Source organism: Nostoc sp. (assembly GCF_036917975.1).
GTDB lineage: Bacteria > Cyanobacteriota > Cyanobacteriia > Cyanobacteriales > Nostocaceae > Nostoc.
In genome coordinates, this window is the sequence record NZ_JBALEJ010000043.1 from 57672 (window position 1) to 150003 (window position 92332).

Sequence of the window (92332 nt, forward strand, 5' to 3'; positions counted from 1 at the left end):
ATGTGCAATGTCATTTGGCTGTGATTCACTAAAGCTACAAAAAATTCTCGTACCAGTTGGGTGTCATAGGTTCCTACCCGTTGAGTAGGAATTTGCAAGCCGTAGCTAAGATGAGGCCGTCCAGAAAAGTCTAGGGCTACCTGAACTAAGGCTTCATCCAATGGTGCAAGAAAATTACCAAAGCGGACAATACCTTTTCTGTCGCCTAGTGCTTGGTTCAAAGCTTGGCCTAAAGTAATGCCGACATCTTCGTTGGTGTGATGGTCATCAATTTCCCAGTCTCCCTTGGCTTGGACATCTATATCAATCAGCCCGTGGGAGGCAATTTGATGCAACATGTGATCTAGAAACGGAATGCCTGTTGCTGCTGTGCAAGTTCCTCTACCATCCAGGTTGATGGTAACTTGGACATTAGTTTCACCAGTGGTACGGTGAACAGTGGCAATCCGAGGGGTTTGGGTTAAGCGATCGTAGTTTGAATTAACTATTTGCATGGGGAGTGGGGAGTGGGGAGTGGGGAATGAGAAATGGGGAATGAGAAATGGAAAATGGGTAAGAATAATTGTTGGCTTGCTCTCCCTACCCCCTACTCCCTACTCCCCACTCCCCAAATTATCTTACATTCCCATAATTTCATATCCTGCATCTACATATAGAATTTGTCCGGTAATGCCACTAGACAAATCACTACACAAGAAGGCCGCAGCGTTGCCGACTTCTAGCTGAGTGACGGTGCGTCGTAGGGGAGCTACTTCTTCTACATGATGAATCATATCTAAAATCCCACCCACTGCTGAAGATGCCAAAGTGCGGATGGGGCCGGCGGAGATGGCATTGACGCGGATATTTTGTGGTCCTAGTTCGGCAGCTAGGTAACGCACACTCATTTCTAAACCCGCCTTGGCAACTCCCATGACGTTGTAATTGGGGATTGCTCTGACACCACCTAAATATGTCAGGGTGACGATACTACCTCCCTCTGTCATCAAGGGTTTCGCTGCACCACTTAACTGCACCAGCGAGTAGGTACTGATTTCTAAGGCGGTGTTGAAGCCAGAACGAGAAGTTTGGCTAAAATCTCCACTCAAATCGTCTTTGCTGGCAAAGGCTAGGCAATGGATGAGGATATCTAACTTTCCCCACTGTTCGCGGATTGTCTCAAAGGTAGATTTAATTTGGTCTTCATCTTGGACATTACAGGGAAGAAATAAGCTGGGGTTGAGAGGTTCTACCAATTCCGCAACTTTTTTCTCCATTTTGCCGCGTTCATCCGGCAGGTAGGTAATACCCAGGTTTGCTCCAGCTTTATGCAACTGTTGAGCGATGCCCCAGGCGATCGAGCGGTTATTGGCAATACCTGTAACAAGAGCATTTTTTCCAGTCAGATTTAGCATATAAATTGTTAATGCGATCGATCATTAGGAGCATACTAGAATCTGAGGCTAATTTATCTTTGTTTTATACAGGATTTGCAAAAATGAATATTGGTAAGAAGGTTTGCTGCGTGTAAAAATCTTGATTTTTTATAAAGATATTCTCAAGATATCTTTATTTGTTCTTCAAAAAACCTTTTAAATAAAGCTATTGGAACTACTTATCAACAATTAGTAGCTGAAAGGATCAACAATTATGTATCATTATAAACAAAGAGTTATGAAGAGATTAGTTGGAGTATAGGAAAGTACAGAAAGGTTGACGGTGCTTTATTCATTTTTCAGGTGTATTCTTAGGTAATGAGTTTTTGTTTTTCCGGCATTGGGTAGGGGAAGGGAGATGATCGTGACACAAGATAAAGCCCTAGCAAATGTTTTTCGTCAGATGGCGACCGGGGCGTTTCCGCCAGTTGTGGAAACGTTTGAACGCAATAAAACGATCTTTTTTCCTGGCGATCCTGCCGAACGAGTTTATTTTCTTTTGAAAGGTGCTGTTAAACTTTCCAGGGTGTACGAGGCAGGAGAGGAAATAACGGTAGCGCTGCTGCGAGAAAATAGTGTTTTTGGTGTATTGTCATTGCTGACAGGAAATAAATCGGATCGATTTTACCATGCGGTTGCATTTACTCCTGTGGAATTACTGTCGGCACCAATTGAACAGGTAGAGGTAGCACTCAAGGAAAATCCCGAATTATCAATGTTAATGCTGCGAGGTTTGTCTTCGCGAATTTTACAAACGGAGATGATGATTGAAACTCTCGCTCACCGAGATATGGGTTCTCGGTTGGTGAGTTTTTTATTAATTCTTTGTCGAGATTTTGGGGTTCCTTGTGCAGATGGGATCACTATTGATTTGAAGTTATCTCATCAAGCGATCGCAGAAGCAATTGGTTCAACTCGTGTTACCGTTACCAGGCTACTGGGAGATTTGCGTGAGAAAAAGATGATTTCTATCCACAAAAAGAAGATTACTGTGCATAAACCTGTTACCTTAAGTAGGCAATTCACATAAAAACAATTGGAGGAAGGGGAGTCGGCGCGTGTTGTGTTTTGAAAAATGACACTAATAGCTAGAGGTAAATCTAAAATTGAATAATTTCAGCTATTGCCAATTTCCACTTCTTTCCAGACAATGCTTAAAAGTAGTAGGCTGTATCTGGAAGGATTTCGGTAGCTAAAGATGACCACCGGATACATCCTCATCGCGGCAATTTTAATTCTGGGAGGCGTAATTGCAACCGTGGGCGATCGCATCGGCACACGAGTTGGCAAAGCCCGCCTCTCACTTTTTAATCTACGTCCGAAAAACACCGCCGTAGTGGTAACAATTTTTACGGGCGGTTTGATTTCCGCATCAACATTAGGGATTTTATTTGCTGCCGACGAAGGCTTACGAAAGGGAGTCTTTGAGTTAGAGGATATTCAAACAGACCTCAGACAGAAGCGGGAACAGTTAAAAACCGCAGAAACTCAGAAAAGTCAGGTAGAGGGAGAGCTAAACCAGGCTAGAATTGCCCAAACAAAGGCACAACAAGACTTGCAGGCAATTAATCAATCCTTGCAGGCGGCCAATGCCAAACAGAGGCAAACACAAGCTCAGTTAAACCGCACCGTTAGTCAACAAGCCCAAACCCAAACTCAACTCCAACGCACTCAAGGTCAGCTAGATCAGGTTGTAACTCAGTACCAAAAAGCCATAGCTGAATTGCAAAGCGTTTATAACCAGAGAAAGGAGTTACAGGCGGCAGTTGAGTTACTGAAGACAGAACGTCAACGATTGTATGCGGAAGCGAAAAAAGCCATTGACGAAGCCAAAACAGCGATCGCCAAACGCGATCGCGAACTCGCTAATCGTCAAGAAGCTATAGAAGCGCGCGATCAAAAAATTTCTCAACTGGATCAACTAATTCAAAAGCGTAATGTCGAAATTACCGCGCGAGAGCAAGTGATTGCCAAACGGGAATCGCGCCTCAAAGAATTGGAAGCACAACAGGAGCAACTAGAACTAGAAGTTGCCAGGCTGGAAAAATATTATCAATCCTACCGCGACCTGCGTCTGGGTAAGCTAGCCTTAGTTCGTGGTCAAGTTCTGTCTGCTAGTGTAATTCGTGTTATCCAACCTGGTGCTGCGCGTCAAGCAGTGATACAACTTTTACAAGAAGCCAATCGCAACGCCAGCCTGGAATTAAGCGAGCCTGGTGTAAATCCTGCAAATGTCGAGCTACTGCACGTGACCCAGGATAGGATTGAGCAATTAAGCAAACAGATTGGCGATGGTCAAGAATACGTGGTGCGAATTTTCTCAGCTGGTAATTACGTCAGAGGAGAAAAGCAGATAGAATTTTTCGCCGATACAGCCAGGAATCAACTGGTTTTTTCGGAAGGCGCGGTACTAGCCACGACTACTGCTGATTCCACAACCATGACATCTTATCAGTTACAGCAGCGGCTAGAAATACTGATTTCTGCTTCCCAATTTCGTGCCCGTAACGTGGGAATTGTCGAAAATGTGCAAGTAGATGGGACTTTTCTACGCTTTATCACCCAATTAAGACAGTACAATCAACCATTGGAGATCAAAGCGATCGCGGCAGAGGACACTTATACAGCCGGGCCATTGAGAGTAAAATTAGTAGCAATAGTCAACGGAAAAATTATTTTTAGTACTTAAAAAAGAAGTCAGAATTCAGAATTCAGAAGTCAGAAGTTCAGATAGTCAGAATACAATTAGTGGGAGATGAGCGCGGAAAGTCACAAGCGGCGGCTGACGCTGTAGACATCATAATTTTCCAAGACAGACTCGCCACCAATTGATTCTGATTCCTGAATTCTGAATTCTTATTTTTAATTTCTTATGAATTTTCGTGAATTTTCACCAACGCAACCAGTGATTTTGGGGTTTGACCCAGGTCGAGATAAGTGTGGTTTAGCGGTGATGGGACTGGATCGGCAACTGTATTATCATGAGGTGGCGCTAGCAAAAGAAGCGATCGCTACCATTGAGGCACTACGTCAAAAATTTCCCATTTCCTTAATGGTCATGGGCGACCAAACTACAGCCAAGCAGTGGAGACAGCAATTATATCAGGAATTGACAGAACCTCTGAGTATTATTTTGGTGGATGAGCGTTATACAACCTTAGAAGCACGCGATCGCTATTGGCAAATGTTTCCGCCCCAAGGGCTAATAAAGCTATTGCCACAGGGTCTACGACAGCCACCAAGACCCATAGATGACATTGTTGCCATCCTTTTAATCGAAAGATACTTAAATCGCCTCACTGAATCAGCAATGAGGAGTGAGGAGTGAAAAGTCAATAGTTAGGAATTACTAAGCTGCTTCACATCTTCTCTGCTTTGAGTCTGTTGTTCTATCGTTCAATGAAAAAGTAATATGAACACAAATAATACAGATTTTCCCGCCGTTCAGTTCAGAATTGCTAGACCAACCGACAAACTGGCAAAAGTGGTCGAGTTTTACGAAGATGGCTTGGGATTGAGAAAGCTGTACTCGTTTACAGAACATGAGGGATACGATGGAGTCATGTTTGGATTGCCTAACGCTCAATACCACCTAGAATTTACAACTCATAAAACTGAAAGTCCCTGTCTTGCTCCAACAAAAGACAACTTACTGGTACTATATATCCCCAATCTAGAAAAAATAGCACAAATCAAAAACCGTCTTTCCAGTTTGGGATATACCGAAGTTGAGCCAGAAAACCCTTATTGGAAAGGCAAAAGCGTAACGATTGAAGACCCTGATGGTTGGCGTGTAGTGCTTTTCAATGGGAAGTTTGAAATGGAGTGAACAGCAGCACAACTCAATTTCTCAAGATGTGTTTAGCTGATCTTCACAACTTATAACTCCTAAAGTTCTGCTCGAATAGTAAAAGCATAATCTCCTCCAGGCTCTAGCTGGTAATCTTGTTGCTCCAAGAATCGACCGAGGGGTTCTTTGATTAAGGCGCGACCTTGGGAAGGCTTGACGGCAAGTTCTCCCCGGCGAAAATGCCACTGGAAATGCCACTCAAACTCACCTGCACTCACTTCACCCTCAAGGAAGCCGTGTTGCCAAGATTGGCGGGTGATTCTGACATGGGCAATAGTTTCTGGCAATCGTCTTTTAGCACTCACAATGCTTTATGTCAAGTGTAGAATAACAGCCGCTCGTGTAGGCTTCTTATTTTATTTATCAAACATAGCTTAAATAAACAAACTGACAAAGTGAGTATTTGTAGTTGAGCAAGAACTGATTTTCTAGAACGTGTATAGAATACTCAACCCCTGAGTAGAGTATTCCCCTCATAGCCTATTCACCTATCGTCAAATCTAAGTACTAGGGAAGATTTATGATGAATCGCTAAAAAAGGTTTGGCTAACTGATAGATAATTGGCACAGAAAGGTATAGGTAGAAGTATGGAAACCAAACAACTAGGAAAAACTGGTATCTTTGTGAGTGCGATCGGTTTGGGCGGTATGCCCATGTCAATTGCTAATCGCCCTCCCGAATCGCAATCAATCCAAGTTATTCATCGGGCGTTGGATTTGGGTATTACATTTATTGATACTGCCGATGCTTACTGCAAAGATGAGTCAGAAAAACATCACAATGAGCAATTAATTCACAAGGCACTTAGTAGTTATAAAGGCGATGTTAGTCAAGTACTTGTGGCAACGAAGGGCGGTTTGATGCGTCCCGATGGCAACTGGACAAGTAACGGCAACCCAGAACATTTACGCCAAACAATTCGCGTCAGTTTTGAGGCTTTGGGTGGTGCTAAACCCATTGATGTTTGGCAATACCATTCGCCCGATCCTAAATACACCATTGAAGAATCCCTAGCACCAGTTAAAGAAGCAGTGGAGGCTGGTTTGATTCGGTTTGTGGGAGTTTCTAACTTTTCCGTTGAACAAATTAAGCGGGCGCGGGATGTGGTGGATATTATCTCAGTGCAGAATCAATATAGCCCTTGGCAACGACAACCAGAAAATGACGGCGTGTTGAAGTATTGCGAACAGCAAGGATTGACCTTCTTGCCTTGGAGTCCCTTTGGTGGTAGGCGTCGCCATCAGGACTTGCAAGATATTTCTGCGATCGCTCAGTTAGCGAAAGAAAAAGGCGTGTCAGTGTATAATATCGTTCTGGCGTGGTTGCGTTCCAAGTCACCCGCGATTTTGCCAATTCCCGGTGCTAGCAAGGTTTCCAGTATTGAAGACTCGGCACAAGCTCTCAATGTGAAACTATCTGATGAAGAAGTACAAAAAATTGATCGAGCAACTTAATGGTTCAATGATGTTGGAAGCCCCAACCTCAGCGAAGCAGGTTGGGGTACTTCACTCATTCCACTAGTTAAGGTAGATGTGGTAGAAGTTGCCTAAGATTTTCGTGGCTTGTTTAGCTGCATAAACTCGTTTAAATCTTACACAAAGATGCCAAGAAATACTTTGCATCTTTGTGTATTGGTGCGAAACTCTGATCGTAAATGTAGCCTGACAAAACATCGGAGGATTTAGATACGTGACACTCAAAGAGTTAGAACAACAACTTCTTGCCCTCACTCCTGGTGAAAAAGTGCAGGCTATTCAGTTACTTGCTCAAAGTCTTGGTGGCTATTGGCAAGGAATTGAGAAAACCCCTAGAGTTTGTGGTGGAGATGCTCGCATCGCTAACACTCGTATTCCTGTTTGGGTACTTGTGGAAGCTCATCGTCTTGGATATAGTGATGCTGACCTTTTAAAGAGCTATCCAACCATTACAGCTACAGATTTAGCTAATGCTTGGGGATATGCAGAAGCTCATTCCGATGAATCGAACTAGCTATTGAACAAAATCAGGTAGCCTAATTAGGGTTTGCTGAAAAAGTCTTTTCGTGTGGTACGTCCAGTCACTTAACAAGGTTTTACTGGAACCAGGCGATCGCTAATTTAGGCTGAATCTCAATTGTTCATAAGCAACGCCCAATCCTTTGAGGACGTTGCCCGCCTCTGTTTTGGCATTATTTTACCAAGGCTGGACGATGATGAATCCAAGGGTTAGCGGCTTCTAATTGTGCTGCTAGGCTGATAATTGTGGCTTCAGCAGCAGGTTTACCAATTAGTTGCACGCTGATAGGTAAACCCTTGCTATCAAAGCCTACAGGAATTGCGATCGCAGGTTGTCCAGTTGCATTTGCAGGCGGACAAGGGGCAACCCACTCAATAATATTTTGGAATGTCTCTTCTGGACTCAGCGAAGCCCATTCCCCAACGCGGATGGGTGAATGTAGATAAACTGGCAATACCAGCACATCCACGGTATCGAAAAACGCCACAATCTGCCGTGCAACTACCTGCATTTGAGAAACTGCTTGGAGGTACTGGGCAACGGAACCTGTGCGTGCAAATAGCCAGCGATTCAATGGTTGCAAGGCTTCAACCGGAAGTCCTGCCGCCGCTACCCCAGCTTGCCAGACAATTTGAAATGGTTCAACTAAAGCACTGAAATCCGGGGATTTCTGTTCAACGTGGTGGCCGAGTTGTTCTAATAACTGGACGGTTTGGCGGACACCTTGCTGACAGTTAGCGTCAGCTTCTCCCAAGGGAGAAATGCTAGTGTCAAAGGCAATTCGCAAAGCACCCAATTTTGTCTGAGTGGCGGCGAGAAATGATGGTTCAGGATCGGGCAACCAGTAAGGATCGCCTGTGACATAGCCAGAGATGGCATCCAAAAGGGCAGCAGCATCAGCGACAGTCCGGGCGATGGGGCCGTTGACGGCAATTCCAGCCAGGCGTTCGCCTACGGGTGCTTTACTGACTCTGCCTCTGGATGGTTTGAGTCCCACCAAACCACAACAAGCCGCAGGCCCCCGAATTGAACCACCGCCATCAGAACCTTGAGCGATCGCACATAATCCCGCTGCTACCGCCGCCGCTGCGCCACCACTAGAACCGCCAGGGGTGTATTCTAAATTCCACGGATTCCTGGCTGGAGGAAAACCCGCAGGTTCACTGTATGGAAATGAACCTAATTCGGAAGTGGCTGTTTTACCAAGAATAGTAAATCCAGCTTGCTTAATCCTTGTCACAACCCCATCATCATAATTAGGGATATTATTCAGTAATGCCGGATTACCATAAGTACAAGTAACACCTGCTACAGCATTGAGGTCTTTGATGGAAATTGGCACGCCAAAAAATGGCGGTAATTCTGAGGTAGTTGTCAATAATTCTGTTTTGGCTTTGGCATCTGCGATCGCAAATTCTGCCGTCACCGTAAAATAACTTCCTAATTGAGGATTTAACTGCCCAATCCGTTCTAAATATATTTCTACCAACTCTAGTGGTGATACTTCTCGGCGACGAATTAATTGCGCCAACTCTAGTGCTGGGGTAAATGCTAAATCAACTTCATTCATAGGTTAGTGAATGGGTAATTTTGTCTTTGTCTGAGATTTTTAAACTGAAATTGTTACTTTAGCAGGATTTAGGGGAATTATACATTTTATAGCTACCTAAGATTTGCACTCAACTAGGATGCTCAGATGCAACAGGCGTGGTTATATTCTTACTCAAGCCATTTTAATTGTTTCGCATAAACTTTCGACAAATCCCTAAGGGGTATTTATGGCTAACCTAGAAATACTTGTTAGTGAATTGCCAACACTAATTCAGAGTCTAAAACTGACTATTGGCGATTCTAATGAAATCATGGAACAAATTATCATAATTAATAATGCTCAAGAAAAACTACGTAATATTAAAAAAATAGTCGCTCAGGAATTGCAGTTTGATCGCCTTAAAAATTCTGCGATCGCAACACTTCCTCGATCAATTACAGTAGCTACTTTGTTTATACCCCGTCTGGGATTAGTAGATCCAGTCATCATAGAAAAATTTGGTAATTCAGAAACTAAAATTTCATTGACTGATTTACTATCAAAAATTGATAGTTGGGTTGAATGGGGTTATTTTTTGCAAGCCATAGCGGCTGATATTCTCAGTGATGTTAAATTAGTAAGTCAACTAAATTATGATATTAATCATCCCAGCATACCTAGTGAATTTAAAACACTTACTGAAAGTTTAAAGATTAGCTTAGATTTGAGAAATTCTAATATTTTACAACATCAAATCCAACAGATTGGCAATTCTCAAAAACAACTATTAGAGTTAAAAGAAAAATTAAATTATATTTTTAATACTATTAAAAACAGTCGTAGCTTATTAAACATTTTATTAGGTGTATCAGCTTTTTATGGTAAATCTGGCTTCGCTTTAGAGTGGTTAGACGACGACCACGAATTAATTATATCGAGTGAAGGTAAATTCCAAGAATTGACGGATATTCTCAATGATTGTGATTTTTTTCAGGAAGAAATTTCTACTTTAATAATTCAGGGTGACACTTTAATAGAACAGGCGGAACAAGCCCTAAAAAATATTGAACAAAAAATTAATCAAGAACCAATTATTAGCCAGAAAGTAGAAATAGCTCCAAAATTTTCAACGCCAAAAATAGTACGTTCAGCTTTGCTTATAGCCTCAAGTTTATTAATCTTGGGTTTTTGTGGTTGGAAAATTCAACAGCAAAGTCCAAAATTGCAGCAGATGAGTCTAAGTTTAACTCAAGAAGGAAGTGCGATCGCCCCAGATGCGAGTGCAGCGATCGCTAACTTTAAATCTGCTCAAAAACTTGGTATGGAGGCTGCTTCTCTGGTTCAAAAGCCACCGCATCCTCTCAACGTCTGGCAACAAGCACAAAACAAATGGCATCAGGCAATCATCTTGTTAGATAGCATTCCTCACAAGACATCAGTTTATGACCAAGCAAAGAATAAATTGGCTTACTATCAGATTAACTATAAATCTATCAGTCAAAGAGTGTTGATTGAAAAGAAAGCTTTAGCAAACTTAGAGTCAGCCCAAAAACTAGCAATGGAAGCTAATTTATTTGTCACAAATTCACCTCATTCACAACTAAGTCGGCAGCAAGCACAAGATAAATGGCAGCAAGCAATAAATTTATTACAAGCGATTCCAGAAAGTACATTTGTCTCTATACAGGCTAAAGAAACGCTTCCTATTTATAAAACTAATTATGCGGCTATCAGTCAAATATAGAAGTCTTAAATTATTCGTTAAATATTAGATCCCCGACTTCTTAAAGAAGTCGGGGATCTGGACACCGTGAATTTTCACAAATCAGATAACAATTACACCTTAGAACGGTCAGTCAAAATCTCATAACCTGTCTCTGTCACCAAAACTGTATGCTCAAACTGAGCCGACAAAGAATTATCCATAGTTACTGCTGTCCAACGGTCAGATAATGTCCGCGTGTGTCTAGAACCCGCATTTAAAATTGGCTCAATTGCCAGCGTCATCCCTGCACGGAGTTTAACATTTGGCATCTCACGGGTACGATAGTTGAATACTGAAGGTTCTTCGTGCAGATTACGACCGACACCGTGTCCAGTGAACTCTTCCACTATAGTAAAACCGTTAGCTTTCACATGGTCTTCAATTGCTCCAGCTAAGTCAAGCAGGTATACACCAGCCTTAACTTGTTCAATGCCTTTATATAAAGCTTCTTCTGCTACGCGAATTAATTTTGCAGCTTCTTGTGTCACTTCACCAACAGCAATTGAAATGCAAGAATCACCATGAAAGCCTTGGTAATAAGCGCCCGTATCTACTTTTAATACATCACCGACACGAATCACTTTTTTGGGACTAGGAATACCGTGTACTGCTTCATTATTAATACTGGAGCAAATAGAACCGGGAAAACCGTGATATCCTTTAAAGCTTGGTGTTGCACCCATTTCGCGGATGCGTTTTTCGGCATAAGTATCTAAATCAGCCGTTGTCATTCCTGGCTTTACTAGCTTGGCAATTTCTTTTAGGACAGTTGCCACAATTAATGCTGATTGCCGCATGATTTCAATTTCACGTGGCGATTTAATTTCAATTCCTCGGCGCTGTTTTTTTGCAGTTGTAGGCTGAGTTGTTTGAGAAAGTAAGTTACTGAAAATGTTCATAGGGAATTAATAATTACTGGTGGCTTTACTGCTAAAGTATCAATGCTTTCTCTAGATTACTTGAGAAATAATATCTATAATTTAAGTTATTTTAGTCCCTGATAGGGATTCTTCCACTTTGGGAGCATCCCAAATGTGCAAGTTATATCAAATTCAGGTTATAAATTGTCATTGCGTTAAGATACAGCCCTTGCCCTGACTGGTTCCCAGCCTCCAGGCTGGGAACCCATTCTGGGAGGCTCCGCCTCCAGTAGCTTGACGAGAGGCAGAGCCTCTCGGAATACATTCCCAGCCTGGAGGCTGGGAACGAGGCTACACATGCTTTTGGGCTTTTCTTAGTGCCATTCGGGTCTAAATCCCCATTACAAAACTGTACTTCCGACTTCCGACTTCCGACTTCTTTAATTTCTACTTTCCCTGCTTCGACTTTTGGCGTCCAGATGTCATTAGCAAAATGTTTGGCGGTAAAATAGTTTTTCAGTTGACTAAGATTAGTTAACCGCAACTGATAGCATTTACCAATATAATTCATCAATATATTCCCAAATTCCTTATGACTTCCTCTCCTCCCTTTGTCCCTCAATCTGATCCTCCCCTTCCTCCTTGGGAAACCCTACCAACGATGTATGATTTACCAAGTGACAACCCAGAGGAACCAGGTTTGCCAGACGATTTTCACTTTTTACAGCCTTTACTCTTATACTTAACTTTTCAACCCACTATCTGGAATCCAGAATTAGTTTACAGCGCTGCTGACCTAAATCTCTACTATGATCTCCAGCATCCTTTATGGTATAAGCGCCCAGATTGGTTTGGTGTGGTAGGAGTATCAAAACTCTACAAAGGGGAGGACTTGCGTTTAAGTTATGTAACTTGGCAAGAACCAGCAAATCCCTTTGTGGTAGTGGAATTATTATCTCCAGGTACAGAAGCGGAAGATTTAGGTATGAAAAAAAACGCAGCCCATAAACCTCCCAGCAAATGGGAAGTTTATGAACGAATTCTGCGGATTCCCTACTATATTGTTTTTAGTCGCTACACTGATGAACTCCAAGCTTTTCAGCTAGCAGGCGGTCACTATGAACCGATGAATTTGACTCAGGGACGTTTACCAATGCCAGAGTTGGGTTTAAGTTTGGGATTATGGCAGGGGTCATTTCAAGATATTCCTAAGTTGTGGTTAAGGTGGTTTACCTTAGCAGGAGAATTAATTCCACTAGCCACCGAAGAAGCGGCTACGGCCAAACAAGAAGCGGCTCAAGCAAGACAAAAGGCAGAACAATTAACAGAACGTTTGCGTCAGTTAGGCGTGAATCCTGATGAGCTAGATTAATATTTGTCATTTGTCATTTGTCATTTGTCATTTGTCATTTGTCCCCAATTAGCGAATACTTTTTTCTACTAATACAGATGGGCCAGCAGTAACAACCACGATTTTATCTTGGTGGAGTAACTCACGAGCTGCTTGATTAACTTGGTCAAGAGTGACTTTATGAATTTTATCAGTGAAAGAGTGCAATTCTACTTTATCTAGTCCATACACCTCATTCATCAGAATTCTATCTGTTAATTCTTCTGGGTTAGCCAGAGAAACGTTGTAGTTGCTGATGAGAGTGCGTTTAGCTGTTTCGACTTCCAGGGCGGTAACGCCTTGTTGATGGATTTGCTGTAGGATTTCGCGGGTACTCGCGATCGCTTTACTGCTATCTTCAGGACTAGTTTGCATTTCTATCAAAAAAGTGCCCGCATTCTTCCCAGCTTGGAAGTAGCTATAAATTCCATAGCTCAAACCTTGGCGATCGCGCACTTCTGCCCCTAGTCTACTAGATAAGGTATCGCCTCCCAAAATCTGGTTTAATACTAAGGCGGCGTGAAACCGAAGATCGTAACGGTTAATCCCTGTGTAACCCATATATGTAACAGCTTGGGTTTTATCTGGTAAAACTGGGTTGACACTCACGATTTTCTCCGGCATTGATACCGTGGGATATTTTAATGTGGGTGCTTGGCCGCTAACTTCCCAGTCTCCAAACTCATTTTTAATCAGCGATCGCACAATGTCCAGATCAAAATCTCCCACCAGCGCTAGCACTGTCGTATCTGGACGATAATGTTTAGCTTTGAAATCAATCACATCCTGGCGCTGAATCTGCTGTAAACTCTCTTCTGTGGGAAAGGTATGTAAGGGATGTTTTTTCGGGTAAATTGACTGAACAAATATCCTTCTGGCTACTTCTGATGGTTCATCTAATTCAAGTTGCAAATCGGTTAAAGTTTGTTGGCGATGCAGTTCCAATTCTTTGACTGGAAAGGTACTGTTTTTCACAACATCTGCCAATACTTCCAGGAGTATCGGTAAATCCTCTGCTAAACTATCGCCCTCAATATGCACACCTTCCCGGTGGGTTTGAAAGTCTAAACTCGCCCCTCTTTCTGCCAAGACTTTGGCAATAGTTAAGACATTCTTGTTATTAGTGCCATTTAGCAAATTTTCTGCTACAAAAGCAGCCAATCCAGCTTTATTGTCTGGATCAAATTCCGTCCCGGCTTGAATGTGGCCGCTTAGGGTAACGGTGGGAGTACTACGATCGGGTAACAGTAATATCCGCAGTCCGTTAGTAAATTTAAATTCCTGTGGTAATACTTGAGCGATTGCATCTGTAGCCAAATCTACAGGCGGTAAGTATTTCATCACTTCCGAAGGAAGCACAGGTGCTAGAGGAGAGAAATTTTCTGTAGTTTGGGCTGAGTCTGGTTTGTCGCCAACTTCTGCGATAATATTTTGAGTTGGTTCAAAAAAGCCTACTGTACGTACTTCTTTTGTGAGGTATTTGTTAATTACAGTCACAACATCTGTCGGTTTCACCAACCGGACAGCTGCCAAATAGCGGTCTGTGTAGCGATAATCACCAGCAGTTGTCTCATCAGTACCCAATCGCATGGCTTGAGAGGTGATATCACGGTTACTCAAAATTACATCTGCGATTAATTGGGTTTTGGCTTGTTCAACTTCCTCAGATGTCACGCCTTTTTCTGCTACATTAGCGATCGCACTACTCAACATTGAGTCAATTTTTTTCAAATCTTGTTTAGATCCAGCCGTCACCAAAACCTCATACCAGCCAGATTCTCGCAAACTGGTAACGGATGCCGTAACTTCACTCGCTAAACCTGATTCCACTAATGCCTGATAAAGTCTAGAATTCCGCCCCTCTGTCAAAATGTAATCCATCACATCCAGCGCAGGTACATCTGGTTGATTTGCATCCGGTAGCGGATACACAACTTGTAACAGTCGCCCTACTCCCGGTTCTCGCAATACGATAGGAGTGCTGAGTAGTGAGTGCTGAGTGCTGAGTGATGGAGAAATAACTCCTGCCTCCTGCGTCCTGCCCCCTGCCCCCCCCTGCCTCCTGGGTATTTTGCCAAATGTCTCTTTAATTGTTTCTAGAGTGTTTGCAGTTTGAAAATCTCCCACAATTACTAAGACGGCATTATCGGGATTGTAAAAATTACGGTAATATTTCTCTACCTGCTCAACTTCAAATTTCTCGACATCAGCTTTAGTACCACCTACAGGCAACCCATAAGCATGATTGGGAAACACCGCTTGCATGACGGCGCGGTTGAGGCGATATTCTGGACTATTTTCATAACCTTGCAACTCGGAAATTACTACCCGCTTTTCACTCGCTAGTTGCTCTGGCTCAATCTGGGAATTTTGCATTCTGTCTGCTTCTAGCACTAAAAGCGCTTTTAGCTTGTTTCGTTCCACAGTACCGTAATATGCCGTTTGGTCATAGCTGGTAAAAGCATTGGAATCACTACCTAAAGCACTAAACAAACGTCCAAATTGAATCGGACGATTTCGAGTGCCTTTAAACATCATGTGTTCTAACTGGTGGGCAATGCCATTCACGCCCGGTTCTTCGTTACGTGAGCCAACCTTGTACCACACCTGCACCGTCACCACTGGCGCAGTATGTACTTCCTTTGTCAGGACAGTTAGACCATTTTCTAGCACTGTCTTGCGGACATTTTCTGTCAGTGTTGAGGGCATTATTCTTTAGTTTAATCTGGCAAAAAAATCTGTGATGTCAGCAACAATAGAGAAAAACAATATATTAGCAATAAAGGTAAGAAAAAAGCTAAATTATGGGAGTTTTGCTAAAACCCGAATGAATTCCAGAGGTAAGCCATCGGTATCAGCGATGAAAGCTACTTCGTAAATGCGATCGCCTATTTGCTGTTGTGTCGGTTCTAAAAGTATCTTCAACGGTTGTAATTCTTGGGTTTGACCCTCAGCAGCAAGTAATACACGTTCTTGTAAATTTGTCAACCAGCTAGGTAAATCTGGTGTAATCTCAGTTAAATCGAACGAGAGATGATAATACCCCACATAATGCTCGTCATTAAAGGCATCTGGGGCTGGTTTTGGTTCGGGAATTTGGATTAGTTCAATTCTGCCGCCTAATCCTTCCATCCAGCAAGCTAGGGTGTAGCCAGTGGTAAAGCGTTCCGAAATTGTAAACCCTAAATGTTCGTAGAAAGCGATCGCTCGATGAATATTCGCAGTCCGAATAGAAGCGTGGTGCATATTAATCCTTAGTCCTTAGTCCTTAGTCATTTGTCCTTTGTTATTCACTAATGACAAATGACTAATGACTAATGACTAATGACCATTACTCAAACAACCTGAAATAAGGGTAGCGCACAGGGACGCCAGGCTCTTTTTCCAAGTCAAAATTAATCACTTCCCAACAGGGATCTTCTGAGGTATCTTCTGAGGTGTCGGGGCTAAACTCCACGGGTAAGCCGTACAAACGGGCAGCAGTAGCTTCTGGTTGTCCAGAACGCCAAGGCGTGCTGCGTTCTAAATAGCCACTCATCAATTCCTGATAGCGTCGAGCAATAATCACTCGTGTTGCTCGAAAGCCTTGGGTATAGAGCTTATCTAATGCTTCGTGAATTTCAAAGCGAATACCATCGGGATGAGTATGCTGCCTATACCATTCATTATTCCACCTCCGCCAATGACGCCCCGATTGCAAATGGATTAACTCTCCATTTTTCGGATTAGCTTCAAAGGCGCCATGACGAGGACACAAATAAGTATCTGTTAGTGTCAGCGCCGGAATACTCTGGCGACAATGGGGACACTGTATTTCCGGCCCAAACATCGGGTACTGCAAACCTGGATTCATCATGAAGTGCATACAAACATAATTTTGTCTTCACCAGCACTAGTGGGTTGGATTATACAATTCGGCTCAACCACTTTGGGTTACTTGCTCACTGCTGCATAGAAACGGTGTTGCGGCAGGAACATTATTCACTAGTGTTTTCCTCAGCGTAGAGGTTTGACGCTGTGATATTCTGGTTATGCAACCAGCCTACAAAGGTTGGAGTTTCTCCAGTGTTCCTGAGTACCATATTCATATTCTATCGTGTCTACCGCTTCTTACTGGACATCTCCTGATTTTTCTCAAGCTGCCTTCATTGCAGATAATGCTGTTGTTATGGGTTCGGTAAATATAGCACCAGGAGTGAGCATTTGGTATGGAGCAGTGGTTAGGGGAGATGTAGAACGGATTGAAATTGGCGAATGCACAAATATTCAAGATGGTGCAATTCTACATGGCGATCCTGGTTTTCCAACAATCTTAGAAGATTATATTACCGTAGGACACCGGGCTGTGGTACATTCTGCTTACATTGAGCGTGGAAGTTTGATTGGCATTGGCGCAGTGATTTTAGATGGGGTAAGAGTAGGTGCTGGTAGTATTATTGGTGCTGGTGCAGTGGTCACAAAAAATGTACCGCCTTTGTCCCTAGTTGTCGGTATTCCTGGTAAAGTATTACGTCAAGTAACAGACGTTGAAGCCGCAGAATTGATTGAACACGCTAAACGTTACCAAAAGTTAGCCTTAGTTCATGCTGGTAAGGGCACTGATATTGGTTTTAGCAAGGCTTAGGGACTGGGGACTGGGGACTGGGGACTGGGGACTGGGGGAGAAGTTGGAGTAAGTTTTTTTCCTCTGCCCCATGCCCAATCCCCAATGCCCAATACCCCACAATTTAAACATTCTTTACATATCTAGTTGGAAAAATTGCCCACTTCAGCTAAAAATAAAAATGAGAGCAGTTGACAAAACTTTAATTTCTACTTAAGAGAGGGGTTCTAGATATGGATATCGATTTCCGTATAGCGATCGTTTTAGCACCAGTTGCCATTGCCGCTGGTTGGGCAGTGTTTAATATTGGCGCTGCCGCTTTAAGACAAATTCAAGGCTTTTTGGACAAGGAAGCCTAAATTCATTAATAGGGCATGGGGCATGGGGCATAGGGTTTAATATTCTCTGTCATCCCCTTGTCCGCCTCACTCCCCTAAGGCTACTTATCCCGTTTATATTCAATTTTGAATTTTGAATTTTGAATTTTGAATTGATTTCTCCCCAGTCCCTTCCTTGAATATCGATTCTGTAGTACAACCCCTGCAACGCTTTGGTGTCCATCTCGGACTCGATCGCATTGTCAATCTCTTAGCAAATCTTGGCAATCCTCATCATCAAGTCCCGGTAATTCACGTTGCTGGCACTAATGGCAAAGGTTCAGTCTGTGCCTATCTTTCTTCAGTTCTCACTGAGGCTGGTTATCGTACAGGACGCTATACTTCCCCCCATTTAGTTGATTGGACGGAACGTATTTGTCTGAATGAACAGCCAATTTCCTCTGAGGAATTGAGCCAATTATTAGAAAAAGTCCAAGGGTTGATTCGCCCTGATGAAGAATCAGCAACTCAGTTTGAAGTAATTACGGCGGCTGCTTGGTTATATTTTGCCCAGCAGCAAGTTGATGTGGCTGTGGTAGAAGTTGGACTAGGAGGGCGCTTAGATGCGACAAATGTCTGTTTGGAACCTTTAGTTACAATCATCACTTCCATTAGCCGGGAACACTGGCAGCAACTTGGCCCTACCATCGCTGACATTGCGAGAGAAAAAGCAGGTATTCTCAAACCTGGATGTCCTGTTGTGGTTGGGCCATTGCCACCAGAGGCAGACAAGGTGGTGCGATCGCGTGCTTTAGAATTAGAATGCCCGCTTTTTACGCCTCAACCCGCCCATGAAATCGCTACAGGATGGGCAGAGTATGAAACAATTCAAAATTCAAAGTTAATTAAATATCCTTTGCCATTAGCGGGACAAATTCAGTTAACTAATTCAGCTTTAGCTTTAGCTGCGTTAGAAATTCTCCAGCAACAAGGTTGGCAAATTTCTGAAGAAGCCATAATTAACGGCATGGCAAAAACTAAATGGCCAGGGCGAATGCAATGGACTACTTGGAAAAACCATAAATTATTAGTTGATGGCGCTCATAATACCGCCGCCGCCCAAGTTCTCCGTCAGTATATTGATAGCTTAGACACAGTTACTCATAAGCCAGTCAATTGGGTTATAGGAATGTTTGCCGATAAGGATCATACTGATATTTTTACCGCTTTACTGCGACCAGGCGATCGCCTTTTTTTAGTACCAATACCAGTAGAACCCTTCCCCGGTAGAACTTCCGCCGATTTAGACTACTTATCAAACCTAGCTTACAACCTCTGTCCCGAATTAAGCGATCGCCAAATCCATCCAGATTTATTCACAGCCCTAGAAGCCATTACCACAGACGATTTAATCGTTTTGTGTGGTTCCCTTTATTTAGTAGGCGATTTTTTACAAATGGGGAGTAGGGAGTAAGAATTTTAGATTTTAGATTTTGGATTTTAGATTGAAATTTTGGTTCTTCGGTTATTTTTATGGAAAACCTGGTTCAAAACCATTAAAAGCCTTACCCTGTAAGCATTTCATTTAAAACAGTACTATAATTTCTTATAACCCTTGCGGGGCAAGGGTTTTGTCACAATCAATCCTCAATCACCATAAAAGGGGCGCAAGAACCGAAATTTAATCCAAAATCCAAAATCCAAAATCCAAAATTTGAATTTCCTCAATCCCCATTACCTCTGATTCCACTCTTGCGCCGCATCTTCTACAGCTTTATCTACAGTCTTCTCGCCTAACATTGCTGCTTGCAAGTTCTCGTAAATTGCCTTTTGTAGTTTGTTAAAATCCTTCAAAGTAGGGGTTAATATTTCTGCATTTTGTAGTTCCTTAGCACTCAAAACTCGCGCTTTTTCGATGATTGAAGCATTAGCTGGAATATCTTTAAAGTAACTATCAGACAATGCTTTGATTGTAGAAGGTAGGACATTTGCAGCTTTCGCAAAAGCTAACTGATTTTCGTCATTGGTAACAAATAAAGCAAACTTCACAGCGCCGTCTGGTTGTTTAGTATCGCGGGGAATAACTATGTTCATTACCGCGACATTTTTCTTGCCTGTCTCACCAGTCAGTTGAGGTGCTACTCCGGTAGCTTGAGCAATCTTTGGGGCATTATTTGCGATCGTTTTGAGAAACTCTGGCCCAGAAGCTAGAAAGACAGTCTCACCAGATTGGTATAAATCGATCGCATGGCGATGTCCTTGGGTTAAAGCCTCTTTAGGAAGCAACCCTTTTTTATACAAATCTACCCAATACTGGAATGCGGCTTTCCCTTGTGCTGAATTAAACGCCGCTTTTCCATCAGCATCTATAAGGTTAACTCCCATTTGCACGAAAGATTCCAGCACTTCACCGGAATCTTGCGGTACGAAAGTCACAAAAAAGGCATATTTCCCTATCTTATCTTTAATTTGTTGGGCTGCTTGTGCTAATTCTCCGTATGTTGCAGGTACTTTATTGATACCTGCCTGTTTTAATAAATCAGTGTTATAAATGGTTAACCGTGTGGTGAGATACCAGGGAATCCCAAAACTCTTGCCATTCAGCACACTTGCTTTCCAGATATTCGGCAGATAGGAGGAACGTACATCATTGGGGACTTTCGCATCTAAATCTAACCAGGCATTTCGTCCAGCAAGTTGGGAAGCAAAACCCGGATTGAGGTTAACTACATCGGGTGGCGTTTTTGCGGAGACAGCTGTTAATATTTTGTTCTCCATTGCTGCCCAAGGTATATCAACCCAATTAATCTTTATACCTGGATTTTGCGATTCAAAATTTGCAATTAGGCTTTTGAAGTAGTCGGTAAATTGAGGTTGGAGTTGCATTGTCCAAAACTCAACGGTTGCCGTTCCTGAAGTAGCTTGTTTTGTACTTTTACTAACATTGCCTGTGCTGCAACTTACAATCCAAGTGGTTAATAAGCCAAGCAGTACCAAAGCAACAAGTTGTTTAAATTTTCGCAATTGAATCATTTTCCCAGTATTTTTACGCTTGCTCAGTGTGAAAAGCTTAGACAGAATTGTTGAGATTATAGGCTAAATAAATTACCTGTAGAGACGTAATATATAACGTCCCTATCACAATAAATTTAAATTTTCAATTTAGTAGTCCAGCGGGCACAACTGTGGTAAAAAGTTTCACTAGTCTGTTTGGCAAATCGAAAAAAGGGGTCGGTATTGAACTTGCTCCCGAACGGGTAAATGTAGTTCAGCTACGCAAGCAGGGTCAAGGCTTGAAACTAGAAACTTTTATATCGGTAGCAGTTCCAGAAGGCATCGTTATCGATGGTCAAATTACCGACCCTCCAGCAATGGCGCAGTTAATCCAGCAGGCGCTAGCTGAGAGCAAAATCAAAACTTCTCGCGTTGCTACTGGTGTCCCAGGACGAGATTCTATCGTTCGGATTATACCAGTGCCAGCAGAGTTAGATGATAAAGAACTGCGAGAAATGGTACTGAACCATGAAGCAGGTTTGTATTTACCCTATCCTCGTGAAGAGGCTGATGTAGATTATCAGAAACTTGGGTACTTTGTAGATGAAGATGGCATTGAAAAAGTACACGTCCTCCTAGTAGCCACCCGCAAGGAGGTAACGGATACCTATATAAGTACTTTCGAGCAGGCAGGATTACAAATTGATGTTTTAGAAATTAACAGTTTTGCTCTAATTCGGACTATTCGCGAACAACTGCGACAATTTGGGCCGCAAGAAGCAGCAGTACTCGTTGATATCGAGTTCGATAGTACAGAAATCGCCATCATCGTTAACGGAGTGCCGCAATTTTCGCGCACAGTCCCAATCGGGACTTATCAAATGCAAACTGCCTTAGCGAGGGCAATGAGCTTACCCACATCACGAGATATGGAACTGTTACATGGAATGGTAATTCCCCCAACTCCCATAGACGGCGGTAAAACTGGCGTTACTGAAATCGATCCTGGCATGGCTGCCATATTGAGAGTCTTGGGAGAATTAACGGATGAACTACGCCGTTCCATCGATTTTTACCTCAATCAAAGTGAAAATTTGGAGGTGGCGCAGATTTTATTAGCTGGGCCAGGTGGTGGACTCCAACAGCTAGATGAATTTTTTACTCAACGATTGAGTTTGCCAACTTCCCAAATAGATCCAATCGGGGCTTTGTCTTTGGAGGTTGACACTGAGAAATATCCACAGGTACAACGCTCTGGTTTAGCGATCGTACTCGGTCTAGGAATGCGGGAGGTGTAACAAAATGTACAGCCTAGATGTTAACTTTCTTAAAGACCGCCCAGCATACCATAAAAAGCCTGAGGGAAAGGGAGGAATAGCCTTCAAGTTTCCTACGGGGGATTTGACACTAGTGTATGTGGGAGTTGCAGTCGGTGTAGGTCTTCCAGCTTTATTGGGAGTTAGTTGGTGGTTATTGCAAGGGAAGATTGTGGAATTGGAGGGGACAGTCGCACAACTAGATCAGCAAAGCAAAAAGTTAGATACAGAAATCGGAAATCTTAACAAAATCAAAGCCGAAACGAAGTCAGTTAAAGACGAGACTCAAGCTTTAGTCACTGTCTTTGACCAGATTCGTCCTTGGTCGGCAATGCTGCAAGATTTGCGCGATCGCATCCCCGCAGCAGTGCAAATTAAGAGCATTAAGCAAATCCCACCCATTGCAGTAGCGGCAGGTCAGCCACCAAACAATCCCGCCGGGGGATTAGAAATTATCGGATTGGCTCGTTCTTTTAATGATGTCAATGATTTCTTATTGAGTTTACAACAGTCTCAGTTTTTGAAGCCCACAGAAACCAGAATTATCACCGCAGGATTAGTAAATGCCCCTTTACCTCCAAGTGTGGGTCAACCTACTAATGGTGTAATAATTAAGCCGCCACAAGTAGTTGAATACACTATTCAGTCCAGCATGAACGATGTTCCAGCTTCCGAATTAATTCGGGAGTTGGAGAAAAAAGGCACAGTGGGGTTAGTGACTCGAATTCGTAGTATCCAACAAACAGGAGTCATTCTAAAATGACGCTGAGTGATGATTTAAATTTTGGCGGACAAGGTGGGGAATTCGAGCAGGCAACGCCAGCATTCCCCGTGGTCTTTGGTATTACTTTTACACCAAAAATTATTGGGATTTTGGTGGGGGTAATGGGTTTAGGGGTAGCAGGTTATATATTGGTAAACCTGCTGATGCCAGCTTGGGAAAACTATCAGCAGCAGCAGGCCAAAACCTCAGAACTGCAAGGGCAAATTGAGCAAAAAAAAGCCAATATCAAACAGATTGATAAACTTAAAGACGAACTAGCGCAGGCAAAGCAGCAAAAAGTTCAGGTTTTAGGTTTATTTGCTAACGAAAAAAGTTTAGATACATTGTTGTTGGATTTGAACCGCTTAATTGAGTCTGGCAATACTCCAAACTCTATTAGTACGGTAAGAGCCAAACTGGAGAAATTCACGCCAGTTTCCCAAAAACCAGAACCCGTTGCCGATGGAAGTCTAGGACTACAGGTTGACAACAAGCTAAAACGCAGCATTATCAATGCCCAAATTACAGGAACTTATGAACAAACGCAATCGATAATTCGTAACATTGAGCGGTTACAGCCTTTGTTAATAGTTAAAGATTATCAATCAACTTTGGCTCCAGCCGAAGCAATATCTCCATCAGATAAAAATCCGGTGCGGGTAGGCCCAGCAGCGATTAATACATTATTCCAGCTACAGGTATTGATGCCACTTAGTCCAGAAGAAATAGCAGCAGCAGCAAAAGCAGCTCCGAAAAAGTAGGGGCAAATAGTCCGAGAGTAGGGGCGAATAGAATTCGCGGCTACACAGGCAAAGTCCGCCTCCGCGGACTAAGGAGAAATTGAGGGCTTGAAACCCACGGAGGTGGGTAAAGTCTCGTTTAGACGCGGTTTCTAACTGCCGATTTAACGTTAAGTCAACTCAGAGTTAGGGCAAATTTTATTGCCTACTCATAATTGTTTGTAAACAAGGTTTTATCAGGTGAGGAATGAACTGTGAAACAGCTTCACGGTAATAGTTTTATTTTAGGTACTGCCGCTTTTGTCTTTTTGGCAGCTCAACCAGCTTGGGCACAAATTAGTCAAGTGACTGGTGTCCAACTAAATCCAGTTGATGGTGGAATTAGCGTTGCTTTGAAAACTTCTTCAGGGTCACGCCCCCAAGTTTTCACTACAAAAAGAGGCAAGGCTTTAATCGCAGATGTTATCAATACTCAATTACGATTACCACAAGGTAATAGCTTTCGTCAAGATACCCCAGCACCAGGAATTGCGTCTGTTGAGGTTAGTCAGCTTGATGCCAATAGCATCCGGGTAACGGTAACTGGTAGCAACAACACACCTAACAGTCAACCAGTGGTGCGATCGCCAAATGGAATTACACTCAGCTTTAGCCCATCGGCAGGCAATATAGCATCAGCACCTACGCCAACAGCACCAACATCCACAGCACCGCCTATTACTACTCCAGCCCAACCTGGTCAAAACTCAGGTGTTCTCGTTCCCAACCCCCAAGTCACCATTGACGGACAACCTGCACAAGCTGCCGAGCCAGGTCAACCTCTGAGTCAGGCTCCACCTTTCTTACCCAGGGCCGTCGCCCCCCCAGTGGGAGATATTGCCATCTCTAATACTGATGCTTCTCCTAGCACTATTGACTTGGGAAGTCAGGAACGCGTTCCTCGTCTAGTGCTGCGAGATGCGCCGGTGCGTGAGGTTTTGTCATTGCTTGCCCGTGCAGCTAATCTGAACTTGGCTTATATCGCAGGCGATCAAGCTGCTGGAGGTCAAGGTGGTGCAGCAGCAGCACCAACCTCTCAAACAATCTCCCTAGATATAGAAAATGAGCCAGTGCAAGATGTGTTTAATTATGTCTTGCGTCTGAGTGGTTTAGAGGCTAATCGCAGTAATCGCACAATTTTTGTTGGGCCTAAACTACCCAATTCCACCCGTGACATGGTTATGCGTAGCCTGCGACTTAATCAGGTAACAGTGGGAGTTGCTATCAACTTTTTAGTTGCCTTGGGAGCAGAAAGTGCCATCAGCCGCGAACGACAAGTTACCAGCGTTAGCGCCGTAGCTGTGGGTACTGGAGTTGCGCCTATCACACAAACTCAGACGACCACGGAAAGCAGAGTTGAAACTCAACGCGTTAATTATACAGACTCTAGCCCATTACTTAGAGGTTTACAGGCATTAGGAGATGAGCGCACCAATTCTCTAACCTTAATCGGGCCTCCTAAGCTCATTGAGATTGCAATGGCTCAACTCACTCAGCTTGATATCCGCCGTCGTCAAGTGGTAGTCAACGTCAAGATTATCGATGTTAATCTCAATAACACCCAGGACTACAACACTAGCTTTTCTTTTGGGCTTGGCAACAACTACTTCACTAGTGACGGTGGTGCAGCGTCTTTTAATTTCGGTGGTTCCAGACCAGCTACTGCTGCTGAAACGTCAAGCAGTGTGACTAGTACACCTGTAATCACTAATCCACTGTCTACCGCAAATGTTTTTCTTAACCCGACTAACCCAACATCAGGTACTGCTGGAGCAAACTCTAATCCTCAAACAGCAGGTATTACAGCCATTAGCGGAACAACCACTACATTAGGCTTACCAAGTTTGTACCAGTTCCCCAAACGGTTACTCGCTAGTTTGCAGGCTCAGGTTACAAATGGCAACGCCAAAATTTTGACTGACCCTACTTTAATTGTGCAAGAAGGTCAAACGGCTAATGTCAAGCTGACGCAAGAAGTGCTAGGAAACGTTACGAGCTTAATAAGTAGTGCTAATAATCTCGCTACACAAACAATTACAGCTGAGAAAACAGAGGTGGGTTTAACTTTAGCAGTCAAAGTAGATCGGATTGATGACAATGGTTTTGTATCCCTATCCGTAGCTCCCATTGTTAAAGCACCCCAATCGTCAGCTAATCTAAATTTGGGAGGAGGTAATGTCCAACAAATATTTTTGGTGTCTGAGCGATCGCTAAATTCTGGCACAATTCGCCTACGAGATGGTCAAACACTCATTCTTTCAGGCATCATTCAAGACACAGACCGATCAACTATCACCAAGATTCCTATTTTGGGTGATCTTCCACTTATTGGTTCGCTGTTTAGAAGTACAAACAGAAATAATCAGCGCAATGAGGTGATTGTATTGCTCACACCTCAAATTATGGATGACACACAGAACTCCTCCTACGGCTATAACTACAACCCCAGTCCAGAGGTGCGGCAAATCCTTGAGCGTCAAGGTTTGAAGCTTCCTAGTAGGTAATAAAAGTAATGGGTAGGTGAGTCACCTCTGAATATGGTTCGGCTAAAGGGGAAAGGTTTTGAATACATCCTTTCCCCTTTTTCCATAAGAGTGCAAAAAGCACTTTTGCAAGAGGTCATACAAAGGCTAAGGAAGCGATCGCTGAGTTTGTCTAAGGGAACTCCAAGAAATAAATTATCCAATATTGTGGGGTGGGCATCTTGCCCGCCCTATGGACTGGGCGGGCAAGATGCCCACCCCACAAGAGTTAATTTGCCTCGTTCCCAGTCTCCGACTGGGAATGCTCGTCTTCGAGGCTCCGCCTCTCTTACTGGCGGCAGAGCCACCAGGAGCAGCATTTCCAGCCGGAGGCTGGAAACGAGGTTTTAAAAGGGTTTCAGCTTAAGTTGACACCAATGACAAGATGCCCACCCCACAAGAGTTAACCGAGTACCGTGGGTTTAAGTCCCCCGGTTCAATAACCGGTAAGTTTTGGGTCGGGGTCTAAATCCCCGGACGCGACGCTCGAGTACTCGCTAACGCTGCGCTATCGCAGACTCGCTACCGCAACGCTTTCACAAAACTTACTTGCGACTTGCGACTTGCGACTTGTTTTAATTGGATATTTTTTTATTTGTTCAGTCCCTAAATTCAACGTCCTAAATCATGCATTTCGTTAATTACTGTGGCACACTTTTGCGTCAACGCTTCTAATTCCTCTTTATTTGTGGAACTGGGAGCATCAATCAAGTTACCAATTCTCACAGTGATGGTAACTGCGCGAGGGATTTTCGAGCCTTTGTCTAAAATACCGTCAGTACCCCAAACACTCACCGGCAATATTGGGGCTTTTGCTTTCGCCGCCAGCAGCAGCGCACCTCTTTTCGGGTCTGTAATCCGACCATCTGGGGTACGAGTACCTTGCAAGAAAACACCGACAGCCCAACCGTTATCGAGATATTCTAGAGCAGAACGGATGGCATTGCGATCGGCATTTCCCCGACTCACTGGGTAAGCGCCATACAATTTAATCGCTTGCGCCAAAATGGGAATATTAAATAACTCTTCTTTAGCCATGTACGCCACTGGACGACGTACACAATTAGAGACAATCGGCGGGTCAAAGTAACTAGCGTGATTACTCACTACCACTAGCGGCCCTGATTGGGGGACATTTTCCGTACCATAAATCTGGCCCCGAAAGTAAGCGTGAAACATCGGGCTGACGACTGACCATTTAAAGGCGTGATAAAGTGCCAGACTGATAAACGGTTCGCGGTTTCTGTCCACAGAAGATAATGCAAATCAAACTCAACTTAGCATAAGCGATCGCCAGCCCCAGAGCAAACGCAAAATTGAAGGAATGGGAAGTCGTAAGGGCACAGCATTGCTCATTGGTGTCAACTTTTGCCAAAAATAGCTTAACTGTTGGCTTCGTCGCCTGCCAGGGAATAAATTCTCTGGCTAATAGTTTAAGTCTACTGAAGTAGACTGGAGATTTTTGGCGATATTTTAGTCATCTGAAGATGACTTTCGCTATTATACGGGAATTTCAATTCCCGGCGGACAAGCGGTTTCGCGTTAAGTTGACACCAATGAACCCTTCTGCTCCCCTACCTCCTTATCTCCCCACTGCCTAAAACTGTGATTTGAAGCTCTTTAATTTATTATTTACTGTTTCTTATTTATCTCTTAACCTGTCTATTCTAATCTTCAATTGTAATTAGAACCGAATGGCACTAAGAAAAGCCCAAAAGCTTGTGTAGCCTCGTTCCCAGCCTCCAGGCTGGGAACGTATTCCGAGAGGCTCCGCCTCTGGTCAAGAAAGAGGAGGCAGAGCCTCCCAGAATGGGTTCCTAGCCTCCAGGCTAGGAACCAGTCATGGCAAGGGCTGTATCTTAACTTAGTGCCATTCTAATTAGAACCCATTTTTATTTCGAGATATGCAGATGCAATCAGAGAATCTGTTCAGGAAAAGGTTGTATTTATAACCATAAATTTTTGTATAGCTCACTGAATTGCAATAACCCCAGGTTGCTTTCCCAGTTTTAACAAACTCCGTGGGTTTAAGTCCCCCGGTTCAATAACCGGCAAGTCTTGGGTCGGGGTCTAAATCCCCGTCACAAAACTTACTTGCGACTTGCGACTTGCGACTTGTTTTAATAGTTTTTGCAACACAAATTATTTTTGTCAGGCTGCATTCTTGTCTTTTACTAGGAGTGCTAAATGGAATACTTATTTCTCGCTTTGGCGCTGGGTCTTGCACTCGCCTTCGAGTTTGTCAACGGTTTTCATGATACTGCAAATGCAGTTGCTACGGTCATTTACACTCAAACCCTGAAGCCAAATATCGCCGTTGTTTGGTCAGGCTGTTGGAACCTAATTGGTGTGCTGACATCAACTGGAGCCGTTGCTTTTGGCATTATTGCCCTGCTTCCCGTTGAGTTGGTACTTAATGTTGGCTCAAGTGCAGGGTTTGCAATGGTCTTTGCACTTTTGATTTCGGCGATCATGTGGAACTTGGGAACTTGGTACTTAGGCTTACCTGCATCCAGTTCACATACCCTGATTGGCTCGATCATGGGTGTTGGTTTAGCAAATTCAGTATTATCTTCAGGTCATGTCTTTGGCGAGGGCGTGAATTGGTCAAAGGCGCAGGAAGTTTTCACATCTCTATTGGTTTCGCCAATTGTGGGATTCACCTGTGCTGCACTGCTGTTACTCCTGGCGAAGAGACTTATCAACCGACCAGAGTTGTACCGTGCGCCAGAGGGGAATAAACCACCGCCACCTTGGATACGTGCTTTGTTAATCTTGACGTGTACTGGTGTGAGCTTCGCCCACGGTTCAAATGATGGTCAAAAAGGTATGGGTTTGATCATGCTGATCTTGGTGGGTATCATACCAGGTATGTTTGCACTGAATATGGATACTGATACAGCTGCGATCGCTCAGTTGTCCGCAACATCCAACTCTGTGATTCAAGTGCTGCAACAACAAGCACCTGGGACATTCTCAAACGGCCAAAATATCACAGATGAGCTTTCCAACTTCCTCAAACCAACCGCCGAAGCCAACGACAAAACATTCGCCGCTCTTGCTGCCGAGAGTCGTGTAATTGGAGATAAGCTTACTGGTAAGACTAGTTTCAAGCAGCTTTCCAAAGATGAACTTGGCTCATTAAGAACCGATATGTATCTAGTAGCTGGAACAATTGGAAAGTTGGACAAGCAGAAAAAATTAACCAATCCCAAACAAGAAGAGCTGCTTACCAGCTATAAGAGCCAGTTGGATAAAGTAACCAAATTTATTCCCAATTGGGTAAAATTTGCCGTTGCTATTGCCCTGGGTCTTGGCACAATGATTGGTTGGAAGCGCATCGTGGTGACAGTGGGTGAAAAGATTGGTAAAGACCACCTTACCTACGCTCAAGGAGCTTCCGCCGAGTTAGTCGCTATGACAACTATTGGTGCTGCGGATTACTTCGGTCTACCAGTCAGCACCACTCACGTCCTGTCATCTGGTGTAGCGGGTACAATGGCGGCAAATCATTCTGGTTTGCAAGCGGACACCTTGAGAAATATTCTGCTAGCCTGGGTACTGACACTGCCAGTTTGTGTACTGCTTGGTTCTGCTACATACGCAGGGGGCTTGTATATAGTCTTGAATATTCTGGGTTTGAAGTAGGATAATGGGGCATTGAAAAGTAAAAAGTAAAAAGGCAAAAGTAAAAAGAATCTTTTGCCTTTTACCTTTTGAGTTCCTGCTGCCCACTCCCTAAGCTATCGTCACATCTGGCGACAAATAAACATCTTGAATGGCGTGAAATAGCTTCACACCTTCCTCAAAGGGACGTTGGAAGGTTTTTCGCCCAGAAATTAATCCTGAACCACCAGCGCGTTTGTTAATTACAGCAGTCCGAACGGCTTCCGCGAAGTCATTTTTCCCAGTCGCACCACCAGAATTAATCAACCCTACACGCCCAGAGTAGCAATTCAGTACTTGGTAACGAGTTAAATCAATTGGATGATCGGTTGTCAATTCTGTGTAAACCCGCTCATCGGTTTTGCCGTAACTCTTACCAGTAGCTTTGGCAACTGCACCGTAACCATTGTTATTTTCGGGTAACTTTTGTTTAATGATGTCGGCTTCAATTGTTACACCCAAATGATTTGCCTGTCCGGTGAGGTCAGCCGCAAGGTCGTAATCTTTATCTTGTTTAAAAGCATTATTACGCAGATAACACCAGAGAATAGTCACCAAACCGAGTTCATGGGCGCGTTTAAAAGCTTGGCTAATTTCGTGAATCTGTCTGGTAGACTGCTCTGAACCAAAGTAAATTGTCGCACCTACGGCCGCCGCCCCTAAATTCCAAGCTTGTTCGACATCAGCAAACAACACCTGGTCAAATTGATTGGGGAAAGTCAGCAATTCGTTGTGATTGATTTTGGTAATAAAGGGGATCTTGTGGGCATATTTGCGCGAAACTATACCTAATGTCCCCAACGTAGTAGCGACGGCATTGCAACCTGCGGCGATCGCAAGCTTGACAATATTTTCTGGGTCGAAGTAAATTGGATTGGGCGCAAAAGACGCACCAGCTGAGTGTTCAATCCCTTGGTCTACTGGTAGAATCGAGAGATAGCCTGTGTTTGCCAGACGGCCAGTAGAATAAAGTAACTGGAGATTACGCAATACTTGAGGATTGCGATCGCTGTTAAGCCAGATTCGATCTACAAAGTCTGGCCCCGGCAAATGTATTAAATCACGAGAAACTTTTGCTTTGTGGGTAAGCAGGTCTTCTGCCTCTTTACCTAGCAATGACTCAATAGAATTAGCCTCTTTGAGCGTTGTAGTCATGGTATTATCCTCAAAAATTGAGCAAATGACCTTGCTTTTAAGATAGCATTTTTAATACTGCTAACCTGGTTGTATGGTCATTAATTATGTGTATTCTTTTTGAATATATAGCAATCTTCTTTTATAAATGAAAATCAAAAGGCTGAGATTTCCCACTTGTTTCAATAAGTCGAGAATCTTGTTGTGGATAATTAAGTAAGGCTATACTACCGGAAGTATTCAATAAACTTTCGGAATTGAGGTTTTAAAGTTCAGTTACCAATATCAAACAGTACAATTCTACTATCTTCGGCTTATAGCTGACAATTGAAAACCCATCTTTCCCCGATTGTGGTAATAATTTTGAACAAAATAAATGTAATTATATGAGTAACTTTCAAATCGAGATCGACTTCAGCAATATAGATTTAGCTTCTCTTGAGACAGAAGAAGATTTTCAAAGAGAGGCAAAAATATTACTCCCAAAGGCACTGGTCAAACTAGGTGAAAGTGTGGGTGAAAAGACTTGGGAAGAATTACAGCAAAAGCTACAAGCAACTGGAGGTAAACTCAAATCTTCTCCAAGCGAGAAACGTAGGTTTATTCAAGAAACCGGAAGAACTTATCAGCGAAATGCTAGTAACAGAGAAAAACAAGAACTAGAAGATTATATAGTAGAGCAATTACGTCAGCGCAAGTAGTAAATATCTACAGTTAATTTACTTTGGTGCGATCGCAATCACAAACTGTTTGTTAATATGTCATTGCAAGACTTCCCAATCCTCTATAGGTACAGCAGTTTCAAAGGGATCATCATAGTGAATAAGCGTTACACCAAGGGCTAACGCACCCTACAAAAACTTATAGGACTCCTATTTGATTTTTGAACAAGACTCAGTACGGATCTATCCATTCTTTCCTGTTCTCTATTCCCTGTCCCCTGTCTAAGCAACTAAATTCAGGAATCAAACCGGATTCCTATAGATTTATTAATATTAGAGTGTTGCACTGTACCCTAAACGGTTACAATACTTGTGCAAATTAAATAAAAGATTTATGAAATTTACAAAAGAAAAGACAAATATTGCTAAAGGTGTAGCAATTTGTTTGATGTTTGTTCATCATTTATTCTTTTTTAAAAATCGTCTGATCAATGGCAATACTTACTTTCCAATTTTTCCATTATTCAATGCAGAAGTGGCTCTAGGGGATTTTGGTAGTATATGTGTTTATATATTTCTATTTTTATCTGGATATGGGATGTTTCTGGGTTATGTTAAAGCACAGACATCATCTATAATTTACGCATTGAAGAAGCTCAAGGATTTCTATCTGACTTATTGGCTATATTTTATAATTTTTGTACCAATCGGAATAATTTTCTTTAAAAATGTCACGCTTTGGAATTCAGATGAAATCCGTTATTTAGCAGAGCCACATATATTATTAAAAGGTTTTCTTGGTTTGAGTTCAAGATATAATCAAGAATGGTGGTTTGTTCGTTTGTTTATAGCAATACTTATCCTCTCTCCTATTTATATCAAGCTCACAGAAAAAAATCCTATCTTGATTGCATCTATCAGCTTGTTAGTTTTTTCTTATCATTCATGGCTAGATAATTATATTAATATAATTATTAATATAAACTTTTGTTTTTGGCAAATATCATTTGCATTGGGAATGTTGTGTGCAAAAATAAATTTTTTTGAGAGTAAAATCATTGAAAAACTCGATCGATCTAGAACGTGGGTTATTGTTTTAATTCTCTCACTGTGTTTTTTGATATATCCTATATTAAAAGCAAATTATGAATTTTTACTCGTACCTTTTTTTATATACGCTTCTGTTGGGGTAATAAGCATACTTAAGCTGTCTCAAGTATTTTCATATTTAGGTCAATATTCTTTTCCTCTTTGGCTAGTCCATTCTTTCTTTTGTTATTACTACTTTCAGAATATTATTTATGCTCTGAAGTGGTCGCCACTGGTATTTCTAGTTTTAACTAGCCTGTCACTCCTCTCAGTTTTAGGAATCAATATTTTTCGGTTGCGCTTTTTATCGGCGGTGGCAGCGTTTTCCAGGGGATAGTTTTGATTCAGAAGCCAGAAGTAACCCACGCTTTTAAATCTGGGATTGATCTTCAACACCTTGTGTCTCTTGCTACGCATCTCGACACAAATTTTGTCTGAAACTTTCACAAGTGAAGGAATAGAAATTAAATAATTCGTAATTCGTAATTCGTAATTCGTAATTAAGTTTTGTGACGGGGATTTAGACCCCGACCCAAAACTTGCCGGTTATTGAACCGGGGGATTTAAACCCACGGTACTCGGTTAAAAAAGAGTTAGGAATAAATAACTCCTAACTCCTAACTCCTAACTCCTAACTCCTAACTTTTAACTCCTAACTTTTTACACCCCACAACTCAACTCGCCGGCTTTTTGACTAAAGCGGTGATTCTCCCGATAATCTACGGGACAATCTATCACGGCGGGTACATCTTGAGCGAGGGCTTCTTTCAAAGTGGGAATCAAATCTAAAGCCGATTCAACTCGGTAGCCTTTTAAACCCATGCTTTCAGCAAATTTGACAAAATCAGGATTGCTAAAATGCACAAAAGATGAGTTTCCTTTGCCAAATTGATTTTCTTGCTTCCACTCAATTAACCCATAGCCGCCATCATTGAAAATTATGGTGACAAAGGGCGTACCAACACGTAAGGCTGTTTCTAATTCCTGAGAATTCATCATAAAGCCGCCATCACCTGTGACAGCAACGACTTTGCGGTTAGGATGAACGAGTTTTGCTGCTAAAGCACCAGGAATGGCAATACCCATAGCCGCGAAGCCGTTGGAAATTATGCAAGTATTAGGGCTATGGCAATGATAATGACGCGCCATCCACATTTTATGTGCGCCAACATCAGAGATGACGATATCATCTGGGCCCATCACTTGTCGTAAGTCATAAATTAACTTTTGTGGCTTGATAGGAAATCCGTCATCATGGGCGTACTGTTCGTAATCAGCCCGAATCTCTGACCTTAAGCTAATAGCAAAAGGATCGGGTTTGCCATGTCGGTCTGCTAATTTTAAAATTTCATTAAGTGAATCTGAAATATCTCCCACAACTTCGGCGTTGGGAATATAACTACTATCAATTTCTGCTGGACTTACCCCAATATGCACAATGGGAATTTCACCATTACGATTCCATTTCTTGGGGGAAAACTCAATCAAATCATAGCCGATCGCAATTACTAAATCTGTGTTGTCAAAGGCACAGGTAATGAAGTCTCTTTGCTGTAATCCTACTGACCACAAAGCTAGTTGATGTGTGTAGGGAATCACGCCTTTACCCATGAAGGTATTGGCAACAGGTATATTCAGCAAGGTGGCAAATTGCGTAACGGCATCACTTGCATGAGCGCGAATTGCTCCATTTCCGACTAAGATTAATGGGTTAACTGCTTGGCAAATTGCGGCGGCGGCTGCCCGAATGCTAGCAAAAGAGGCATAAGTTTTTTCGCTATTATCCTTACGTAAAGGTTTGCCTTCTACAGGCATGGCAGCAATGTTTTCTGGTAAATCGATGTGAACTGCACCAGGTTTTTCGGATTGCGATCGCTTGAATGCTTTCCGTACTACTTCGGGTGTAATACTCGGTCGCACAATCTGCTTATTCCACTTGGTAACAGGTGCAAACATTGCCACCAAATCTAAATATTGATGGGATTCAATATGCATTCTATCTGTTCCCACTTGACCGGTAATCGCCACTAAGGGCGCACCATCGAGGTTAGCATCTGCTACCCCAGTCATCAAGTTGGTTGCCCCAGGGCCAAGAGTAGAAAGACACACTCCGGCTTTTCCGGTTAAGCGTCCGTAGACATCCGCCATGAATGCTGCACCCTGTTCATGACGAGTCGTAATAAATTTAATCGAAGAATGTTTTAAGGCTTCCAAAACGTGCAGGTTTTCTTCACCAGGGAGTCCAAAAATATATTGCACTCCTTCATTTTCTAGGCACTGCACCAATAATTCTGCTGTATTCATTTTTCTTGCCGACAACTCTATTAACGAATAAGACTTTTGTTCTTTGTCATTGGTCATTTGTCCTTTGACTAATGACTAATGACCAATGACCAATGACTAATCATTTAACCCAGACTGTTTTCACATTGACAAACTCATGTATACCCTGGATACTCAATTCTCTGCCATATCCAGAACGCTTGATGCCACCAAAGGGCAACCGAGGATCGGATTTGACCATACTGTTGATAAACACGGCACCGGCTTCAATTTCCTCAACCAAGCGATCGCTCTCTTGATTGTTGGTTGTCCAAGCACTTGCACCTAAGCCAAAGGGTGAGTCATTAGCGAGTTTAATGGCAGCATCAATATCTGGAACCCGGAATAACAAGGCTACCGGGCCAAAGAATTCTTCTTTGGCGATTGGTGTATCAGGCGGGATATCTATGATAATCGTTGGCGGATAAAAGTTTCCAGGACGATCTGATAAAGGGTGTCCACCGGTGAGGACTTTACCACCGTTGCTGATGGCGTCTTGCACTTGTTTATCTAAATCCTGGAGGATACCAGGTGTTGCCAGTGGGCCTAAATCGGTATCTGGTTCCATAGGATCGCCTACTTTTAGCGCCTGAAATTTTTCTAAAAGCAATTTTTCAAATTTGTCTGCGATCGCATCTGCGACAATAAAACGTTTCGCTGCAATACATGATTGCCCGTTATTTAACATCCGCGCTGTAGTTGCTGTGACAACTGCTGTCTCTAAGTCAGCACTTTCTAACACGATAAATGGGTCACTTCCTCCCAATTCCAAAACGGTTTTTTTAATTTGTTTGCCGGCGGCGACGGCGAGGGATATACCTGCTGGTTCGCTTCCTGTCAAGGTAGCGGCTTTTACGCGGTCATCAGCCATTAAATCGGCGACTTTGGCAGCGCCGATTAATAGAGTTTGAAACGCACCTCCAGGAAAACCTGCCCGTCGGATAATATCTTCTATTGCTAAGGCACACTGCGGCACATTGGAAGCATGTTTGAGTAAGCCGACATTCCCCGCCATTAGTGCGGGTGCGGCAAAACGAAAAACTTGCCAAAAGGGGAAATTCCACGGCATCACCGCGAGAATCGCACCCATTGGTTGATAACGTACAAAACTCTGACTGGCATCAGTTTTTACACTGACATCAGCTAGAAAACTAGGCGCGTGTTCGGCATAGTAGCGACAGACGGCGGCGCATTTTTCAACTTCTGCGATCGCAGCTTTAAATGGCTTACCCATTTCTAGAGTCATTAACTTAGCAAATTCTGCTTTGTCTTGCTCTAAAATGTCGGCTGCTTTTTCTAACCATTGCGATCGCGTCAAAAAACTAGTCTGACGATACTGTTCAAAAGTCTGATTAGCTAAATCGAGTTTAGCGACAATTTCTGTGTCATTGAGCGCCTCAAAGGTTTTAAGCGTCTCCCCAGTGGCGGGATTAATGGTGGCGATCGCCATTACCTGACCTCCCATTAAAAAATAGCTTGAAGTTGGCTTCCTAATGTTATACATATAAATTGAGAAAGCTACCATCCAAATTCTAGTCTTTTAGCCAAAAATTAGCTGCCCAATATGACAATTTTTCAACTTTCATTGAATTAAAATATACCAATCGACAGGTATTAATATTGATGAATTAAATCCAAGTGAAGTTGCTATAATTTGCACAATTGAGGAATCAAGCCATGACTCAAGTTTTAGGTAAAGTAGTTACATTCGATGAATTCGTTGCTAAATATCCAGATAACACAGGACAACGTTACGAACTATATGATGGAGTAATAATTGAGATGCCACCACCTACAGGCGACCATGAAGAGGTGATTGGATTTTTAGCTACAAAAATCACTTTAGAATATAGTCGCTTAAATCTTCCTTATTTCATCCCCAAAACAGTATTTGTCAAACCAGTTGAGAACGAATCTGCTTATTCCCCAGATGTCCTGATACTAAATCAGCCTAATTTAGTTAATGAATCTCTGTGGAAAAAAGCATCAACTGTTACTCAAGCAGCATCAATTCCTTTAGTAATTGAGGTGGTAAGTACAAACTGGCGTGATGATTATCTAAAAAAATACGCTGACTATGAAGAAATGGGAATTCCTGAATACTGGATTGTTGATTATGGTGCATTGGGCGGTAGAGAATTTATTGGCAAACCCAAACAACCGACTATTTTAATTTGCTGTTTAGAAGAAGGTGAGTATCGCGTTAGTAAATTTCGAGGAGATGACCGTATTCAGTCGCCAACTTTTCCAGAGTTAGATTTGACAGCAGAGCAAATTTTTCGCGCTGGCACAGTCGGTAATTCGTAATTCGTAATTCGTAATTCGTAATACTTCTCTACGAGAGGCTGCGCCCGAAGCGTAGCTATGCCGCAGGCTTTACGGCCACGCTCAGTACAAGTTCGTAATTCATCTTTATAGGAGTATGTCACTAGATGGATTACAGAATCTAGACCTCAAAGCCCAATCCCTAAAGATTAATAATTGGAGCAATGATAGTTGGCACTGGTTGCAATTTTGTCTGATAAACCTTAACTAGTCGCTCAATTCCTTTGAAACGATAATCTCCCATTTCTTGGAAATCTGAGGGTTCTGAAAGCATTTTATGGGTGGCTTCACTAATCACGCATTCACTAGGAGGACAAACTGCCTCCATCCGAGCAGCAAGGTTAATCGTCGCGCCTAATGCCGTATAATCTACCCTTTGGGAACTACCGACATCTCCCACCACAGCTTTACCGCTATTAATTGCAATGCGTAATTGCAGGGGTTCGTGCCAAAAACCATTGGCATTAAGATGTTCCAGGCGAGTAAGCATTCCTTTGGCAGCGGTAACAGCGCGATCGGCATGATCTAGTTGCGGTTCTGGAGCGCCAAAAAATGCCATAATACAATCGCCAATGTATTTATCTAAAGTGCCGCCACAAGTAAACACTTCTTTTAGCATTTCTTCAAATAAATTATTTAATAGTTGAGCGATCGCAGTTGGTGTTAACCTTTCAGAAATTGCCGTAAAGCCAACTAAATCCGCGAACAAAATACTGATTTCGCTCTCGGCTGGTGCTAAACGGCCACCTGGTAATCCACCTACAGAGATTAACTGCTGTACAACTGCTGGAGAATGATAACGTTCTAGTCGGTGACGAATCATCTCTTCAGTTTTGAGTTTCTCTACTAATAGCCAACGCTGCACACTAGAAGCCACAAGGTTTGCTAAAGCTGAAAAAAAGCTTAATTCTTCTTCGCCTTCATTAGCCCAATGGTAAGAAGAAAAGTTGGCATCGGCATATAGTACGCCTACAACTTTATTTTCATCCCATAAAGGCACAGCCATCGCGCTGCGAATGCCTTTGACTAAAATACTCTGTTCGCTAGCAAACCGTTCATCCTGATGAGTATCACCAGTTTGAATGACGACTTTTTCCTCAAATACCTTTTGACAGATACTACGACTAATCCAACTGCCATCAGCAGGGAGATTTTTCTGTTGAAAAATATTTCTAGTAGCAGCATTCACTAATTCCAACTGGCCGCAACCATTGACATCAATTAATAATGCCAAGCGATCGATACTATCAAGGTAACGAAAAACTACTTGCTGTACTTGAGAAAAAATTTCTTCTATAGACGCTGCTGCACAGAGATTTTTCGCTATGTCTACTAAATCTTTGAGACGGGCAATGGTTTTGTCCTTATTGCTGATGTTGCCATCCTTGCTATCAGCTGCAATCCATTGCTGTTGTAGTTGTTCGACATTGTGAAGAATTGTTCTTTGTTCATTAATGTCAGAAATTCCGGGATACCCAGGTGTCGGTTGAGAAACAGGGCTGGTGAGCAGTACCACCAGGCTAACATTGCCCAGCCAAATGATATCGCCGTGATGTAACTCTTGAGGATAGTTAACAAGATATTTATTGACTTGCGTTCCGTTTTTGCTGCCCGTATCCTCAATAGTCCACACACCATCAGCTGTTTTCACCAGGCGAGCATGGTTGCGGGATACTCCAGCAAAAGGTAAGTACAAGTTACATTCCGGCAAACGACCAATTGTAAATACATTTTGGTCAACTGCGATCGTTGTCTCGTTATCTCCCTCTTGTAGGCGTAGTGTGAGTTCAGTCATGGGTGTGATAGATCCATCGAAGCTAGAGGTCAAGCAACTCTAAGGTTAAGTTATACCCTACAGGTTAACCTTCACCTTTGCTTTATGACACTGTTAAATGCATTCCGACAACTGCATGTGACAGATATTACATTAAATAATGCTCTTGTGATCGAGCGATCGCATCTGTGACATCACCTGAAAAAGTAGCACATCAAATAGTTTTGATCTACTATCACCCAGATTTTTGGAACGCTACTCACCTACTACTCAAAAATGGGCTGAGAATGCTTGTAATCTAGTTAGGTGGTAATTCTAAACTAATTTCACCCAACAACCCTTTGCGGAAATCTGTTAAAAGTTGCCTTGCAGCCCGCTCTATATCACCTTTGTAACGATGCTCCGCTAATGCGTGTAAATACGTATCTCCGGTGTCTGATGTTGAATCAAGTTGGTAACGAGACTCTAATGGTTTTTTTGGTAATAAATCTGCGGCTACAGCTTCCAAATAGTTAAGTAAATCCACTAGGGCTGCTGCTACTAGCTGGTTATCGTAAGATGCTTCACCGATATCATCACAAATAGCTAATTTTAATGCTGCGTCTTGGTCTTCTAATCTTAGAGGAATGACACCAGGAGCATCTAGCAATTCCAAATGTTCGGAAATTCGCACCCAGCGTAGTTGACGAGTTACCCCAGGACGGGCTGCACTTTCCACTACTCGCTTTCCCAACAGGCGGTTAATTAAAGCTGATTTACCGACATTAGGAAAACCAATCACCACAGCCCGCACCGGACGGGGTAACATCCCGCGATCGCTTCTTCTTTGATTGAGTTCTACCCCAGCGGCTTGTGCTGCCCGTGCTACTTCTGCTATACCTTTACCATGTTGAGCGTTGGTAAAATAAGGGACTTCTCCTTGACGTTTAAACCAATCGATCCATAGCGATCGCATTTGTGGCGTAATCATATCTACTCGGTTAAGTATCAGCACCCGTGTTTTACCTTCCACCCATTCCCCTATTTGGGGATGGTGAGTCGCTAAGGGAATCCGGGCATCTCGTACCTCAAATACTACATCTACGCGCTTCAGCTGTTCTTTGAGCTTCCTTTCGGCTTTCGCAATGTGACCTGGATACCATTGAATCAGGTTTAATCTATAGTTTTGAGTTATAGCCATAATCAATTACCAAATAAATTATTATTACTTATCAATTATCATTCACTATGGCTTGATGTAAAATCAGACGATTACCATCAGGGTCATAGGCATAAATTTCTTTGCCGTGGGAAGCAATGGAAATTTCTCCTGGTGGAGGATAGCCCAAAGATGTTAGGTGAGCGATCGCATCTTCTAAGTTGCTCACCTCTAAACACAAACTTATCTTACTTTTGGTGTAGAAATAAAGTGGTGCAGGGGTCGTAGTTTTGGCAGTTCCCGTTGTTAACGCAGCATTAGCGATTCCGAGAGTGTCACTTTCAAACCCGAAAGGGTTGTCGTTAGACATCGTTTCAAATTCAGATTCGTTTGTGTTCTTTGGTTGAAAAATACCTAATCGCATACCAACCAAATTAAACTCAGCATAGACATTCGGTGTTAAAAGAACTGGCTTTTGCTCCAACAATTTAGTATAGAAATTTACTAAATTTTCCCAATTAACTGATGCTATGGTGACAAATGCGTTAGTGTACTGTAAAACCATATTTACCTATCGCCCTTTAAACTTTTTTAATTATATTTTTGACTTTGCCTAAGAAATAAGTAAGTATTAACACTAGTGGTCACTAAAGGAAGTGATTATAATGAAAGTCAAAAATGAAACGTTCAAACCGCCTTGCTTGGATCGGAGCGATCGCTTGTGCAATTTGAGTGATATTATGTGCAATTAAATAGCTTTGGCAATTCTATTTGATTTGCAAATACCTAGAGCTTCAGACCCCTCACTTATTAAAGAAGTCAGGGATATTTTTGTTCTGGTATTACTGATGACATCCCTGTAAAAACATATATAGTAGTGCCTATACGCAAGGCAAGTTGTCATTAGTAATTGCAACGCTATGTTAATTAATGAATTAAGAGATATTAATTTTATTATTTTTCCTGATTGGTCTAATTTAGAAACTGCGATCGCAGAAGACTTGATGAATGTTCTCAGAACTCTTTCCACACATCCAGCTAGACAAGATATAACACTGCTAATTGATAGTCAAAGTTTATCTGATGAATTACAAGATAATGCTAACTCATTACTTTTTGAAACAGTTCTAAAACTTAGTTTAGAAGAGGCTATCTCTGAAGAATTGAATGTAGGGTTTACAGGTCAGTTAACCACCCAAGAATGGTCTATTATTAAATCATTAATTAACTTTCGTATCCCAATTAATAACGAAGATCGCTACATTATCCAGCAGCAAGAAATCGCCCAAGTTCCCAGATGTGAATTGTCAGAAATTGAACAGCAAACTATTTATGAAGCGGCTCGGTTAGAGTCTTGGCACAGATGGGGTGACTATTTCGCAGACAGTGAATCTCCTGAAAACGCTATCCCATATTACAGCAAGTATTTATCCAGTTGTCCGCACCAGATTAACTATTATCTCAAGCTAAGTAATGTTTTGTATAAAACTGGCCAGATGCAAGCAGCTATCAAAACATTGCAAAATGGTATTACCAATTGCCCTCAAGCAGAAGAACTCTATTACTGGCTGATTATTCGTCTAAAGCAAAGCCAAAACTATCTGGAAGCTCGTAACTTCGCTCAAAAGGTTACGCAAAAGTTTCCTGAAAACTACGTATTTAAAATATTGAGCTATCTTATGCTCCCAGAAACTTATCATACTCCTCAAGAAATTGATATCTATCGGGCATGGTTTCAGCATGGGCTAGAAAAACTAATTCAAGAAATAACAATCAATAGCCCCGATGAGCAAAAAAAAGCTTTAATAGGAATCAGCCATCATACAAACTTTTTTCTTGCATATCAGGCAAAAAATGATCTGGTGTTACAGCAGCAGTATGGACGGCTAGTTAACCAAATTATGGCGGCAAATTATCCGCAATGGAGTCAGAGGCATCCGACTTCTTCTATTAGCAACAATCAAAGAATTAAAATTGGCTATCTTTCCTATTTTTTATGTAGCTGGAGTGGAACAGTTTTATTTTTAAACTGGCTGAAATATGCAGATAATCAAAAATTTGAAATTTATTCGTATCACATAGGGCATCAAATTGATACTGCTACTCAATTATTTCAGTCTTATAGTAAAAAGTTTTATCATTTGCCAAATAATTTAGAACAGGTTTGTCAACAAGTTATTGACGATCGCCTTGATGTGTTAATTTTTCCAGAATTAGGCATGGATGCCACAACACTATGTATTGCTGGACTCCGTTTAGCACCGATTCAATGTATGGCTTGGGGGCAACCGGTTACTTCTGGACTACCCACCATTGACTATTTTTTATCTAGCGAACTGATGGAGCCTCTGAATGGCCAATATCACTATACCGAAAGCCTTGTACGTTTGCCTGGTGTTGGGATTTCCTATCCTACTATCAAAGTGGACTCAGTTCGCCGCAACCGATTATTTTTTGGATTACGAGAAGATGCGATCGTCTACATCTCTAGTCAAGCTGCCTATAAATATCTACCGCAGTACGATTACATTTATGCAGAAATTGCCTGTCAAGTTCCCAATGCTCAGTTTATGTTCCTGCGTTCTGGGATTTCTCCAGAACGTCTGAAACAGGCATTCGCGGCTGTAGGGTTAGATAGTCTTGACTATTGTGTATTCTCTCCCGTTCTACCGCGTGATGATTACTTTGACTTGCTTTCTTTGGCAGATATTTACTTAGATACCTTCGACTGGGCAGGTGGTAATACAACACTGGATGCGATCGCTTGTCATTTACCGATTGTCACTTGTCCTGGTGAGTTTATGCGGGGGCGTCATTCTTATGGTTTCTTGCAAGCTATCGGTGTAACACAGACAATTGCAGATGATGCCTCGCAATATATTCAGATTGCAGTGCGATTAGCCGTAGATATTAATTGGCGATACTCAGTTCGTGAAGCCCTAAAACTCTCAAGCAACGTTCTGTTTGACAATCCCACTGCTACCCAAAATTTAGAAGCATTCATTAAGCAGGCGATCGCTTTGAAAAACTAAAGCAAGTATATTTTGACTTTATCTGAAAAATAAGTAAGTATTAGCACTAGTAATATTCAAAGGCAATGAAAGTCGAATTGAATGAAACGTCCAAATCGCCTTGCTTGGATCGGAGCGATCGCACTATTTGCGATAGTTATACTTAGTTTGTTCGCGGCTCCCAATAATACTAAACTTAATGCTGGTTCTACTTATAACCGCGCCCCTGATGGCTATGGTGCTTGGTATGCTTTTATGCAACAGCAGGGAGTTTCTATTAAACGCTGGCAAAAGCCTTTTAGTGATATTCAGCCAGAAAATAGCCCAATTACCCTCCTCCAGGTAGGCGGGGAGACGATGCTGGGTATTCAAGAGCGTGAATGGGTAGAAAAAGGAAATACTTTGGTAATTTTGGGTGCGGGGGCGCGGGTTACTGAAGCGGAGTTTAGCACTATGCAGAAATCTTCCCAAGGTAATATCAAAATTGATACACGTAGACGAAATAAAAAAGCTAACTCCAAGCAAATTGATTTAGGCGATCGCTTTGGTGCTGTTGTCTGGAAAGAAAATTACAAACAGGGAAAAGTGATTTTTTCTACCACTCCTTATTTAGCCGCCAACGCCTACCAAGATAATTTAAGTAATTTCAAGTATCTAGCTAGTCTAGTGAATGAAAAAAATCATACAATCCTTGTCGATGAATACATCCACGGTTACAAAGATGCCGATGTCAGGAAGAAAGAAAATGAAGGAGATTTATCTAGCTTTTTTGCTAAAACTCCTTTATTACCAATATTGGTACAGGTAGGTATCTTGCTATTAGTGCTAATTTGGGCGCAAAATCGCCGTTTTGGTAAGCCAGTAGCTTTAGATATACCAGTTATAGATAACAGCGAGGCATATATCCAAGCTTTAGCTGGAGTCTTACAGAAAGCTGATACCACCGACTTTGTTGTAGAAATGGTGGGTAAACAAGAACAACTACAACTCCAAAAAGCCTTGGGATTAGGGCAAATACTTTTAGAACGTGAAGCCTTGATCAATTTTTGGATCGAAAAAACAGGTGTAAGTGCAGCAGAACTAGATGCAGTTTTAAAGTTACAATCTCGCAAACAACCCATCAGTGAACAAGACCTGTTAAGCTGGTTGGGGAAATGGCGAACCATTAGATTAATTCGTAATTCGTAATTCGTAATTCGTAATTAATTTTTGGAATTAAGCATAATATATTTTCGTTAGTTATTTATCAATAAAAATATGAGCGAAACCCATCCAATCTTATTTCGCCTTGGTCAAAGTCTTAATCAAGTAATTGTTGGACAATCTAGCCTAATACAACAACTTTTAGTAGCACTGCTAGCAGGTGGACACGTAATTTTAGAAGGAGTACCGGGAACTGGTAAAACCCTCCTAGTAAAAGTGTTGGCGCAGTTAATTCAAGGTGAGTTTCGCCGGATTCAATTAACACCAGATGTTTTACCTTCAGATATTACTGGTACAAATATTTTTGATTTGAATAGCCGCAATTTCACTTTGAAAAAAGGGCCAATATTTACTGAAGTGCTGCTAGCAGACGAAATCAATCGTACTCCTCCCAAGACACAAGCGGCGCTACTAGAAGCAATGGAAGAGATGCAGGTAACGCTGGATGGTGAAAGTTTGCCATTACCAGATTTATTTTGGGTGATTGCAACCCAAAATCCTCTCGAATTTGAGGGCACTTATCCCTTACCAGAAGCGCAGTTGGACAGATTTTTATTTAAGCTGGTGGTAGATTACCCCGACCAAGCTGCTGAGAAACAAATGTTACTCAATCGTCAGGCGGGTTTTGCAGCAAGGCGTTTGGATATTAGCCGTTTAAAACCAATTGCAACAATCGCTGACATTTTGGAAGCACGACAAGCAGTCAAAGAAGTTAAAGTATCAGAAGCGATCGTTGATTATTTGTTGGCGTTGGTGAGAACATCGCGTCAATATCCTGATTTAACTTTAGGCGCATCACCTCGCGCCGCCGGTGCTTGGTTGCAGACATCTCAAGCCCTAGCATGGTTAGCTGGAAGAGATTTTGTCACACCAGATGATGTTAAAGCAGTTGCATTGCCACTACTACGTCATCGCCTGATTTTGAAACCAGAAGCAATGCTGGATGGTTTACAAATTGATGCAGTAATTGCCTCGGTAATTAATCAAGTACCAGTTCCAAGGTAAAAAACTATTTGGGAACTTCAAGACATAAATTATCCAATATTGTGGGGTGGCAAGTTTAAATTAGACGTAGACGTAGCGACTGTCTTAAAAGTCAAGCGATCGTTAAAACAAGTCGCAAGTCGCAAGTCGCAAGTCGCAAGTAAGTTTTGTGAAAGCGACGCGCAAAGCGAGTCTGCGATAGCGCCGGCGGCAAGCGAGTATTTTCGAGTCGCGTCCGGGGATTTAGACCCCGACCCAAAACTTGCCGGTTATTGAACCGGGGGACTTAAACCCACGGAGTTTGTTAACAAAAAACCGGGACTGTCAGGTATTTTATGAAAAAAGTGAAGGTTTAAAACCTCGCCCGCAAGTGGCGCGAAACATTCCTTGTATCCCAAGGTAGGTAGAAACCCCTCTTCCCGTTGTGTCTGTCTTGATTCAATTGCGAATTGCGTTAGCGTAGCGGGGCGAAGCCCATTGCGAATTGGTTTCATTTATGGGGTTCTCCCCCCTACTCCCTACTCCCTGTTCCCTACTCCCTGTTTGTTGACATTTCTAGTCGTGAACTACCTACACTGACCTGACGGTACAGTGTAGGCTTCCTGTCCAACAGAAAGCGCAGTAGTGGATTTCTTGCGTCCTCCCTTACTCCGACTTACATCTGGACAACAGGCTTTATCCCCCGTTCCAGAGGTCAAAATCCGTAGTCCCTCATCTCTGAGGTTAATGCTTGCGTTCACATCCCTATCATGCTTCGTTTTGCAATGCTCACAAGTCCAGAATCTTACATCTAGCGGTAAACTACCGACTTGATTCAGGCACACATGACAGGTTTTTGAACTGGGGAAAAATCTATCAACTTCCTGATATATTTTCCCTTCCATCTCTGTCTTCTTCCTTAATTTCGCTTACGCTCAATATCAGTCAGAGAACTGTCGTCAACTCACGCGCAATTCATCTCACACTCCCCTTCGGGTGAGATGTGAGGCTTCTTGCTGTTTCAGCTAAAAACGTAATTACGAATTATTTAATCGGTGAATTCGTTGCCAGAGAAGATTAGCACTATCGGCATTTCCTTGATGTTCTTTGAGTAATGCCAGATGAGTCAGCGCCTCTTGGTGAGTCGGTTGTAAATAAATTGCTTTTTGAAAAGATTGTGCTGCCTGCTCATTTTGCGCCATCGCTTGCTGCACCTGACCTAATAAAAGATATGCTTCAGTACTCACCTGATTTTGGTTAAGATAATCATTGCATAGTTTAACCGCCTCATCCAATCGACCTTCATCGGCTAAAGCTCTAGCTGTTTCTAACAAATTTACTTTTAGTTCTATTGGCAATATCGGATTCTGAGGAGCAACATTTAACCTCTCTTGGGCAACAAACTTAGAATTATTTTTTTTCGGTAGCTGTTGCTTGTTGAGAACATCTATATTTTTGCCTGTGATGCCTTGTCTCTGAAGATTTTGATGATGATTTTTGTGAACATTTTCGCCCCCTGTGGACTTTCGATGAGCAACTACTGAATCTTGACGAACTGAGATCAATTGAGTTTTAAACAATAACCAAGTTTCAGCGTGTCCCACAAATAGCAAGCCTTCTGGACTTAGCAACCTTTCTAAGACTTGAATGGTGCGCTCTTTTGTTGTCACATCGAAATAAATCAACAGATTACGGCAAAAGACTACATCATAAAGCGGCGTGTCACCAAGAAAAGCCGGATCTGCCAAGTTGCCATTAATAAAATTCACCATACTTTTCACCTGTTCGCACAGGTGATATCCTGCCTCAGTTGCCTGAAAATAGCGCTCTTGAAACGATTGGCTATTGCCGCGAAACGAGTATTGATTGTAAATTGCTCGTTGGGCTTTTACCAGGCACTTTTTGCTAATATCAACAGCATCGATGTGAATGTTTGTCGGATTTAATCCTGCTTCCAAAAGAGCGATCGCAATGGAATATGGTTCTTCACCGGTTGCACAGGGTACACTCAAAACCCGTAATATACCCTGTGGATTTTTTGGCAACCACTCAGATAATACATAATGCTTCAGAAATGCAAAAGACTCTGGTTCTCGAAAAAACCAAGTCTCTGGAACAATTACAGTGTCAATCAGTGCTTCCCATTCCTGGGTAGATACCTGTAACTTCCCCAGATAGTGAGCAATATCCGTTATACCGCAATCTGCCATACGTTGATAAATTGCACTTGCGATCGCATCAGCACCAATAGAGTTTGCATCCAAACCAATCTTGCTTTTTAGTAAAGCTTCAATAACAGATTGTGCCATTTATAGAATCTTCAGACCAATCTAAAATCTAGTATTGTGATGACTTTCTGGCAAGAGATTGACTTGCTGTGCTTCTGACAACAAGTACTCAATGCGAAGACACTGAATCATCCCTTGGTCATCTACAATCATTTTGCCCAAATATGGCGCTGTATCTATCTGGATATTGGAATCAGCAAATTTAGACTCAGACTGGTGTAATGTTTCTACAACTTGTTCTGTCATCAAACCCAAAATATAGGGAGCCTGAAGTTCTGTATTATTACTCCCCCAATAGTTGACTAGTACAATCCTAGTACTCAGGTACTCACTAGAGGGTTTACCACGCATCAACTGACATAAATCGATTACTGGTACAATGCGTCCCCGATAGTTAAAAACACCAGCGATATGCTCAGGCTGGTGGGGCAAAGTTTTGAGCATAACAAGTGGTATTACTTCTACAACCTGTCGGCTTTCTATGGCATATCGCTCATTCCCAATGTTGAGAAGTAGCATTAACACTAATTTACATCTCCAGTGCTAGCTTTGGTATTCCTTGTAGACTATGCAAGGAAACCCAACACTAACAAATTTAATTTTTATCAGCAATACATGATACCCATTCTTGAAAGCTGCCATGTGTGACAATATCTGTAAATTCATTGCCGAAAACTTCAAAGATGACTTGGCAACTTGGTTACTAGGTTCACCGATTAAATTAACAGAACTTAGCCCGACTGAATTATCAAACGAACCAATTCGCGCCGATTCGTTAAGTATATAAATGATGTGAGACCTAATATTTATCAATCATTATTATTGTTTATAATCCTTAAGCCAAGGATAGTACACAAAGCTATTGCCAATTCATCTAAATAATTATCATCCAAATGACCAATCACTCTGATAATTCTTGATTTATCAACAACCCGAAGTTGCTCACAAAGGACAACAGAATCTTGGCTTAAACCACCAATACCAGCAGGTACAAACACATGGGAGGGTAGAATAGCGCGTCTAATCTTTGAGGTGAATGGTGCAATAATGGTATGAGGACTAACAGCATTTGCCCGATCAATTTGTACCACTACAACAGGTCTAATACCTGCTTGTTCTGTACCAATAACAGGATTGAGATCACACAAAAGCACATCTCCCCGTGTGATATCTACCACTGGATTTCCCCACGCGCCAAGCGTTCTTCATAATCTTCTAAATTAGATAAATAGTCAGAAAAATCTGATTCCACTATTTCCACTGACTCGCTAAACTGAAGCCATAATTCCCAGTTTTTACTGCTATGCTTCATTAATAGGAAGTCGATAAAATCACTTACTTCTTGAACTAAAGATTCTGGCATTTGCCGGATTTTACCAATGGTTTGGTCTTGTATGCTCATGATAAATTATTTTCAGATGGATTTCTCTTTATCCACAAAAATCAAAGACCTGGCGATTGGAAATAGCCAGGTTTAAAATGCAAACTAAAACTCAGCACTTTGCGGTGTACGCGGAAAGGGAATCACATCACGAATATTTCCCATACCAGTTATAAATTGCACGAGTCGTTCAAAACCTAGTCCAAAACCAGCGTGAGGAACAGTACCATAACGACGCAAATCAAGATACCACCACAAGTCTTCTGGGTTTAATCCTTGCGCTAACACGCGGCGTTCTAAAACTTCCAAGCGTTCTTCTCGCTGCGAACCGCCAACAATTTCGCCAATTTTCGGTGCGAGAATATCCATCGCACTGACGGTTTTTTCATCGTCGTTCAAGCGCATATAAAACGCTTTGATTTGCGCTGGATAATCTGTAACAATTACTGGCTTTTTAAACTGTTGTTCAGCTAGATATCGTTCGTGTTCTGATTGTAAATCTAAACCCCAACTCACAGGATATTCAAATTTAACATCAGCTTTTTCTAAAAGTGCGATCGCTTCTGTATAAGTTAAGCGTTCAAACTGATTATTAATAATATTTTCGGCTGTTGCCAACACAGATTTATCAATGCGTTCATTGAAAAATTCCATATCTTCTGGGCAAGTTTCCAACACATATTTAAAAATATGTTTGAGAAACGCCTCAGCTAAATCCATATCGCCTTCTAAGTCACAAAAAGCCATTTCTGGCTCAACCATCCAAAATTCTGCTAAGTGGCGGGAGGTGTTAGAATTTTCGGCACGGAAGGTAGGGCCAAAGGTGTAGACGTTAGAAAACGCCATCGCCATCACTTCCGCTTCTAACTGGCCGCTAACTGTTAAATATGTGGGTTTGGCAAAAAAATCTTGGCTGTAATCTACTGCTTGGTTTTCTGTGCGGGGAATATTCTTTAAATCTAAACTGGTAACGCTAAACAGTTCACCCGCACCTTCGCAGTCGCTAGCGGTGATGATGGGTGTGTGTACCCACAAAAAGCCTCTTTCTTGGAAAAATTGGTGAATTGCAGCCGAACAAGCATTTCTGACGCGAAAAACTGCACCAAAGGAATTGGTACGCGATCGCAAATGTCCAATGGTTCGCAGAAACTCAAAGGAATGGCGTTTCTTTTGCAGAGGATATGTATCGGGATCAGCTTCGCCGTAAACTTTCACTGTCTCGGCTTTCAATTCAATTCGCTGTCCTTTACCAAGAGAAGCCACTAGCACCCCTGTCGCTTCCACAGCAGCACCCGTATTCAATTTTTTCAAGATAGCTTCGTAATCTGGCAAATCTTGATTAATGACGACTTGCAAATTAGCTAGTGATGAGCCGTCATTGACTTCAATAAAAGCAAATCCTTTGGACTCGCGCTTCGTCCGCACCCAGCCTTGCACTTGGAGGGATTCATCAGGTTGGCCACTCCGCAATATTTCTGCAATCCGTCGATTTGCCATATCTTACAACTTATATTTCGTCAATTTAGTAAGTAAAAATATTAAAGAATCTTAACCATTTAACCCAATCCAAAATCTAAAATCCAAAATCCAAAATTGGATTTATCCAGCATAAGACTTTAATATCCAGCCTATGATAACGCCCATTCCACCAAAGCGGACGACTTGCCAGAAAGGTTTTTTGAGGCTACGCCAAGAAAATAACTGGCTTTCTAAGTTTAGTTCTAGCCTTTCCAACTGCTGTTGAATGTGCCGCAACTCTGCTTTGATTTCTGGTGTCTGAGATTTATTGTGCTTTAGTTGATCCCGACGCTGTTGCCATTGTGCCTGTTGTTGGCGATCGCGTTGCACTTGATCGTAACGTTCTCTTAAGGATAGGAGCGATCGCTCTACTTCCTCTAACTCTTGTTCAAAATCTGGTTCTGGAGTTTCCCCTGGCGGTTGTGATTGTTTAGACGGCTTCATGTACAAGTAGTAAACTAAGATTAAAGGCGAGTCTGCCAATAGTCAAAATTAAAACTATGAGTTTTTGACTCAGCACTCAATACAGGCTAAACGCCCCGCTATCGCTAACAGCACTCAGCACTCATAATTATGTCTCAATCTACTCAGCTGCCGAAAACCAGTCAACTGAATGAACTTAGTACTCTGGAACTAGCTCAAGCCCTCATGGAAAGGCTGACTATTTCCCCTAACGATTGGCATCGCCTCAAGTCTAACCGCAATTCCCGCGCTAATGAACAAGTGGCAGCAGCAATTGTGTATCTTTTAAAAAATCAGCCAGAAGAAGCTCAAGCTAGATTACAACAAGCAGTTGGTTGGTTAGATCGCTCTATTTCTGCGCCTCCCTGTCCAACTCACGGTAAATAGGGAGTAGGGAGTAGGGAGTAGGGAGTAGGGAATAGGGAATAGTTAGTAAAAAACAACTAATCAATAACTTTCCCCACTCCCCACTCACCATTCCCTTCTTACCGCCGCAGAGATAGTCCCCGGCGATTTTCCATTTGTTTACAAAGCCTTAATTCTGTGCCTTTGCGGTTCCACTGCACCTGATCAAAAATTTGATGCAGAAGACATAAACCACGACCATTTTCTGACTCATCTGGTGGAAGATAGTCTGTTGGTTCTTCATTTGTAGTAGATGAAGGAGTAAAGCCACTACCCTGGTCTGATATTATCCACCAATATTGATTATCTATTACGGAAAAACGAACTACAACTGTTTTACTTGGATCGAGATTATTGCCATGTTTAGCTGCATTTACTAGGGCTTCTTGAAGTCCTAGACGCAGTTCTGCCTGTAATTTTGCTGGAATTTCTGCCAACAATAAGTCTAATATAGGACAAAGGTAGAGGGTTGAGGCAAAACTAATAGTGCCCCAATAACGTCCAACTGGACGAAGTGAAATAGTAATCACAAGAGAAACCCCATAGCTTTCAGTTAGCTAGACATCAGTTTGCTATTACAGTCACCCTGATAAAACTTGAGGTGGTCATGCTGCCTTCAAACTTGCGTCTTTAAAACTAAATTTTGAAAATGCTAGGGAGCATTGGCTTTATAACTATGAATTGGGATTGTTTAGATATATATCGGCCAGAATCTGTTTGACAATGATGTCAGCAAATTAAAAAGATCCTGCTAATTTGAGAGAGTATTGGCATACTCTAGTTATTTGCCGATTTATAATTCATACAATCCACTTCATACTTTTTAAGAACCTATGCAACTTGAATTTATTTAAACAAAATGATTTTTTATTTTTGCCTTAATTCAATTTTAGCATCTTTAGTATGCACTAGACTAAAAATTTCAAATTTCAGTTTTTGTAAAGGAATTACCATCCTTGTTCAAATGTGACAGCACAAGAAAGGCAGCAGCTTCAACATGAGCAGTTTGAGGGAAAAAATCAGCAGGTTGTACCCGTGTGATGGTATATTGCCCATCTTGACAAAGCAATTTCAGGTCACGGGCGAGGGTAGCTACTTTACAGCTGACGTAAACGATCCGAGATGGTTTCAATTGCCGTAAAGTGTCGATGACTGCGCGATCGCACCCCTTTCGTGGCGGATCGAGTATTACTACTTCTGGTATTGTGCCCATCTTTGGCAGCAATTTCTCTACAGCGCCTACTTGGAATGTCACATTATCAATTCCGTTGCGGTGGGCGTTCAAAATAGCTTGTTCTACTGCTGCTGCTTGCACTTCTAATCCTGTAGCAATACGTACTTTTTTGGCGAGGGGTAATGTTAAAGTCCCTATACCACAGTAGGCATCAATTAGCAACTCATGCCCTTGAAGATTGAGTTCTGATTGAATTACCTGCAATAGTGCCTCTGCTGTTTCTGTATACACTTGGAAAAATGTATCTGGGCGTACTTGAAATTCCAGTCCAGCAAAATATTCATGCAGGTGGGGGACTCCAGCAATACAACGGGTTTCTGATCCAAAGATAGCATTTGTGCGATCGCCATTGCGATTGAGCGATACTCCCACTAACTGCGGATAGCGCTTTAACCATTCCTGGGCTTGGGTTTCAATTCCTGATAAATTCCAGTCCTTTACTACCAAAGTCAGCAACATTTCCCCAGTGTGTCGGCCAATGCGTAAACCGAGATGGCGAATTTTTCCTTGGTGACGTTGTTCGTCATAAATTTGCCAGCCTTGCTGTTGAATATCCTGCTTAACTTCGGCAAGTAAAGGATTTAATCGCGCATCTTGGACTGGACATTGATTTAAGTTAATTAATTGATGACTACCTTTTTGATAGTAACCAGCCTGTACCTGTCCTGTTGCCGATAGCGAGAGAGGATATGTAGATTTGTTACGGTAGCCGAAAGCAGAAGGGGCGGCGAGTACCGGATCTACTGGTGGTTGGATAAAACCGCCAATGCGTTCTAAAGCTTGGATAACTTGATTTTGCTTGGCTACTAGCTGGTAATGATAATTAATATGCTGCCACTGGCAACCACCGCACTTGTCAGCCACAATACAACTAGGTCGAATCCGGTGGGGCGATGGTGACAATAGCTCTTGGAGCTTACCGTGAGCGTATTTAGGTTTAACATGTACTAAACGGACAATAGCGCGATCGCCTGGGACGGTATCTGGGACAAACACTACACGCTCATCAGCGCGTCCCACACCATCGCCTGTATCACTCAGATTAGCGATCGTCACTTCAATTAATTCACCCTGTTGCCAAATTATTTTAATCATTAGTCGTCATTGGTCATTAGTCATTGGTCATTAGTCATTTGTCATTTGTTATGGGGCATGGAGCATTATTGTCTTCTTCATTTCCCCCAGTCCCCAGTCCCCAATCCCCAATCCCCAATCCCCAGTCCCCACTCTCCCCAAACAGATAAATTCAATACATAAGTAACTCCGATCCCTTCACTTGTGTACCTCCAACTCGGTAAACTAACAGATAATATTTCAGGTGATTTCAATAATCATGACTGTAATTAGCCAAGTTATTCTCAAAGCCGACGACGAACTGCGTTATCCCAGCAGTGGCGAACTTAAAAATATCAAAGACTTTTTGCAAACCGGCGTACAACGGACACGGATTGCAGCTACTTTGGGTGAAAACGAAAAGAAGATAGTTCAGGAAGCAACCAAACAACTTTGGCAGAAGCGTCCTGACTTTATCTCCCCCGGAGGTAATGCTTACGGAGAACGCCAACGTTCTCTATGTATCCGTGACTTTGGCTGGTACTTACGCCTAATTACCTATGGCGTGCTTGCCGGTGACAAAGAGCCAATTGAAAAAATCGGTTTGATTGGTGTGCGGGAAATGTACAATTCATTGGGCGTTCCCGTGCCTGGAATGGTAGAAGCAATCACTTCCCTCAAAACAGCCTCCCTTAGCTTACTGAGTGCGGAAGATGCTGCCCAAGCAGCACCATACTTTGATTACATCATTCAGGCTTTGTCATAATTCAAAGTGTGTGCGAGTTCTAGGAGTATACTTCCGGTCTACTTAGGCATAAGATACCCAATTTGATCATACCTTCCCCACATTTGGTAGTGGCTGTGGCAAAATCTTTGTCAAGTTACGAACCATCTGTGGGGAAATTTTATAGATATGGGCATTGGGTATGGGGCATTTTACTAATGACCAATGACCAATGACTAATAACTAATGACAAATACAAAAAACCGACAGTCCTTGAGTAAGGCTGTCGGTAATTAAGTGTGTTCCCTATTAATGACTCGGCTAGAGTTCAGTTGTCATTAATTATGCCTAGTTAGCGATCGCAGGGAGACGATCCTAATCATCGATATGTGTGATTCTCGTCACATGATTGTTACATCTAAACTGCATATACCCGAATAATCTCTGAGTGACACTAGATTTATGCAAGTTCAGGTGCTAGAAATTTCACTGAGATGAAAAAATCAAGTTATCTTTAAAAACTAAAGCATTTAGTGTAAAATAGATACCCCTGTATAAAAGCTTCGATACTTTTGACCTGAAAGCACTCACTCAGCGCGATAAGCTAGAGTTAGCGGCAAAACTTATTCACAACGTCTTGCAACAAACTTAGCTTGGAGTAACAATGGCAACAGAACAAAAGCACAGCAATTATTTATCAGAAGCCGAAAGCCGTTTGCGTCAGCTTCCTGCTGAGAAGTTGCGAGTAGCAGTTGCAATGATTGCTTATTTACAAAAAACAGAAGAAAGCGAAGCTACTGAAAAACTATTATTAAATATTCCTGATTTTGCCGAATATTTCCGCGAAATTGAACAAAACGAAGACGAATTACAAAATACTCCCTCAAAAATTGCCTCAGATGAAGAAGTACTCCAGGCTTACTTAGCAGTTGAAAAAAAATGGGAAGAGGTATTCCGTCACCTTGCAGACTCCTAAATTTCTCACTATTTCTCAAGTCTTAGATATTCACCAACGCCAAATTCAAAGATTTGGTGGAACAGCAGGTGTTAGAGACGAAGGTTTGCTAGATTCAGCACTGGCACAACCTCAAGCTACTTTTGGCGGTGAACTTCTCCATCCAACAATTCACGAGCAAGCAGCAGGGTACCTGTACCATTTAGCAATGAACCATCCGTTTCTTGATGGCAACAAGCGCACGGCTTTTGCTGTTATGCTCACTTTTTTGAACTTAAATGGCTATACTCTCAACTTATCCCAAGAGCAAGCTTACAACTTGGTGATTCAAGTAGTCCAAAAAGAAATATCCAAGGAAGAATTATCTGCATTTCTGGAACCGCACCTACAGGGCAAGTAAATCGATAGAATAATGCTCTGTCCCCCCAGAGTGCATTACTTCCATGACTGCAACCTCAAAACCAGCTTTTTCTCCCCAAGAAATTGCGGCTGTTGGTCTTAAACCAGAAGAATACGCAGAAATTGTCCGTCGGCTAGGCCGTCATCCCAACAAAGCTGAACTGGGAATGTTTGGTGTGATGTGGTCAGAGCATTGCTGTTACAAAAATTCTCGACCTCTACTCAAACAATTTCCCACCGATGGCCCCCGTATCCTAGTAGGGCCTGGTGAAAATGCTGGTGTTGTAGACTTAGGTGATGGACTCCAACTAGCTTTTAAGATTGAATCTCACAACCACCCCTCAGCAGTCGAACCCTTTCAGGGAGCCGCAACGGGAGTAGGAGGCATTCTTAGAGATATCTTTACAATGGGTGCGCGTCCCATTGCCCTATTAAACTCGCTGCGCTTTGGCTCTCTAGAAGATGCCAAAACTCAAAGGCTCTTCCAAGGCGTAGTAGCAGGAATCTCTCATTATGGTAATTGTGTGGGAGTACCCACCGTTGGCGGCGAAGTTTACTTTGACTCTGCTTACTCTGGTAATCCTCTAGTGAACGTTATGGCACTAGGGTTGATGGAAACAGCAGAAATCGTCAAATCTGGAGCATCTGGCTTAGGCAACCCCGTGCTGTATGTTGGTTCTACCACTGGGCGCGATGGTATGGGAGGCGCGAGTTTTGCTAGTGCAGAATTGAGCGATCAATCCATAGACGATCGCCCTGCTGTGCAAGTGGGCGATCCCTTTTTGGAAAAGTCGTTAATTGAAGCTTGTCTGGAGGCGTTTAAGACGGGTGCAGTTGTCGCCGCTCAAGATATGGGAGCTGCGGGAATCACCTGTTCTACCTCAGAGATGGCAGCAAAAGGCGGTGTGGGAATTGAACTAGATTTAGATAAGATTCCCGTCAGAGAAAGTGGGATGGTTCCCTATGAATATCTGCTTTCGGAATCTCAAGAACGAATGCTGTTTGTTGCCCACAAGGGACGTGAGCAGGAATTAATCGATATTTTCCACCGTTGGGGACTTCAAGCCGTTGTGGCTGGGACAGTCATTGCTGAACCGATTGTGCGGATTCTCTTTCAGGGTGAAGTAGCAGCAGAAATTCCCGCAGAGGCTTTGGCGGAAAATACCCCACTGTATCACCGAGAGTTATTGACGGAACCACCAGAATATGCGCGTAAAGCTTGGGAATGGACTGCTGATTCCCTACCTCCTGCTACAACTGCTGGAATAGAACTCCAAGGAGGACTGCAAAGCTGGAATGATATTCTCTTAACTTTGCTCGATACACCCACGATCGCATCTAAAAATTGGGTATATCGTCAGTATGACCATCAAGTACAAAATAATACGGTAACACTGCCAGGTGGGGCAGATGCCGCTGTTATCCGTTTGCGCCCCCTAGAACAAATCCCCAATCTAAAATCCAAAATCCAAAATCCAAAATCAGGAGTTGCGGCCACAGTAGATTGCAATCCTCGTTATGTCTATCTTGACCCTTACGAAGGAGCTAAGGCAGTTGTGGCAGAAGCAGCCCGCAATCTTAGCTGTGTGGGTGCTGAACCTCTAGCGGTGACAGATAATTTGAATTTTGGCTCTCCAGAAAAACCCATTGGTTACTGGCAATTAGCAGAAGCTTGTCGCGGTCTGGCGGAAGGTTGCCGAGAATTGGCGACACCGGTCACAGGCGGAAATGTCTCTTTGTACAACGAAACCTTTGATTCTCAAGGCATTCCACAACCCATTTATCCCACTCCTGTTGTCGGAATGGTGGGTTTGATTCCCAATATCACCAAAATTTGTGGTCAAGGTTGGCAAGCAGCCGGCGATGTGATTTATCTGCTCGGATTACCTCTGACATCTAAACTCAGTTTGGGAGCATCTGAGTATTTAGCCACTATCCACAATATTGTTGCCGGAAAACCACCAAGGGTAGATTTTGACTTGGAACGCCGCGTCCAGAAAGTTTGTCGTGAAGGAATTCGTAATGGTTGGGTACGTTCAGCCCATGATTCTGCTGAGGGAGGAGTAGCGATCGCTATAGCCGAAAGTTGTCTTGCTGGCAATCTTGGTGCCCAAATCAATTTAGAAATAGCACCAACCCAATTAAACCACAGCAGTTGCTCCACTTGGGGAGACCCCAAGACCGCACTGCCTCGCCTCGATGAAGTGCTATTTGCCGAAGGTGGTGCCAGGATTTTAGTTTCTGTTGCATCAGCACAACAAGAAATTTGGGAATCATATTTACAGGAACATCTAGGTCAAAATTGGCAAATACTAGGTACTGTTGGCAATTCGGAAACGGGTTTGGGGGTTTTCACCACTGATAACCAAACCTTAATCAAAGTTAGTATCGAAGATATGAGCGATCGCTATTCCTATGCGATCGCCAGACGTATCGCCGTCCATACCACTACCCCCGAAGAAGTTAGGAGTTGAAAGTGAGGAGTTAGGAATAAAAAGCATAACTCCTAACTCTTTTATTAACTTTCTTGAACATAATTACGGTACTGTTTTAATGGATGGTTAAAGATTTATTAAGAACTCTACCACCATCGATATAATCCCAGTGACCGACTACCGATTTTAGATTTTGAATTTTAGATTTTGGATTAGGGGCATTGCTTCTATTTCCTGTCTTGCTCTTAACTAGGCGGAACAAATCTAAAATAGGCATTCTCAAATCCCAAGCCGCATCCCTAACACGGTGCGATCAATCCAAAAGACGCTCTCTACGAGACGCTGCGCGACACACGGACTCGCTAATGCTCCGCTATCGCCAATCTCAAATCCCAAATTGATTGACCCCCCCACCAGGAGCAAAGCTAGCATGATTTCTATTCATTCTGTCACTTCGGATGAATACCCCGACCCAACCAACAACCCAATCAATAGTCATGAAAATCAGCCTGACAAGCCCGAAGAAGCTTGTGGTGTTTTTGGCATCTATGCCCCAGGAGAAAACGTTGCTAAACTGACCTACTTTGGATTGTATGCCCTCCAGCATCGGGGTCAAGAATCAGCTGGTATTGCTACCTTTGAGGGTACAGAAGTACATCTCCACAAGGATATGGGCTTGGTGTCTCAAGTTTTCAATGAATCCATCTTGGATCAATTGCTCGGTAGCCTTGCTGTTGGTCACACTCGTTATTCGACTACAGGTTCTAGTCGCAGAGTTAATGCCCAGCCAGCAGTGCTAGAAACCCGTTTAGGTTCATTAGCTCTTGCACATAATGGTAATTTAGTCAATACTGTGCAACTACGTCAAGAGTTGCTTGACAATAAATGTAACTTAATCACCACAACAGATTCAGAAATGATCGCTTTTGCGATCGCCGAAGCTATTAATGCAGGCGCAGATTGGCTAGAAGGTGCAATTAAAGCATTTCACCGTTGCCAAGGAGCCTTTAGTTTAGTTATTGGCACTCCCATCGGCGTTATGGGTGTCCGCGATCCTAATGGCATTCGCCCTCTGGTAATCGGGACTTTGGCTGGTAATCCAGTCCGTTACGTTTTGGCTTCCGAGACTTGTGGTTTAGACATCATTGGAGCCGAATACCTGCGAGATGTAGAACCAGGAGAATTAGTTTGGATTACTGAAGAAGGTTTGGCTTCTTATCATTGGGGTCAAAAATCTGAGCGCAAATTGTGTATTTTTGAGATGATTTACTTTGCCCGCCCTGATAGCATCATGCACAACGAGAGTTTGTACAGCTATCGGATACGGTTAGGGCGGCAACTGGCACAAGAATCTAATGTAGATGCCGATATTGTTTTTGGTGTTCCTGATTCTGGTATACCTGCTGCCATTGGATTTTCTCAAGCTTCTGGTGTCGCCTACATGGAAGGACTGATTAAAAATCGCTACGTTGGGCGAACCTTTATTCAGCCAACCCAAACCATGCGGGAATCGGGTATCCGCATGAAACTCAACCCGCTTAAAGATGTGCTAGCAGGTAAACGAGTAATCATCGTAGATGACTCGATTGTGCGGGGTACTACCAGCCGTAAACTAGTCAAAACCTTGCGTGACGCGGGTGCAATAGAGGTACACATGCGAATTTCTTCTCCCCCTGTAACTCATCCCTGCTTCTATGGCATTGATACCGATTCTCAGGATCAGCTAATTGCTGCTACCAAATCAGTAGCGGAAATTGCCAAGCAACTGGAAGTAGACAGCCTCGCCTATCTGAGTTGGGAAGGAATGCTAGATGCAACACGAGAAGACACTAATAGTTTTTGTTCTGCCTGCTTCACTGGAGATTACCCCGTGGCGATTCCCGATCAAGTGAAGCGTTCTAAGCTGATCCTAGAAAAAGTAGTGGTATAGGGACTTGGGGCATTAGGGACATGAGAATCAATACCCAGTCCCCAATCCCCAATCCCCAGACTTAATCTGGGGATGATTCTAATTTTTCCGGCTTGAGCAAGGGGAAGGCGATCGCATCCCGAATACTGGCACAATCAGTTAATAACATCACCAAGCGATCGATCCCAATCCCTAAACCACCTGTAGGCGGCATCCCATATTCCAAAGCTGTCAGAAAGTCTTCATCTACACCTTGGGCTTCTAAGTCACCGGCGGCTTTCCGTGCCGCTTGTGCTTCAAAGCGTTCTCTTTGATCGATCGGATCGGTAAGTTCTGAGAAGCTATTCCCAGTTTCTCGCCCGACTATAAATAACTCAAATCTTTCTACCAAACCAGGTACAGAACGGTGAGGTTTTGCTAAGGGCGAAATTTCTACAGGGTAATCAATTACAAAAGTAGGTTGAATTAAATTAGTTTCTACCTTCTCTTCAAAGGCTAAATTTAGTAACTTACCAATTGATTGGGCTTCATCGATACCAGGAATACCAGCATTTTTACTTGCTGTTTTTGCGTCTTCCAAAGTTTGAAACGAATTAAAATCCAAGCCCGTAGCTTCTTTAACTAAATCGTGCATTGTCACCCGCCGCCAAGGTGGTGTTAAATCTATCGCTTCCCCTTGGTAGGTAATTTCCAATGTGCCGAGTACCTCTTGGGCGACAGTGGTAATAATCCCCTCAGTCAGCGCCATCATATCGTTGTAGTCAGCGTAGGCTTGGTAAACTTCAATCGTCGTAAATTCGGGATTGTGTCGAGTTGAAATTCCCTCGTTGCGGAAAACTCGCCCCAATTCAAACACCTTTTCAAAACCACCCACAATCAACCGCTTGAGATGGAGTTCTGTGGCAATTCGCAGATACAACTCCATTTCTAAAGTGTTGTGGTAAGTGATAAATGGACGTGCATCTGCACCCCCAGTCTCACTTTGCAAAACTGGCGTTTCAATTTCTAGAAAATCTCGCTCTTCTAAATAGCGGCGAATACCAGCAGTAATTTGAGCGCGACGGCGGAAAGTTTGTCGCACTTCTGGGTTTACAATCAAGTCAACGTAGCGCTGACGGTAGCGTTTGGCAACATCCGTTAATCCATGCCACTTGTCGGGTAAGGGCAATAGGGATTTAGTCAGGATAGTATATTGTTTAACGTAGACAGATAACTCGCCCTTTTCAGTCCGTTTAATAGTACCTTTGGCTCCCAGGATGTCGCCTGCATCTGTAAGTTGTTTTAAGTGATTGAAGGCATCGGCATCAATATCTGCCATACCTTCTTGAATGCGATTTTTATCCAGATAAAGCTGAATTGTACCGGTTTCGTCTTGCAAAGTGAAGAAAGCCAATTTACCAAAAACGCGACGCGCCATAATGCGTCCAGCGATGGAAACTTCTAAATCAACTTCTTCACCATTGGATAAATCGGCAAATTGTTCTTGCAACTGCGCTGCATGATGGGTAGATTCCCAACGATAGGCATAAGGGTTAGTCCCTAGCTGCTTGAGTTGTTCTACTTTCTCCAGCCTGGCGGCTCGGATATCTTCTTCCGACATGGTAACGAACTAAATAGGGCAAGATTAATTATAGATGTTGTAATCAAGTGAGGCGATTATCTGCAATCTTTACAAACTTCAGATTTAGTGTCGCCATCAAATACTACCAAAAATTTGCCATCGGGTATTAAGCGTTGAATAACTCGCAAATATCCATCAGCATCCGATTGTGTTCGGTAACGAGCCACAACAACTCGTTGCATATTGGCAAGCAAACGCACAACTAACCACCTATTGAGATTCTCTCGATAGGGCATAATAAGATAAGTCTCCATTGAGTTTGGAGCAACAGCCAGTGCCGAACTTTCCACGGGACGCACTGGCTTTTTGCTTTAGTCAAATCTTATCAGAGATTGTATTAAAAATGAAACTTTTATAGTACTTTTCTGAAACTAATTAGCTACAAAAAAGATAAATTTTGAAACATAAGATGCCAAAGCGATTTCCCATAGGCCCCTTAGGTGAACATGATGATGACTGGCTCACCATTTGGGCTTGGCTTAATAATCGCAGCAAGTCAGTTCAAGCAGCTTTGCTAATAGGCTTTGGAATTGCCGAAAAAAAACCTGAAATTGAAAGAATGCTGGAGTATATGGCGAAAAAGCGGGGAATGACTCCTGACGAACTGTTCAAAAGCATTCTGGACGGAACTGCTGACAGCAGTGACAATGAGCCAGCTAGCGAGGAATGAATGTGTCGAAAGCAATATTCCTCCGTTAACAGGTAGCCGTCATGCTAAATAGGGCAAAATTAATTTATAGATGCTGCAAAAGTTGGCAATGAGAGATATTTGTCTTTGAGGGCGCGTGCGTAGGCGTAGCTCGTCGGAGGCATCACTACAGGAAATATACAATGACACAAACTAGAGTGCGCCTGTGGAGTGTAAACGAATATCACCGGATGTTTGAAACGGGTATTATTACAGAGAATGAACGGGTAGAACTCATTGATGGGCAAGTTATCCCGATGAGCGCCAAAAATCCCCCCCATGCAGCGAGAACGCTGTGTGCATCTGATTACCTCAAGCGGCTGCTAGCAGAAGTTGCCTTAGTTCGGGTACAAGATCCCATTCAGTTGAGCCAATATTCGGAACCTGAGCCAGATATCGCTGTTGTCCAGATTGATACGCGAAAGTACATCGATCATCATCCTGCGCCGAATGAAATCTTTTTACTTATTGAGGTAGCAGATACAACACTAGAAACAGATCGTAAACAAAAAGCGCCTCTTTATGGTAAAGCGGGAATTGCTGACTACTGGATTTTGGATGTGAATCAGCGTCAGGTTTATGTTTTCCGCGAACCGGGTTTAGAAGGCTATAATCTTGAATTTATTTTGCAGGAGGATGCAATATTATCTTTGATTGCATTTCCAGAAATTGAAGTACAAATTAGTCAAATGTTTCCATAAGCCTCTCGGTCTGTGAGGTAGAGGAATAATAGAAGTGGGATTCTAAGAATAAGTTGTATATCACATTAATAATTAAAATAACTAAGTTAAATAAAGTAACATAGCATGGTATGAGACAGGTAAAATAAAAACTGCTTGCGATCGCTTATTATTTTAAGCCTTTAATGCTTTCCTAGTTTTAGCGAGTGCCTAGATGAAATAGCCTTCATTTTCAAGTTAGTAAATTGTACGACCGCCTTTACTAAATCTTGCTGTTCTGGTTGCAAATTTATTTTTTCTAGGGCTTGCTTGATATTATTACCAGCCCGGAGATTGTGAGTAAGTTGGGCACGCTGGGATGAGGTTAACACTGCCTCAATTTCCCTATTTCTTCTCTGACGCACAGCCTGAAGTTCTTGCCGTTGTAAAGGAGTCAGGTTAATTTCCGACGAGGTGGAATAGCTTGCAGTTTTAGTAGTTTGGACGAAAATAACACCAGAAGTCGTATTGATTTGAACGGGTGCAGCGAAGGCAATTCCCGGCATCAAGAGGATAAGAGCAAGAATATTAGCGAACACAGATAGCCGTTTTGTCAAGTAAATTGCCATATTGAGAAATGCCTAGTACACAGTGGCGGAAGTTTGCCTGCTTTTAACAAGTTGCTTGAGCAATTTGTCTAGTTAATCAACCTCCAAAACCAGAAATTAAACGCTTGAGGGCACGACCGGCAATGTCGCCATAGCCCAGTTCTCCACACATAATCTTACCCATGACTTGGGGAGCAGAGGGGTGCTTAACACCAACTTGGTAGGCAATGTTGGAAAACCGATAAAACGCTCCAGCTAACTTTTTTGCCCAAGCCATCTCAGTACCCCATTGTTCATTCATGGCTTCGCTATATTTTTCTAAAGCGTTGGTATTACCAGAAAGTGCCTCATTAATGGCTCCTGCTGCAATTAAACCGCTAAAAATTGACGGACGAATGCCTTCTGCTGTCATGGGATCAACTACACAAGCAGCTTCCCCAACCAAAACTGCATTTTGGGTGTGCAGTTTTTGATTACCATCCCAAATAGATATGGGATAACCATACTGCTTGCTAGTTTTGATATCTAGATTAAACGATCGCGCGTACTCATCTAAAATCTTCTTAAAGTCTTGGCGTTCGCCACCGACAAATGTACCGACACCAATGGAATAACCGTCCGCCTTCGGGAAGTTCCAAATGTAGCCATTTTTCACCAAGCCTAACTCGATGTGCATTGTGGATTTATCCTTGACAGTTGCCGTAACTTCTGCCTCTAAAGCTCCTGCTAAACTGCGTTTACGTTCTTTGAAGCCTAGCCATTTTGCCATTGGCCCTTTGACACCATCAGCTGCGATTAAGTAGCGGCCTGTAACTGGGCCATTAGCTGTGTTAACTAGCCAATAGTCGCGTTGAAACTCAATACCCGTTACTTCCGTATTATCTCGTAGTTCAGCCCCTTGCTTCTGTCCTTGCTGCACTAGGAAATGGTCAAAAATATCTCGTCGCACCATCCAGACTGGTTCTTTTGTGGGGATTTTTGCTTCTATGGGGTCGCCCAATTTCCAGGTAAAGCGAAAGGAGTCGGCTTTTACAGAAATTACTGGGCTAAAATCAAAGTCAAACCATTGAGCGATCGCTGGAGATACACCACCACCACAAGGTTTATATCTTGGTAGGGATTCTTTTTCTAACACTAATACTGAGCGGCCTTGTTTGGCTAAATGATATGCAGCTGTTCCACCAGCTGGCCCAGCGCCGACAATGATGCAATCGTACATATTGCTGAATCCTTGCTTCTCAATTAGTTTAAGCTAACGCGCCTACCAATACCTATAGGGAATGGGGAATAGGGAATAGGGAATAGGGAATAGGGAATAGGGAATAGGGAATAGGCAAGACGCGATTCATCACGTCTGAAACACCAGATATTGTCCTACAGGTGTAAAATTTGGCAGAATTAACGTAATTAATCCATCCTCCTGTAGGGTAAACCTGATGCTAATAGGCGAAATTCTCCGAACACGCAATAATTAAAATACTGCTTCTAATCGACTTTTATTCAATATGACTCAATTATCAAAAACAAGCCGAAGTCGGGGATGGAGGAAATGTAACGTCACGCCTGAAGAAATAAATCTCCGTCAAGTACAACGTCAAGAACTGGGTGCTAGGTGTCGTACTATTTTTGAGCGCCTTCGTCCCCAACTCATCGACAACCATTACAACTGGTTTATCGCTATTGATGCAGAAAGCGAAAACTACCTAATTGACCCGAAACTAGAAGCTTTACTAGAGCAAATTCGCACGCGATATACTAATCCAGATGCGAAACTTACTATCTTTCGCCTTAACGAAATAGGAGCCTGCGGCACGATATGATTGCGGGCAGGTTTGGTAACAATGGAGAATTGTTCTTTGAAATACAATTGGTTGTAGCTAACGGCGAGCAATTTGAAGTTGAAGCAATGCTTGATACAGTTTTTACATCTGGGTGGCTGGCGATTAATTCTCAAGACTTGGAAGCTATTGAGTGGCCGATAGTTATACCTCAGATTGAGATGCAAACTGCCAGAGGATTAGAGTATTTTGATTTATATGAAGGAAAAGTCATTGTTGCTGGCAAAGAATTTATCATTCCCGTTCATGTAGGAGAACAACTACCTGATATTTTGCTCGGTTCACTGTGGTTGGATATTATGCAGTTGGTTGTAAATAAACCAAAAGGGATTTTGACATTAGAAGTGGTGGAAGCAGATTATTAGTAGTAATTCGTAGCTGTAAGACAAAGGCTGAAGAATTTATCCATCATTCTTCAGCCTTTATGCTTTAGACTTTAGACTTTAAACAGTCGTAATGTCCTTTTCTTTTTCTGCCAGTAACTCATCAATTCGGGCAGTGTACTTGTTTGTCAGTTTTTGCAATTTATCTTGCTGATCTCGTGCTTCATCTTCAGGAATTTCAGCATTTTTTTCCTGTTTGCGAATGGCATCTATGGCATCGCGGCGGATGTTGCGAATACTAACACGACCCTCTTCAGCATACTTAGATGCTAATTTAACGAGTTCTTTACGGCGATCGCTTGTCAAGGGCGGAATATTCAGCCGAATCACGGAACCGTCATTACTGGGCGTTAAACCGACATCTGACAAAGAAATCGCTTTTTCGACTATGTTTAAACTGCTGCGATCATAGGGTTGAATTAAGATCGTCGTGGCATCTGGCGTGCTAATGTTTGCCAGTGATTTCAAGGAAGTGGGCGAACCGTAATAATCCACCAATACCTTATCTAATAGGCTCGCATTGGCGCGACCAGTGCGAATTGAGTTAAAAGATCGTTGAGTCGCCTCAACGGTTTTTTGCATCGTACTTTCAGCTTCAGCTAATTTCACAAGAACCTCCCACAAGGGTGCCGATGGATTCTCCCAAGACTGCCCGGTGGATGTTACCTCTCACCGTTAGGTCAAAGACCAAAATTGGGATATTATTTTCTTTACACAAGGCGATCGCAGTACTATCCATCACCCGCAAATCTTTGGCTAAAACGTGTGCGTAGGTTATGGTATTGTAACGCTTGGCGTCAGGATAAATATGAGGATCGGCATCATACACTCCGTCTACTTTGGTGGCTTTAAAAATCACCTCGGCATCAATTTCTGCTGCTCTTAATGCCGCAGTCGTATCTGTAGTAAAGAAGGGATTTCCAGAACCAGCGCCAAAAATTACCACCCGCCCTTTTTCAAGATGACGGATGGCACGACGACGGATATAGGGTTCTGCTAATTCTTGCATAGCGATAGCAGTTTGCACCCGCGTCTGTACTCCTATGCGTTCTAGCGAATCTTGCAGCGTCATGGCATTCATTACCGTGGCAATCATCCCAATATAGTCAGCTGTTGCCCTGTCCATTCCCGCCGACGCTGCTTTGACGCCACGAAAAATATTGCCGCCGCCAACAACTATGGCGATTTGAGTGCCAGTGGCTATCACCTCTGCTAATTCTTGTGCTATTCCTTTGACCACCTCTGGGTCAATGCCATAGCCCATGTTGCCCATTAAGGCTTCACCGCTCAGTTTGAGTAAAACCCGTCGGTAATTCGTTCCCATGAAGTTCTGCTTTATCAAAAAAGTTGCAATTGCCTCCAATTTAAGATAACAGTTACAGGGACTATCTATGTCTAGTTACGCCAAATCAATGTAGTACCTATTGCTTCTGTTTGTGGTATATCTATTTCTCGACCATCAAACAGAGAGGCGATCGCTGTTCTCAAATAATCTTCTCCCACTGATGATGCATCTTGGGGATGATTATCAATTTTACCTTTGTAGCGGACTATACCATTAGTGTCGATGAGAAAGGCCGTTGGTGTTTTTCTTGCACCGAAACTACCGGTCACATCTTGGGTTGAGTCCCACAGGTAGGGAAAGTTCAACTGGTGACGCAAGGCAAAAGCTTTCATATTTTCAAAGCTTGACCTAGTATCGTAGTCAACATTACTACCATTCAATCCAATTAGTGTGAAGCCTTTGGGGGCAAATTCGGCTTGAATGTTTTTTAGCCTGCTTAAATACCGCTCTACATAAGGGCAGTGGTTACACATAGAAATAACGCCGACGGCTCGGAACTTCTCAAGATAACGCCTGAGATGGTGTACTTGACCATCAATTCCGGGCAATTCAAAATCTGGTGCGTAGCTCCCAACGGGAGTATCGATTGTTTCTAGTAGATTCATGATTTCTGGCTCGCAGAACTAGGAACAAGAAAAATATTGTTAAATTCAGCGTCAGTTTCCAGTTGCAAACCACCCCTTAGCCGATGCCTCATATTCGCCAATCTTATAGATCAAATTTGCGATCGTAAATTGTGAAACTACTGAATATAGCACTAATGCTAATTCACTTACATCGAAAAATAGCCAAAATATTACTCACATGAAAAAACTTATGATTCATGATACTTACATAATCTTCAGTTGTGAGTAAATCACCTCTATCAACCAAATTAAAAATCTCTATACTGGATAAAACTATCAGCTTAATGCTAATGTTATCAGCCGAGAAGTTTTCATGGTATATGTATAGGCTATCACCATAGCAAAAGATTTATTTTGAAAATCTGATAAATTTTATTCAAATTCAAAACAATTCTACTTACGCTTGACTGCCGATCAGCTTTTTACCCTTGTTATCATCAAATTTTCCATGACAACCTCAAGTTCAAAAACAGCACTTCCCTCTACAAAAACCTGGATTTGGCAAAATTTTCCGATCTGCTATCAAACCCAAGGAACCACAGGGCCAGTTGTTGTCCTGATACATGGATTTGGCGCTTCTTGGGGGCACTGGCGGAAAAATATTCCCGGATTAGCGGAAAATTGCCGTGTTTATGCGATCGATTTGATTGGTTTTGGCGCTTCCGCAAAACCTCAACCTGGGGAAAAAATTACCTACACGCTAGAAACTTGGGGACAGCAAGTAGCAGATTTTTGCCGTGAAGTTATCGGTGAACCAGCTTTTTTAGTGGGAAATTCCATTGGCTGTATTGTCGCCATGCAGGCAGCAGTAAGCAACCCAGAAATTGCCTTGGGAGTTGCTTTGCTCAACTGTTCTTTACGACTGTTACACGATCGCAAACGGGTAACTTTACCTTTATCTCGTCGTTATGGAGCGCCTCTACTGCAACGCCTGTTATCTATCAAAGCAGTTGGTGATTTCTTTTTCAATCAACTCGCCAAACCGAAAACGGTGCGGAAAATTCTGCTGCAAGCATACTCGAATCCTGAGATGGTGACAGATGAGTTGGTAGATATTCTCACTTCACCAGCAAGTGATCCGGGGGCTGGGGCTGTGTTTCTGGCTTTTACTTCTTATTCTACAGGGCCTCTACCAGAAGACCTTTTACCACTGTTACCCTGTCCAGCGATTATCTTGTGGGGAACGGCTGATCCGTGGGAACCAATTAAATTAGGGAGAGAATTAGCTAACTTTCCGCAGGTAGAAAAGTTTATTCCTTTAGAGGGAGTGGGGCATTGTCCGCAGGATGAAGCGCCAGAGTTAGTCAATCCGATTTTACTCGATTGGATTTTGGAGCGATCGCGGTAATAGACTCGGTTCAATTTTCACCTAATGGGTGGTGTTGAATATATTCAAAAAGATTTATTTTTTGTTGATTGAGCCGATATGAAAAATTTGCAATAAAATTATGATCTCAATTCAATTAAGAGTTTGACTTAGCAATAAAGCCCTCTAGTTATAGAGGGCTTCATTATAGTTATTGAAGTATTAGTCCAAGAAATTTTAACTACTTCCCTTTCTCAGTCTAATTCTTCCCCTTGTCCCCAACCCTCCTGCATCAACGTACATTGTACGGATATCTGTGCCACATGTAGTAATCTGCTGGAGAAAAATTGGCGAAGTGATGGCAGCTTTTTATGTCTTATCGCATTTTAAATAACAACAACAACAACAGCGTAAATAATTTTAGGCATTTTGGAACGTTGTTAATTTATTATCTGTGTTGAATAAACAACGTATACATCGAGCCACTTTTTCTACGACATTAGTCAGTTTAGCAATCAGGACATCGTTGTAGAAATTTACCCGAAAATAGCAACGCTATAGAAAATACTAACAACGTAAAATGCTTATTCTATGTAGATTGTAGATGCTGTAAACGACATAAACAATTGGTATCAACTTTATCATTGTTGAAAACGTCTGGATCAGTGCTGTTTGCGATCGCTATACCCCCACTGTTGCGTTAGCTTCCCGCTGTTTACGAGAGTTCAGTGGCTCCAAATCAGTAGGGATTCGACCCCTACTGATTTACTCCTTCTGCCTCCTTCAGTCTTCGTACTTCCTGCGCTCTTGATCTATTCGGTATTTTTCTATTTGCAAGTCCCTACAGTCCAGTGGTAATGTCTGGGTTCTATCAATCTGAACACCTTGCAGTCGTTGAGGATTTAAACCTAGAAACTGTAACGTAGTTGGAGCAATTTGGGTGGTAGAAACGGTTCGACTGATAGTTTTACCTTGTAGATTGCGGGAGAATCCAGTGCTACCTACAATCAGGGCTACGTGGGTGTCAGCATCAGTAAATCCACCATGCTCTGCACGCTTCTTGGTAGCATTACCAAAAAAGTAGCCAGTTTTGAGTGGAACAATAATATCAGGGGTGCGATCGTTTGTCCTTGGATCTCCCAATCCGGCATTGATGATGCTCTGACCATACAATACCTTCCCCTGAGCAGCAGCATCCTCAGTTGAAAACGCCACCCCAGTATTTGGATCAATCGTATTATCAAATGAGTAATTTTTAGCATTCAGCAGGGCTACTGCTTTTCGGACATCAGATTGATTTTTCAAGAAGATCAGTGATGAAGTATCCTGACCTCGCTCAGAAGCAATCTGGATGCCGTTTCTTACTAAGAGAGCGGCAACAGCAGTCAGGTTTCCATCGCCACCAGCAACACCAGTAACACTATCAAATGTACTACTCAAACCAACAGTTGGATCTTTGACGGGATTTTGCCCGTGCTTGGCGGTCAAAATCACCAAAGTTGAACTATCCAATCCTTTCTTTTTCAGTTCATCCAAAATCAGACCGATGCTAGCATCAGTGTGAGCTACTGCACTTACGAGGTCAGGACGGGCATTGCCATTAGAGTCAATCCCACCACCATTAAATTGAGAGGCAGTTTCTTTCTCGCCGACGCTCACGGCTTGGAAATTCAAGCCAAAAATTGCTGGAGTGCCTACTCTTATCTTACCGGAATCGTTCAATCCATCAATCTCGTTTAATATCTGCTTAACCTTGATATCGTCGTAGGTTGAGGTTGTTGCTACACTTGTGAACTGGCTAGCGCTAAAACCAGCAGGTGGAGCCTTGAACAGAGCCGGATTACCCTTTGTCGCGTCGTTAAAGAAAGTGGATGTGATTTTAGAGTTGGTGTTGGAGTAAGGAGTACCTGTTGATTGATCGACTAAAACCCCAAGGGTGCTTGGGAGAAGTCCTGGCTTAGTTGGATCAATCGCCACTGCCGCGTTAATTTCTAGTGAAGAGTAATCGCTAATGTTACCAACCCGACCCGTTGCCAAATTAAACTTCGTTGGGTCTTGTGTATTTCCAGCAAGGATGGTGTAAGCTGCGGGATGCTTGTCAGACCAAGCAGTACGGAGTCCTGCCGCGCTAACTATGTCAAAAATGGTGTTTACCTTTAGGTACTGGTTGGGGTAAACAGGGTTGCCATTGCGATCAACTGGCAATTGGGTTTTATCAAATCCCTGACCGCCATCTAAGGTACCACCCTTACCGTTATTCCAAGATGCATCAACGGTTTCATCAAATTCTACTACTGTTCCTGGTTTGGCGGTTCCGGCGGCGATTTGGGCAGCAGTGGTGCCTGGGGCATACAAAGCGCGACTGTAGGAAAGATCATAAAATACACCAGTCGTGCCGGGGTTAGCACCAGTGATATAGTTTAGCTCCCCAGGATATGAATCTGATGGTGCAGAAGTAAAAGCATTGGTGTATGTCACACCTTCTCTCTGCAACCGCTTGATATTTTTCAAAGAAGATTGCAGATTAGCAACTGATAGATCGGAGTTGTGTAATCCATCAATCGAAATAATCAGAACATGACTAAAGCGGGCAGTTGTATTTCCGATACTGATTGCTTGGACACCAGGAATCAGGGTGTTGCTAACAATCGCCGTCGTCAACACCCCAAAAAGCGTTTTCTTCATTGTGTGTAACTAAATTGGAAAAATGGCTTGTAATTTCAAAAATCTGCAAAAATTCTGAATTCAAGGGTTACTTCTTTTGGCAATGGCTCTCGCCTAGCATTTATCAAAGACTCCAAGAATCAACCCATTGAGAGCATTGAAGAGACAGAGCGAAATATATTCACAGATATTGATTACAAATATGCGCGGGTAATAAATGCTTGCAGTGGGTTTTACGTGGTTTTGCTGATTATTGGTCAGCACAAATTTGATTAAATCAATAACAACGTAAGCAACGCAAGTAGACTGAATATTGCTTCACCAAATCTTTATAATCACTTCAGATGTAGCAAAAATAAATTCAGGACTATTTTACCCTGTTTTAGCAATCATCCAGATGATCAATAATTGTTAATCCCGCTTTTTATAAGGCTTTCAGAGTTATAGAATTTCAAATTTCGATAATAATTTTCTGCATAGTTTTTTTGAAGTATTAGCAAAGTTAAGGATTTGTTAATGTTTAAATAATCTGATAATGCAACCAAAAATGGCGTTGTTGCACGAATAGGAAGGTGAAAAATTTCAGCCTGATACCAAGTCGCACGGATACCAAGTTGCAATAGATAGTATTATTTAGTAGAAGTAAAATCACTGTACAGCTATGCCTCGTACTCGGATTAAAATCATTCCTCACCTGAATTACGCAGAATTAACCCAACGCTACCATCGTTGTAGGGACGTTAAAAAACACACACCCGATGGTTAGTGATTCGTCTGTTGAGCAGGCATCCCCCAGTACCACCAGCACAGTTAGCTTTGATTTTTACCACCACTACTGAGCTTACCTTTGCTTCTATCTGATTACTGAATTACATCTAAGAGAACTCCACAAAATAAATGATCCAAAACCCGTCATTGCGAGCGAAGCGAAGCAATCCCAACCCCTGCGATTGCTTCGCTTCGCTCGCAATGACAACTGGGCATTTTTTTACTTGGAGTACTCTAATGTGAATTGAGGTGTGAAACCCTTGGCATCTCGTTAATGGTTTAAAACCTTTAATTTTGGCCGTGTTTGCTCAATTAGGAATAGTACTCAAGGCAATTACTAATTCAAAACTAACTGACTTAAAAAGAAGGCAAGGGCTGCACTACCCAAGGGAACTGTCAAATTGTCAATACCCAAAAATGAAACAGCTTCTAAACCAGTAGCGGTAAATGCAACTAACAGTGATACTGCCCAAGTTTGCCAACTATTTCCTTGAGTGCCAACTAAAATCAAACTACTGACGACATAGCTAACGAGCATCATAGTTAGGGAGCCTTCCCAACTTTTTTCTGTCCCAAAAACTTTATACTTGTGTGTACCAAAACGTTGCCCAATTAAGGCTGCTAGTCCATCTCCCCAAGTCATGATCAAAATTCCGAGTGCTGCGTACTGGGGTTGTTGCAAGTACCAGAACCAGGCAACTAAAATACCGAAACTGACAGAGTAAAAAAATGTCCCTAAACTTTGCCGTCCAACGCTATTAATACCAGGAAGAATGGGCAATCGGTAAGATAATAAGGTGATTGCACTCGCTAAAATAGAAGCTGTAATCCCTACACTGACGGGAATATCTAGCCACCACGCTATTAAAATCACATTACCAGTACCAATATGAACTATCTTCCGCACGATTTCTGGCTTGTCGGCAAAGCGGTTTACCACCCATGCAATCAGAAGGATGAGTAACACCCAAATTGCAGCTGAAGCAATTTGCAGCCAGAAAACCGGAATTGAGGTGAAGTCAGAAAATGTAATTAACAAAGATGCGACAAAATGAAAATTTTTACCCCTGTTACTAATTTATAAGATTTGGGTAGCTGCAATGAAATTATTATTTATTTGGCTGATTCGGGGCTACCGAATGTTTATCTCGCCGTTGTTTCTCCCGACTTGTCGCTTTCAACCAACTTGTTCGATGTATGCTATTGAAGCTATTGAACGATTTGGAGTGTTACGTGGTAGCTGGATGGCAACTTGGCGGATTTTGCGCTGTCATCCGTTTCATCCAGGTGGTTACGATCCAGTGCCGGAGGAGGAGTAGTTTTGTGCAAATGGTGGTGAATTAGATTGGAGTTTAAACGCAGAGGAGCGCGGAGGGACGCAGAGAATGAGAAGAGCGGTAAGTTATTAAGTTATTAAAAGATGTGTTCGTGGGTATAGCTATTTGGGGAGATGTCAACATCTGAGGTTGTCATCTAGCGTGGGAAGGTTGAATAATTTAATTTAGACTTACGATGATTAATCTTACTGCGATTTCTATACCTGAACCACAAATTCCCAGTCCTGGGCCGAATCCACTACCTAGTCCCGAACCAGTACCGGGGCCAGCGATTCCTCAACCATTACCGGGGCCTGTACCAGAACCAGTACCTTCTCCTATTCCTCAGACGGTTCCAGGGCCAATTCCCCAAACCATACCGGAACCTGTTTAGATTAACTTGGTAATGTAATCCAAAATCCCAAATCTAAAATCCAAAATGCTAAGAGCCGGAATTGTCGGACTTCCCAACGTCGGAAAATCTACTTTATTTAATGCTGTAGTGGCTAATGCTAAAGCTGAAGCAGCTAACTTCCCTTTTTGCACGATTGAACCGAATGTCGGCGTTGTCGCAGTACCGGATGAACGGTTAAATGTTCTTGCTAAAATTGCCAGTTCGGCACAAATCATCCCGGCGCGGGTTGAATTTGTGGATATTGCCGGTTTAGTTAAAGGTGCAAGTCAGGGTGAGGGACTAGGGAATCAATTCCTGTCCCACATCCGGGAAGTTGATGCGATCATCCATGTGGTACGTTGTTTTGAGAATGACGATATTATCCACGTTGCTGGTTCTGTTGACCCAGCACGAGATATTGAAATCATTAATATAGAACTGGGTTTATCAGATTTATCACAAGTTGAACGACGAATTGACCGGACTCGCAAACAAGCTCGTACCAGCAAAGATGCACAGTTTGAAATCACAGTTTTAGAAAAATTAGCTGCGGCTTTAAATGAAGGTAAATCGGTGCGTCAGGTGAGCTTGAATGAAGAAGAAGCAGTAATTATTAAAGGATTAGAACTGCTCACTTATAAACCGATTATCTACGCCGCCAATGTATCTGAGGATGAGTTGGCAACGGGTAATGATTTTGTGGAAAAAGTTCGGCAAATTGCAGCTACAGAAAATGCTCAAGTTGTCATAGTTTCGGCTCAAGTGGAAGCAGAATTAGTGGAATTACCAGAGTCAGATAAAGCTGATTTCCTCGAATCTTTAGGTGTGGAAGAAGGTGGTTTGAAATCGTTGATTCGGGCAACTTACTTCCTTTTAGGCTTGCGGACATATTTTACCTGCGGCCCCAAAGAAACCCGCGCTTGGACAATTAATGCTGGAATGTCTGCACCTCAAGCTGCTGGTGTAATCCACAGTGATTTTGAGCGGGGATTTATTCGTGCCGAAACTGTCGCTTATAAAGATTTGGTAACGACTGGTTCAATGAATGCTGCGAAGGAAAAAGGGTTGGTTCGCAGTGAAGGGAAAGAGTATGTTGTGCAGGAAGGGGATGTAATGTTGTTCCGATTTAATGTGTAGGGTTAATTAATGAGTGGCCGTTATCAATCAGAATAATGGTCAACCTACATCAAGTTGCGTAGGCTTTGCCCGCCGTAGGCATCGCCACCAACCACTAACTTGACAAAATATTTAATATGTGTATCTACGGTGCGATCGCCAATCAACCAACAATTCTCAAAATTATTGTTCAGCTACTTCCACCCACAATGTATACATAAGAACCCAAATTCTCATCATCTGTACCAACAACCACACCGCCTTCTGCACCGGGAACAAGTTCTATACCTTCAATTTTGTGGTAATCAGAGCGGTAGAAAGGAACAAGTTGAGGATTTGGTCGCCATGTAATTTTGCGATCGCATAATCCCAAGTAACCAGCAACATATACAGCTGACTGAAATGGGCCATCATCCCCTGCATCACTTGCTGAGGTGATGTAAACAATCCCTACGGAGTCTACTTTTAAATCAGAAATATGTCGTACATTTCCCTTTGGAAATGGCACTTTAAAGTTACCATAACCAGAGAAGCTAATTTCATAAGTATTTGAGTCAAATTCCCCAAAATAAATAGTTCCTGTTTCTTCTCCCTCTCCACGATTACCCCAAATAGCCACTAATTTACCATCTATATATTGCAAGCCAAATGCTTCAAAGTTACTTTTTGGGGTAATTGCTGGTAACTCAAATTCTTTGAGAACAGAAATATTTTTAGTTGATATGTCTAATTTTAGATAATAAGCTTTCCCAGAACTACTTAAAGCGATAAAATCAGAATTTGATTTTTTGGGAACCGATGTTAAAGATTCTAAGTCGATGGGTAATTGTGTGTTATTTGGCCAGTTCAATGGAAAATATTCAGGTTGATTTTTACCCTTGATACTAATAATTGCCATACGTCCTTGATTTGGTTTTTTGTTGTCATGGACAATCAAAAAATCTAGTGAATTGCTTTGCTGTTCTATCAAAGCCATTCCACTAATACCGAAAGGGATGCCACCGCGAACCGGACGCCAATCTTGTGCCGAAACTTCATGGGATATGAGTAGGAATGCAGCCAAGAGTACTATGTTTATGATTAACTTGAAAAATAGAGGCATATTGATTTAGTCAAGTTGTGAGTATCAGTAAGAGAAGTGTGTTAACCGATGCTCAATCATATCAAATCTAGGAAATTCGCAGCCGCATTGTTAAGCAGGTTTTTATACTCTAAGACATCCATATATTTACTACCTCTTCGGGGCGGGAGTAGGGAGTAGGGGAAGAAATTAGCCCTCGATTTAGGTTTAAAGCCGTACAACTCTTAGATACGCTACCGCATAGCAAGATCCCCGTAGGGGTACGTCCCGCTACACGCCAACGCCTGCAACTGGCGCGAACGCGAACAGCGTCTCGTCAGAGAAAAAATCCTTGTATCGCATATTGGTTGAAACCCCGGTTTTCGGAAAAGCTTTCTTAGTTTCCCTACTCCCCACTCCCTTTCATTCACGATAGTACTTTCTGTAAACAAAGCAATAATTCTACCACTGTTCCTGAGCCGTCAGTGTCCAGTCGAAAAATTAACGAATTCGGTGGGTTGAAGTCCCCCAGTTCTATAACCAGTCAGTTTTGTGGTGGGGTCTAAATCCCCATTACAAAACTGTACTTCCGACTTCCGACTTCTTTAACACATGGTCAGCTTGTAGTAATTTTTGTACCTCCGTCACCGATGTTTTAAGAATTTCATTTATTTGTAAAGATTCTCGAATTTTCAGGGTGATTTCAGCAAATAATTGCGATCGCATATTTTGCAGTTTTAATTCTTCATCTGCCCGCTTGCGATCTGTGATATCAGTATAAGAACCCACCATCCGCACCACATCACCCAATGCGTCCCAAAGTGCCTGTCCTCGATCTAGAATCCATTTATAGCTGCCGTCTTGGCACTGGACTCGATATTCACAGACGTAAAACGGTGTTTTCTTGGCAAAGTGATGTTGGAAGGCTTGGAGTACCGAATCTCGCTCATCGGGATGGATTCGTTTTGTCCATTCATGCCAACAGTTGGAAACTTCGTGGTCTTTATAGCCGAGCATTTCCTTCCATTGAGTTGAGAAGAACACTTCATTAGTCTTGAAATTCCAATCCCAAATACCATCATTATTACCATGTAATGCTAATTGCCAAGGATAGCCAGTCACTACTGGATTGCTTGTCAACTTTTCATCAGCTAGGGTATCAGGAACCACCACAACATTACGCTGCTCTTGACAAAGATAAGATAACCCAACACTCCGGGGCATTTCTGATACATCTAAACCTACTTTTGCCTTAAACCATTGACGGTTTTCATCAATGAAATTTACCAAGGATATAGGACAATATGGTTCAGTTAGCGCCAAAAACCCCTCAGATGCGTAGGTTGGGTGGAGGAACGAAACCCAACATTTTCGCGGGTTTGTTGGGTTTCACTTCGTTCCACTCAACCTACGATTATCCTTAACTGAACCGTATTGGGATATAGGAGTAGCGCAAATAAATGCCGCTAACTGAGCAAGATTGTCGTAGGCTTCTTCAGGTTCAGTGTCAAGAATTTGATACTGGCGGAGAGCTTCTAACCTCACCGTTTCTGTATCAAGATGTCTAGCTTTCATTAACTTTTTTTAATAAATCTAGAAAATACGGAGAACTATGAGAATGGGATTTAGACCCCTTCTTCCGGTAATATTAGTACTTATCAAGAAGTTTTAATAAAAAAGATATGTCTTCAACTCCTCTAACATTGAACTTAATTGAAGGTTCAGTCTCCTTTAGTTTTTCACCCCAAGCAGCACGAGAATTAAAGACAGCAACAGATCAACTAATGGAGCGCTTGAAAGCTGTCGCCGCTAAACCCACTCCTGGCGGTGGTAGAGTCACTCCCCAGCCTCCCTTGGAATATCGTTACGCGGGTGAAGTATTTTTAGAAGTTTTTTGTAATCCTAATATCTGGCCAACGCCCTTCGCAGCCAAAGTTTTGCTGACTGTCCGCAACATTAACATCCGCTTGACTACTGAAGCTGAACTTACTCGCATCATTGAAGACATTAATCAATATTTAGAGCAAGTAGGATAATATTGAAATACTCACCGGGCTGAAGCCTCGGTGATTCTTGACGCTTCAACGGATTCGTTTTCTTTGCTTGGGTAATTACCAACTTTTGCAAGTCGTTGTTGCTTGGTAATTTTTTTGACTGTTTGCAGATAGCCAGGGCATCATTCCAAACCACACGGACACAACCAAACAACTGAGCTAAAAGCTGTTGTTGTTGGTCTGTCGGGTAGAAACGGAATTGATACCTAGCTTTCATAGTTAATGCTATAATTGGTCTGCAAAATAATTATACATTGGTCTGTATACAATGACAACTATATTTAGAAGAGAAAGACATAGTGTTACAGACTTAAAAATACATTTGGTCTGTGTGACAAAATATCGTAGGTCTATATTTACTTCCGTTAGCCTTTCACTGATTGAAAAGTCGTTTCAAGAAGTTGCCAAAAAGATGGATTTTCAAGTAATCGAATTTAATGGTGAAGGAAATCATGTTCACTCGCTGATTGAGTATCCACCCAAGTTGTCTGTGTCTCAAATAGTTAACGCACTAAAAGGCGTTTCTAGTCGTCGTTATGGACAGGCGGGCTATAAAAAACCCCACGAAGAAGCCTTATGGAGTCCTAACTATTTTGCTATTTCTGTAGGAGGTGCGCCGCTAGAAATTCTTCATGAGTATATTAAGAATCAAGGAAAGCCGTCCTAGAACACCGATTCATTAATAAAATACAAGACTGATAAACCCTGTTTTAACGTGTTTTACAACCAAATATTCCTTGTTGCAACCCAACGAAATCTGTTTTTTTCGTTATGATTCCGATTACTGAATCGGTGTTCTAGAAGGACGGGGCTTGCACCCATTATTTCGGTCAAGTAAAGGAAGCAGAAAGCATGAGAGGGAGGCACCTATGAGGGATGGGACTTGAACCTTCCCCCAAAAATGTCATGCCTTGTTCGATGATTTTTTTATGCTTGCCGAGATTTTTTCAGAAAAACACTATACAAAACAAACAAATTTTGAATTTCGCGAAAATTGAGCCAGTTGCTTGCGGAGGTTCCCTGTATTGTCGCAACTGGTGACGATTAGCCTGACTTAGCAAACTTTTTAAGGCTGATTTTGACTTTTAACAGCAAGCAGACTATGGCTTCCCTCAAGTAAGGGATGCAATAAATTGCGAGTCAAAATTGGAGTTCCTACACTTCTATCGGAGCAATGTAGGAACGCCACAGAATCTACATACTAAATTCAAGCAAAGACACCAGATGTACAGAACAAATGGTTCTGATGCCTTCTTTAACTTGAAAAGTTGTATAAATTCAGACTCAAATACTTCTGTGTTAATCAAAAACTCAAGATTCTGTATAGGGCAATGCTCATCAAAAACCAGAGATTATCCCCCAGATTGGGCATCAAATCGTTAATGGTGACATTCACACATCGAAAATAAGCTCCCAATCCGAAATCCGAAATCAAAAATTGATTAGTCGTTGTCCCACTGTTCACGACCAATTAGGTCGCCAATGCGATCGCGTAACAAAAAGTCACATTTCTCTAATTCACATTCAACGCAAACCCACTCTCTAGCTGGAATGTATTGGCAGAGGCTATATATTGGCTGTTGCCGGCTAACCATTCCCTTTTGCACCAGTCGGCGTGCTTCGTCTTGAATCACATCTAGAGAGTAGTAATTGATAGAAGGCACCGTATTCACACTCATGTTTTTTACTCACAAATTAACACTTACGATAGTGTTCCCCTTAATAATTAGGAACAAACATTACAGAAATTAGACTTGTGGCTAGGATTTTGTAGTTTGCTATACGGAACTATTTTTATTTTGACGCTACATCTCCGGAAATTATCTCAAGAAATGTTAAGAAAGTCAACGAATCCTGACATTTATCGAAAATTCGCTTTACAAAAAAAATTCCGAGTAGTTAACTTAACCTGCTTATGTAGCTGTATGACTTTGATGCCACAAGTCTGAAAGTCTTGCCATTACTGTATTTAGGCAAGATTTGGAGGGTGGGAAGAGTTTATATCGCGATTCGCTTACATATCAAATATTCACCTTAAAGCTGGATCTATAACTGCGGGTATTCATCTAAGGGTAAACAACACAATAATATTTGTCAGTTACTAGGGTATAAACTGTTGCAAAACATAACGGCTAAAGTATACTACAAAGGCTTTTACCCTAGCATCTGTTAACAATTTCTTAAGTAAGACCGCAATTAATTAGGTTAATTTCAGCACTCACATTAAACAGTTTTCCTTAAATAAACATCTGCAAGAGGGTGGAGTCAGGCAATTCCAAATCAAACAATATCTAATCGCTGTGGGAGTAGGAGAAGGGAGAATACTAGAGTAGAGACGAAAGCTAAGACAAGTACTAGACATCTCCAGAAATTAAAGATGGGTTATCCAGAACCCTTGTAGAGACGTAGCACTGCTACGTCTCTACATTCTTTTTCGGAGATGTCTACTGAATCCCTGAATTAAGTTATGGTTACATTAAAACAGACGCGATCTCGTCACGTCTGTAAAGTGTTTGGCGGATTTGCTGAGGTTAATTGTTCTGAAGTTACATTGTTGTTTTAGTTACTTATTCGGAGAATTCCTCATCATTTTGAACAGTGCTATCTTCTACTGCTACGAGATTTTCTGGCGGGCGATCGTGATTAAGTTGATTTAGCAGTGCCAATACTTTATTACCGCGTTCTATGGAGCGATCTTCGAGAAATATCACCTCTGGTGTCCGACGTAGCCGTACCCGCGCCCCAAGTTCGCTGCGGACATAACCTGTGGCCGACTTTAAGCCTGCCATTGTTTCTACCTTAGCTTCATCTGTTCCATAGATGCTGACGTAGATTTTGGCGTGTTGGAGATCGCCAGAAACATCAACATCAGTAACACTAACCATTCCAGTACCCACACGGTCATCCTTAATGCCGTTGAGTAGCATTTGGCTAACTTCCCGTTTGATCAGTTCAGCAACGCGGGAAACCCGACGATTTGTAGCCATAAAAATTTCGCCTCATCACAGAGGTTATACGACAAAAATAGATGCAGGTTGGGTAGACAGTACTTAGCGCGAGCTACGCCAAGAGCAACCGTCTGTGGGGCATGCCCCGATATAACGCTAGTCTAGATTGCACTCAAGCCCAGCATTGCCCGTAGAGTGAAAGTCAGGAAGACTAGACTGCTCACCAATAAACCCAAGATAGCGATCGAGGTGATAGGGCGTTTCAACAGTGGCACTAATGGCGCAAAGGTGTTTAAAAACAAGCCTAAGACGATAGTAATTAAGTACCGAGGGTAGCGAAAGACGTTATCCCAAAATCCGTCAAACATCTGAATGTAAACTGCCTTGTTATATACTTACGTTTGTTTTGATATGCTTTATCTACTCAATTGTAATATATGTGGCTGGAAATTTAGCCAGTTAATCTAAAATTTGGCTCTTCGGTTATATTGGCTTTATTTAGTTGTGATTATTTTTAGTTAAAGTCAGAAGTAAATGGTAATTCAAGTCTCGAAGGAAACTAGCCCGCGTCCATTTTTGAAGTGGGCAGGGGGAAAAAGTAGGTTGATACAGCAATATATTCCTTATTTTCCCAAGAATTATAAAAATTACTATGAGCCATTTTTAGGTGGTGGTGCAGTTTTTTTCCATCTCCAACCAAGTACAGCAATTTTAACTGATATTAATGCCGAATTAATTAACACTTATTGTTGTGTTAGAGATCATGTTGAGGAATTAATTTATCTGTTGAAGGAGCATAAAAAACGACATAATAAAGATTATTATTATAGTATTAGAAATAACTCTGGCGGTACTGATATAGAAAAGGCTGCTCGTCTAATTTATCTTAATAAGACTTGTTTTAATGGTCTTTATCGAGTTAATTCACAGGGTAAATTCAATGTGCCTTTAGGCAGATATGAAAATCCTAATATTTGTCATGAAAATTTGTTGAGAGTAGCTTCCAAAGCACTTTATTATGCAGAAATTAAACAAGCAGATTTTACAGAAGTCTTAAACCATACTACTAGCAGTGATGACTTTGTATTTTTTGATCCACCCTACCATCCTATCAGTGACACTAGTTATTTCACTGCTTATAGTCAAAATTGTTTTAGTAAAAAAGACCAAGAGATTTTAAGAGATACTTGTGCAGAGTTAGCAAGTCGTGGTGTCAAAGTTATGGTATGTAATTCTGATAGCGAATTTATTAAAAAAATTTATACTGATATCAATTTTGAAACCTATAGAATTAAAGCAGCGCGTTCAATTAACTCAAATACAAAAAATAGAGGCATGATTGACGAACTACTAATTACATCTTTTAAAGATTTTTATTTGCCCAAGCAATGAATCTATCTAAACTATAAACTGCTAATAAATTATGGTTATCATTAACTCTTGCCTTCAGCCATTTGCTTGCACCCTCTCGCATACCTTCACCGCCTAAAATTACAATAGTCGGTGCAGGGTAATAGTTTTCGATATTCATATTCAAGTAAGGAAACTTTTCATCAACGGAACCAGGGCTTTCTTGCCATTTGCACTCGAAAATTAAACCAGATGGCATTGCAGGTGAGCCAACAACATAAAAATCAACCTTCAAATAAGTATGATAAATTCCAGTTCCAATATAAACTTCTTTTCCATAACGTTTTGGTAATAAAGCAGCATTTAATATAAATTCTTTTTGGACATAGTTCCCTACTTGGAAATAATTATGCCCATGCAAGATTGCTTCTACATTTGCTTCTAAAATATTGCCAGACTTGTTTGCCCGTCCGCCTTGAGTCAGAGCCATCTTCAATCCCTCTGCCAAAAGTCCTGTTTATTATAGGATTTCACAGAAGTAGTAAAAAAGGGTCAGTTGCTTAATATGAATTTTTGATTTTGACTAAACAAGGCTGGATTAATAGGTAAAAAATCCGATTTTATTGGTATTTTTGTACTAAATAAATACAAATGTATTAATAATTTGGATTAGGAACGAGTTACTAATTCAGGTAATAGTTAAAATAATGGATTTATATTTAGTCTTAAAGAGCAACTACTGCAAGCGACTACGCCATTTTTCTGGGTCTTGGGAATAGTGGAAAACAGCGTAGATAATAATCTCCTGTTCATTAAACTCGTAAAAGACGACGTAGGGAAAACGCCTAATTGTAGCGCGGCGATAAGTTTCATGAACAATCTGGTATGTGCTGGGGTGACGCTGAATTAAATTCAGGCAGGCATCAATACAGCGTAGGAACTCAGCACCTAGCCCAAATTCGCGTCCCTCGTACCAGTCATAAGCTTATAATGTCCAGTTCTGCGGCTATAAGGATAGTTAAGTTTCTAGCCATGTCGTTGAGAGATTCTGGCTTTTACATCTTCCCAACTACTGCCGATGGCTGGATTTTTCAGATATTCGGCTTTGCGACGAGCTAGCTCTTGTTTCTGCCAATCTAACACTGGGAGTGCTGCTGGTGTAGCGGCAATCTCATCCCATAAATCTTCTACCAGTTGAAGTTTTTCCGCTCTCGAAAGACTAGAGAGTTCGGGAAATACTGGGTTCATGGTCTTCTCTATATTTTATTCACCTCCATTTTAGCCTGTCTGGGCTTCAGTATGACCGTTGCGGATAGACCATGCTAGTTCTAAGAGTTGAGTCCAGCGCTTTTGTAGCTGTTTGGGGGTGCATTTGATGGCTTTGGCGATCGCTTGGTCGTTTTGCCTTGCAGTTTTTAACTGTAATATTTGCTGTTGCTGTTCTGTGAGTTGATTCACAAAGATTTCCCACTGCTGGGAAGATAAACCCAGTTTTTGCTCTAAACCCGCGCCTAACCATTGATGTACTAATTGCCAGTGGTGTTGTTTGGCAAACTTTTCGACGTGGTATTTAAAGCGTTGTTGGAGATAATCGCGCTGACGGCTGGTTAAACCGAGAATTTGGTCAATTTCTGGGGCTGAAAGGTCTTGAAGTTTCAAGCTGAGGTAGTTCATACAATCAGATTGACCTTGAGACTCCAGGTATTTCATCAATTCACTGATGACGCGATCGCGTTCTGATTCTTCTGATGGATCAAAATTAGTTTGGGCAATCATTTGCGATCGCAGCTGTTGCACTGCCGAGTTACGCTGGTAAGATTCTGCTTCTTCACCCTTAGCAGATTCTACCGCCAGTTCAATATCCACAGTCGTTTCTTGGGGCTGGCGACGAGCAAAACCTTGGGCCCGCAAGATAATCAATTGCTGATTTGCACCACCAGGTAAATTGATCCGGCGTTTGGCGTACTGTTCTGTAAAAGCCATGTATTCAGCTAATTGCAGCTGAGTACGCGGCGTGTGATCATTAGGTAGTTCGTTTTCTCTACGGAAAGCTTTGATCGCTTCGATATAAAATGCTTGTAAAAAATCTTCAATCAGGCTGTAACGAGCCTCAAAACCCAACTCAGAGCCGGATATAGTTACATGACGGTAAACCATAGCACCCAAATTGCTATGTAATTCCACCCGCCCTTGTTTGGAACCTAGTTGGTAGTAACGTAAGCACTTTTGCATCCGATGCCTTCCCAACGTCATCTGCCAGGACTTGATTTCCCCAGATGTTTGAATGCGGGAACTTTTATCGCAAATGCGTTCTACTTCTACGGCTATGCGCTTTGCTAAAGCTTCTACGCACTTGGGTGTTGCTTTCACTTGCGCTTGCATTTCCTCACACAGCAATTCAATTAAGGTATCACTGCTGCTATCTGAAAATTCTTCAGTCGAAACGTGGTTCTGAAAAATGGGTGTAGAGTTTGGTAGATTGACGACGTTAGATTTCATGACTTTTCCAGGTAGTAGTATTGCACCGTAATTACAACGCAGACACAGCAATTAAGGCTGTCCAAGGCTTGTGAATCTTTAGGCATTCATCCATCAAGACTTGCCGTATATAATGCTCACATCTAAAGCTCATATATCAAAACTATAGGAAATACGAAAGAGTTACAGTTATGGCAATGTGTCGGTTTTGATCACAAGCCACTATATTGACGCAGGCACACGAGTACCCGCCATTTTCTCAAAGTTGTCAAATACCTTACTGTGTCAAGTTTTGCCACCATCCTCTTATATCCACTGCCTCACAGAACAGCCCATCCTAGATATCGCTTTTAAATATGACAATTTTAAAACTGGAGTCGTTTTGATCACAATTTCCGAAACGGAGAGGTGCGCCTGTGAAGTGGAATTCTTATACCCATGCTGCTGCTGCTTCCCAACCTAAACCCCTCCGTATAATCACTGCTTCGTCTCCGGTCATATCCAAGATGGTAGACACTTGATATGTAGGTTCCTCGCCAGTATCAATAATTATGTCTACCATCTTGTCCAAACGATCAAATAGCTCTACCCGTGACTGAACAATTTCTGGATCTATCCGAACTATGCCATTATCTGCTTCATCTGCTGGCAGATGTGCTGAAGTTGAAATAATCGGATTACCCAAGGCTGCCATCAACTCCAAACACACAGTATGGTTTGGTACTCTAATTCCAGTAGTTTTCCGCTTGGGGCTTTGCACCAATCGCGGTACTAACTTCGTAGCTGGCAGCAAAAACGTGTATGGCCCTGGAATCAGGCGTTTCATAATCCGATAAGCTGTGTCACTTACGAAGGCATAAGTTGCCACATTTGAAAGCGAGGGACATAAAAATGTCAATGGTTTATCGTTTGCTAGCTGTTTAATTTGCCGCACTCGTTCTACCGCCGACTTGGCATTCAAATCACAACCGATCGCATAAACTGTATCAGTAGGGTAAAGCATGACTGCGCCACTAGAGAGCGCCGACTTTATTTCCTCTATTCGGCGAGTTTGAGGATTATCCGGATGAACTGGGAAAATTTTTGCCATAGGACGGGGATTGGGGACTGGGGGGATAAGGGAGCAGGGGAGGCAGGGGAGGCAGGGGGAGAAATAAACAATGCCCAATGACTAATGACTAATGACTAATGACGAATGGCACTAAGAAAAGCCTAAAGGCTTGTGTAGTCTTGTTCCCAGCCTCCAGACTGGGAATGTATTTAAAAGAGGCTCTGCCTCTTGTCAAGCTACTGGAGGCGGAGCCTCCCAGAATGGGTTCCTAGCCTAGAGGCTGGGAACCAGTCAGAGCAAGGGCTGTATCTTTTCTTAGCGCCATTCGACTAATGACCAATGACCAATGACTAATGACTATGAATAAAATTGCTTATCTTCAATGTCCGACAGGAATTTCTGGTGATATGTGCCTGGGTGCTTTGGTGAGTTTGGGTGTTCCTGTGGAGTATTTAATTGAAAAACTCAATGGGTTGGGTATTGAACAGGAATATCAATTAAGGGCAGAATTTGTCCAACGGAATGGTCAGCAGGCGACTAAAGTTCATGTGGATTTAGTACACGATCGCCATCATCATCACCACCATGAACACGAACACAGTCACCAGCACACACGCCACTTGCCAGAAATAGAGCAAATGATCCTCAAAGCGGGGTTGCCATCACGGGCAGAAGCTTGGAGTTTGGCGGTATTCCGACAGCTAGCAGTGGCAGAAGGGGCGGTGCATGGTATTTCGCCTGAAAAAGTTCATTTTCATGAAGTAGGTGCTATAGATGCGATCGTAGATATTGTGGGTACTTGCCTGGGGTTGGATTGGTTGGGGATTGAGAGCAATGAGTCAGGATTACCCCTACTTTACTGCTCGGCGTTCCCGACTGGTGGCGGCACTGTTCGGGCTGCACATGGTCAGATGGCGGTACCAGTACCGGCGGTACTAAAGCTGTGGGAAATGCGGGGTTGTCCAGTTTATAGCAATGGCATTGACAGAGAATTAGTAACACCAACAGGAGCCGCGATCGCTACTACTTTGGCAAGAGATTTTGGTTCACCACCTGCGATCGCTATCAAGCAGATAGGACTGGGAGCAGGAACCATAAATTTACCCATTCCCAATATTTTACGCCTCTGGTTGGGTGAAAGTGCAAGTTTACAGTCAAATTTCAGTGATTCTGAAGAAATTAGCTCAAATTTGGAAACCATCTCGGTGCTAGAAACCCAAGTTGATGATTTGAATCCACAAGCGATCGGCTATACGTTTGAGGCGTTGTTTGCTGCTGGTGCGCTGGATGTTTTTACCCAAGCGATCGGTATGAAAAAGTCCCGTCCGGGGATTTTGCTGACTGTGATTTGTCATCCAGAAAATTTACTCAGTTGTGAAGCCGTCATCTTCCGCGAAACTACAACTTTAGGTATTCGGCGAACAACTCAGCAACGCGCCATTTTACAACGGGAAATTCAACAAGTGGAAACGGAATATGGCAAAGTGCGCGTCAAGCTAGCATGGAAGGGACAATCGCCAGAAAAAGTTATTGCAAATGTGCAGCCCGAATATGAAGATTGTGCAGACTTAGCCCGAAAGCATAATATTCCCTGGCGCGAAATTCAACGTTTGGCGCTACAGCGTTGGTATTTAGTCAATACCTGATCCAATTCCTCGTTCCCAGTCTCCGACTGGGAATGCTATCCAAAAGGCTCCGCCTTCCCTCACACATCAATCAACTCTACCTGTAATAAACCTAGTTCCCCCATGTAATTCCGGCAACTAGAATACCTCCAATGTGCAGGATCATCCACATAACCCCGCCTAACTGGATTGTTGTGAATATAATCTAACTTTTGTCTAAACATTTCCTCATCTAGAATCACCTGTGGATGAAAACCTTCTTGCCAAAGTTGATATTCTTGTTTTGTCTTATGTTTTAATTTATAAAGCTCAAACTGGTTAAGTATGTAGTTAGACTTATTTTTTTCAAGTAAGTCAATAATAGAACGAGCGGTAAATGATTTAAAGTTTGCTATTTCTTTAGATAAACTGGCGGCAGAGGCGATTAGATGGAGATGATTTTCCATAATTACGTAACCGTACAAGGTTAAACGCTGCTGACGTTGCAGAAAATTGAGGGAATCTAAAATAATTTGTGTAAATTCAACTTTGCCGAATAGTGGTATCCAATTTATAACTGTGCAGGTGAGAAAGTGCGGCTGGGTTCCTAGTACGTGGTAGCGGCTGCGTCCCATGATGTTATTTAGATTAGAGGCGGAGCCTCTAGGATGGCATTCCCAGTCGGAGACTGGGAACGAGGAATTTGACTAAGTTAGAGTTTTTAGCAAATATTGTGTCAAGGTAAACGCATCTACACCCAATTCAGTACGCTCTTGGGCGGCTATTATACCTGCTTGGGAATGCCACCAAGCGGCAGTTGCGACAATATCTTCTACAGGAATCTGTTTAGTTGCTGCTTGCGCTAACAATCCGCCCAGTAGCCCAGTTAACACGTCGCCGCTACCACCACGCGCCAAGGCGGGTGTGCTTTCAGGAACAATCCAAACGTCACCTTGAGGGTTGGCGATCGCAGTTCTCGCCCCTTTCAATAACACTATCGCCCCACTTTGGGCGGCTGCTTCTTGTACTGCTTTCACTCTGTCATGTTTGGCATCGGCGACATCAGGAAATAATCGTTCAAATTCGCCAGTGTGGGGTGTGAGTACGGTTACTGCTTGGCGTTTTTTTAATGTGGCGATCGCTCCCATCTGTGCCAAGATATTTAAACCATCGGCATCGAGAATTAGAGGGCGATCGCTGTTGATTACTTCTTGCACAATGGGCGTAGCATCTCGTGTTAAACCGGGGCCACAAGCGATCGCATTAAAGGAACTCAGATCGGTTTTTTCTGGTAATTGTAGGTGGGCGATCGCTCCAGTTTCCGTCTCTGGACAACCGACAATTAGCGCTTCTGGCAAGTGTGACACCAAAAGAGGTTTTAGCGATTCGGGTACGGCAATGGAAAGCATCCCGACACCACTCGCCCGCGCCCCCAAAGCAGTTAAAATTGCTCCACCTGCATAGCGCCGCGAACCACAAATCAGCAGTAAATGTCCTTCCTTATATTTGTGAGTAACTGCTGGACGGGGTAAAGGTAAAGTAGCAAGTGCTGTTGCTGGTGTAATACGTTTAATTCTGGGTGCATCTTGTAGAACAGCTTCTACATCAGCTAAAGGAATATCAAAATCGATTAACTCAGCTTTACCGAGATATTCCAACGCCTGATCTTGGAAGAAAGCTAGTTTCCATAAACCTAAGCAAAATGTGTGAGTGGCGCGAATGGCAGTTCCTAATACAACGCCTGTATCGGTGTGTAAACCTGAAGGTAAATCGATACTATAAATTGGTACAGATAATTCATTTAGCTGATTAATTGCAGAGGCGATGGGATCAGTCAGGTTTCTTTCTAAACCAAGCCCAAACAAGCCATCAATTAATAAATCAGAAATTGGTAGTTGCTCAATTGTTTGATAAATTGGAATTCCCAAACTCTGAGCATATTGTAAGTGCAGCGAAGTTAATTCTTTGAGCTTGGAGAAAGGAGAATAAATCCAAACTTCATACCCACGAAAGTGTAATTCACGGGCTACGACTAAAGCATCACCACCATTATGACCGGGGCCGACCAGAATTCCCACACGAGATCCCCTTAGAAAGAGGGTGTTTGAAAGAATCTCTGGAATGCGAGGGGCAATTAATCCCGCCACCTTTTCCATCAAAGCAACTACAGGCATTCCTGCTGCAAAGATCCGCTTTTCAATATCGCGCATCTGCCCAGCAGTCACTACGACTTGCGAAATTTGTTCTTGCCTGTTTTGCATCAGTTCTGAGTGCTGTTAGCGATAGCGGGGCATTGAGCCAGTGTTGAGTTATAAGTTTTATTTTACTCCTAACTCCTCACTCTTAACTCCTAACTACCAATTTATTCACTTCCCATAGTAAACTCTGGCATTAACGTATCCGATATTTCGCAGATACTTATTCCATTCTTCGGCTTGGTATCGATCGGGGAAAGGCCCTACTGCTACATGTGGCCCTCGTGGTTGCGTCCTTTCGATGACTCCGCCAGATCGGCCTAAACCTTGACTAAATTGGGCTATATTTTGCCTAATTTGTGCTGCGATCGCAGCTAACTGTTCTGGAGTGGTGGGAATGGCGACATAATATCTAGAGACTGACCTATTAGCATTGATATTACTTGGATCTCTTAAAAAGCCTCTATTGCCTCCATCTATTTCCTGTCCGTTAGTAAAGCTAATAATCCGGGCGTTATATATGCCTCGTGACTGTAGTTCATTTACCCGTTGTTGGGCATTAGATACTCTGTTAAAAACTCCTGACTGAATTACACTCCGTCCTTGGTAATTGCGAATGTAAGCACTGGGTTCAATCTGACGTATTGCTTGTAGTGTCTGGAAATCACTACCATCAACGTAAACTAAGTAGCGCTCAAAGTTCTGGCCATATTGACTAAACTGTGCAGGTTGAGAGGGCTGAAAATTCTGCTGATATTGATAGTCCTGTAATGGTTGAGGGGGCTGGAAATTCTGCCCAGACTGATTATTCTGTAATGGTTGAGAGGGCTGAAAGTTCAGTTCAGATTGATTGTCCTCTACTGTTTGGACTGGTGGTAACTGCGGCGATGGCTGTTGACCCAAGGGAATTGGCGGTGGCGGTAAAGTTTCGCGAGTTTGTTGAGCTAATAGCACATTGTTGTGGATTTGTGCTTGTGCTGGGGTAGAGTCGGTAATCAGCACTAACCAGCCTCCCACTAACAAGGAGAGAAGTCTAATCGTGGGCTTCCAACCCTCAGAACTTCGACGCAGCAGTTGAAATGGGATAAATTGACTGGGTATTTCTCTCGACATAATAATAGTTAGAAAGTAGTCAAACAATTTTGGATTTTAGATTTTAGATTTTAGATTGACTGCACCCACAAGGGATGCAGCTTGATAGCGCAGCGTTAGCGAGTCCGCGTTCGCTTTTAGCGTCTCGTAGAGAGCGTCGGATTTTGGATTGACGATAGCATAGCGTTAGCGACGCATGAGCTTAACGCAAAGTTAGCTCATCTGCGTGGCAAAAAATACATAAGACTGTTGGCGAATTGATAGGGGGTCTAACCCATCATTATAATTGCTCTTGATTTTAGTCCGTTGAAACGGACTTGAGCTATTAGCCCGAAATTTATTTCAGGGCGGGAAAGCAACGCCAAACCAAGGTTTTAGGGATGAGGGGTCAAACCCATCAAGAATTGACCAACAGTGTCATACATCTGTAACTAATTTTAGATAAAGGTGATGACAGAGTGAATAGCGATATTTACGACGGGCTACGCCTACACTAATTCAATTGCTTTAAAACTGAAGTGCTTTAGTAGCAAGGCTTTGAATAGTTTGTGCTACAATTGGACAACCACGCAGCTATCGTGTCGTGCTTTGTATGAAAAAAGTCGTCGTTGGTCTTTCTGGTGGCGTTGACAGTTCCACCGCCGCAGCTATCCTGCACCATCAGGGCTATGAAGTGATTGGTTTGACTCTTTGGCTAATGAAAGGCAAAGGTCAATGTTGCTCTGAAGGTATGATCGACGCGGCTGATCTCTGTGAACAACTGGGCGTTCCCCATCAGATTGTCGATATTCGGGATCTCTTTCAGACGCATATTGTCGATTATCTGGTAACTGGTTACAGTGCTGGGATCACGCCGTTGCCTTGCTCTCAGTGCAATAAAACGGTGAAGTTTGGGCCAATGGTGCAGTATGCTCGTGAAGAATTGGGATGCGATCGCATTGCCACTGGTCATTATGCCCGAATTAGCTATGACGAAGCAACTGGACGTTACCAATTATTAAGGGCTATTGACCGCAA

At 42.4% G+C, this 92332-nt stretch carries 89 protein-coding genes and 5 pseudogenes (1 of these 94 running past the window's edge); 43 read left to right on the top strand and 51 right to left on the bottom strand.

Features of this window, described 5'->3' with window-relative positions; translation table 11 throughout:
- A protein-coding gene (hisB, locus tag V7K76_RS19055; RefSeq protein ID WP_334777750.1) for an imidazoleglycerol-phosphate dehydratase HisB crosses the window boundary here: on the bottom strand, positions 1-494 show its 5' portion. It extends 136 nt beyond the left edge of the window; only the first 494 of its 630 coding nucleotides appear in the window; it begins with the start codon at positions 492-494; the stop codon falls past the left edge of the window.
- A 123-nt stretch (positions 495-617) separates the two neighbouring features.
- Positions 618-1394 carry an enoyl-ACP reductase FabI gene (gene fabI, locus V7K76_RS19060; protein ID WP_289795800.1) on the bottom strand — a complete coding sequence of 259 codons (777 nt, stop codon included), beginning with the start codon at positions 1392-1394 and terminating at the stop codon, positions 618-620.
- Between the two features lie 379 nt (positions 1395-1773).
- On the opposite strand from fabI, the gene ntcA reads away from it, so the two are divergent.
- From ntcA to V7K76_RS19080, 4 genes are all read left to right on the top strand, one after another.
- A complete protein-coding gene (gene ntcA / locus V7K76_RS19065; protein WP_292854711.1) occupies positions 1774-2445 on the top strand; it encodes a global nitrogen regulator NtcA in 672 nt (223 codons plus the stop codon).
- A gap of 168 nt (positions 2446-2613) precedes the next feature.
- Positions 2614-4104: a DUF3084 domain-containing protein gene (locus V7K76_RS19070; RefSeq protein ID WP_334777749.1), complete on the top strand. Its 1491-nt coding sequence runs from the start codon at positions 2614-2616 to the stop codon at positions 4102-4104.
- A gap of 183 nt (positions 4105-4287) precedes the next feature.
- Complete coding sequence (locus V7K76_RS19075; protein WP_334777748.1) at positions 4288-4743, top strand: resolvase; 456 nt, start codon at positions 4288-4290, stop codon at positions 4741-4743.
- 84 nt (positions 4744-4827) lie between these two features.
- Entirely contained in the window at positions 4828-5244 is a 417-nt protein-coding gene (locus V7K76_RS19080; RefSeq protein ID WP_334777747.1) for a VOC family protein, read from the top strand.
- Between the two features lie 59 nt (positions 5245-5303).
- On the opposite strand, the gene V7K76_RS19085 is transcribed toward V7K76_RS19080, so the two are convergent.
- Positions 5304-5573: a DUF3146 family protein gene (locus tag V7K76_RS19085; protein ID WP_372726526.1), complete on the bottom strand. Its 270-nt coding sequence runs from the start codon at positions 5571-5573 to the stop codon at positions 5304-5306.
- Between the two features lie 280 nt (positions 5574-5853).
- On the opposite strand from V7K76_RS19085, the gene V7K76_RS19090 reads away from it, so the two are divergent.
- Positions 5854-6720, top strand: a complete 867-nt coding sequence (locus V7K76_RS19090) for an aldo/keto reductase (RefSeq protein WP_334952512.1) — start codon at positions 5854-5856, stop codon at positions 6718-6720.
- 235 nt (positions 6721-6955) lie between these two features.
- Positions 6956-7255 (top strand): DUF433 domain-containing protein, encoded by a 300-nt coding sequence (locus tag V7K76_RS19095; protein WP_334777745.1) that lies wholly within the window; start codon positions 6956-6958, stop codon positions 7253-7255.
- A 178-nt stretch (positions 7256-7433) separates the two neighbouring features.
- On the opposite strand, the gene V7K76_RS19100 is transcribed toward V7K76_RS19095, so the two are convergent.
- Positions 7434-8831, bottom strand: a complete 1398-nt coding sequence (locus V7K76_RS19100) for an amidase (protein ID WP_334777744.1) — start codon at positions 8829-8831, stop codon at positions 7434-7436.
- Positions 8832-9039: 208 nt separating this feature from the next.
- Here V7K76_RS19100 and V7K76_RS19105 point away from each other — a divergent pair, with 208 nt between their 5' ends.
- On the top strand, positions 9040-10536 hold the full coding sequence (locus tag V7K76_RS19105) for a hypothetical protein (protein ID WP_334777743.1): 1497 nt from the start codon (positions 9040-9042) through the stop codon (positions 10534-10536).
- 92 nt (positions 10537-10628) lie between these two features.
- Here the strand turns inward: V7K76_RS19105 and map are convergent, their stop codons facing one another.
- Together map and V7K76_RS19115 are read right to left on the bottom strand one after the other, a co-directional pair.
- Positions 10629-11456: a type I methionyl aminopeptidase gene (gene map, locus V7K76_RS19110; RefSeq protein WP_334777742.1), complete on the bottom strand. Its 828-nt coding sequence runs from the start codon at positions 11454-11456 to the stop codon at positions 10629-10631.
- A gap of 400 nt (positions 11457-11856) precedes the next feature.
- A pseudogene (locus V7K76_RS19115) lies at positions 11857-11976 on the bottom strand (copper-binding protein); the annotation flags it as partial.
- A 33-nt stretch (positions 11977-12009) separates the two neighbouring features.
- On the opposite strand from V7K76_RS19115, the gene V7K76_RS19120 reads away from it, so the two are divergent.
- On the top strand, positions 12010-12789 hold the full coding sequence (locus V7K76_RS19120; protein WP_334777741.1) for a Uma2 family endonuclease: 780 nt from the start codon (positions 12010-12012) through the stop codon (positions 12787-12789).
- 48 nt (positions 12790-12837) lie between these two features.
- Here the strand turns inward: V7K76_RS19120 and V7K76_RS19125 are convergent, their stop codons facing one another.
- From V7K76_RS19125 to V7K76_RS19135, 3 genes are all read right to left on the bottom strand, one after another.
- Positions 12838-15516 (bottom strand): M16 family metallopeptidase, encoded by a 2679-nt coding sequence (locus V7K76_RS19125; RefSeq protein WP_334777740.1) that lies wholly within the window; start codon positions 15514-15516, stop codon positions 12838-12840.
- Between the two features lie 93 nt (positions 15517-15609).
- Positions 15610-16053, bottom strand: a complete 444-nt coding sequence (locus V7K76_RS19130; protein ID WP_334777739.1) for a VOC family protein — start codon at positions 16051-16053, stop codon at positions 15610-15612.
- An 85-nt stretch (positions 16054-16138) separates the two neighbouring features.
- On the bottom strand, positions 16139-16660 hold the full coding sequence (locus tag V7K76_RS19135; RefSeq protein WP_442936231.1) for a TIGR02652 family protein: 522 nt from the start codon (positions 16658-16660) through the stop codon (positions 16139-16141).
- A 243-nt stretch (positions 16661-16903) separates the two neighbouring features.
- Between V7K76_RS19135 and V7K76_RS19140 the strand changes: the two genes are divergently transcribed.
- The 3 genes from V7K76_RS19140 to V7K76_RS19150 all read left to right on the top strand — a co-directional run bounded on the left by V7K76_RS19140 (position 16904) and on the right by V7K76_RS19150 (position 19201).
- Positions 16904-17431, top strand: coding sequence for a gamma carbonic anhydrase family protein (locus tag V7K76_RS19140; RefSeq protein ID WP_334777737.1), 528 nt, complete (start codon positions 16904-16906; stop codon positions 17429-17431).
- A 212-nt stretch (positions 17432-17643) separates the two neighbouring features.
- Complete coding sequence (locus tag V7K76_RS19145) at positions 17644-17769, top strand: photosystem II protein Y (RefSeq protein ID WP_179067906.1); 126 nt, start codon at positions 17644-17646, stop codon at positions 17767-17769.
- A 154-nt stretch (positions 17770-17923) separates the two neighbouring features.
- The gene (locus V7K76_RS19150; RefSeq protein ID WP_334777736.1) at positions 17924-19201 is read left to right on the top strand and encodes a bifunctional folylpolyglutamate synthase/dihydrofolate synthase; all 1278 of its coding nucleotides are present in this window, start codon (positions 17924-17926) and stop codon (positions 19199-19201) included.
- Between the two features lie 260 nt (positions 19202-19461).
- Here the strand turns inward: V7K76_RS19150 and V7K76_RS19155 are convergent, their stop codons facing one another.
- Entirely contained in the window at positions 19462-20760 is a 1299-nt protein-coding gene (locus tag V7K76_RS19155) for an ABC transporter substrate-binding protein (RefSeq protein ID WP_334777735.1), read from the bottom strand.
- 152 nt (positions 20761-20912) lie between these two features.
- On the opposite strand from V7K76_RS19155, the gene pilM reads away from it, so the two are divergent.
- From pilM to V7K76_RS19180, 5 genes are all read left to right on the top strand, one after another.
- Positions 20913-22019 carry a type IV pilus biogenesis protein PilM gene (pilM, locus tag V7K76_RS19160; RefSeq protein WP_334777734.1) on the top strand — a complete coding sequence of 369 codons (1107 nt, stop codon included), beginning with the start codon at positions 20913-20915 and terminating at the stop codon, positions 22017-22019.
- A 4-nt stretch (positions 22020-22023) separates the two neighbouring features.
- Positions 22024-22800 carry a PilN domain-containing protein gene (locus V7K76_RS19165; RefSeq protein WP_334777733.1) on the top strand — a complete coding sequence of 259 codons (777 nt, stop codon included), beginning with the start codon at positions 22024-22026 and terminating at the stop codon, positions 22798-22800.
- Entirely contained in the window at positions 22797-23561 is a 765-nt protein-coding gene (locus V7K76_RS19170; RefSeq protein ID WP_334952505.1) for a pilus assembly protein PilO, read from the top strand. The genes V7K76_RS19165 and V7K76_RS19170 overlap by 4 nt, the downstream gene beginning before the upstream one ends.
- Positions 23562-23794: 233 nt before the next feature.
- On the top strand, positions 23795-26083 hold the full coding sequence (locus tag V7K76_RS19175; protein WP_334952503.1) for an AMIN domain-containing protein: 2289 nt from the start codon (positions 23795-23797) through the stop codon (positions 26081-26083).
- Between the two features lie 229 nt (positions 26084-26312).
- Complete coding sequence (locus V7K76_RS19180; RefSeq protein ID WP_334777730.1) at positions 26313-26468, top strand: hypothetical protein; 156 nt, start codon at positions 26313-26315, stop codon at positions 26466-26468.
- A gap of 245 nt (positions 26469-26713) precedes the next feature.
- Here V7K76_RS19180 and V7K76_RS19185 read toward each other — a convergent pair whose 3' ends face one another.
- On the bottom strand, positions 26714-27352 hold the full coding sequence (locus V7K76_RS19185; protein WP_334777729.1) for a lysophospholipid acyltransferase family protein: 639 nt from the start codon (positions 27350-27352) through the stop codon (positions 26714-26716).
- A 936-nt stretch (positions 27353-28288) separates the two neighbouring features.
- Between V7K76_RS19185 and V7K76_RS19190 the strand changes: the two genes are divergently transcribed.
- A complete protein-coding gene (locus V7K76_RS19190; protein WP_334777728.1) occupies positions 28289-29749 on the top strand; it encodes an inorganic phosphate transporter in 1461 nt (486 codons plus the stop codon).
- Positions 29750-29839: 90 nt separating this feature from the next.
- Here V7K76_RS19190 and V7K76_RS19195 read toward each other — a convergent pair whose 3' ends face one another.
- Positions 29840-30922 (bottom strand): class I fructose-bisphosphate aldolase, encoded by a 1083-nt coding sequence (locus tag V7K76_RS19195; RefSeq protein WP_334777727.1) that lies wholly within the window; start codon positions 30920-30922, stop codon positions 29840-29842.
- A 365-nt stretch (positions 30923-31287) separates the two neighbouring features.
- Between V7K76_RS19195 and V7K76_RS19200 the strand changes: the two genes are divergently transcribed.
- A complete protein-coding gene (locus tag V7K76_RS19200) occupies positions 31288-31602 on the top strand; it encodes a hypothetical protein (protein WP_334777726.1) in 315 nt (104 codons plus the stop codon).
- Between the two features lie 355 nt (positions 31603-31957).
- Positions 31958-32989, top strand: coding sequence for an acyltransferase family protein (locus tag V7K76_RS19205; protein ID WP_334777725.1), 1032 nt, complete (start codon positions 31958-31960; stop codon positions 32987-32989).
- Between the two features lie 323 nt (positions 32990-33312).
- Here V7K76_RS19205 and V7K76_RS19210 read toward each other — a convergent pair whose 3' ends face one another.
- A complete protein-coding gene (locus tag V7K76_RS19210; RefSeq protein WP_334777792.1) occupies positions 33313-34956 on the bottom strand; it encodes an acetolactate synthase large subunit in 1644 nt (547 codons plus the stop codon).
- A 100-nt stretch (positions 34957-35056) separates the two neighbouring features.
- Entirely contained in the window at positions 35057-36424 is a 1368-nt protein-coding gene (locus V7K76_RS19215) for an NAD-dependent succinate-semialdehyde dehydrogenase (RefSeq protein WP_334777791.1), read from the bottom strand.
- A gap of 227 nt (positions 36425-36651) precedes the next feature.
- On the opposite strand from V7K76_RS19215, the gene V7K76_RS19220 reads away from it, so the two are divergent.
- Positions 36652-37281 (top strand): Uma2 family endonuclease, encoded by a 630-nt coding sequence (locus V7K76_RS19220; protein ID WP_334777724.1) that lies wholly within the window; start codon positions 36652-36654, stop codon positions 37279-37281.
- Positions 37282-37441: 160 nt separating this feature from the next.
- Here the strand turns inward: V7K76_RS19220 and V7K76_RS19225 are convergent, their stop codons facing one another.
- The 3 genes from V7K76_RS19225 to V7K76_RS19235 all read right to left on the bottom strand — a co-directional run bounded on the left by V7K76_RS19225 (position 37442) and on the right by V7K76_RS19235 (position 40776).
- Positions 37442-39094 (bottom strand): adenylate/guanylate cyclase domain-containing protein, encoded by a 1653-nt coding sequence (locus tag V7K76_RS19225; protein ID WP_334777723.1) that lies wholly within the window; start codon positions 39092-39094, stop codon positions 37442-37444.
- Positions 39095-39371: 277 nt separating this feature from the next.
- Positions 39372-40253: a ribosome biogenesis GTPase YlqF gene (gene ylqF, locus V7K76_RS19230; RefSeq protein WP_334777722.1), complete on the bottom strand. Its 882-nt coding sequence runs from the start codon at positions 40251-40253 to the stop codon at positions 39372-39374.
- A gap of 31 nt (positions 40254-40284) precedes the next feature.
- Positions 40285-40776, bottom strand: a complete 492-nt coding sequence (locus V7K76_RS19235; protein WP_334777721.1) for a VOC family protein — start codon at positions 40774-40776, stop codon at positions 40285-40287.
- A gap of 355 nt (positions 40777-41131) precedes the next feature.
- Here V7K76_RS19235 and V7K76_RS19240 point away from each other — a divergent pair, with 355 nt between their 5' ends.
- The 3 genes from V7K76_RS19240 to V7K76_RS19250 all read left to right on the top strand — a co-directional run bounded on the left by V7K76_RS19240 (position 41132) and on the right by V7K76_RS19250 (position 45430).
- Positions 41132-43243, top strand: coding sequence for an O-linked N-acetylglucosamine transferase, SPINDLY family protein (locus V7K76_RS19240; RefSeq protein WP_334777720.1), 2112 nt, complete (start codon positions 41132-41134; stop codon positions 43241-43243).
- An 81-nt stretch (positions 43244-43324) separates the two neighbouring features.
- Entirely contained in the window at positions 43325-44410 is a 1086-nt protein-coding gene (locus V7K76_RS19245; protein WP_334777719.1) for a DUF4350 domain-containing protein, read from the top strand.
- Positions 44411-44479: 69 nt separating this feature from the next.
- Complete coding sequence (locus V7K76_RS19250; protein ID WP_334777718.1) at positions 44480-45430, top strand: AAA family ATPase; 951 nt, start codon at positions 44480-44482, stop codon at positions 45428-45430.
- A gap of 545 nt (positions 45431-45975) precedes the next feature.
- Here V7K76_RS19250 and V7K76_RS19255 read toward each other — a convergent pair.
- The 3 genes and pseudogenes from V7K76_RS19255 to V7K76_RS19265 form a co-directional block, all read right to left on the bottom strand.
- Positions 45976-46302 (bottom strand): annotated as a pseudogene (locus V7K76_RS19255) (zinc ribbon domain-containing protein); the annotation flags it as partial.
- Between the two features lie 123 nt (positions 46303-46425).
- Positions 46426-47697, bottom strand: coding sequence for a CheR family methyltransferase (locus V7K76_RS19260; RefSeq protein WP_334777717.1), 1272 nt, complete (start codon positions 47695-47697; stop codon positions 46426-46428).
- A 21-nt stretch (positions 47698-47718) separates the two neighbouring features.
- The gene (locus tag V7K76_RS19265) at positions 47719-48195 is read right to left on the bottom strand and encodes a chemotaxis protein CheW (protein ID WP_334777716.1); all 477 of its coding nucleotides are present in this window, start codon (positions 48193-48195) and stop codon (positions 47719-47721) included.
- Between the two features lie 121 nt (positions 48196-48316).
- Here V7K76_RS19265 and V7K76_RS19270 point away from each other — a divergent pair.
- Positions 48317-48454, top strand: a pseudogene (locus tag V7K76_RS19270) (Rpn family recombination-promoting nuclease/putative transposase); the annotation flags it as partial.
- Positions 48455-48485: 31 nt separating this feature from the next.
- Here V7K76_RS19270 and V7K76_RS19275 read toward each other — a convergent pair.
- The 4 genes from V7K76_RS19275 to V7K76_RS19290 form a co-directional block, all read right to left on the bottom strand.
- On the bottom strand, positions 48486-48854 hold the full coding sequence (locus tag V7K76_RS19275; protein ID WP_334777715.1) for a type II toxin-antitoxin system PemK/MazF family toxin: 369 nt from the start codon (positions 48852-48854) through the stop codon (positions 48486-48488).
- Entirely contained in the window at positions 48848-49078 is a 231-nt protein-coding gene (locus tag V7K76_RS19280; protein WP_334777714.1) for a DUF2281 domain-containing protein, read from the bottom strand. The genes V7K76_RS19275 and V7K76_RS19280 overlap by 7 nt, the downstream gene beginning before the upstream one ends.
- Positions 49079-49162: 84 nt before the next feature.
- Complete coding sequence (gene asnS, locus V7K76_RS19285; RefSeq protein ID WP_334777713.1) at positions 49163-50554, bottom strand: asparagine--tRNA ligase; 1392 nt, start codon at positions 50552-50554, stop codon at positions 49163-49165.
- 102 nt (positions 50555-50656) lie between these two features.
- A complete protein-coding gene (locus V7K76_RS19290) occupies positions 50657-51019 on the bottom strand; it encodes a hypothetical protein (protein WP_334777712.1) in 363 nt (120 codons plus the stop codon).
- Between the two features lie 129 nt (positions 51020-51148).
- Here V7K76_RS19290 and V7K76_RS19295 point away from each other — a divergent pair, with 129 nt between their 5' ends.
- Positions 51149-51424, top strand: a complete 276-nt coding sequence (locus V7K76_RS19295; protein WP_334777711.1) for a DUF6439 family protein — start codon at positions 51149-51151, stop codon at positions 51422-51424.
- 98 nt (positions 51425-51522) lie between these two features.
- Here V7K76_RS19295 and V7K76_RS19300 read toward each other — a convergent pair whose 3' ends face one another.
- Entirely contained in the window at positions 51523-51972 is a 450-nt protein-coding gene (locus V7K76_RS19300) for an ATP-binding protein (protein ID WP_179068619.1), read from the bottom strand.
- A 392-nt stretch (positions 51973-52364) separates the two neighbouring features.
- Entirely contained in the window at positions 52365-53771 is a 1407-nt protein-coding gene (rlmD, locus tag V7K76_RS19305; protein WP_334777710.1) for a 23S rRNA (uracil(1939)-C(5))-methyltransferase RlmD, read from the bottom strand.
- A 238-nt stretch (positions 53772-54009) separates the two neighbouring features.
- Here rlmD and V7K76_RS19310 point away from each other — a divergent pair, with 238 nt between their 5' ends.
- From V7K76_RS19310 to purL, 4 genes are all read left to right on the top strand, one after another.
- Positions 54010-54495 carry an allophycocyanin subunit alpha-B gene (locus V7K76_RS19310; RefSeq protein WP_334777708.1) on the top strand — a complete coding sequence of 162 codons (486 nt, stop codon included), beginning with the start codon at positions 54010-54012 and terminating at the stop codon, positions 54493-54495.
- A 622-nt stretch (positions 54496-55117) separates the two neighbouring features.
- Positions 55118-55429: a hypothetical protein gene (locus V7K76_RS19315; RefSeq protein ID WP_334777707.1), complete on the top strand. Its 312-nt coding sequence runs from the start codon at positions 55118-55120 to the stop codon at positions 55427-55429.
- Positions 55416-55808 carry a type II toxin-antitoxin system death-on-curing family toxin gene (locus tag V7K76_RS19320; RefSeq protein ID WP_334777706.1) on the top strand — a complete coding sequence of 131 codons (393 nt, stop codon included), beginning with the start codon at positions 55416-55418 and terminating at the stop codon, positions 55806-55808. The genes V7K76_RS19315 and V7K76_RS19320 overlap by 14 nt, the downstream gene beginning before the upstream one ends.
- 43 nt (positions 55809-55851) lie before the next feature.
- Positions 55852-58281, top strand: a complete 2430-nt coding sequence (purL, locus tag V7K76_RS19325; RefSeq protein ID WP_334777705.1) for a phosphoribosylformylglycinamidine synthase subunit PurL — start codon at positions 55852-55854, stop codon at positions 58279-58281.
- Positions 58282-58357: 76 nt separating this feature from the next.
- On the opposite strand, the gene V7K76_RS19330 is transcribed toward purL, so the two are convergent.
- Positions 58358-58519 carry a hypothetical protein gene (locus V7K76_RS19330; RefSeq protein ID WP_334777704.1) on the bottom strand — a complete coding sequence of 54 codons (162 nt, stop codon included), beginning with the start codon at positions 58517-58519 and terminating at the stop codon, positions 58358-58360.
- A 153-nt stretch (positions 58520-58672) separates the two neighbouring features.
- On the opposite strand from V7K76_RS19330, the gene purF reads away from it, so the two are divergent.
- Complete coding sequence (gene purF / locus V7K76_RS19335; RefSeq protein WP_334777703.1) at positions 58673-60172, top strand: amidophosphoribosyltransferase; 1500 nt, start codon at positions 58673-58675, stop codon at positions 60170-60172.
- Between the two features lie 61 nt (positions 60173-60233).
- Here the strand turns inward: purF and lysS are convergent, their stop codons facing one another.
- Positions 60234-61751, bottom strand: a complete 1518-nt coding sequence (gene lysS / locus V7K76_RS19340; protein ID WP_334777702.1) for a lysine--tRNA ligase — start codon at positions 61749-61751, stop codon at positions 60234-60236.
- Positions 61752-61807: 56 nt separating this feature from the next.
- Entirely contained in the window at positions 61808-62071 is a 264-nt protein-coding gene (locus tag V7K76_RS19345) for a hypothetical protein (protein WP_334952491.1), read from the bottom strand.
- A gap of 110 nt (positions 62072-62181) precedes the next feature.
- On the opposite strand from V7K76_RS19345, the gene V7K76_RS19350 reads away from it, so the two are divergent.
- Together V7K76_RS19350 and V7K76_RS19355 are read left to right on the top strand one after the other, a co-directional pair.
- Positions 62182-62442 (top strand): hypothetical protein, encoded by a 261-nt coding sequence (locus V7K76_RS19350; RefSeq protein ID WP_334729943.1) that lies wholly within the window; start codon positions 62182-62184, stop codon positions 62440-62442.
- Between the two features lie 161 nt (positions 62443-62603).
- Positions 62604-63161 carry a Uma2 family endonuclease gene (locus V7K76_RS19355; RefSeq protein WP_334777700.1) on the top strand — a complete coding sequence of 186 codons (558 nt, stop codon included), beginning with the start codon at positions 62604-62606 and terminating at the stop codon, positions 63159-63161.
- A gap of 161 nt (positions 63162-63322) precedes the next feature.
- On the opposite strand, the gene V7K76_RS19360 is transcribed toward V7K76_RS19355, so the two are convergent.
- Together V7K76_RS19360 and V7K76_RS19365 are read right to left on the bottom strand one after the other, a co-directional pair.
- Entirely contained in the window at positions 63323-63748 is a 426-nt protein-coding gene (locus tag V7K76_RS19360; protein ID WP_334777699.1) for a hypothetical protein, read from the bottom strand.
- 76 nt (positions 63749-63824) lie between these two features.
- Complete coding sequence (locus V7K76_RS19365; protein WP_334777698.1) at positions 63825-64946, bottom strand: geranylgeranyl reductase family protein; 1122 nt, start codon at positions 64944-64946, stop codon at positions 63825-63827.
- Positions 64947-65232: 286 nt separating this feature from the next.
- On the opposite strand from V7K76_RS19365, the gene V7K76_RS19370 reads away from it, so the two are divergent.
- Positions 65233-65547, top strand: a complete 315-nt coding sequence (locus V7K76_RS19370; RefSeq protein WP_334777696.1) for a hypothetical protein — start codon at positions 65233-65235, stop codon at positions 65545-65547.
- Positions 65544-65930, top strand: a complete 387-nt coding sequence (locus tag V7K76_RS19375) for an aspartyl protease (RefSeq protein ID WP_334777695.1) — start codon at positions 65544-65546, stop codon at positions 65928-65930. The genes V7K76_RS19370 and V7K76_RS19375 overlap by 4 nt, the downstream gene beginning before the upstream one ends.
- Positions 65931-66008: 78 nt before the next feature.
- Here the strand turns inward: V7K76_RS19375 and frr are convergent, their stop codons facing one another.
- The 3 genes from frr to V7K76_RS19390 all read right to left on the bottom strand — a co-directional run bounded on the left by frr (position 66009) and on the right by V7K76_RS19390 (position 67898).
- Positions 66009-66557 carry a ribosome recycling factor gene (gene frr / locus V7K76_RS19380; RefSeq protein WP_179068605.1) on the bottom strand — a complete coding sequence of 183 codons (549 nt, stop codon included), beginning with the start codon at positions 66555-66557 and terminating at the stop codon, positions 66009-66011.
- On the bottom strand, positions 66544-67272 hold the full coding sequence (pyrH, locus tag V7K76_RS19385) for a UMP kinase (RefSeq protein ID WP_334777694.1): 729 nt from the start codon (positions 67270-67272) through the stop codon (positions 66544-66546). The genes frr and pyrH overlap by 14 nt, the downstream gene beginning before the upstream one ends.
- 71 nt (positions 67273-67343) lie before the next feature.
- A complete protein-coding gene (locus V7K76_RS19390) occupies positions 67344-67898 on the bottom strand; it encodes a thioredoxin family protein (protein WP_334777693.1) in 555 nt (184 codons plus the stop codon).
- Between the two features lie 469 nt (positions 67899-68367).
- Here V7K76_RS19390 and V7K76_RS19395 point away from each other — a divergent pair, with 469 nt between their 5' ends.
- Complete coding sequence (locus tag V7K76_RS19395) at positions 68368-69267, top strand: alpha/beta fold hydrolase (RefSeq protein ID WP_334777692.1); 900 nt, start codon at positions 68368-68370, stop codon at positions 69265-69267.
- Between the two features lie 741 nt (positions 69268-70008).
- On the opposite strand, the gene V7K76_RS19400 is transcribed toward V7K76_RS19395, so the two are convergent.
- Positions 70009-71910 carry an alkaline phosphatase family protein gene (locus tag V7K76_RS19400; RefSeq protein ID WP_334777691.1) on the bottom strand — a complete coding sequence of 634 codons (1902 nt, stop codon included), beginning with the start codon at positions 71908-71910 and terminating at the stop codon, positions 70009-70011.
- A gap of 1084 nt (positions 71911-72994) precedes the next feature.
- On the bottom strand, positions 72995-73696 hold the full coding sequence (locus V7K76_RS19405; protein WP_334777690.1) for a diacylglycerol/polyprenol kinase family protein: 702 nt from the start codon (positions 73694-73696) through the stop codon (positions 72995-72997).
- Between the two features lie 61 nt (positions 73697-73757).
- Here V7K76_RS19405 and yidD point away from each other — a divergent pair, with 61 nt between their 5' ends.
- From yidD to ychF, 3 genes are all read left to right on the top strand, one after another.
- Entirely contained in the window at positions 73758-73976 is a 219-nt protein-coding gene (gene yidD, locus V7K76_RS19410) for a membrane protein insertion efficiency factor YidD (protein ID WP_334777689.1), read from the top strand.
- Between the two features lie 193 nt (positions 73977-74169).
- Positions 74170-74367 carry a hypothetical protein gene (locus V7K76_RS19415; protein ID WP_334777688.1) on the top strand — a complete coding sequence of 66 codons (198 nt, stop codon included), beginning with the start codon at positions 74170-74172 and terminating at the stop codon, positions 74365-74367.
- A 45-nt stretch (positions 74368-74412) separates the two neighbouring features.
- The gene (ychF, locus tag V7K76_RS19420; protein ID WP_334777687.1) at positions 74413-75504 is read left to right on the top strand and encodes a redox-regulated ATPase YchF; all 1092 of its coding nucleotides are present in this window, start codon (positions 74413-74415) and stop codon (positions 75502-75504) included.
- Between the two features lie 169 nt (positions 75505-75673).
- Here ychF and V7K76_RS19425 read toward each other — a convergent pair whose 3' ends face one another.
- The 3 genes and pseudogenes from V7K76_RS19425 to V7K76_RS19435 all read right to left on the bottom strand — a co-directional run bounded on the left by V7K76_RS19425 (position 75674) and on the right by V7K76_RS19435 (position 78118).
- Complete coding sequence (locus tag V7K76_RS19425; protein ID WP_334777686.1) at positions 75674-76585, bottom strand: hypothetical protein; 912 nt, start codon at positions 76583-76585, stop codon at positions 75674-75676.
- Positions 76586-77149: 564 nt separating this feature from the next.
- Positions 77150-77842, bottom strand: a pseudogene (locus tag V7K76_RS19430) (PAS domain-containing protein); the annotation flags it as partial.
- Between the two features lie 90 nt (positions 77843-77932).
- Positions 77933-78118 carry a hypothetical protein gene (locus V7K76_RS19435; RefSeq protein WP_334777795.1) on the bottom strand — a complete coding sequence of 62 codons (186 nt, stop codon included), beginning with the start codon at positions 78116-78118 and terminating at the stop codon, positions 77933-77935.
- A 107-nt stretch (positions 78119-78225) separates the two neighbouring features.
- Between V7K76_RS19435 and V7K76_RS19440 the strand changes: the two genes are divergently transcribed.
- Positions 78226-78579, top strand: a complete 354-nt coding sequence (locus V7K76_RS19440) for a hypothetical protein (protein WP_334709841.1) — start codon at positions 78226-78228, stop codon at positions 78577-78579.
- Here the strand turns inward: V7K76_RS19440 and V7K76_RS19445 are convergent.
- Complete coding sequence (locus V7K76_RS19445; protein ID WP_334777685.1) at positions 78551-78814, bottom strand: helix-turn-helix domain-containing protein; 264 nt, start codon at positions 78812-78814, stop codon at positions 78551-78553. The two genes, V7K76_RS19440 and V7K76_RS19445, sit on opposite strands and share 29 nt — an antisense overlap.
- A gap of 51 nt (positions 78815-78865) precedes the next feature.
- Between V7K76_RS19445 and tnpA the strand changes: the two genes are divergently transcribed.
- Complete coding sequence (tnpA, locus tag V7K76_RS19450) at positions 78866-79264, top strand: IS200/IS605 family transposase (RefSeq protein WP_334777684.1); 399 nt, start codon at positions 78866-78868, stop codon at positions 79262-79264.
- A gap of 775 nt (positions 79265-80039) precedes the next feature.
- On the opposite strand, the gene V7K76_RS19455 is transcribed toward tnpA, so the two are convergent.
- The 3 genes from V7K76_RS19455 to V7K76_RS19465 all read right to left on the bottom strand — a co-directional run bounded on the left by V7K76_RS19455 (position 80040) and on the right by V7K76_RS19465 (position 81913).
- Positions 80040-80276: a DUF4327 family protein gene (locus tag V7K76_RS19455; protein WP_094347157.1), complete on the bottom strand. Its 237-nt coding sequence runs from the start codon at positions 80274-80276 to the stop codon at positions 80040-80042.
- 888 nt (positions 80277-81164) lie between these two features.
- Complete coding sequence (gene rbfA / locus V7K76_RS19460; protein ID WP_099099512.1) at positions 81165-81584, bottom strand: 30S ribosome-binding factor RbfA; 420 nt, start codon at positions 81582-81584, stop codon at positions 81165-81167.
- A 122-nt stretch (positions 81585-81706) separates the two neighbouring features.
- Positions 81707-81913, bottom strand: a complete 207-nt coding sequence (locus tag V7K76_RS19465; RefSeq protein ID WP_334777682.1) for a DUF751 family protein — start codon at positions 81911-81913, stop codon at positions 81707-81709.
- Positions 81914-82079: 166 nt separating this feature from the next.
- Here V7K76_RS19465 and V7K76_RS19470 point away from each other — a divergent pair, with 166 nt between their 5' ends.
- Positions 82080-82937 (top strand): DNA adenine methylase, encoded by an 858-nt coding sequence (locus V7K76_RS19470; RefSeq protein ID WP_334777681.1) that lies wholly within the window; start codon positions 82080-82082, stop codon positions 82935-82937.
- Here the strand turns inward: V7K76_RS19470 and V7K76_RS19475 are convergent.
- From V7K76_RS19475 to V7K76_RS19495, 5 genes and pseudogenes are all read right to left on the bottom strand, one after another.
- Complete coding sequence (locus tag V7K76_RS19475; RefSeq protein ID WP_334777680.1) at positions 82909-83385, bottom strand: PD-(D/E)XK nuclease superfamily protein; 477 nt, start codon at positions 83383-83385, stop codon at positions 82909-82911. The genes V7K76_RS19470 and V7K76_RS19475 overlap by 29 nt on opposite strands.
- Before the next feature lie 246 nt (positions 83386-83631).
- Positions 83632-83835, bottom strand: a pseudogene (locus V7K76_RS19480) (type II toxin-antitoxin system RelE/ParE family toxin); the annotation flags it as partial.
- A gap of 86 nt (positions 83836-83921) precedes the next feature.
- Positions 83922-84143, bottom strand: coding sequence for an addiction module protein (locus V7K76_RS19485; RefSeq protein WP_334777679.1), 222 nt, complete (start codon positions 84141-84143; stop codon positions 83922-83924).
- Between the two features lie 30 nt (positions 84144-84173).
- A complete protein-coding gene (locus tag V7K76_RS19490; RefSeq protein WP_334777678.1) occupies positions 84174-85394 on the bottom strand; it encodes a HetZ-related protein in 1221 nt (406 codons plus the stop codon).
- Positions 85395-85803: 409 nt separating this feature from the next.
- Positions 85804-86463: an L-threonylcarbamoyladenylate synthase gene (locus V7K76_RS19495; protein WP_334777677.1), complete on the bottom strand. Its 660-nt coding sequence runs from the start codon at positions 86461-86463 to the stop codon at positions 85804-85806.
- Between the two features lie 320 nt (positions 86464-86783).
- On the opposite strand from V7K76_RS19495, the gene larC reads away from it, so the two are divergent.
- A complete protein-coding gene (gene larC / locus V7K76_RS19500) occupies positions 86784-88070 on the top strand; it encodes a nickel pincer cofactor biosynthesis protein LarC (RefSeq protein WP_334777789.1) in 1287 nt (428 codons plus the stop codon).
- Between the two features lie 59 nt (positions 88071-88129).
- Here larC and V7K76_RS19505 read toward each other — a convergent pair whose 3' ends face one another.
- The 3 genes from V7K76_RS19505 to V7K76_RS19515 all read right to left on the bottom strand — a co-directional run bounded on the left by V7K76_RS19505 (position 88130) and on the right by V7K76_RS19515 (position 91336).
- A complete protein-coding gene (locus V7K76_RS19505) occupies positions 88130-88663 on the bottom strand; it encodes an REP-associated tyrosine transposase (RefSeq protein ID WP_334777676.1) in 534 nt (177 codons plus the stop codon).
- 72 nt (positions 88664-88735) lie between these two features.
- Complete coding sequence (locus tag V7K76_RS19510) at positions 88736-90289, bottom strand: NAD(P)H-hydrate dehydratase (protein WP_334777675.1); 1554 nt, start codon at positions 90287-90289, stop codon at positions 88736-88738.
- A gap of 105 nt (positions 90290-90394) precedes the next feature.
- Complete coding sequence (locus tag V7K76_RS19515; protein ID WP_334777674.1) at positions 90395-91336, bottom strand: hypothetical protein; 942 nt, start codon at positions 91334-91336, stop codon at positions 90395-90397.
- Positions 91337-91907: 571 nt separating this feature from the next.
- Between V7K76_RS19515 and V7K76_RS19520 the strand changes: the two genes are divergently transcribed.
- Positions 91908-92332, top strand: a 425-nt coding sequence (locus tag V7K76_RS19520) for a 7-cyano-7-deazaguanine synthase (RefSeq protein ID WP_334777673.1), incomplete at its 3' end; no start/stop codon positions are given.

Excerpts from the sequence above, each read along its gene's own strand:
- V7K76_RS19315 (WP_334777707.1), top strand. The coding sequence starts at position 55,118 with ATGGCAACAGAACAAAAGCACAGCAATTATTTATCAGAAGCCGAAAGC.
- V7K76_RS19165 (WP_334777733.1), top strand. The coding sequence starts at position 22,024 with ATGTACAGCCTAGATGTTAACTTTCTTAAAGACCGCCCAGCATACCAT.
- V7K76_RS19390 (WP_334777693.1), bottom strand. The coding sequence starts at position 67,898 with ATGAATCTACTAGAAACAATCGATACTCCCGTTGGGAGCTACGCACCA.
- V7K76_RS19195 (WP_334777727.1), bottom strand. The coding sequence starts at position 30,922 with ATGACTACAACGCTCAAAGAGGCTAATTCTATTGAGTCATTGCTAGGT.
- pyrH (WP_334777694.1), bottom strand. The coding sequence starts at position 67,272 with ATGGGAACGAATTACCGACGGGTTTTACTCAAACTGAGCGGTGAAGCC.
- V7K76_RS19470 (WP_334777681.1), top strand. The coding sequence starts at position 82,080 with ATGGTAATTCAAGTCTCGAAGGAAACTAGCCCGCGTCCATTTTTGAAG.
- V7K76_RS19200 (WP_334777726.1), top strand. The coding sequence starts at position 31,288 with ATGAGTAACTTTCAAATCGAGATCGACTTCAGCAATATAGATTTAGCT.
- V7K76_RS19455 (WP_094347157.1), bottom strand. The coding sequence starts at position 80,276 with ATGAGTGTGAATACGGTGCCTTCTATCAATTACTACTCTCTAGATGTG.
- V7K76_RS19425 (WP_334777686.1), bottom strand. The coding sequence starts at position 76,585 with ATGCCTCTATTTTTCAAGTTAATCATAAACATAGTACTCTTGGCTGCA.
- V7K76_RS19080 (WP_334777747.1), top strand. The coding sequence starts at position 4,828 with ATGAACACAAATAATACAGATTTTCCCGCCGTTCAGTTCAGAATTGCT.
- rbfA (WP_099099512.1), bottom strand. The coding sequence starts at position 81,584 with ATGGCTACAAATCGTCGGGTTTCCCGCGTTGCTGAACTGATCAAACGG.
- V7K76_RS19105 (WP_334777743.1), top strand. The coding sequence starts at position 9,040 with ATGGCTAACCTAGAAATACTTGTTAGTGAATTGCCAACACTAATTCAG.
- V7K76_RS19485 (WP_334777679.1), bottom strand. The coding sequence starts at position 84,143 with ATGAACCCAGTATTTCCCGAACTCTCTAGTCTTTCGAGAGCGGAAAAA.
- ylqF (WP_334777722.1), bottom strand. The coding sequence starts at position 40,253 with ATGGCTATAACTCAAAACTATAGATTAAACCTGATTCAATGGTATCCA.
- lysS (WP_334777702.1), bottom strand. The coding sequence starts at position 61,751 with ATGTCGGAAGAAGATATCCGAGCCGCCAGGCTGGAGAAAGTAGAACAA.
- V7K76_RS19180 (WP_334777730.1), top strand. The coding sequence starts at position 26,313 with ATGCCCACCCCACAAGAGTTAATTTGCCTCGTTCCCAGTCTCCGACTG.
- V7K76_RS19220 (WP_334777724.1), top strand. The coding sequence starts at position 36,652 with ATGACTCAAGTTTTAGGTAAAGTAGTTACATTCGATGAATTCGTTGCT.
- yidD (WP_334777689.1), top strand. The coding sequence starts at position 73,758 with ATGAAATTATTATTTATTTGGCTGATTCGGGGCTACCGAATGTTTATC.
- V7K76_RS19510 (WP_334777675.1), bottom strand. The coding sequence starts at position 90,289 with ATGCAAAACAGGCAAGAACAAATTTCGCAAGTCGTAGTGACTGCTGGG.
- V7K76_RS19355 (WP_334777700.1), top strand. The coding sequence starts at position 62,604 with ATGACACAAACTAGAGTGCGCCTGTGGAGTGTAAACGAATATCACCGG.
- V7K76_RS19280 (WP_334777714.1), bottom strand. The coding sequence starts at position 49,078 with ATGAGCATACAAGACCAAACCATTGGTAAAATCCGGCAAATGCCAGAA.
- V7K76_RS19135 (WP_442936231.1), bottom strand. The coding sequence starts at position 16,660 with ATGAATCCAGGTTTGCAGTACCCGATGTTTGGGCCGGAAATACAGTGT.
- V7K76_RS19120 (WP_334777741.1), top strand. The coding sequence starts at position 12,010 with ATGACTTCCTCTCCTCCCTTTGTCCCTCAATCTGATCCTCCCCTTCCT.
- V7K76_RS19235 (WP_334777721.1), bottom strand. The coding sequence starts at position 40,776 with ATGGTTTTACAGTACACTAACGCATTTGTCACCATAGCATCAGTTAAT.
- V7K76_RS19475 (WP_334777680.1), bottom strand. The coding sequence starts at position 83,385 with ATGGCTCTGACTCAAGGCGGACGGGCAAACAAGTCTGGCAATATTTTA.
- V7K76_RS19490 (WP_334777678.1), bottom strand. The coding sequence starts at position 85,394 with ATGAAATCTAACGTCGTCAATCTACCAAACTCTACACCCATTTTTCAG.
- V7K76_RS19370 (WP_334777696.1), top strand. The coding sequence starts at position 65,233 with ATGACTCAATTATCAAAAACAAGCCGAAGTCGGGGATGGAGGAAATGT.
- larC (WP_334777789.1), top strand. The coding sequence starts at position 86,784 with ATGAATAAAATTGCTTATCTTCAATGTCCGACAGGAATTTCTGGTGAT.
- V7K76_RS19070 (WP_334777749.1), top strand. The coding sequence starts at position 2,614 with ATGACCACCGGATACATCCTCATCGCGGCAATTTTAATTCTGGGAGGC.
- V7K76_RS19170 (WP_334952505.1), top strand. The coding sequence starts at position 22,797 with ATGACGCTGAGTGATGATTTAAATTTTGGCGGACAAGGTGGGGAATTC.
- V7K76_RS19360 (WP_334777699.1), bottom strand. The coding sequence starts at position 63,748 with ATGGCAATTTACTTGACAAAACGGCTATCTGTGTTCGCTAATATTCTT.
- V7K76_RS19155 (WP_334777735.1), bottom strand. The coding sequence starts at position 20,760 with ATGATTCAATTGCGAAAATTTAAACAACTTGTTGCTTTGGTACTGCTT.
- V7K76_RS19310 (WP_334777708.1), top strand. The coding sequence starts at position 54,010 with ATGACTGTAATTAGCCAAGTTATTCTCAAAGCCGACGACGAACTGCGT.
- V7K76_RS19515 (WP_334777674.1), bottom strand. The coding sequence starts at position 91,336 with ATGTCGAGAGAAATACCCAGTCAATTTATCCCATTTCAACTGCTGCGT.
- rlmD (WP_334777710.1), bottom strand. The coding sequence starts at position 53,771 with ATGATTAAAATAATTTGGCAACAGGGTGAATTAATTGAAGTGACGATC.
- V7K76_RS19290 (WP_334777712.1), bottom strand. The coding sequence starts at position 51,019 with ATGAAGCCGTCTAAACAATCACAACCGCCAGGGGAAACTCCAGAACCA.
- V7K76_RS19415 (WP_334777688.1), top strand. The coding sequence starts at position 74,170 with ATGATTAATCTTACTGCGATTTCTATACCTGAACCACAAATTCCCAGT.
- V7K76_RS19190 (WP_334777728.1), top strand. The coding sequence starts at position 28,289 with ATGGAATACTTATTTCTCGCTTTGGCGCTGGGTCTTGCACTCGCCTTC.
- V7K76_RS19245 (WP_334777719.1), top strand. The coding sequence starts at position 43,325 with ATGAAACGTCCAAATCGCCTTGCTTGGATCGGAGCGATCGCACTATTT.
- map (WP_334777742.1), bottom strand. The coding sequence starts at position 11,456 with ATGAACATTTTCAGTAACTTACTTTCTCAAACAACTCAGCCTACAACT.
- V7K76_RS19145 (WP_179067906.1), top strand. The coding sequence starts at position 17,644 with ATGGATATCGATTTCCGTATAGCGATCGTTTTAGCACCAGTTGCCATT.
- V7K76_RS19205 (WP_334777725.1), top strand. The coding sequence starts at position 31,958 with ATGAAATTTACAAAAGAAAAGACAAATATTGCTAAAGGTGTAGCAATT.
- purL (WP_334777705.1), top strand. The coding sequence starts at position 55,852 with ATGACTGCAACCTCAAAACCAGCTTTTTCTCCCCAAGAAATTGCGGCT.
- V7K76_RS19100 (WP_334777744.1), bottom strand. The coding sequence starts at position 8,831 with ATGAATGAAGTTGATTTAGCATTTACCCCAGCACTAGAGTTGGCGCAA.
- V7K76_RS19250 (WP_334777718.1), top strand. The coding sequence starts at position 44,480 with ATGAGCGAAACCCATCCAATCTTATTTCGCCTTGGTCAAAGTCTTAAT.
- V7K76_RS19330 (WP_334777704.1), bottom strand. The coding sequence starts at position 58,519 with ATGCCTATTTTAGATTTGTTCCGCCTAGTTAAGAGCAAGACAGGAAAT.
- V7K76_RS19240 (WP_334777720.1), top strand. The coding sequence starts at position 41,132 with ATGTTAATTAATGAATTAAGAGATATTAATTTTATTATTTTTCCTGAT.
- fabI (WP_289795800.1), bottom strand. The coding sequence starts at position 1,394 with ATGCTAAATCTGACTGGAAAAAATGCTCTTGTTACAGGTATTGCCAAT.
- V7K76_RS19435 (WP_334777795.1), bottom strand. The coding sequence starts at position 78,118 with ATGAAAGCTAGACATCTTGATACAGAAACGGTGAGGTTAGAAGCTCTC.
- V7K76_RS19130 (WP_334777739.1), bottom strand. The coding sequence starts at position 16,053 with ATGCACCACGCTTCTATTCGGACTGCGAATATTCATCGAGCGATCGCT.
- V7K76_RS19400 (WP_334777691.1), bottom strand. The coding sequence starts at position 71,910 with ATGAAGAAAACGCTTTTTGGGGTGTTGACGACGGCGATTGTTAGCAAC.
- V7K76_RS19075 (WP_334777748.1), top strand. The coding sequence starts at position 4,288 with ATGAATTTTCGTGAATTTTCACCAACGCAACCAGTGATTTTGGGGTTT.
- V7K76_RS19215 (WP_334777791.1), bottom strand. The coding sequence starts at position 36,424 with ATGGCGATCGCCACCATTAATCCCGCCACTGGGGAGACGCTTAAAACC.
- ychF (WP_334777687.1), top strand. The coding sequence starts at position 74,413 with ATGCTAAGAGCCGGAATTGTCGGACTTCCCAACGTCGGAAAATCTACT.
- ntcA (WP_292854711.1), top strand. The coding sequence starts at position 1,774 with ATGATCGTGACACAAGATAAAGCCCTAGCAAATGTTTTTCGTCAGATG.
- V7K76_RS19260 (WP_334777717.1), bottom strand. The coding sequence starts at position 47,697 with ATGGCACAATCTGTTATTGAAGCTTTACTAAAAAGCAAGATTGGTTTG.
- V7K76_RS19265 (WP_334777716.1), bottom strand. The coding sequence starts at position 48,195 with ATGCTACTTCTCAACATTGGGAATGAGCGATATGCCATAGAAAGCCGA.
- V7K76_RS19505 (WP_334777676.1), bottom strand. The coding sequence starts at position 88,663 with ATGGGACGCAGCCGCTACCACGTACTAGGAACCCAGCCGCACTTTCTC.
- V7K76_RS19465 (WP_334777682.1), bottom strand. The coding sequence starts at position 81,913 with ATGTTTGACGGATTTTGGGATAACGTCTTTCGCTACCCTCGGTACTTA.
- V7K76_RS19295 (WP_334777711.1), top strand. The coding sequence starts at position 51,149 with ATGTCTCAATCTACTCAGCTGCCGAAAACCAGTCAACTGAATGAACTT.
- V7K76_RS19090 (WP_334952512.1), top strand. The coding sequence starts at position 5,854 with ATGGAAACCAAACAACTAGGAAAAACTGGTATCTTTGTGAGTGCGATC.
- V7K76_RS19375 (WP_334777695.1), top strand. The coding sequence starts at position 65,544 with ATGATTGCGGGCAGGTTTGGTAACAATGGAGAATTGTTCTTTGAAATA.
- V7K76_RS19210 (WP_334777792.1), bottom strand. The coding sequence starts at position 34,956 with ATGAATACAGCAGAATTATTGGTGCAGTGCCTAGAAAATGAAGGAGTG.
- purF (WP_334777703.1), top strand. The coding sequence starts at position 58,673 with ATGATTTCTATTCATTCTGTCACTTCGGATGAATACCCCGACCCAACC.
- V7K76_RS19125 (WP_334777740.1), bottom strand. The coding sequence starts at position 15,516 with ATGCCCTCAACACTGACAGAAAATGTCCGCAAGACAGTGCTAGAAAAT.
- V7K76_RS19350 (WP_334729943.1), top strand. The coding sequence starts at position 62,182 with ATGCCAAAGCGATTTCCCATAGGCCCCTTAGGTGAACATGATGATGAC.
- V7K76_RS19225 (WP_334777723.1), bottom strand. The coding sequence starts at position 39,094 with ATGACTGAACTCACACTACGCCTACAAGAGGGAGATAACGAGACAACG.
- V7K76_RS19440 (WP_334709841.1), top strand. The coding sequence starts at position 78,226 with ATGTCTTCAACTCCTCTAACATTGAACTTAATTGAAGGTTCAGTCTCC.
- tnpA (WP_334777684.1), top strand. The coding sequence starts at position 78,866 with ATGACAACTATATTTAGAAGAGAAAGACATAGTGTTACAGACTTAAAA.
- V7K76_RS19365 (WP_334777698.1), bottom strand. The coding sequence starts at position 64,946 with ATGTACGATTGCATCATTGTCGGCGCTGGGCCAGCTGGTGGAACAGCT.
- asnS (WP_334777713.1), bottom strand. The coding sequence starts at position 50,554 with ATGGCAAATCGACGGATTGCAGAAATATTGCGGAGTGGCCAACCTGAT.
- V7K76_RS19395 (WP_334777692.1), top strand. The coding sequence starts at position 68,368 with ATGACAACCTCAAGTTCAAAAACAGCACTTCCCTCTACAAAAACCTGG.
- V7K76_RS19445 (WP_334777685.1), bottom strand. The coding sequence starts at position 78,814 with ATGAAAGCTAGGTATCAATTCCGTTTCTACCCGACAGACCAACAACAA.
- V7K76_RS19495 (WP_334777677.1), bottom strand. The coding sequence starts at position 86,463 with ATGGCAAAAATTTTCCCAGTTCATCCGGATAATCCTCAAACTCGCCGA.